Source organism: Pseudomonas sp. V88_4 (assembly GCF_029967985.1).
GTDB lineage: Bacteria > Pseudomonadota > Gammaproteobacteria > Pseudomonadales > Pseudomonadaceae > Aquipseudomonas > Aquipseudomonas glycinae.
This window is the reverse complement of the sequence record NZ_JASCAF010000030.1, coordinates 1-115,343: the sequence shown is the minus strand read 5'-3', so window position 1 is coordinate 115,343 and position 115,343 is coordinate 1. Positions and strand designations below refer to the sequence as shown.

At 60.6% G+C, this 115,343-nt stretch carries 90 protein-coding genes, 1 tRNA gene and 1 riboswitch; of the genes, 66 read left to right on the top strand and 25 right to left on the bottom strand.

What is annotated here, in order from left to right:
- The first annotated feature begins 194 nt into the window (after nt 1-194).
- The 4 genes from QLG12_RS09730 (at nt 195) to rlmJ (ending at nt 5,031) form a co-directional block, all read left to right on the top strand.
- The gene (locus QLG12_RS09730; RefSeq protein WP_282474386.1) at nt 195-2,210 is read left to right on the top strand and encodes a type VI secretion system tip protein VgrG; all 2,016 of its coding nucleotides are present in this window, start codon (nt 195-197) and stop codon (nt 2,208-2,210) included.
- Nucleotides 2,155-2,907, top strand: coding sequence for a DUF4123 domain-containing protein (locus tag QLG12_RS09725; protein WP_197869269.1), 753 nt, complete (start codon nt 2,155-2,157; stop codon nt 2,905-2,907). Before QLG12_RS09730 ends, QLG12_RS09725 begins: the two co-directional genes overlap by 56 nt.
- A 319-nt stretch (nt 2,908-3,226) precedes the next feature.
- Nucleotides 3,227-3,538 carry a hypothetical protein gene (locus QLG12_RS09720; protein WP_064382875.1) on the top strand — a complete coding sequence of 104 codons (312 nt, stop codon included), beginning with the start codon at nt 3,227-3,229 and terminating at the stop codon, nt 3,536-3,538.
- Between the two features lie 656 nt (nt 3,539-4,194).
- Nucleotides 4,195-5,031: a 23S rRNA (adenine(2030)-N(6))-methyltransferase RlmJ gene (gene rlmJ, locus QLG12_RS09715; RefSeq protein ID WP_282474385.1), complete on the top strand. Its 837-nt coding sequence runs from the start codon at nt 4,195-4,197 to the stop codon at nt 5,029-5,031.
- A 62-nt stretch (nt 5,032-5,093) separates the two neighbouring features.
- Here rlmJ and msrA read toward each other — a convergent pair whose 3' ends face one another.
- The 5 genes from msrA to aceE form a co-directional block, all read right to left on the bottom strand.
- Nucleotides 5,094-5,759 carry a peptide-methionine (S)-S-oxide reductase MsrA gene (gene msrA / locus QLG12_RS09710; RefSeq protein WP_074689601.1) on the bottom strand — a complete coding sequence of 222 codons (666 nt, stop codon included), beginning with the start codon at nt 5,757-5,759 and terminating at the stop codon, nt 5,094-5,096.
- A 104-nt stretch (nt 5,760-5,863) separates the two neighbouring features.
- Complete coding sequence (locus QLG12_RS09705) at nt 5,864-8,560, bottom strand: GGDEF and EAL domain-containing protein (RefSeq protein WP_197869266.1); 2,697 nt, start codon at nt 8,558-8,560, stop codon at nt 5,864-5,866.
- A 238-nt stretch (nt 8,561-8,798) separates the two neighbouring features.
- On the bottom strand, nt 8,799-10,196 hold the full coding sequence (locus QLG12_RS09700; protein WP_282474384.1) for an alkaline phosphatase D family protein: 1,398 nt from the start codon (nt 10,194-10,196) through the stop codon (nt 8,799-8,801).
- Between the two features lie 278 nt (nt 10,197-10,474).
- On the bottom strand, nt 10,475-12,436 hold the full coding sequence (aceF, locus tag QLG12_RS09695) for a dihydrolipoyllysine-residue acetyltransferase (RefSeq protein ID WP_282474383.1): 1,962 nt from the start codon (nt 12,434-12,436) through the stop codon (nt 10,475-10,477).
- Between the two features lie 11 nt (nt 12,437-12,447).
- A complete protein-coding gene (aceE, locus tag QLG12_RS09690) occupies nt 12,448-15,093 on the bottom strand; it encodes a pyruvate dehydrogenase (acetyl-transferring), homodimeric type (RefSeq protein ID WP_011332129.1) in 2,646 nt (881 codons plus the stop codon).
- 262 nt (nt 15,094-15,355) lie between these two features.
- Here aceE and QLG12_RS09685 point away from each other — a divergent pair, with 262 nt between their 5' ends.
- From QLG12_RS09685 to QLG12_RS09605, 17 genes are all read left to right on the top strand, one after another.
- Nucleotides 15,356-15,481: a hypothetical protein gene (locus tag QLG12_RS09685; protein ID WP_256579510.1), complete on the top strand. Its 126-nt coding sequence runs from the start codon at nt 15,356-15,358 to the stop codon at nt 15,479-15,481.
- Nucleotides 15,478-18,417 carry a bifunctional [glutamate--ammonia ligase]-adenylyl-L-tyrosine phosphorylase/[glutamate--ammonia-ligase] adenylyltransferase gene (glnE, locus tag QLG12_RS09680; RefSeq protein WP_282474382.1) on the top strand — a complete coding sequence of 980 codons (2,940 nt, stop codon included), beginning with the start codon at nt 15,478-15,480 and terminating at the stop codon, nt 18,415-18,417. Before QLG12_RS09685 ends, glnE begins: the two co-directional genes overlap by 4 nt.
- Before the next feature lie 51 nt (nt 18,418-18,468).
- Nucleotides 18,469-19,503 (top strand): lipopolysaccharide heptosyltransferase II, encoded by a 1,035-nt coding sequence (gene waaF / locus QLG12_RS09675; protein ID WP_197869262.1) that lies wholly within the window; start codon nt 18,469-18,471, stop codon nt 19,501-19,503.
- 1 nt (nt 19,504) lies between these two features.
- A complete protein-coding gene (gene waaC / locus QLG12_RS09670) occupies nt 19,505-20,566 on the top strand; it encodes a lipopolysaccharide heptosyltransferase I (RefSeq protein WP_282474381.1) in 1,062 nt (353 codons plus the stop codon).
- Entirely contained in the window at nt 20,566-21,687 is a 1,122-nt protein-coding gene (locus QLG12_RS09665; protein WP_197869260.1) for a glycosyltransferase family 4 protein, read from the top strand. The genes waaC and QLG12_RS09665 overlap by 1 nt, the downstream gene beginning before the upstream one ends.
- Complete coding sequence (rfaP, locus tag QLG12_RS09660) at nt 21,688-22,494, top strand: lipopolysaccharide core heptose(I) kinase RfaP (protein WP_108559264.1); 807 nt, start codon at nt 21,688-21,690, stop codon at nt 22,492-22,494. It begins immediately after the preceding gene.
- Entirely contained in the window at nt 22,494-23,228 is a 735-nt protein-coding gene (locus QLG12_RS09655; RefSeq protein WP_197869259.1) for a lipopolysaccharide kinase InaA family protein, read from the top strand. The genes rfaP and QLG12_RS09655 overlap by 1 nt, the downstream gene beginning before the upstream one ends.
- Nucleotides 23,225-23,977, top strand: coding sequence for a lipopolysaccharide kinase InaA family protein (locus QLG12_RS09650; RefSeq protein ID WP_064593014.1), 753 nt, complete (start codon nt 23,225-23,227; stop codon nt 23,975-23,977). Before QLG12_RS09655 ends, QLG12_RS09650 begins: the two co-directional genes overlap by 4 nt.
- A complete protein-coding gene (locus QLG12_RS09645) occupies nt 23,977-25,428 on the top strand; it encodes a lipopolysaccharide kinase InaA family protein (RefSeq protein WP_282474380.1) in 1,452 nt (483 codons plus the stop codon). The genes QLG12_RS09650 and QLG12_RS09645 overlap by 1 nt, the downstream gene beginning before the upstream one ends.
- Nucleotides 25,429-25,587: 159 nt before the next feature.
- Nucleotides 25,588-25,923, top strand: coding sequence for a YceK/YidQ family lipoprotein (locus tag QLG12_RS09640; RefSeq protein ID WP_236193122.1), 336 nt, complete (start codon nt 25,588-25,590; stop codon nt 25,921-25,923).
- On the top strand, nt 25,902-26,720 hold the full coding sequence (locus QLG12_RS09635; RefSeq protein ID WP_282474379.1) for a DUF3800 domain-containing protein: 819 nt from the start codon (nt 25,902-25,904) through the stop codon (nt 26,718-26,720). Before QLG12_RS09640 ends, QLG12_RS09635 begins: the two co-directional genes overlap by 22 nt.
- 225 nt (nt 26,721-26,945) lie before the next feature.
- Nucleotides 26,946-28,703 (top strand): carbamoyltransferase, encoded by a 1,758-nt coding sequence (locus QLG12_RS09630; protein ID WP_007952261.1) that lies wholly within the window; start codon nt 26,946-26,948, stop codon nt 28,701-28,703.
- Nucleotides 28,687-29,817, top strand: a complete 1,131-nt coding sequence (locus QLG12_RS09625) for a glycosyltransferase (RefSeq protein ID WP_197869255.1) — start codon at nt 28,687-28,689, stop codon at nt 29,815-29,817. Before QLG12_RS09630 ends, QLG12_RS09625 begins: the two co-directional genes overlap by 17 nt.
- Entirely contained in the window at nt 29,817-30,713 is an 897-nt protein-coding gene (locus tag QLG12_RS09620; protein WP_282474378.1) for an antimicrobial resistance protein Mig-14, read from the top strand. The genes QLG12_RS09625 and QLG12_RS09620 overlap by 1 nt, the downstream gene beginning before the upstream one ends.
- Before the next feature lie 8 nt (nt 30,714-30,721).
- Nucleotides 30,722-32,167, top strand: a complete 1,446-nt coding sequence (locus tag QLG12_RS09615) for a PIG-L family deacetylase (RefSeq protein WP_197869253.1) — start codon at nt 30,722-30,724, stop codon at nt 32,165-32,167.
- The gene (locus tag QLG12_RS09610) at nt 32,164-33,318 is read left to right on the top strand and encodes a glycosyltransferase (RefSeq protein ID WP_197869252.1); all 1,155 of its coding nucleotides are present in this window, start codon (nt 32,164-32,166) and stop codon (nt 33,316-33,318) included. Before QLG12_RS09615 ends, QLG12_RS09610 begins: the two co-directional genes overlap by 4 nt.
- 14 nt (nt 33,319-33,332) lie before the next feature.
- Entirely contained in the window at nt 33,333-34,217 is an 885-nt protein-coding gene (locus QLG12_RS09605) for a glycosyltransferase (protein WP_108563635.1), read from the top strand.
- 39 nt (nt 34,218-34,256) lie between these two features.
- Here the strand turns inward: QLG12_RS09605 and QLG12_RS09600 are convergent, their stop codons facing one another.
- Complete coding sequence (locus QLG12_RS09600) at nt 34,257-36,119, bottom strand: bifunctional O-antigen ligase/aminoglycoside phosphotransferase family protein (RefSeq protein WP_282474377.1); 1,863 nt, start codon at nt 36,117-36,119, stop codon at nt 34,257-34,259.
- Nucleotides 36,120-36,273: 154 nt separating this feature from the next.
- Between QLG12_RS09600 and msbA the strand changes: the two genes are divergently transcribed.
- The 5 genes from msbA to QLG12_RS09575 all read left to right on the top strand — a co-directional run bounded on the left by msbA (nt 36,274) and on the right by QLG12_RS09575 (nt 42,304).
- Entirely contained in the window at nt 36,274-38,076 is a 1,803-nt protein-coding gene (msbA, locus tag QLG12_RS09595; protein WP_282474376.1) for a lipid A export permease/ATP-binding protein MsbA, read from the top strand.
- 200 nt (nt 38,077-38,276) lie between these two features.
- Entirely contained in the window at nt 38,277-39,698 is a 1,422-nt protein-coding gene (gene hldE, locus QLG12_RS09590) for a bifunctional D-glycero-beta-D-manno-heptose-7-phosphate kinase/D-glycero-beta-D-manno-heptose 1-phosphate adenylyltransferase HldE (protein ID WP_282474375.1), read from the top strand.
- 130 nt (nt 39,699-39,828) lie between these two features.
- Nucleotides 39,829-40,803, top strand: a complete 975-nt coding sequence (locus QLG12_RS09585; RefSeq protein ID WP_197869248.1) for a glycosyltransferase — start codon at nt 39,829-39,831, stop codon at nt 40,801-40,803.
- Between the two features lie 15 nt (nt 40,804-40,818).
- Nucleotides 40,819-41,490, top strand: a complete 672-nt coding sequence (locus QLG12_RS09580) for a hypothetical protein (RefSeq protein ID WP_282474374.1) — start codon at nt 40,819-40,821, stop codon at nt 41,488-41,490.
- A 13-nt stretch (nt 41,491-41,503) separates the two neighbouring features.
- Nucleotides 41,504-42,304 carry a hypothetical protein gene (locus QLG12_RS09575; protein WP_064382897.1) on the top strand — a complete coding sequence of 267 codons (801 nt, stop codon included), beginning with the start codon at nt 41,504-41,506 and terminating at the stop codon, nt 42,302-42,304.
- 4 nt (nt 42,305-42,308) lie between these two features.
- Here QLG12_RS09575 and QLG12_RS09570 read toward each other — a convergent pair whose 3' ends face one another.
- From QLG12_RS09570 to QLG12_RS09555, 4 genes are all read right to left on the bottom strand, one after another.
- Nucleotides 42,309-43,274 (bottom strand): metal ABC transporter ATPase, encoded by a 966-nt coding sequence (locus tag QLG12_RS09570; protein ID WP_236193128.1) that lies wholly within the window; start codon nt 43,272-43,274, stop codon nt 42,309-42,311.
- A 31-nt stretch (nt 43,275-43,305) separates the two neighbouring features.
- Nucleotides 43,306-44,118, bottom strand: coding sequence for an aldo/keto reductase (locus QLG12_RS09565; protein ID WP_011332151.1), 813 nt, complete (start codon nt 44,116-44,118; stop codon nt 43,306-43,308).
- Entirely contained in the window at nt 44,115-45,290 is a 1,176-nt protein-coding gene (locus tag QLG12_RS09560) for an FAD-dependent oxidoreductase (RefSeq protein ID WP_197869244.1), read from the bottom strand. Before QLG12_RS09560 ends, QLG12_RS09565 begins: the two co-directional genes overlap by 4 nt.
- A 129-nt stretch (nt 45,291-45,419) precedes the next feature.
- The gene (locus QLG12_RS09555; RefSeq protein WP_011332153.1) at nt 45,420-45,752 is read right to left on the bottom strand and encodes a multidrug efflux SMR transporter; all 333 of its coding nucleotides are present in this window, start codon (nt 45,750-45,752) and stop codon (nt 45,420-45,422) included.
- 102 nt (nt 45,753-45,854) lie between these two features.
- Between QLG12_RS09555 and QLG12_RS09550 the strand changes: the two genes are divergently transcribed.
- On the top strand, nt 45,855-46,757 hold the full coding sequence (locus QLG12_RS09550) for a LysR family transcriptional regulator (RefSeq protein ID WP_064593062.1): 903 nt from the start codon (nt 45,855-45,857) through the stop codon (nt 46,755-46,757).
- A gap of 11 nt (nt 46,758-46,768) precedes the next feature.
- Nucleotides 46,769-48,049, top strand: a complete 1,281-nt coding sequence (gene waaA, locus QLG12_RS09545; RefSeq protein WP_197869243.1) for a lipid IV(A) 3-deoxy-D-manno-octulosonic acid transferase — start codon at nt 46,769-46,771, stop codon at nt 48,047-48,049.
- Nucleotides 48,050-48,080: 31 nt separating this feature from the next.
- On the opposite strand, the gene QLG12_RS09540 is transcribed toward waaA, so the two are convergent.
- Nucleotides 48,081-49,514 (bottom strand): TolC family outer membrane protein, encoded by a 1,434-nt coding sequence (locus QLG12_RS09540; RefSeq protein WP_011332156.1) that lies wholly within the window; start codon nt 49,512-49,514, stop codon nt 48,081-48,083.
- 196 nt (nt 49,515-49,710) lie between these two features.
- Nucleotides 49,711-49,816, top strand: a riboswitch (TPP riboswitch).
- Between the two features lie 147 nt (nt 49,817-49,963).
- On the opposite strand from QLG12_RS09540, the gene thiC reads away from it, so the two are divergent.
- The gene (gene thiC, locus QLG12_RS09535; protein WP_108559280.1) at nt 49,964-51,853 is read left to right on the top strand and encodes a phosphomethylpyrimidine synthase ThiC; all 1,890 of its coding nucleotides are present in this window, start codon (nt 49,964-49,966) and stop codon (nt 51,851-51,853) included.
- A 104-nt stretch (nt 51,854-51,957) separates the two neighbouring features.
- Entirely contained in the window at nt 51,958-53,250 is a 1,293-nt protein-coding gene (gene cytX / locus QLG12_RS09530; RefSeq protein WP_197869242.1) for a putative hydroxymethylpyrimidine transporter CytX, read from the top strand.
- Here cytX and QLG12_RS09525 read toward each other — a convergent pair.
- Nucleotides 53,219-53,965: an RsiV family protein gene (locus tag QLG12_RS09525; protein ID WP_011332159.1), complete on the bottom strand. Its 747-nt coding sequence runs from the start codon at nt 53,963-53,965 to the stop codon at nt 53,219-53,221. The two genes, cytX and QLG12_RS09525, sit on opposite strands and share 32 nt — an antisense overlap.
- Nucleotides 53,966-54,185: 220 nt before the next feature.
- On the opposite strand from QLG12_RS09525, the gene QLG12_RS09520 reads away from it, so the two are divergent.
- From QLG12_RS09520 to QLG12_RS09480, 9 genes are all read left to right on the top strand, one after another.
- Nucleotides 54,186-54,803: an NUDIX domain-containing protein gene (locus tag QLG12_RS09520; RefSeq protein ID WP_064382906.1), complete on the top strand. Its 618-nt coding sequence runs from the start codon at nt 54,186-54,188 to the stop codon at nt 54,801-54,803.
- Complete coding sequence (locus tag QLG12_RS09515) at nt 54,794-55,246, top strand: DUF1249 domain-containing protein (protein WP_085611078.1); 453 nt, start codon at nt 54,794-54,796, stop codon at nt 55,244-55,246. The genes QLG12_RS09520 and QLG12_RS09515 overlap by 10 nt, the downstream gene beginning before the upstream one ends.
- Nucleotides 55,247-55,351: 105 nt before the next feature.
- A complete protein-coding gene (cpdA, locus tag QLG12_RS09510; RefSeq protein ID WP_282474373.1) occupies nt 55,352-56,167 on the top strand; it encodes a 3',5'-cyclic-AMP phosphodiesterase in 816 nt (271 codons plus the stop codon).
- Nucleotides 56,168-56,263: 96 nt separating this feature from the next.
- Entirely contained in the window at nt 56,264-56,872 is a 609-nt protein-coding gene (locus tag QLG12_RS09505; protein ID WP_197869240.1) for a YqiA/YcfP family alpha/beta fold hydrolase, read from the top strand.
- A gap of 42 nt (nt 56,873-56,914) precedes the next feature.
- Nucleotides 56,915-58,822, top strand: coding sequence for a DNA topoisomerase IV subunit B (gene parE, locus QLG12_RS09500; RefSeq protein WP_064382910.1), 1,908 nt, complete (start codon nt 56,915-56,917; stop codon nt 58,820-58,822).
- Nucleotides 58,822-59,811 (top strand): esterase-like activity of phytase family protein, encoded by a 990-nt coding sequence (locus tag QLG12_RS09495; RefSeq protein ID WP_282474372.1) that lies wholly within the window; start codon nt 58,822-58,824, stop codon nt 59,809-59,811. The genes parE and QLG12_RS09495 overlap by 1 nt, the downstream gene beginning before the upstream one ends.
- Nucleotides 59,808-60,332 (top strand): TIGR02281 family clan AA aspartic protease, encoded by a 525-nt coding sequence (locus QLG12_RS09490; RefSeq protein ID WP_007952204.1) that lies wholly within the window; start codon nt 59,808-59,810, stop codon nt 60,330-60,332. Before QLG12_RS09495 ends, QLG12_RS09490 begins: the two co-directional genes overlap by 4 nt.
- A gap of 7 nt (nt 60,333-60,339) precedes the next feature.
- Nucleotides 60,340-62,604, top strand: coding sequence for a DNA topoisomerase IV subunit A (gene parC, locus QLG12_RS09485; RefSeq protein ID WP_064382912.1), 2,265 nt, complete (start codon nt 60,340-60,342; stop codon nt 62,602-62,604).
- Nucleotides 62,605-62,835: 231 nt separating this feature from the next.
- Nucleotides 62,836-63,546: an ABC-type transport auxiliary lipoprotein family protein gene (locus tag QLG12_RS09480; RefSeq protein WP_197869238.1), complete on the top strand. Its 711-nt coding sequence runs from the start codon at nt 62,836-62,838 to the stop codon at nt 63,544-63,546.
- 381 nt (nt 63,547-63,927) lie between these two features.
- Here QLG12_RS09480 and QLG12_RS09475 read toward each other — a convergent pair whose 3' ends face one another.
- The gene (locus QLG12_RS09475; protein WP_282474371.1) at nt 63,928-65,436 is read right to left on the bottom strand and encodes an AhpA/YtjB family protein; all 1,509 of its coding nucleotides are present in this window, start codon (nt 65,434-65,436) and stop codon (nt 63,928-63,930) included.
- Between the two features lie 134 nt (nt 65,437-65,570).
- Here QLG12_RS09475 and serB point away from each other — a divergent pair, with 134 nt between their 5' ends.
- Nucleotides 65,571-66,785: a phosphoserine phosphatase SerB gene (serB, locus tag QLG12_RS09470; protein WP_039766615.1), complete on the top strand. Its 1,215-nt coding sequence runs from the start codon at nt 65,571-65,573 to the stop codon at nt 66,783-66,785.
- A gap of 39 nt (nt 66,786-66,824) precedes the next feature.
- On the opposite strand, the gene QLG12_RS09465 is transcribed toward serB, so the two are convergent.
- Complete coding sequence (locus tag QLG12_RS09465; RefSeq protein ID WP_282474370.1) at nt 66,825-68,579, bottom strand: molecular chaperone; 1,755 nt, start codon at nt 68,577-68,579, stop codon at nt 66,825-66,827.
- Nucleotides 68,580-68,799: 220 nt separating this feature from the next.
- On the opposite strand from QLG12_RS09465, the gene QLG12_RS09460 reads away from it, so the two are divergent.
- Nucleotides 68,800-69,201: a lectin OAA gene (locus QLG12_RS09460; protein WP_108559292.1), complete on the top strand. Its 402-nt coding sequence runs from the start codon at nt 68,800-68,802 to the stop codon at nt 69,199-69,201.
- Nucleotides 69,202-69,261: 60 nt separating this feature from the next.
- Here QLG12_RS09460 and asd read toward each other — a convergent pair whose 3' ends face one another.
- Genes asd through QLG12_RS09445 form a run of 3 tightly spaced genes read right to left on the bottom strand, consistent with a single transcriptional unit; the run spans nt 69,262 to nt 72,534 of the window.
- Entirely contained in the window at nt 69,262-70,122 is an 861-nt protein-coding gene (gene asd / locus QLG12_RS09455) for an archaetidylserine decarboxylase (RefSeq protein WP_065258758.1), read from the bottom strand.
- An 18-nt stretch (nt 70,123-70,140) separates the two neighbouring features.
- A complete protein-coding gene (locus tag QLG12_RS09450; protein ID WP_197869235.1) occupies nt 70,141-70,956 on the bottom strand; it encodes a rhodanese-like domain-containing protein in 816 nt (271 codons plus the stop codon).
- A gap of 39 nt (nt 70,957-70,995) precedes the next feature.
- Nucleotides 70,996-72,534, bottom strand: a complete 1,539-nt coding sequence (locus tag QLG12_RS09445) for an HDOD domain-containing protein (RefSeq protein ID WP_282474369.1) — start codon at nt 72,532-72,534, stop codon at nt 70,996-70,998.
- A gap of 167 nt (nt 72,535-72,701) precedes the next feature.
- On the opposite strand from QLG12_RS09445, the gene motA reads away from it, so the two are divergent.
- The 7 genes from motA to QLG12_RS09410 all read left to right on the top strand — a co-directional run bounded on the left by motA (nt 72,702) and on the right by QLG12_RS09410 (nt 82,469).
- On the top strand, nt 72,702-73,553 hold the full coding sequence (gene motA / locus QLG12_RS09440; RefSeq protein ID WP_007952169.1) for a flagellar motor stator protein MotA: 852 nt from the start codon (nt 72,702-72,704) through the stop codon (nt 73,551-73,553).
- A 3-nt stretch (nt 73,554-73,556) separates the two neighbouring features.
- Nucleotides 73,557-74,627, top strand: coding sequence for a flagellar motor protein MotB (gene motB, locus QLG12_RS09435; protein ID WP_197869233.1), 1,071 nt, complete (start codon nt 73,557-73,559; stop codon nt 74,625-74,627).
- A 312-nt stretch (nt 74,628-74,939) separates the two neighbouring features.
- On the top strand, nt 74,940-76,958 hold the full coding sequence (gene tssI, locus QLG12_RS09430; RefSeq protein WP_282474368.1) for a type VI secretion system tip protein TssI/VgrG: 2,019 nt from the start codon (nt 74,940-74,942) through the stop codon (nt 76,956-76,958).
- Nucleotides 76,959-76,972: 14 nt separating this feature from the next.
- Nucleotides 76,973-77,788 (top strand): DUF4123 domain-containing protein, encoded by an 816-nt coding sequence (locus QLG12_RS09425; protein ID WP_282474367.1) that lies wholly within the window; start codon nt 76,973-76,975, stop codon nt 77,786-77,788.
- The gene (locus tag QLG12_RS09420; protein WP_282474366.1) at nt 77,785-81,057 is read left to right on the top strand and encodes a toxin VasX; all 3,273 of its coding nucleotides are present in this window, start codon (nt 77,785-77,787) and stop codon (nt 81,055-81,057) included. The genes QLG12_RS09425 and QLG12_RS09420 overlap by 4 nt, the downstream gene beginning before the upstream one ends.
- Nucleotides 81,054-81,968, top strand: a complete 915-nt coding sequence (locus tag QLG12_RS09415) for a DUF6708 domain-containing protein (RefSeq protein ID WP_282474365.1) — start codon at nt 81,054-81,056, stop codon at nt 81,966-81,968. Before QLG12_RS09420 ends, QLG12_RS09415 begins: the two co-directional genes overlap by 4 nt.
- A gap of 225 nt (nt 81,969-82,193) precedes the next feature.
- On the top strand, nt 82,194-82,469 hold the full coding sequence (locus QLG12_RS09410; RefSeq protein WP_282474364.1) for a hypothetical protein: 276 nt from the start codon (nt 82,194-82,196) through the stop codon (nt 82,467-82,469).
- 38 nt (nt 82,470-82,507) lie between these two features.
- Here the strand turns inward: QLG12_RS09410 and QLG12_RS09405 are convergent, their stop codons facing one another.
- From QLG12_RS09405 to rsgA, 4 genes are all read right to left on the bottom strand, one after another.
- On the bottom strand, nt 82,508-82,993 hold the full coding sequence (locus QLG12_RS09405; RefSeq protein WP_085701321.1) for a toll/interleukin-1 receptor domain-containing protein: 486 nt from the start codon (nt 82,991-82,993) through the stop codon (nt 82,508-82,510).
- Nucleotides 82,993-83,952, bottom strand: a complete 960-nt coding sequence (locus tag QLG12_RS09400; protein ID WP_282474363.1) for a caspase family protein — start codon at nt 83,950-83,952, stop codon at nt 82,993-82,995. Before QLG12_RS09400 ends, QLG12_RS09405 begins: the two co-directional genes overlap by 1 nt.
- A 2-nt stretch (nt 83,953-83,954) precedes the next feature.
- Entirely contained in the window at nt 83,955-84,362 is a 408-nt protein-coding gene (locus QLG12_RS09395; RefSeq protein ID WP_282474362.1) for a TIR domain-containing protein, read from the bottom strand.
- 211 nt (nt 84,363-84,573) lie between these two features.
- Nucleotides 84,574-85,605, bottom strand: a complete 1,032-nt coding sequence (gene rsgA / locus QLG12_RS09390) for a small ribosomal subunit biogenesis GTPase RsgA (protein ID WP_007950741.1) — start codon at nt 85,603-85,605, stop codon at nt 84,574-84,576.
- A gap of 107 nt (nt 85,606-85,712) precedes the next feature.
- Between rsgA and orn the strand changes: the two genes are divergently transcribed.
- The 6 genes from orn to QLG12_RS09360 all read left to right on the top strand — a co-directional run bounded on the left by orn (nt 85,713) and on the right by QLG12_RS09360 (nt 95,997).
- Nucleotides 85,713-86,255 carry an oligoribonuclease gene (gene orn / locus QLG12_RS09385; protein WP_197869922.1) on the top strand — a complete coding sequence of 181 codons (543 nt, stop codon included), beginning with the start codon at nt 85,713-85,715 and terminating at the stop codon, nt 86,253-86,255.
- Nucleotides 86,256-86,338: 83 nt separating this feature from the next.
- A complete protein-coding gene (locus QLG12_RS09380; protein WP_197869921.1) occupies nt 86,339-86,950 on the top strand; it encodes a trimeric intracellular cation channel family protein in 612 nt (203 codons plus the stop codon).
- A gap of 168 nt (nt 86,951-87,118) precedes the next feature.
- Nucleotides 87,119-88,150: a hypothetical protein gene (locus QLG12_RS09375; protein ID WP_197869920.1), complete on the top strand. Its 1,032-nt coding sequence runs from the start codon at nt 87,119-87,121 to the stop codon at nt 88,148-88,150.
- A 184-nt stretch (nt 88,151-88,334) separates the two neighbouring features.
- Entirely contained in the window at nt 88,335-89,852 is a 1,518-nt protein-coding gene (locus tag QLG12_RS09370; RefSeq protein ID WP_282474361.1) for a hypothetical protein, read from the top strand.
- 355 nt (nt 89,853-90,207) lie between these two features.
- A complete protein-coding gene (locus QLG12_RS09365; RefSeq protein ID WP_282474360.1) occupies nt 90,208-91,194 on the top strand; it encodes a hypothetical protein in 987 nt (328 codons plus the stop codon).
- Between the two features lie 81 nt (nt 91,195-91,275).
- Nucleotides 91,276-95,997, top strand: a complete 4,722-nt coding sequence (locus tag QLG12_RS09360) for an RHS repeat-associated core domain-containing protein (protein ID WP_282474359.1) — start codon at nt 91,276-91,278, stop codon at nt 95,995-95,997.
- A 49-nt stretch (nt 95,998-96,046) separates the two neighbouring features.
- On the opposite strand, the gene queG is transcribed toward QLG12_RS09360, so the two are convergent.
- Nucleotides 96,047-97,147 carry a tRNA epoxyqueuosine(34) reductase QueG gene (gene queG, locus QLG12_RS09355; protein ID WP_236193142.1) on the bottom strand — a complete coding sequence of 367 codons (1,101 nt, stop codon included), beginning with the start codon at nt 97,145-97,147 and terminating at the stop codon, nt 96,047-96,049.
- Nucleotides 97,148-97,210: 63 nt separating this feature from the next.
- Between queG and QLG12_RS09350 the strand changes: the two genes are divergently transcribed.
- The 12 genes from QLG12_RS09350 (at nt 97,211) to QLG12_RS09295 (ending at nt 112,200) form a co-directional block, all read left to right on the top strand.
- The gene (locus QLG12_RS09350) at nt 97,211-98,710 is read left to right on the top strand and encodes an NAD(P)H-hydrate dehydratase (RefSeq protein WP_282474358.1); all 1,500 of its coding nucleotides are present in this window, start codon (nt 97,211-97,213) and stop codon (nt 98,708-98,710) included.
- Complete coding sequence (gene tsaE, locus QLG12_RS09345) at nt 98,698-99,168, top strand: tRNA (adenosine(37)-N6)-threonylcarbamoyltransferase complex ATPase subunit type 1 TsaE (RefSeq protein ID WP_064379095.1); 471 nt, start codon at nt 98,698-98,700, stop codon at nt 99,166-99,168. Before QLG12_RS09350 ends, tsaE begins: the two co-directional genes overlap by 13 nt.
- Complete coding sequence (locus QLG12_RS09340) at nt 99,169-100,599, top strand: N-acetylmuramoyl-L-alanine amidase (RefSeq protein ID WP_064379096.1); 1,431 nt, start codon at nt 99,169-99,171, stop codon at nt 100,597-100,599.
- A gap of 5 nt (nt 100,600-100,604) precedes the next feature.
- Entirely contained in the window at nt 100,605-102,503 is a 1,899-nt protein-coding gene (gene mutL / locus QLG12_RS09335) for a DNA mismatch repair endonuclease MutL (RefSeq protein WP_197869925.1), read from the top strand.
- The gene (gene miaA, locus QLG12_RS09330) at nt 102,503-103,474 is read left to right on the top strand and encodes a tRNA (adenosine(37)-N6)-dimethylallyltransferase MiaA (RefSeq protein WP_197869914.1); all 972 of its coding nucleotides are present in this window, start codon (nt 102,503-102,505) and stop codon (nt 103,472-103,474) included. The genes mutL and miaA overlap by 1 nt, the downstream gene beginning before the upstream one ends.
- Before the next feature lie 93 nt (nt 103,475-103,567).
- Nucleotides 103,568-103,828: an RNA chaperone Hfq gene (gene hfq, locus QLG12_RS09325; RefSeq protein WP_007902656.1), complete on the top strand. Its 261-nt coding sequence runs from the start codon at nt 103,568-103,570 to the stop codon at nt 103,826-103,828.
- 12 nt (nt 103,829-103,840) lie between these two features.
- Nucleotides 103,841-105,142: a ribosome rescue GTPase HflX gene (gene hflX, locus QLG12_RS09320; RefSeq protein WP_064379099.1), complete on the top strand. Its 1,302-nt coding sequence runs from the start codon at nt 103,841-103,843 to the stop codon at nt 105,140-105,142.
- A 96-nt stretch (nt 105,143-105,238) separates the two neighbouring features.
- Nucleotides 105,239-106,411 carry an FtsH protease activity modulator HflK gene (gene hflK / locus QLG12_RS09315; RefSeq protein ID WP_064379100.1) on the top strand — a complete coding sequence of 391 codons (1,173 nt, stop codon included), beginning with the start codon at nt 105,239-105,241 and terminating at the stop codon, nt 106,409-106,411.
- Nucleotides 106,411-107,280 carry a protease modulator HflC gene (gene hflC / locus QLG12_RS09310; protein ID WP_085655749.1) on the top strand — a complete coding sequence of 290 codons (870 nt, stop codon included), beginning with the start codon at nt 106,411-106,413 and terminating at the stop codon, nt 107,278-107,280. The genes hflK and hflC overlap by 1 nt, the downstream gene beginning before the upstream one ends.
- Nucleotides 107,281-107,593: 313 nt before the next feature.
- Entirely contained in the window at nt 107,594-108,781 is a 1,188-nt protein-coding gene (locus QLG12_RS09305; RefSeq protein ID WP_011332186.1) for an ATP phosphoribosyltransferase regulatory subunit, read from the top strand.
- Nucleotides 108,782-108,835: 54 nt separating this feature from the next.
- The gene (locus QLG12_RS09300) at nt 108,836-110,125 is read left to right on the top strand and encodes an adenylosuccinate synthase (protein WP_007950715.1); all 1,290 of its coding nucleotides are present in this window, start codon (nt 108,836-108,838) and stop codon (nt 110,123-110,125) included.
- A gap of 140 nt (nt 110,126-110,265) precedes the next feature.
- Nucleotides 110,266-112,200, top strand: coding sequence for a methyl-accepting chemotaxis protein (locus QLG12_RS09295; RefSeq protein WP_282474357.1), 1,935 nt, complete (start codon nt 110,266-110,268; stop codon nt 112,198-112,200).
- A 41-nt stretch (nt 112,201-112,241) separates the two neighbouring features.
- Here QLG12_RS09295 and QLG12_RS09290 read toward each other — a convergent pair whose 3' ends face one another.
- The 3 genes from QLG12_RS09290 to QLG12_RS09280 form a co-directional block, all read right to left on the bottom strand.
- Nucleotides 112,242-113,807 carry an iron ABC transporter permease gene (locus QLG12_RS09290; RefSeq protein WP_282474356.1) on the bottom strand — a complete coding sequence of 522 codons (1,566 nt, stop codon included), beginning with the start codon at nt 113,805-113,807 and terminating at the stop codon, nt 112,242-112,244.
- Nucleotides 113,807-114,817 carry an extracellular solute-binding protein gene (locus tag QLG12_RS09285; protein WP_064379104.1) on the bottom strand — a complete coding sequence of 337 codons (1,011 nt, stop codon included), beginning with the start codon at nt 114,815-114,817 and terminating at the stop codon, nt 113,807-113,809. The genes QLG12_RS09290 and QLG12_RS09285 overlap by 1 nt, the downstream gene beginning before the upstream one ends.
- Nucleotides 114,818-115,009: 192 nt before the next feature.
- Nucleotides 115,010-115,096, bottom strand: a tRNA-Leu gene (locus QLG12_RS09280).
- Nucleotides 115,097-115,343: the final 247 nt, after the last annotated feature.

Here is a 115,343-nt window from a genome sequence, read left to right as displayed (position 1 = left end):
TCGCCATCGCTGGCAAGCCAGCTCCCACAGGGTTCTGCGATATTTCTGACGGATGTGTCTGTAGTTGAAAGCGTCGATTGTTGAGGGCCAAATCGAAGTTTCAAGTAGGGAAAATCTGATTTTTCAGTCACGCAACCTGCACCCCTTGCCCCTCATGCAGAATCGCCCGCCCTCATTCTGCAGAGAGACATCGGATGTTCGCGCCTGCCAATCAACCGCGTTTCACGTTGACCGTCGAAGGCGCCCAGTTTGACCTCAAAGTCCTTGAGTTCACGGGCAAGGAAGCCATCAGCCAACCCTTCCGCTTCGACCTGGAGCTGGTCAGTGAACGGCCGGATCTGGATCTGGAAAGCCTGCTGCACTGTCAGGCGTTTCTGAGTTTTGATGAAGAAGGTTCCGGTATCCACGGTCAGATCTATCGGGTCGGGCAGGGGGATTCCGGCAAGCGTCTGACCCGCTATCACGTCAGTCTTGTTCCGCGTCTGGCCTATCTGGGTCACCGGATCAATCAGCGAATTTTCCAGCATCAGAGCGTGCCGCAGATCGTGACGCAGATCCTCAAGGATCACGCGATCCTGCGCGATGCCTTCGCGTTTCGCCTCGGCAGCGATTACCCGCCCCGTGAATATTGTGTGCAGTACGCCGAAAGCGATCTGGCGTTCATTCAGCGGCTGTGTGCCGAAGTCGGTATTCATTTTCACTTTCAGCACAGCCCGGACGGACATCTGTTGGTGTTCGGCGACGATCAGACGGTATTCCCGCGTCTGACCGAGCCGACGCTGTACTTGCCGGGCAGCGGCATGGCCGCATCGGCACCGGCGATCAAGCGTTTCTCCGTACGAGTGGAAACCCGCACCAGTGTGGTCACCCGGCGTGATTACGACTTCAGCAAACCCCGGCTGGCGCTGCAAAGCCGTGCAGTAAGCGAACAGCGCCCGGTGCTGGAGGATTACCACTTTCCCGGCCAGTTCACCGAGCGCGAAACCGGCAAGCAACTGGCCCAGCGCACCCTTGAACGACATGTCGCCGACTACCGTCAGGCCGAGGGCCGCAGCGATCAATCCGCTCTCGTCAGCGGACATTTCCTGCAACTGACCGAGCATCCACGCCAGGATCTGAATGACCTCTGGCTGCTGACTGCTATCGAACACCGTGGCCGACAGCCGCAAGTGCTGGAGGAATCGGTGACCAGCGAAGGTGATGAATTCCAGGGTTACCGTAATACCTTTCTCGCCACGCCGTGGGACGTGTTCTTCCGCCCGCCGCTGGGCCCGGAAAAACCACGGATGCTCGGCTATCAACCGGCCGTGGTCACCGGCCCGAAAGACAGTGAAATCCATTGCGACGAGTACGGCCGGGTCAAGGTGCAACTGGCCTGGGATCGCGACGGTGAACTCAACGAGCATTCCAGCTGCTGGCTGCGGGTTGCCAGCGGTTGGGCTCATGATCGTTATGGCAGCGTGCTGATTCCGCGGGTCGGCATGGAAGTGCTGGTGGGGTTCATCGATTCCGATGCCGACAAACCGCTGGTCATGGGTTGCCTGCCGAACGCCGCCACGCCGGTGCCGCTGGATCTTCCGGCCGACAAGACCCGCAGTATTTTCCGCAGCCAGAGTAGTCCCGGCGGTGGGGGCTACAACGAATTGCGTATCGAAGATCGCAAAGGCGCCGAGGAAATCTACCTGCGGGCCCAGCGAAACTGGACCCAGCACGTATTGAACGATCAGCAGGTGCAAGTGGATAACCAGCGCAGCGTCGTCGTCACAGGCCTCGCCAAGCACGAGCTGAAAGCCGATGAACAGCGCATCACCCACGGCCAGCGCCAGACCGAGGTGAGGCAGGACGACCACCTTACGGTGACCGGCGACCGGCACATCCGCGTGAGCAATCAGGCGATCAACGCCAGTGCTCAATTCCACGTCAGCGCCGGCCAGCAGGTAGTGATCGACGGCGGGGCGAGCGCGACGATTCAGGCGGGCGGGCAGTGGATCAACATCGGCCCCGGCGGGATCTTCAGCAGCGTGCCAATTGTGGTGGGTGGCGCGCCGATGGCGGCGATAAGTGCGGCGCCGACAGTGCCGGGCTTGCCGGAAAAACTGACGGTGGCACCGGCTGCGATTCTGACTGCCGCACAAATCATGAGCCTGAAAGGTGATGCGCCGTTCTGTGAAGAATGCGAGCGCTGCAAAGGTGGTGTCTGTGCAGCCTGATCAATGGTTGAAGGATGTGCCGCTGAAGCCGTCGGAGCAGTTGTTCGCGATTTTCAGTAGCGCCAGTGCGGTGGATCCGTTGAAAGCCTGGCCGTCGAATGCGCAGATGCCGAAACCGGTCTGGGTGGAAACGATCTATGCCGAGTGGGATGCGGTGATGCCCTATGTGGGAATCGTCGACGCGGGCAGTGAGTTTCTGGATTGGATCGCGACCACCGAATCCCGCGACTGGGGTTGGCTGGCGGTGTCTTCGGCGGGGCTTGAGGCGGTGGTCGAGCATTTTCGCAGTCTGACTCAGGTGCTGATACCTGATGGGAAAGCAGTGTTCTTCCGGTTCTGGGATGGGCGGTTTTTGTTGCCGATCCTTGAGTCGTCCGAGGTGGATGCCGGGCAATTGCTGCCGGTCCTCACGCGAGGCTTGATCAACGGTCAGGCCGTCGAGATCGGGGGCAGGGCGCGGGTCTCGGGTCGCGAGTTTCCTTGGTGGTCGGTGCCGGAAAAGCTGCTGGCGCAATTCGGCGATGATGCCCGGATCAACAACGCCTTGCAGTGGTTGAGCGAGGAGCAGCCGGCGTTGTTCGAGGCGTTTCCCGCCGATGTTTTGCGTTGCAAGGTTGTCAGGTTTTTTGCGGTTTCAGCGTCAGGCGAATCGTCGGCTTCGGCATTGCTGGACTACTTGCGGGACGAGTCAGAGTGAAATTTCCGGGCAAAGGCTTCGGACGTTTCCTGCGAGTTGCGGCGGTTTGCGTGAACTGGTGGGCGCGGAGATGCGGGGATAGTCTTTTGGCTGTCACCGCAAATTCGGTGACAGGGCGTGGAAGCCCTTTTATCGTTAGGCGCGTCAAGCTGCACCAGTCAGACGTTTTTGTCGTTTGAGTTTTTGGTGGCTGTGCGCGGGGCGCTTTCGAGTGCGCCGGGTGCCTAACGTCCCGGTCTTCCACACCTGCGTACAGCCGCCACCTAATGCGTGGAAGTGAGAGTTGGCGGCACCACCCAATACGTTAGGAGTCATTCCAGTGCCAACATTGAAACCTGATCCACCCTACGAACCCTTCATCCCCCACCCCGACAACCGCCTCATGGCGCTGACCAGCAACTGCAACGACATGCCCACCCTGTTCATCGACACTCATGCCCCGCTCGACATCCTGATGGACGCCGCCAACTACCGCATCCGCGCGGTCATCCAGGTCCTGGAAAACATGTGCATGCGCGGCTCGGTCGAGTGCGACTCCGTCATCCTCAGCGACTTCGCCCAGCTCTGCGTGATTCCGCTGCGTGATGGTTGTGATGTGTTGGATGTGATTGGCAAGCGACTACGCTCGTAGCTTTAGTAGGCGAGACATAGCCTTGAGACGAGGGAGCTTGTCGGCTTATCGCACCGTACCGCTTGAGCGCGCCAAACAAGCTCTCTCCATTTGTTTTTTCAGATTTTTGTAACCTCACTTATGAGTTTTCCCATCGGGCCATCGGTGATCGTAACCCTGACTCTGTCTCCAGCGATTACGGACGGCGGTGTTTGCGTTCTTGCGTCAAATGTTCCACCTCCGTTATCAAGGGTTACGCTGATGATGGAATCCTGACCAAGCGCCTGAGATACCGGGATCGGGCCTGGGCCGATTGAGACTTTCGCAACAGTGCCAGTACCTGATGTGGTGGTAATAGATTGTGCCATTGATGACGATCCTCTTTGCAATGGATTGAAACATTACAAGCGTTAACGAACGCTGGTCCTGTCACCTGATTAGGTGTTGTTTTCGGTGGGATGGATACTGTCAAAGTTGACAGGCAGAGGTCGTGATTCCATTTAAAAAGGAACCGGTCGTCGGAATCAGGCTAATGCCGCGCTAAATTGGTCGGGCGACTCCACTCATTGCAGTCCCGTTTTATCAGGGGCTTTTGGAGGGTTGTCACCCACTCAGCCCCCAACCCCTGACTTGCCGCCCGGTAAAAGGTAAACTTCACGGCCCTCGCAGGAGCAGCCATGAATTATCGTCACGCCTTCCATGCCGGCAATCATGCCGATGTGTTCAAACACCTGACCTTGACCCGCCTCATCGCCCTGATGTCGCGCAAGGAGCAGCCGTTTGCCTATCTCGACAGCCACGCCGGCATCGGTCTGTATGACCTGCAGGGTGATCAGGCGAATCGTACCGGCGAGTACCTGGAAGGCATCGCGCGGTTGTGGGATCAGCCGGATCTGCCGGCGCTGACCGCGGACTACATGAAAGTGCTGCACGAGATGAACCCGGATGGCCAGTTGCGTTATTACCCGGGCTCGCCGGAGTTGGCGCGGCGTCTGACTCGTTCCCAGGATCGCGTGTTGCTCAACGAGAAGCACCCGGAAGACGGCGTACTGCTCAAGGACAACATGAAGGGCGACCGCCGTGTGGCCGTGCATCTGGGCGAGGGCTGGCATGTGGCGCGGGCGCTGCTGCCGGTGGCCGAGAAGCGAGCGGTGATGCTGATCGATCCGCCGTTCGAGAAGCTCGACGAGATGCAGCGTTGTGCGGCGTCGCTGAAAGAGGCGATCTCGCGGATGCGCCAAACCGTGGCGGCCATCTGGTACCCGGTGAAGGATCAGCGCGCGCTGCGTCGTTTCTATCAGGATCTGGCTGGCACTGGTGCGCCGAAACTGCTGCGTGTCGAGCTGTTGGTGCATCCGCTGGACACGCCGAACAGCCTTAACGGCTCTGGCCTGGCGATTGCCAATCCGCCGTGGGGGCTGGAGGAAGAATTGCGTGAGCTGCTGCCGTGGCTGTCCAAGAAGCTGGGGCAGACCCAGGGTGGGTGGCAGATGGATTGGCTAATAGCGGAATGAAGCTACAAGCTACAAGCTGCAAGCTAAAGCCAGCGTAAGGCTTGCAGCTTGCAGCTCGAAGCTTAGTTTCCTGCCAGACTCGGTGGCATGCAAACGCCAGTGCCGCCAATCCCGCAATAGCCTTCCGGGTTTTTCGCCAGATACTGCTGGTGATAGGCCTCGGCGAAGTAAACCGTCGGCGCCTGTTCAATTTCGGTGCTGATTTCACCCAGACCCGCCTTCGACAGTTCGGCCTGATAAACAGCCTTGCTCTTCAACGCCGCCTCCAGTTGCTCCGGATGGGTCGCGTAGATCACCGAACGGTACTGGGTGCCGATGTCATTGCCCTGACGCATGCCCTGCGTCGGGTTGTGCAATTCCCAGAACATCGCCAGCAGCTCTTCGTAGCTGACCTTGGCCTTGTCGAACACCACCAGCACCACTTCAGCGTGGCCGGTCAGGCCCGAGCAGACTTCTTCGTAGGTCGGGTTTGGCGTGTAACCGCCGGCGTAACCGACCACGGTGCTGACCACGCCTTCGCGCTGCCAGAAGCGGCGCTCGGCACCCCAGAAGCAGCCCAGGCCGAAGATCGCGAAGTCGACGTCCTGAAAGAACGGACCAAGCAACGGCGTCTCGGTGAACACAAAGTGTTTTTCAGGCAGGGCCATCGGGGTTTCGCGGCCAGGCAGAGCTTGTTCTTTAGTCGGTAGCACGTTTTTGTTCACCAGAATTTCCGAGCGCAGAACCATGATCGTTCCTCTCAGTCAGGATGGGATGTAAAAGTCTGACCGCCAGTGTGCCCAATGATGCCCCGTTAATCACTAGGCAAAATGTGCGGGTACTGCCTTGGGATTTACAGGCAGAGCGGGCCGCGCGGGTAGCGCTTGAGCGCCTGGATCAGCTCGCCGCCCGGAATCGGCCGGTCGAACAGGTAGCCCTGGCCGACGTCGCAGCGGTGCCGGCGCAGGAACGCCAGTTGCTCGGCGGTCTCGATGCCTTCGGCCACGACCTTGAGTTTCAGGTTGTGGGCCATGGCGATCACGGCGGAGGTGATTTCCATGTCGTCCTGGTTGTCCGGGATTTCGTGGATGAAGCTGCGATCGATCTTGATGATGTCGATCGGGAATTTTTTCAGGTAGCTGAGCGACGAGTAACCGGTGCCGAAGTCGTCCATGGCCAGGGTCAGGCCCAGGCGCTTGAGCTGGTCGAGCTGCAAGTGGGTGTCTTCGGTGGCTTCCAGCAGCAGGCCTTCGGTCAGTTCCAGTTCCAGCAGATTGGCTGGCAGCGCTTCTTCCTTGAGGATGTTGGCGATTGAGGCCACCAGGTCCGGGTCGGAAAACTGCTTGGGCGACAGGTTGATCGCCACTTGCAGATTGCCCATGCCGGCGGCGGTCAGCGCTTTGCTCATGCGGCAGGCCTGACGGGCGATCCACTTGCCGATCGGAATGATCAGGCCGGTTTCCTCGGCGACGCTGATGAACTGATCCGGGCGGATCATGCCGCGCTCCGGATGATTCCAGCGCAGCAGCGCTTCCATGCCCAGCAGACGACCGCTGCGCAGGCACAGCTTGGGTTGGTAGAACACGTCCAGTTCATTCTGGGTCAGGGCGCGGCGCAGGTTGTTCTCAACGAACAGTTTGTAACTGGCCTCGGCGTTCAGCGCTTCGGTGAACACCTGCACCTGGTGTTTGCCGTTGGCCTTGGCCTTGTGCAGGGCGAGGCCGGCGTTACGCATCAGGGTCTGCGGGTCGCGGCCGTGCAGCGGCGCGCAGGCCAGGCCCACGGAACCGGTGACGCTGATCAACTGGTTGTCGACGAACATCGGTTTATCCAGCGTCGCCAGCAATTGATTGGCGATCTGCTGCCCGGTGGCAAGGTCAGTGTCGTCGAGCAACACCGCGAATTCATTACTGGCGAACCGCGCCAGGCTGCCGCTCGGGCTCAGGCTGTTGCGCAGGCGTCGGGCCAGGCTGATCAACAGTTTGTCGCCGGTCTGGTGACCGAGGCTGTCGTTGATCCGCTTGAAGTTGTCGATGTCCACCAGCAGCAGGCTGATCGGGGTATCGCTGTCACGGGCGAAGCGTTCATCCAGATTGCGGATAAATGCAGGCCGGTTGCCGAGGTTGGTCAGGTTGTCGGTGTAGGCCAGGCGCTCGATGCGCTGCTGCGCCAGTTTGGTCTGGGTGATGTCTTCGTAGATGCCGATGTAGTGCGTCAGCTCACGGTTGTCGCCGTAGACCTTGGAAATCGACAACTGGCCCCAGTAGGGTTCGAGGTTTTTCCGGCGGCTCTTGAATTCGCCTTGCCAGCTATTGCTTTTGGCCAGCGCGGAGGGCGCGTCGAACAGCAACTCGCTGAGGTTTTCCAGGGCCGGCAGCTCCGAGAGGCGCTGGCCGTGGACTTCCTCGGTGGTGTACTGGGTGATCGCGGTGAAGCTCGGGTTGACGTACTCGACCACGCCGTCGCAGTTGACCAGCAAAAAGGCGTTGGCACTCTGCTCGACCGCGCGCTGGAACAGGTGCAGGGCGCTGGTGGCGGTGCGGCGGTTGTGGTTGTTGATGACCTGGGCGAACTGGTCGGCCAGTTCACCGGCAAAGGCGATTTCGTCGGACTGCCAGGCGCGGGTGACACCGGTCTGCTCCAGGCACAACACGCCGACCACCTGGCCGTCGACGCGGATGCTGGCGTCGAGCATGGCGTTGACGTCACGCGGGCGCAGGGCTTCGGCCATTTCCCGGGTACGCGGGTCGCGCATCGCATTGTGCGCGTCGATGGCGCGGCTGCCGTGCAAGGCTTCCATGTAATCGGGGAAGCCGCTGACATCAATCACGTCCGGCAGGATGTATTCCTGGGTAGCACGGTGGTACGCCGAAATCGGCACCAACTTCTGGCCTTCGAGGTTCCACAGGCTGGCACAGTCGATTTCGTAGATATCGCAGGCGCAGCGGGTAATCAGTTCGGCGGCTTCTTGCAGGGAGTTCTGGCTGCTGTAGCGCTGGCGGGCCAGCAACAGGATCAGGTCCTGTTGGGCGCGCACCCGTTCCAGATGCTGCAGTTGTTCCTGCTGGGCACGCTGATTGAGCTCAAGGGCGATTTGCAGGCGTGAATTCTGGGTTTCAAGGTCGACGGACGGCAGCGAAGGTGCCTCGTCGAACACATCGTCGACCGCCAGCAGGTAACCGCGCAGCAAGTGGCGGTTGTGCTGTCTGTAGGCTTCCCCGAGCTCAAGAATGCTCAGAGCACCGGCGGCGGTGTGCAGGGTGTAGCGCACCAGGTAATGCGGGCTTTGGCCGAGTTGTTGCTGGATCGCATCATGCAGTTGATAGCGCGCTTCGGGCTCCATCAGGCTGGCGTAGGGCGAGCCGACCAGGGCGCAGAGCTCGACGGCGGGCTGGCCGAACTGGCGTTCACAGTTGGGATCGAGAAACAACATGGCCCAACTGGCTTCATTCAAGCGCTCGAAACGCAGCATGCCGAGCCGCGAGGGCACAGGCAACTGCGTCACTACCTCGGCCACCATACGGCTGGCGGCATCGGGTTGGCTCTTCATGAAGGGAACTCGCTTGGAAATTTGCTGAACGCGCCGGGCTCGCGCCCTCTTTACTGTTGCCTGCGGCAAGGTTGCATCATTGCGGCACCGACTGACAAGAGACATGAAGGCCAAGTGCTATAAGAATATGTCGGCTGCAGTGAACATTTCTCCAGCGGTAGCCGGAAACTAATGCTATTAGGCGTGGAGAGTACCGTTCCAGAGCCTTTCGGCATCCGGAACGGTCGTGCCGCTGGATTCATTGCAACGGAATATCGATGGATTGCAGGTGCCTGCCATCCCGATCGTGATAGTTGACCTGGATCCGCCCGGTCTCGACCACCATGTGCGCGAAGTTGTCCTGGCTGACGACCTGGCTGGTCAGCGCGTGCCGGTATTCGCCTGCCTCGGTCTGCGTCAATGGCTGATCGAGAATGAAGGTGGCGGCGGTGGCGTAGGGCAGCAGTTTGCTGTTGCTCAGCGGTGAAGACACGACGGTGTGCACTTCGAAGTCAGGGTCTTCGCTGTGGCTCAGGCGACTGGTCAGCGAGCCGTGCACGTCGCCGGAAATGAACACGACGTTCCTGATCCGATGCAGGCGGATGATTTCCAGCAGACGCAGGCGCTGTTCAGGGAAACCCGCCCAGGCATCATCGCCGTTCATTTTGCGGTCGGGGTAAAACATGACACTGGTGACCACGAACTTGACCCGCGCCGGGCTTTCGACCAGCCACTTGCACAGGGCCTGTTCCTGTTCTTCGTCGAGGATGCGGCGGTTGTCGGTCGACAAGTTGCGGCGAGTTCGACTGTCCGTCACAAACCATTCGATATCGCCATCACTGAATTGATACCAGTAGTGCTTCAGTGAAGTTCGGTCGATTGTGCCGTTAGTTGTTGTCGAGCAGATCGGGCTATGACTTGCTTGATAAATTTCGTAAGCCGCCATTGCATTGCGAAACAGTATGTCGTCGGACTTTTCGGCGTTCATTGGCCAGTTGTCCTCTATTTCATGATCATCAAGAATCATGTAAGTCGAAGTGCCGGACATCAGTCGGCGGATATTGGGCAGGGAAAACGCCGCACGATACTTTGCAATGATCTCGTCATAGTCGCGATCCGGGGCTAACAAGTTCAAATCGTCCGCGTAGATCTGATCACCACACATCATGATTGCGCTGATTGCCGGTTGTGCCCCCTCGATCAACTGGCTGATGGACGCGAAGATCCGGTCGCCCGGATACGGCAGCACCGGGATGCCGGCGGTCATGCGCAGGTAACGGCAGGAGCCGAGGATGTAGGCGCGCGGCTGCAAGGGCTGGCTGCTGCGGGTGCGCAGGCGATAGGTTTCCCGTGGCCATTGCAGCGGCAACTCCGCCACGCTGTGGATGGTATGGACAGGACTCATCGGGCTGAACCAGCCGGTCTGGTATTCGTAGTCCGTGTCGGCTTGCAAATGATCGAGCACCAGCACTTCAGTCATGTCGCGAGTTGAATCAAGTTTTACAAACTGCCCCGTCTGCCATTGTTTCGAGTCCAATGGTCGGTAACGAATGCCGGCAAATATGGCAGTGTTCTGTTGCAGTCCGCCGCGAATAAAGATCCGCGCCTGATTAGTTGTTGTGTGGCCAACGATCGGGCCGACAGTAGGTTTCAGCATGTTCGAATCCATTCGAATAAGTGTTGGTGGGTAATAAAGTTGCCTCGTTTGTCGGTGCAACTTTGATGCGCCAAGGTTAGTTGCCTGTCGCTGAAAAATATCAATTTGAAGTGGACTGAAGTCGTGGCCTATATCAGCGCAAGTTGTGGGAAAAGTGCAGGCGACAGTTATTCCAGGCAAAAAAAAGCCCCGCCAAACTGACGGGGTTGAGGTACGAGCGTGTGGCGCTCGAAAACGTGGAACGCAGTCGGCCCTCCGTTGCCGGAGGGCCGAGCGCTTTACAGCAGGATGGTGCGGATGTCCGCCAGCAGGTCGCTCAGACGCTTGGTGAAGCGTGCGGCAGCGGCGCCGTTGATCACACGGTGATCGTAGGACAGCGACAGTGGCAGCATCAGTTTCGGCTGGAAGGCTTTGCCGTCCCAGACTGGCTGGATGGTTGCCTTGGAAACACCGAGGATCGCCACTTCCGGCGCGTTGACGATCGGCGTGAAGCCGGTGCCGCCAATGTGGCCGAGGCTGGAAATGGTGAAGCAGGCGCCTTGCATCTCGTCCGACGAGAGCTTCTTGGTCCGGGCTTTTTCAGCCAGGGAAGCGGCTTCGGCGGCCAGTTGCAGCAGGCTCTTCTGGTCGACGTTCTTGATGACCGGTACCAGCAGGCCATCCGGGGTGTCGACGGCGAAGCCGATGTTTACGTATTTCTTGCGGATGATCGCCTTGCCGCTTGGTGCCAGCGAGCTGTTGAAGTCCGGCAGTTCCTTGAGCAGGTGTGCGCAGGACTTGAGCAGCAGCGGCAGGATGGTCAGTTTGACGCCGGCCTTCTCTGCGACAGCTTTCTGTGCGGTGCGGAACGCTTCCAGCTCGGTGATATCCGCCGAGTCGAATTGCGTTACGTGTGGCACGTTCAGCCAGCTGCGGTGCAGGTTGGCGGCGCCGACCTGCATCAGGCGGGTCATCGGCACTTCTTCGACTTCGCCGAAACGGCTGAAATCGACGACCGGAATCGGCGGGATGCCCGCGCCACCGGTTGCGCCAGCAGCAGCGGCCGGTGCTTCCTTGGCCTTCTGCATCATGGCTTTGACGTAAGTCTGCACGTCTTCTTTCAGGATGCGACCGTGCGGACCGCTGGCGCCGACAGCGCTCAGCTCGACGCCGAATTCGCGAGCCAGTTGACGCACGGCAGGGCCGGCGTGAACTTTCGCACCAGGCTTGACTGGAGCAGCAACCGGAGCGGCGGCAGCAGGTGCAGCGGCAGCCGGAGCAGCAGCTGGCGCCGGAGCGCTCGGTGCAGCAGCGGCAGCTGGAGCCGGGGCAGCAGCCGGAGCGGCGCCTTTGACTTTCAGCTTGAGGATCAGATCGCCAGTGCCGACTTCGTCGTCCAGCTTGATGGAAATGCTTTCCACCACGCCGGCGGCAGGCGACGGGATTTCCATGCTCGCCTTGTCGGATTCCAGGGTGATCAGCGACTGGTCGGCTTCAACGCTGTCGCCAGCCTTGACCAACACTTCGATGATCTTGGCCTTGCCGGCCGAGCCGATGTCCGGAACGTGGATGTCCTGAACGCTGTCGGCAACCGGTGCGGCAGGTGCAGCGGCCGGCGCCGGAGCAGCGGCAGCGGCTGGAGCAGCGGCCTGGGACGGAGCGGCAGCAGCAGGGGCCGCAGCACCCGCCACTTCCAGATCCAGGATCAGGTCGCCGGTGCCGACTTCGTCGTTCAACTTGACGCTGATGGCCTTGACCACGCCAGCGGCAGGCGACGGGATTTCCATGCTCGCCTTGTCGGATTCCAGGGTGATCAGCGACTGATCAGCCTCGACGGTGTCGCCGACCTTGACCTGGATCTCGATGATCTGGGCCTTGCCCGACGAACCGATATCCGGCACGTGCACTTGCTGAACCGAAGCGGCAGCAGGGGCAGCGGCTGGCGCAGCCGGTGCAGGCGCGGCGGCCGGTGCCGCTTCAGCCTTGGCGGCAGGCGCAGCGGCCGGAGCAGGGGCCGCTTGCGCGGCGCCCTCGACTTCCAGTTCCAGCAGTTCGTCGCCTTCCTTCAGACGATCGCCCAGCTTCACTTTCAGGCTCTTGATGACGCCGGCCTTCGGGGCCGGCACTTCCATGCTGGCCTTGTCCGATTCCAGGGTCAGGATGCTCTGGTCGGCTTCGATACGGTCGCCGACCTTCACAAACAGTTCGATTACTTCACCTTCACCGCTGCCGATGTCAGGTACGCGAATGAGTTCGCTCACAGAGTTTCTCCTCAGCAGTCCAGTGGGTTGCGTTTTTCCGGGTCGATGCCGAACTTGGTAATGGCCTCGGCCACGACTTTAGGTTCGATATCACCACGGTCAGCCAGTGCTTCCAGGGCTGCCAACACCACGAAATGACGGTCGACTTCGAAGAAATGACGCAGTTTCTTGCGGCTGTCGCTGCGGCCGAAACCGTCGGTGCCCAGGACTTTGAATTCCTTGGACGGTACCCACTGACGGATCTGCTCGGCGAACAGTTTCATGTAGTCGGTAGAGGCGATGACCGGACCCTTACGGCCGCTCAGGCACTCTTCGACGTAGCTGCGCTTAGGCTTCTGGCCTGGTTTCAGACGGTTGCTGCGCTCTACGGCCAGGCCGTCGCGACGCAGTTCGTTGAAACTGGTGACGCTCCACACATCGGCGCCGATGTTGAACTCTTCACGCAGGATCTTCGCCGCTTCACGGACTTCACGCAGGATGGTGCCTGAGCCCATCAGCTGTACGTGATGCGCCGCATCGCGGGTGTCTTCTTCGAGCAGGTACATGCCTTTCTTGATGCCTTCTTCGGCACCGGCCGGCATGGCTGGCTGCTGGTAGGACTCGTTCATCACGGTGATGTAATAGAAGATGTCCTGTTGCTCTTCGGTCATCTTCTTCATGCCGTCCTGAATGATCACCGCCAGCTCGTAGCCGTAGGTCGGATCGTAGGTGCGGCAGTTCGGGATGGTGGCAGCCAGCAGGTGGCTGTGACCGTCTTCGTGCTGCAGGCCTTCACCGTTCAGGGTGGTACGGCCGGCGGTGCCGCCGATCAGGAAGCCACGGGTACGGCTGTCGCCGGCAGCCCAGGCCAGATCGCCGATACGCTGGAAGCCGAACATCGAGTAGAAGATGTAGAACGGCAGCATTGGCTGGTTGTGGCTGGAGTACGAAGTACCGGCGGCGATGAAGGAACTCATGGCGCCCGCTTCGTTGATGCCTTCTTCAAGGATCTGACCTTTCTGGTCTTCCTTGTAGAACATCACCTGGTCTTTATCGACTGGCTCGTAGAGCTGGCCGACGGACGAGTAGATGCCCAGCTGACGGAACATGCCTTCCATACCGAAGGTACGGGCTTCGTCCGGGATGATCGGAACGATGCGCGGGCCGATTTCCTTGTCCTTGACCAGTTGCGCGAGGATCCGCACGAACGCCATGGTGGTGGAAATTTCACGGTCGCCGGAACCGTCGAGGATCGCCTTGAGGGTGTCCAGATCCGGAGTCGGCACGCTGAAGCTCTGGGCGCGACGCTGAGGCACGAAACCGCCCAGTGCGGCGCGGCGCTCGGCCAGGTAACGGGCTTCGGCGCTGTTTGGCTCAGGCTTGAAGAACGGCAGGTTTTCCAGCTCTTCGTCTTTGACCGGGATGTCGAAGCGGTCGCGGAACAGCTTCAGGCTGTCGACGTCGACTTTCTTGGTGTTGTGCGCGGTGTTCTTCGCTTCGCCCGCACCGGTGCCGTAACCCTTGATGGTCTTGGCCAGGATGACGGTCGGTTGTTCTTTGTGGTTGACCGCTTCGTGGTACGCCGCGTAGACCTTGTACGGGTCGTGGCCGCCACGATTGAGTTTCCAGATCTCGTCGTCGGACAGATCAGCAACCATCGCCTTGAGTTCAGGCGTGTTGAAGAAGTGTTCACGCACGAATGCGCCGTCTTTGGCTTTGTAGTTCTGGTACTCGCCGTCGATGACTTCGTCCATGCGACGTTGCAGGATGCCGTCGACGTCCTTGGCCAGCAGTGGGTCCCAGAAACGGCCCCAGATGACTTTGGTCACGTTCCACTGAGCACCGCGGAACACGCCTTCGAGTTCCTGGATGATCTTGCCGTTGCCGCGAACCGGGCCGTCGAGGCGCTGCAGGTTGCAGTTGATGACGAAGATCAGGTTGTCCAGCTTCTCGCGGCCGGCCAGGGAGATGGCGCCCAGGGATTCCGGCTCGTCGCACTCGCCGTCGCCCAGGAAGCACCAGACTTTCTGTTTGCCCGGCTGGATGAAACCGCGGTGTTCCAGGTACTTCATGAAGCGTGCCTGGTAGATCGCCTGGATCGGGCCCAGACCCATCGAAACAGTCGGGAACTGCCAGAAGTCAGGCATCAGCCAAGGGTGCGGATAGGACGACAGGCCCTGACCGTCGACTTCCTGGCGGAAGTTGTTCATCTGGTCTTCGGTGATGCGGCCTTCCATGAATGCGCGGGCGTAGACGCCTGGCGAGGTGTGGCCCTGGAAGTAGATCAGGTCGCCGCCGTGTTCATCGGTCGGGGCCTGGAAGAAGTAGTTGAAGCCGATGTCGTACAGGGTCGCACTGGAAGCGAAGCTGGAGATGTGACCACCCAGGTCAGAATCTTTCAGGTTCGTACGCATTACCATGGCCATCGCGTTCCAGCGTACCAGCGAGCGAATGCGGCGTTCCATGAACAGGTCGCCAGGCATGCGTGCTTCGTGGGTAACGGGGATCGTGTTGCGGTAAGGCGTGGTGATGGCGTAAGGGAGCTGCGAACCGCTGCGGGTCGCCAGTTCACCCATACGGGTCATCAGATAGTGAGCACGGTCTTCGCCTTCTTTGTCGAGAACCGATTCCAGGGCGTCCAGCCATTCCTGGGTTTCGACGGGATCGAGGTCTTGCATGGCTTGCTCCAGGGCGGAAAGGCTTCCAGAATCGGTTGCCTGAGTTTGCGACTGGCCTTGTGGGCAGACGATTTAAAATTCTTGGATTGCCGACAGGTTGTTCCGGCGGCGTGTAGTTTTACTACAAATCATCCGGCATTTCAGCCTTTCGAATGTATAGACGAGTAGTAAAACTACAGATGAAAGGCTTGTGGCCTCCGACTGCGTTGTGAGAATAATCGTTAAGGTTGGTCTTTGGCCATCCGAAAAAGGTGAAAGTTTGATGCTGGCTGCCAAAGAAAAAGAAATTTCAGCTATTTCTCACTTTTGTTCGACAGTCCTTCGCGTAGCGGTTTTTCAATTATCACTACAAGCGGCCATTTACACGCCGATCAAGGATAGACCATGACCCTGCCCGCGCTTGCCGAACTGCCCGCCATTCTCCTGCCGTTGGTCAGCCGATCGGAGCAGTCGTTCCGTGCGGCCGTCGCGCAACTGGAAGACGATCACGGCTTCTCGTCCTGGACGCCGGAACGCTGGGCGCAGTTCGCCCGCGTCAGCGCCGCCAGCGATTTCGTCATTGAACAGAGCGTTCGTGACCCTTTGATGTTGTTGTCGCTGGTGCAGTCCGGCGAACTGGACCGGCCGTTCGCCCGCGGCGAGTTGTGCGGGCAGATTGCAGAGGCGGTGAGCACTGCGCAGACCGAAGATGAGTTGGGCCGCGTCCTGCGTCGCCAGCGCACCCGGCATCAGGTGCGGATCATCTGGCGCGACCTCAACCGTCAGGCCGATCTGGTGCAGACTTGCCGCGACCTTTCGGACATGGCCGACGCCAGCATCGATCAGGCCTATCAATGGTTGTACCGCCGCCATTGCGACCAGTTCGGCACGCCGACCGGTCGGCGCAGCGGCGAACCGCAGCAGATGGTCATACTCGGCATGGGCAAGCTCGGCGCGGTCGAGCTGAACCTGTCCTCGGACATCGATCTGATCTTCGCCTACCCCGAGGGCGGCGAAACCGTCGGCGTGAAGCGCCCGCTGGACAATCAGGAATTCTTCATTCGTCTCGGCCAGCGCCTGATCAAGGCCCTCGACCCGATCACCGTCGACGGTTTCGTGTTCCGCGTCGACATGCGCCTGCGCCCGTACGGCTCGTCCGGTGCGCTGGTGCTGAGCTTCAATGCGCTGGAGCAGTATTACCAGGATCAGGGCCGCGACTGGGAACGCTACGCGATGATCAAGTCGCGGGTGGTGGCCGGCGATCAGGTGGCGGGCGAGCAGTTGCAGGAAATGCTGCGGCCGTTCGTTTACCGGCGTTATCTGGACTTCTCGGCAATCGAAGCGCTGCGCACCATGAAGCAGTTGATCCAGCAGGAAGTGCGGCGCAAGGGCATGGCCGACAACATCAAGCTTGGCTCTGGCGGTATCCGTGAAGTCGAGTTCATCGCCCAGGCCTTTCAACTGATTCACGGCGGACGCGACCTGAGTCTGCAACAGCGCCCTCTATTAAAGGTGTTGAGCACGCTTGAAGGGCAGGGCTATCTGCCGCCGGCCGTCATCAGCGAGCTGCGCGAAGGTTACGAATTCCTGCGTTACACCGAACACGCGATCCAGGCGATTGCCGACCGTCAGACCCAGATGCTCCCGGACAGCGCTCAGGATCAGGCGCGCATTGCGTTCATGCTCGGTTTCGCCGACTGGGAAGCGTTCCACGAGAAGCTGATGTTCTGGCGCGGCCGGGTGGCCTGGCACTTCGCGCAAGTGATCGCCGATCCCGATGAGGACGAAGGCGCCGAGAGTGAAGTGGTGGTCGGCGGAGAATGGCTGCCCCTGTGGGAAGAGGCTCAGGACGAAGAGGCTGCCTGTCGCCAGCTGGAGGAGGGCGGTTTCGCTGACGCGACCAAGGCCTTGAAGGCATTGGCGAGCCTGCGTGCCAGCCCGCAGTTGCGAGCGATGCAGCGTTTGGGGCGCGAGCGTCTGGATGCCTTTATTCCGCGCCTGCTCGCTCAGGCGGTGGAGCATGAAAATCCCGATCTGGTGCTGGAGCGCGTTCTGCCGCTGGTCGAAGCGGTGGCCCGGCGTTCGGCTTATCTGGTGTTGCTGACCGAAAACCCCGGCGCGCTGCGCCGCTTGCTGACGTTGTGCGCTGCCAGCCCGTGGATCGCCGAGCAGATCACCCGTTTCCCGCTGCTGCTCGATGAATTGCTCAACGAAGGCCGGCTGTTCAAGCCGCCGCTGGCGCCGGAACTGGCCGCCGAGTTGCGCGAGCGCCTGACCCGGATCCCGGAAGACGACCTCGAACAACAGATGGAAGCCCTGCGCCATTTCAAACTGGCGCACCGCTTGCGCGTCGCCGCTTCGGAAATCGCCGGCAGCCTGCCGTTGATGAAAGTCAGCGATTACCTGACCTGGCTGGCCGAGGCGATTCTGGAGCAAGTGCTGGCGCTGGCCTGGCGCCAGACCGTGGCCAAGTACGGCACGCCGCTGCGCACTGACGGTACGCTGTGCGATCCCGGCTTCATCATTGTCGGTTATGGGAAAGTCGGCGGGATCGAGTTGGGGCATGGTTCGGATCTGGATCTGGTGTTCATCCACGATGGTGATCAGCAGGCCGAAACCGATGGCCCGAAACCGATTGATGGCACGCAATTCTTCACCCGGCTCGGCCAGCGGATCATTCACTTGCTGACGGCGCAGACCAACTCGGGCCAGCTGTACGAAGTGGACATGCGCCTGCGTCCGTCCGGGGCGTCGGGGCTGCTGGTCAGTTCGCTCGGTGCGTTTGCGCGCTATCAGGAAAATGAAGCCTGGACCTGGGAACATCAGGCGCTGGTGCGGGCGCGAGTGCTGGTGGGCAGCCAGGATGTCGGCCAGGCCTTCGAGAGCGTGCGGGCCCAGGTGCTGGGCAAGGCGCGGGATCTGGCGAAACTGCAACAGGAAGTGAGCGAGATGCGCGCCAAGATGCGCGACAACCTCGGCAGCAAGAGCACCGCCGCCGGTACTGGGGCGAATGCCTTCGAGGCCACGGCGCCGTTCGACCTCAAGCAGGACGCCGGAGGTATCGTCGATGTTGAATTTATGGTGCAATACGCGGCCCTGGCGTGGTCGCAGACCCACCCGGCGTTGCTGCGCTGGACGGACAATATCCGCATTCTGGAAGAGCTGGAACACGAAGGGCTGATGCCGGCCGAAGACGCCAGCCTGTTGCGCGAGGCCTATAAGGCCTATCGTTCCGCCGCCCACCGGCAGGCCTTGCAGAAGGACGCCGGGGTGATACCGGGCGATCAGTTCGCGGACGAACGGCGGCAGGTGATGCGGATCTGGCGTGAGCTGGGGCTAAGCTGATTCTCGAGGCGGGGAGGTGTAAAGCCTCCCCGGTTCGTTTATGGAAACCACATGAATATTCTGATCGTTGGGCCCAGTTGGGTCGGTGACATGGTGATGGCGCAGACACTGTTTCAGTGTCTCAAGCAGCGCCACCCGCAGTGCGAAATCGACGTGCTGGCCCCGGAGTGGAGCCGGCCGATCCTCGAACGCATGCCCGAAGTGCGCAAGGCCTTGAGCTTCCCGCTCGGCCACGGCGCGCTGGAGCTGGCGACCCGTCGGCGGATCGGCAAATCCCTGGCCGGCCAGTACGACCAGGCGATCCTGTTGCCGAACTCCTTGAAGTCGGCGCTGGTGCCGTTCTTCGCCGGCATCCCGAAACGCACCGGCTGGCGCGGCGAATTCCGCTACGGCCTGCTCAATGACGTGCGCACGCTGGATAAAGAACGTTATCCGCTGATGATCGAGCGTTTCATGGCTCTGGCTTACGAGCCGAACGCCGAGCTGCCGAAACCCTATCCGCGCCCGAGCCTGCAAATCGATCCGGTGACCCGCGAGGCCGCATTGGCCAGGTTCGGCCTGACCCTCGACCGTCCGGTGCTGGTGTTGTGCCCCGGCGCCGAATTCGGTGAAGCCAAGCGCTGGCCGTCCGAGCATTACGCCAAGGTCGCCGAAGCGCGGATTCGCGAAGGCTGGCAGGTCTGGCTGTTCGGTTCGAAGAACGATCACGCGGTCGGCGAAGACATCCGCGCGCGGCTGATTCCGGGGCTGCGTGAAGAGTCGGTGAATCTGAGCGGCGGTACTTCGCTGGCCGAGGCCATCGACCTGATGTCCTGCGCCGACTCGGTCGTTTCCAACGATTCCGGCCTGATGCACGTGGCCGCCGCGCTGAATCGTCCGTTGGTGGCGGTCTACGGGTCGACCTCGCCGGGTTTCACCCCGCCGCTGGCCGAGCACGTGGAAATCGTCCGTCTGGGCCTCGATTGCAGCCCTTGCTTCGACCGCACCTGCCGTTTCGGCCATTACAACTGCCTGCGCCAGCTGATGCCGGACGCGGTCAACGATGCCTTGCAGCGTTTGCAGGGCTCTGTGGTCGAGGTTCATTAACTTGCGGGTATTGCTGATCAAGACTTCATCGCTGGGCGACGTGATTCACGCGTTGCCGGCGCTGACCGACGCCGCCCGGGCGATTCCCGGGATCAAGTTCGACTGGGTGGTGGAAGAAGGCTTCGCCGAGATTCCGACCTGGCACCCGGCCGTAGGCAAAGTGATTCCGGTGGCGATTCGCCGCTGGCGCAAAAATATCTGGAAAACCATCACCGGCGGCGAATGGAAGCGCTTCAAGCAGTCCGTTCGGGCGAACAAATATGACCTGGTGATCGACGCTCAAGGCCTGCTGAAAAGCGCCTGGCTGACCCGCTATGTCAAGGCCCCGGTAGCCGGTCTCGACAAGAGCTCGGCCCGCGAACCGATCGCCGCGCGTTTTTATGACCGCAAACTGGCGGTAGCCCGTGGGCAGCACGCCGTCGAGCGCGTGCGCCAGTTGTTCGCCATTGCTTTGGGTTACGACTTGCCCAAAGGCCTGGGCGATTACGGCCTCAACGTCGAGCGTCTGGTCGAACTGCCGCGCAAGAATGCTTACGTGGTGTTCCTCCACGGCACTACCTGGGACACCAAACACTGGCCGGAAGCCTATTGGCGCGAGCTGACCGAACGGGTCGGCTACCTCGGCGTCGGGATCAAGCTGCCGTGGGGCAACCCGCTGGAGAAGGCCCGGGCCGAGCGCATCGCCGCCGGTTTCAAACACGCCGAAGTGCTGCCGAAGCTGAACCTGGCCGGGGTCGGCAAGGTGCTCGCTGGTGCCCAGGCCTGTGTCGCGGTGGACACCGGTCTTGGCCATCTGGCCGCGGCGCTGGACGTGCCGACGATTTCCCTGTTCGGCCCGACCAATCCGGGCCTGACCGGCGCCTACGGCAAATTGCAGATTCACCTCGGCAGCGATTTCCCGTGCGCGCCGTGCCTGCAAAAGAAATGTACGTATCAACCGACCGCGCAGGATGCCCGTCAGTTTGACCTGAAACGCGAGTGGCCTCTGTGCTTCACGCGTCTGAATCCCGAGCGTGTTGCCAGCCGACTGAGCACGTTGTTGATGGCTGAGGAGCTGCGCTGATGCAATTGGCTTTTGTCCTGTACAAATATTTCCCGTTCGGCGGTTTGCAGCGCGACTTCATGCGCATCGCCCTCGAATGCCAGAAGCGCGGGCACCAGATCCGCGTCTACACCCTGATCTGGGAAGGCGACGTGCCTCCCGGTTTCGAAGTACTGGTGGCGCCGGTCAAGGCGTTCTTCAATCATCGGCGCAATGAAAAACTCAGCGCGTGGATGGAAGCGGACCTGGCCAAGCGCCCGGTGGATCGCCTGATCGGCTTCAACAAGATGCCGGGGCTGGACGTCTACTACGCCGCCGACGGCTGCTTCGAGGACAAGGCGCAGAACCTGCGCCACTCGCTGTACCGCCGCTGGGGTCGCTATCGCCACTTCGCCGAGTACGAGCGCGCGGTGTTCGCCAAAGACGCGAAAACCGAAGTGCTGATGATCTCCGAAGTGCAGCAGCCGCTGTTCATCAAACATTACGACACGCCGCTGGAGCGCTTCCACCTGCTGCCGCCGGGCATCGCCCAGGACCGTCGGCGCCCTGCGGATGCCGACCGGATTCGCGCCGGTTTTCGCGCCGAATTCAATCTGAAGGACGACGAACTGCTGCTGGTGCAGATCGGTTCCGGGTTCAAGACCAAGGGTGTCGATCGCAGCCTGAAAGCGCTGGCCGCCTTGCCTGCCGATCTGAAGAAACGCACCCGGCTGTTTGTAATCGGCCAGGATGACCCCAAATTGTTCCAGATGCAGAGCGCGACGCTGGGCTTGGGCGACAACGTGACGTTCCTCAAGGGGCGCAGCGATATCCCGCGTTTCCTGCTCGGCGCCGATCTGTTGATCCACCCGGCTTACAACGAAAACACCGGTACGGTGCTGCTTGAAGCGCTGGTCGCCGGGTTGCCGGTGCTGGTCAGCGCGGTCTGCGGTTACGCTCATTACATCGCCGAGGCCGACGCCGGGCGGGTGCTGGACGAGCCGTTCGATCAGGCGCAACTGGCGCAATACCTGACTGACATGTTGAACGACGACGCTGCACGGGCGGCCTGGAGCCGCAACGGTCTGGCCTTCGCCGAGACGGCCGACCTCTACAGCATGCCGCAGCACGCGGCCGATGTGATTCTGGCGGAGCACGCTTAAATGAAGTTGATGCTGGCTGAACCTTTCAAGAGCCTGTGGGCCGGACGCGATCCGTTCGCCGAGGTCGAGGGCTTGCAGGGCGAGGTGTACCGCGAGCTGGAAGCCCGCCGGACGTTGCGCACGGAAGTCGACGGCAATGGCTTTTTCGTCAAGATCCACCGGGGCATCGGTTGGGGTGAGATCTTCAAGAACCTGCTGACCGCCAAGCTGCCGGTGCTCGGCGCGGGTCAGGAATGGAAAGCCATCCAGCGCTTGCAGGAAGTCGGCGTGCCGACCATGACCGCCGTTGCGTACGGCGAGAAGGGCAGCAACCCGGCGGATCAGCATTCGTTCATCGTCACCGAAGAGCTGGCACCGACCATCAGTCTGGAAGACTTCAGCATCGACTGGGTCAAGCAACCGCCGCAGCCAAAACTCAAGCGGGCGCTGATCGCCGAGGTCGCGCGCATGACCGGCATGATGCACCGCGCCGGGGTCAACCACCGCGACTGCTACATCTGCCACTTTCTGCTGCACACCGACAAACCGGTGACTCCCGAAGATTTCAAACTCTCGGTGATCGATCTGCACCGTGCCCAGACCCGCCCGGCGATCACCCAGCGCTGGCGCAACAAGGATCTGGCGGCGCTGTACTTTTCCGCGCTGGACATCGGCCTGACCCGTCGCGACAAGCTGCGTTTTCTCAAAGGCTATTTTCAGCAACCGCTGCGCCAGATCCTGGCTGAAGAAGCGCCGTTGCTGAGCTGGCTTGAAGGCAAGGCCAACAAGCTCTACGCGCGCAAGCAGCGTTACGGGGATGCGCTCTGATGGCGGGTTGGAATCTGGAGCCTGAGTACAGTGAACTTGCGCAGTATTTCGGTAGCCTCGAAGCGGTATTTGCCCTTCAGGGCGAGCGCCTGACCCGCGATCCTTTGTCCGAAGTCATTCGCGTGCAGCTCAACGGCGTCAACTATTACGTCAAGCGCTACGTCGGCGCCGGCAAAGGCTTGCGCCGTTATCTGGGCAAGCCCCGGGTGAAGATGGAATGGCAGAACCTCAAGCGCTTCGCCAAGTGGGGCATTCCCACCGCCGAAGTGGTGGCGTGGGGCCTGGAGCGCAACGGCATGGCCTACGATCGCGGGGCGATGATTACCCGTGAACTGCCGCGCACCGAAGACCTGTCGGCACTGGCCGAACGCAACGATCCCAAGCTCAGGGATCGCGTCTGGGTCGACGGCGTCAGCCGGCAACTGGCTGGTTACACCCGGGTCATGCACGACCATCGCTTTACCCATAACGATCTGAAGTGGCGCAACCTGCTGATCGACGATCAGGCGCAGTTGTATCTGATCGATTGCCCGAACGGCGATTTCTGGCGCGGTTTCTGGCTCAAGTATCGGATCACCAAGGATCTGGCCTGCCTCGACAAGGTGGCCAAGTATCACCTGTCGAACACCCAGCGCCTGCGCTTCTACCTGCAATACCGCCAGCGTGACCGGCTGAATGCCGCCGACAAGCAACGGATTCGCCACGTGGTGAGATTTTTCGAGGGACGCGAATGACTGATTTTCTCGCCGAAGAAGACCGTGCACTGCTTGAACGCCACGGTCTAGGTACTTTTGACGCCCTGTGGGCCAAGCAGCTTGAGGCTGTAGATGAACCCAACACCGCCCGTGGCGGCTGGAGCAGCGTGTTTCGTCTGGAACTGGAAGGCCAGGGTTACTACCTCAAGCGCCAGAGCAATTACCTGACCCGCACCCTGCATGCGCCGTTCGGCGAACCCAGTTTTGCCCGAGAATTTCGCAATATCAGCCGATATCGCAAACTTGGCATTCCTGCGCTGCAAGCGGCTTTTTTCGGTGAGCGCAAAGTCGACGGCGAAATCCGCGCGATCCTGCTGACTCGCGCGCTGGATGGCTGGAGCGACCTTGAGTCGCTGCTGGCGCGCTGGTCGCAACTCGGTGCAACGCAACAAACGGCGATCCTCAAGGCCTGCGGGCTGCTGGCTCGGCATCTGCACGGCGTACGCCAGGTGCACGGCTGTTTCTATCCCAAGCACATTTTTCTGCGGGCCAACGGTGACGAGTACCAGGCGCAACTGATCGACCTGGAAAAAACCCGACCGTTATTGTTCGGCATGCGTGACCGGATCAAGGACCTGGAGCCGCTGCAACGCCGCGCACCGGAGTGGAGCGACGCGCAATTGCGTGAGTTGCTGGCGGCTTACCTCGATCAGCCCGCCGACAGCTCGCTGCTCGACAGCTGGCTCGCCCGGCTGACCGCACGACGTAGCCACAAGGAGACCCGCTGATGCAGCTGTCCGAGCTGACCGGTGTCGGGCGAACCCCGCAACTGCCACTGTCGGTAGCCCTCGCAGATGCGGCCGGTCCTGCGGACTTGCAATTGCTGAGTCTGTTGCGCGTGTTGCCTGGGCAGCGTTACGTCGGTGCCGGTGTGTGGCGCGGGCGTCCGGTGCTGGCCAAGTTACTGGTCGGCAACAAGGCCGCGCGACATTTTCAGCGTGAGCTGGAAGGGGTGAAACTGCTCGCCGCCCAGGGCATGACCACGCCGTTGCTGCTGGCTGATGGTCTGAAGGATGGCGAAGGCGGCTGGTTGCTGTTCGAGTTCCTTGAAGGCGCCGAGAGTCTGGGCGATGCCTGGAGCAAGGTCGAATCCCTGCCGGTGCTGGCCGACGAACAATCGGCGGTGCTGGCCGAAGCGCTTGGCGCCATCGGTCAATTGCACGGCAAAGGCCTGTGGCAGGAAGACCTGCACCTGGACAACCTGCTGCGCCATGGCGGTCAGCTGTATCTGATCGATGGCGCAGGTATCTGTGCGGAAAACGCCGGCCAGCCGTTGTCCCGGCAGAAAGTGCTGGAAAACCTCGGGGTGTTTTTCGCCCAGTTGCCCAAGTCGCTCGAGCCGTTTACCGAAGAATTGCTGGTGTATTACCTGCTGAGCAACAGCGAGCATGCATTGCCGCTGGAAGCCCTGCAAAAGCAGATCGACAAGGTGCGCGCCTGGCGCTTGAAGGATTACCTGATCAAGGTCGGTCGTGAATGCACGCTGTTCAGCGTCAAGCGCGGCGCATTTGCTCTGCGGTCGATTCGCCGCGAGGAAGAGTCCGCGATGCTGCCGGTGCTGGAGCAGGCCGATGCCTTGCTCGATCAGGGTCACCTGTACAAGACCGGCGGCGCGGCCAGTGTCGGCAAGGTCGAGGTCGCCGGGCGTGCGCTGGTGATCAAACGCTACAACATCAAGAATTTTGCCCATTGGCTCAAACGCTTCTGGCGCCCGAGCCGCGCCTGGCATTCCTGGCGCGAAGGCAATCGCCTGGCGTTCCTCGGCATCGCCACGCCCAAACCGCTGGCGGTGCTGGAAACCCGTTTTCTCTGGCTGCGCAGCAAGGCCTATCTGATCACCGAACACCTGGCCGGGCCGGACATCATCGAACGCTTTGCGCCGTACGTTGAAAGCGGCGAGGCGCCGGAAGGCGAGTTGCAGGCGCTTGATCAACTGTTTGCACGGCTGATCGCCGAGCGCATCAGCCATGGCGATTTCAAGGGGCATAACCTGTTCTGGCAGGAAGACCGCTGGGCATTGATCGATCTGGATTCGATGTGCCAGCACGGCTCGCTGGGCAGCTTCGCCCCTGCCTATGCCCGGGATCGTGCGCGGTTCATGCGCAACTGGCCTGAGAGCAGTGCGCTGTATCAGGTGATTGATCAGCGTTTGCCCAAGGATCTAGCGGGCACTGCGTGATTATTTTCGCCAGCGCGTAAGACATTTCTACAGTTGAATCCGGGTGAGGGTTGTAGTGACAAATCCTTGTGACTTGTCCTACGACCTTCCCGGAACCCATGAACTGCCCCCCGCAAAATCCCGATGTTAGTTTGCCCCGACGTTCCCGGAGGGCAAATCTTGACCATCAAAACGGCTGTCACTATCGGCGCATTTTCCCTGGCACTGGCCGGCTGCGGCACCGCTGTCACGGTGTTGCAGGACGACGACGGCGCCACGCGCGGCCTGCGCAAACAGAAGACCTACTGCCAGTCGATTCCGCGCATCTACAGCGGACTCGCCCATGATTTCTGCCTGCTGCACGCGCCGCCTGATCCTACCGGTATTCTGGTACCGGTCGTCCTGCTCGACCTGACCCTGTCCGGTGTGTTCGACACGGCTTTTCTGCCGTACACGATCTATCGCCAGGCGGTGGACGGGAATATCAGTGTTTATTGGCGGCCAAGCCGTGGGTAAATACCTTGCCCCCAACCAGTGAGTACAGCGATGTCATCGTTTATGTCGATGAGAGCGGTGATCATGGGATGCAGACACTGGACTCCAACTATCCAGTCTTCGTGCTCGCGTTTTGTGTCTTTCATAAGAGGCATTACTGCGAGAAAGTCATTCCTGCTCTACAGAAATTCAAGTTTGCACACATGGGTCACGATCTGATCGGTCTGCATGAGCTCGAAATTCGTAAAGAAAAAGGAGCGTTTTCTGGCCTCTTCATGTCCAGAGAGCACAAGAATGCTTTTCTTGAGGAGCTGACTTGCATCATTGAAGCCAGCAACTTCGTTCTGATCAGTTGCGTCGTAGACAAGGCTTCCCTTCGTGAAAAACAAGGCACGGGACACAATCCTTATCACCTCGCTCTCGGCTTTTGTCTGGAAACGCTCTATGAGTTTTTGCAGGAGAAGAATCAACAAGGGGCACTGACGCACGTGATTTTCGAGCGCCGAGGAAAGCGAGAGGATAACGAGCTTGAGTTGGAGTTTCGCAGGATGTGTGGTGGGGCGAATCGATGGGGTATTCAACTGCCGTTTGACATCGCTTTTGCAACCAAACAGGTGAATTCCACCGGCCTGCAGCTAGCCGATCTTGTTGCGAGGCCTATTGGCATGAGCGTGTTGAAGGCGGGTCAGGGAAACCGTGCTTTTGACGTGCTCAGGCGTAAGTTCTATTGCAGCGGGGGGCGGAGCAAAGTTGGAGAGGGTTTCGAGAATTGGGGGTTGAAGATTTTCCCATCCACAGAAAGCGAAAAGCCCCGGTGATCTCACCGAGGCATTAGCGCCGACCGGGATCTCCCAGTCCATTTGTGCTGGAGTCTATGTCGATGCTACTTGAGTGTCAACGCACCGGCCGGCCAGTTCCGCTAGAGGTTTGTCGGCGCTTTTAAGCTATAATCCCGCCCTTTAGCTGTCTCTCGCCGGGTGCGAGGGCACATCATTTTTCAAGGCGCATCGCGCCTGAATGCAGACTTAAGAGGCTAGACCCCTGTGGCATTGACGATTCTTGGCCTGTCCGGCGCCCTTAGCCATGATCCTTCAGCAGCCTTGTACATCGACGGCAAGCTGGTCGCGGCGGCTGAAGAAGAGCGCTTCGTGCGCGATAAACATGCAAAGAACCGCATGCCCTACGAATCGGCGAAGTTCTGCCTGGAACAGGCAGGCATCAAGCCGTCCGACGTTGACGTGGTCGCGATTCCGTTCGCTCCGATCAGCATTTTCGGCAAGGCCCGCTGGCAGTACGCCAAGCGTTACTGGTACGCCCCGGACCGTGCACTCGACGCGATCCTGATGGGCAACCGTCGCTACAAGCGCTATCGCAACAAGATCGTCTGGTGCCTGGAGCAACTGGGTTTCGATCCGAAGAAAATCAAGATCGAGCCGGTTGAACACCACTTGGCCCACGCTTCCAGCGCCTACCACTGCTCGGGTTTCAAAGAGAAAACCGCGATCCTCGGCATCGACGGCAAGGGCGAGTACGCCACGACCTTCTTCGGTTATGGCGAGAACGGCAAGATCCACAAGATCAAGGAATTCTTCGATCCGGACTCCCTCGGCGGCCTCTACGGCGCGATCACCGAGTTCCTCGGTTTCGACATGCTCGACGGCGAGTTCAAGGTCATGGGCATGGCGCCGTACGGCGACGCCAGCAAATACGATTTCTCGCGCCTGGCTTCGTTCGAAAACGGCGAGCTGGTGATCAACACCGACTACGCCAACGTGATCGGCCTGCGTCGCTATAAAGAGAAGGGCAAGGGTTACTACTTCTCGCCGAAGCTGATCGAGTGGCTGGGCCCGAAGCGCGAAGGCGACATCGCCGACGAGCCGTACATCCACTACGCTGCCAGCATTCAGGCGCTGTTCGAAAAAATCGCGCTGCAGATGATCGACTACTACCTGGGCGACGTGCTCAAGGAAACCGGCAAACTGGCCTATGCCGGTGGCTGTGCGTTGAACGTCAAGCTCAACCAGAAAATCATCGCCCGGGACGACGTCAAGGAACTGTTCGTGCAGCCTGCCTCCGGCGATGCCGGCACCGCAGTCGGCGCAGCGGCCTATGTGTCCAACGCCCGTGGCGTGCCGGTCGAGAAGATGGAACACGTCTACCTCGGCCCGTCGTACAGCAACGAAGACGTGATCGCCGCATGTGCCCGTCACGAGAACAAGCCGACCTGGCGCAAGCTTGACAACATGCCGGAGCAGATCGCCAAAATCATGGTCGATGGCAACCCGGTGGCCTGGTTCCAGGGCCGCATGGAGTTCGGTCCGCGCGCGCTGGGCGGTCGTTCGATCATCGGTTGCCCGAGCGTGGCTGGCGTGGCTGACCGCATCAACCACCAGATCAAGTTCCGCGAGCGCTGGAGGCCTTTCTGCCCGTCGATGCTCGACACCGTTGCGCCACAGATGATCAAGATCGATCACCCGGCGCCGTTCATGACCTTCACCTTCGAAGTGGCGGAAGAGTGGAAGACCCGCGTGCCGGAAGTCGTCCACGAAGACGGCACGTCCCGGGCCCAGGTGCTCAAGCGCGAATACAACCCGCGCTACTATGACATGATGAAGGCGCTGGAAGTGCTGACCGGCAACGGCGTGTCCCTGAACACCTCGCTCAACCGCCGTGGCGAACCGATGATCTGCTCGCCGACCGACGCACTGAACATGTTTTTCGGCTCGGATCTGCAATACCTGATCATGGAAGACATCCTGGTGGTCAAAGAAGGCGCAAACGCTTATGACACGCTCGGCTGAACGCCATGTGCTGCAGTTCTCCCACGGCTATGACGGGCCGTTCCTGGACTGCGCGCGGCAGTACGCCAGCCTGTTCGCGGGTACCGGTTATCGGGTGACCACGGTCTTTCTGACCGGGGCCGCCGATAGCGAGGTGGCCGCAGCCTGCGCCTCCGATGAAGTGTTGTTCATGGAATACAGCTCCAAGGCCATTCGTGGCCTGAAGCTGGGCGCCATCGGCGATCTGCGCAAGATCGCCGCTTCCCGCAATTTCAGTTTCTGCATCGCCCATCGTTTCAAGCCGATCTACATCGCCTTGCTCGGTACTTCGCTGCCGGTGATTGGTGTGCATCACGCGTTTGGCGATTACCAACGCGGCACGCGCAAACTCTTTGCGCACATTTTCCGCAAGCGTCTGAGCCTGCTCGGCGTGTCCGATGCGGTGCGGAACGACATTCGCCGTTGCCTGCCGAAATGGCCGGCAGCGCGCATCCAGACCCTCTACAACCGCATCGATATCTCCGCGTTGCAGATGAGTCAGGTGTCCGCCCGTGAAGCCCGCGAAACCCTTGGTCTGTCGGCGGATGCCTTCATTGTCGGCAATGTCGGTCGTCTGCACCCGGACAAGGATCAGGCCACGCTGCTGCACGGTTTTGCCGCAGCGCTGCCCGGTCTGCCGGCCAATAGCCAACTGGTGATTCTCGGCGAGGGGCGGCTTGAGGATGAACTCAAGACACTTGCCCGTGAGCTGGGCGTCGGGGATCGGGTGCTGTTTCTGGGCCAGGTGCCGGACGCGCGCAATTACTTCCGGGCGTTCGATGTGTTTGCCCTGAGTTCCGACAATGAGCCGTTTGGCATGGTGCTGCTGGAGGCCATGGCCGCCGGCGTGCCGTTGCTGGCCACGGCGTGCGGCGGGGCGAAGGAAGTGGTCGAAGGCGTCGGGATCCTGTTTCCGCTGGGTGACGCCGAGCATCTGGCCCAAGGCCTGAAACATCTGGCCGGCATGGACGAGCAGCAGCGTCGTCAGTGCGCCGAGATGATGTTCGACCGCCTGCGTGAGCGCTTCTCCGATCGAGCCGTACGCGACACGTTCTGGCATTTGCCGCAAGTTACCGATCTGGCACCGAGGGGCTGATGCTCAACCGATTTCAAGGCTGGCGCGAACGTGGCTGGTCGCCCGTTGACGCCTCAACTTATGCACAGGCCTGGCAGCGTTTTGGCGGCAGCGTCGCGACTCATCCCATGGTGGTCGAGCGGCTGGCGAATCTGGCCGGCATCCCGGTGCGCTATCTGGCGTGGGAGCAGCAGGGCGAAATCAAAGCCGCAATCCCGACCTGGGGCCGCGACCTGGCCTTGTCCAAGGACGTTCTCAAGCGCAACGGCAAGAAAGGCCTGTTCGATCTTGGCAACGCCGAGCTGATCCTGCCGGCCGCCGCCGATGTCCAGGCCCCGCTGCGCCATCGCGGGCGCTACCTGTCGGCGCTCAACGAAAACCGCTTCAGCGGCCTCAAGTTGCAGACCGAACAACTGGCCATGGCCCGTACCCCCGAAGAACTGTCGAAGAAGTTTCGCTACAACCAGCGCCGTGAACTGCGCCTGCTGGAAGAGGCGGGCGGCGTGGTGCGGCCGGTCAGCGACTTCTCCAGTGCGGAACTGGCGGCGATCTACTGCGACCTGTTCCAGCGCCGCTGGGGTTTCCCGGCCACTGGCGCGGCACGCATGGCCGAGGTCATCGAGTTGTTGCGCGAGCTGTTGATCGGCTCGGTGATCTTCCTCAACGATGCGCCGATCGCCATCCAACTGGTGTACCGCGTCGAAGCCCCGGAGTGGATCAGCGTCGAGTACATCAACGGCGGCGTCGACCCTGAAACCCGCGAATTCAGCCCCGGCAGCGTCCTGAGTTTCCTCAACACGCAATCTGCCTGGGAACATGCCCGGGGCCTGAACAAGCCGCTGCGCTTTTCCTTCGGTCGCGCCGACCGTGAATACAAGGATCGCTGGTGCAATCCTGTGCCGGTCTTCACCGTATGAGTCAACCCATGAGCCGCAAACAGCAACTGCTCAAGCGTCACCGGCGCAATAAACGAATCGGCCTGCTGATCGCACTGATCGTGTTGATCGCCCTTGGCTTGCTGGTGGCCTGGTGGCTGCCGCCGGTGCTGGCGGTCATTGGCTGGATTGCCCATGAGGCGTGGTTCGCCGATCACCTGTTCTATTCGCCGAAAGACGATTACCAATACAGCTTTCCGCCGTTCACTCCGCAGCCCAAGGTGCATCTGAACGGCGAACAGTTGCGCCTCGACGAAGGTGTGATGCTGGTGGACGACGCCACGCTGATCCTCGCCGTGAAGGTCAAAAGCAGCTGGCTGGGACGCTTCTTCGATCCTCGGATCGAGTTGGTCGGGGGCACCCATCCCGACGCGCAGACGTTCGAACGCGGCGTTAACGGCCTGCGTTATCTGAACCTCAGCGGCCAGGCGCAGGCCCTGTCGCAAGGCCAGTTGCGTCTGCGCGGGCGCTTTTGCCGGGTGTCCGGCGAGCCGGTGCTGTGGGCGCTGGAACAACCGGACTACCGCCAGCAGCGGGTGATGGTCATCGCGCCTCACGCCGACGATGCCGAACTGGCTGCCTACGGTTTGTACAGCCAGGCCAAAGAAGCCTGGATTGTGACCCTGACCGCCGGCGAGATCGAAGCCGAACATTATCAACGGATGGGCCTGAACAAGGTCGAGGCGGCGCGGCTCAAGGGGCGTCTGCGCGCCTGGGACAGCCTGGCCGTACCGCGCTGGGCCGGCGTGCCGCAGGAACACTGCGTGCAGCTCGGGTATTTCTGCCTGCAACTGGCGGCGATGCAGGCTGCACCGAATCAACCCATTGGCTCGCGCGAAGCCGATCTGAGCGACACGCGGATGTTCCGTCAGCTGAATCCGTTTGTCCTGCCCGGCGATGCCGACGGCGCGCCGACCTGGAACAACCTGCTGGCCGACCTGCGTGACGTGCTGTCCCGCGCGCGCCCGGATGTGATCGTGATGCCGCACCCGACGCTGGATCCGCATCCCGATCACATCTGCGCCCAAGAGGCGGTGCTGGAAGCCTTGCGCGGCCTCGAATGGCAGCCGACGCTGCTCGGTTACGCCAACCACTTGCACGACAACGACCGTTGGCCGATGGGCGACAGCGGGCAGGGCATCGCCTTGCCGCCGACGTTCGATGCGACCCTCGCGATGCAGCCGCTGTGCCTGCCGCTGTCGATCGAATTGCAACGGGACAAGGCCATGGCGCTGGGCATGATGCATGACCTGCAGCCACCGGCCCCGTTCAAGCGTCGCCTGCGCCGGTTGTTTCAGCGACTGCTGGCCGGTCGGCGTCCGTCGGTTTATGGCGAGAACGAATTTTTCCGCAAAGCAATCAGACGCCAGGAGTTGTTCTGGGTACTGAAGCAGAGCGAAACAGGGGCGACGGCATCGCACCGGGGAGAGGTATGAGTCAACGCGCAAAGGTGCTGCAGCTGCAGCCCGATTACAACGTCAAATCCCATGATTTCGCCGACCTCGCCGAACAGATCGTCAAGGCGCTGCCGACCGACCGTTACGAAGTGACCGCCGCCTTCCTGCGCGGCAAACCCGGACCGGGCGAGGCGGTCAGCCGTGCCGACCGTTCGGTGTATTTCGAGTTTTCCGACAAGTCCCTCAAGGGCATGCGCCTGCGGGCGATGTGGCAGCTGTACAAGTTCTGCCGTCGGGAGAAATTCGACGTGGTGATCTGCAACCGCTTCAAGCCGGTGAACATGATGCTGACGCTCAACCGCTGGTTGAAGGTGCCGCTGTGCATCGGCATTTCCCACGGTTTCGGCGAGTACGACCGCTTTTACCGTCGTCGCCAGACTCAGCGCCTGATCGACCGGCACTGGCGGTTCGTCGGGGTGTCGCCAGCGGTCAAGCAGTACCTGCTGGATTGCAATTGCGGTTTCACTGACCAGAACACCTACGCCATCACCAACGCCATCGACATCGAACAGGCCGAGGGTTTGCAGCACAGCCGCGAGCGTGCCCGTGAATTGCTCGGTATCGACCCGAATGTGCGCCTGATCGGGGCACTGGGGCGGCTGGTGTCGGTCAAGGGCCACACTTACCTGTTGCAGGCTTTCGCTCAACTCAAAGACAAATACCCGAACACCCAGCTGGCAATCATCGGTGCCGGACGCCTGCAGGCGCCGCTGGCGGCCGAGATCGAACAGTTGGGCCTGACTGGCCGGGCGCACCTGCTGGGCTTCAAGGAAAATGCCCTGCAATACGTGCGCGCGTTCGATATCTGGACCATGCCGTCGCTGGCCGAAGGCCTCGGTCTGGCCTTGCTGGAAGGCATGAGCGGGCACCTGCCGGTAATTGCCTCGAACGTGCCGGCCATGTTGCCGCTGATCGAAGGTGCCGGTGGCTTGTCAATCACACCCAAGGACGTACCGAGCCTGACGGCGGCTCTGGACACCTACCTCGCGCTCTCGGATGACGAGCTCGAGGCCAAGGGCGAGCAGGCTTACCGCTACCTGCAGGAACAGCACGACATCGAGGTTTTCCGCCAGGAATACCTGAATCTGATCGACTCCGGCCTGGAGCAGGCCCGCAAGGAACAGCCATGAGCGATACAAGTGCCGTGAGCGGTGCCCAGCCCCTCGTCACCGTCATCATCGCGTCCTACAACCACGGGCCGTACATCGAGGAAAGCATCCTCAGTGTCATCAATCAGACCTACCGGAACATCGAGCTGCTGGTGATCGATGACGGTTCGAAGGACGATAGCGTCGAGCGCATCCAGGCCTTGCAGGAAAAGCACGGCTTCGATTTCCGGGTGCAGCAGAACCAGGGCCTGACCAATACGCTCAATGGCGCGATCGCGCGGGCCAAGGGCAGTCTGATCGTGCCGTTCGGTTCCGACGACATCATGTACCCGGACCGGATCGCGACACAGGTCGCCTACATGGACGGCAAGCCGGAAGTGGGCATCTGTGCCGGCAACATCGAGTTGATGGATGCCGACGGCAATCTCTATCCGGAGAAGCGTCAGCGCCGGGACGTGCCGTTCCGGCGCCTGGATTTCGATGACATGTTTCTGGAGCGCAAACCTTACCCGCCGGCGCCGACCCTGATGATTCGCCGCGAAGCACTGGACAAGGTGGGCGGGTTCGATCCGACGATTCGTCTGGAGGATCTGTACATCGAACTGAAAGTGACCCGCGCCGGGTACTTCATCGATGGGTTGAACGTGGTCATGGCGCGCTATCGCAAGCACGCCACCAACTCCTACAAGAACCACCGTTTCATGATCGAAAACATCCTGCGCACCTACGCGCGGTTCAGCGATCATCCGCTGTACGACGAAGTGCGCTACAAGTCGCTCAATTCGATGTTTCTGAAGACCGCCAGCCGCGACCGCAAACTGGCGCGGGAGCTGCTGGCGCAGATTCCTTTCAAGGCCTGGAACAAGAAGACCTGGCGCGGGCTGGGTCGGTTACTGTTTTTGCCGCTGGAAAAAGACTGAGGTCGTTGTCGCTCGCACTGAACGGACTGGTCTGAATCATCAATGAACCCGAGCCGGCGCGTTGCCGGCCAGCACTTGCCTGTGCAGATTCTCTACGGCGGATTTCGACGCCGTTACGGCATACCCCTGGAGCAGCGCCTCGAAGTGATCCTCGAACAGCCAGCGCTGGTCGACGGTGTAGCGTTGCATGTGGCGCAGATTACGCTGACGCAGTGACAGGCTGAGGGGCGAAGGGTAGATCCGCAGGTCGGCCAGATCGATCAGCCCGAACTCGCCATCCTCCAGCACCAGTACATTGCCCAGATGCAGCGAGCGGAAATACACGCCCTGCTCATGCAGGCCGGCCATGAATTTGCCAAAACGTTCCACCAGCGCCTGTCGCACTGCCGGCGCGGTGATGCCCTGCAGGACCTGGCGCAGAGTGTGGCCCGGCAGCGGCGTGTAATGCACGGCGCTGCTGCCGTCGTCGAGGCGATACAGGTTCAGCACCTGGGGTGTGGGAATGCCCATCCGGCGCAACTGTTCGCTGTTGACGGCAAACCGCTCGGAATACGGGTTGAAACTGCCCGAGGTATACCAGCGACGGCGGCGAAACAGCTTGAGAAAACTGCCATCGGCCAGACGCAGGACCTTCGGACCGAGTCCGTCTTCCTCGATGACCTGGGCGCCGTTGCCGAGCTGTTGCAGAGCGGATGCCGAAAGCTTCTGTACCGGCATTGTCAAAAGGCGTCGGGCCCGTTGATTGATGCTCAGGGCTGCAATCAGCGCCAAAGGAATCCACAGCAGGAACCAATGCTCCTTGGGGCGCGAAATGATCCCGCCACCCTCGGTCAGCCCGGCACCGATGCCGAACACCAGCCAGGTCGAGGCGATGATCAGCAGCGGCTGCACGCGCTGGCGCCAACTGCTCAGCAAGCCCCAGGCCTGAAAAAACAGCCACGGCAGCATGCCGAGGATGCCGACGTAATAAAGCACGCCCAGCGCAAAGCTGTGGGGTTCCTGGAAGCTGTAACCGACACCTGGATCAATCGCCAGTGTGGCGTTGTAGCCGTGGCCGATCCATGGGTGTTCAGCGATTTTTTCCAGGGCTTGCTGCCAGATTTCGAAACGGTAGGAGTCGCCGCGTTCGATGATCATCTTCGAGAACAGCACCGACGTGGTTGCGCCGCCGACCGCCAATGCCCCCAGCAGCACCAGCGAGCGACGGTTCCAGCAAATCAGGCTCAGCCACAATGCCGCCATGGTCAGCGCCATCAGCGGGGTGCGCGAGCCGGTTCCGATCACGGCCATGAACATGATCAGCATCGCGGGAATGCTGAGCCAGTACAGCCGGCGATTCTTGCAGGTCATGCTCAGACTGAGCCAATAGGCGCAGAAAAATCCGAACAGATGGGAGCTGAGCAAAGGGTTGTCGAACGCGCCACCACCGATCAGGCGCTCGCCGGGTTCAGAGTGGAGCACGAATGGAATCAGGAAACTGATCGTTGCGACCAGGGCCACCAGCGCGGCGCCGAACAACAATGGCGAAAGAATGTCGCTGCGGTAGCGAACCAGCAGGACACATCCGGCGAACAGCATCAGGGTATGCAGCGGGGGCTTGAACATACCGCTTATCGGTTCTTCCTGCGGACCCCAGCAAAGGCTCAGCAGTGCCCAGGCGGCAAACAGCAGCAGCGCAATGATCACCGGCTCACGCAGCATTTCTTTGAGTTCCCGCGGGCGCAGGCACAGTGCAATCAGCGTCGGAATGCTGAACAAGCCGTAAAACAGCTTGTGATGAACACTGCGACCCGGCAGGAAGAACAGCGCGCACAAGAGCAGAAAGTAGCCGACGGGAAGTATCCACAGGCTGATGAAGTCGAAAATTCGATTGGACGTACTGCTGAAGCCGCGAAGTTGCATGCTGAGAGATTCAATCCTGAAGTTGATCGGCCATTTCGATGATGGCTATTTGACGCTGAAAAAGACGCCTAACAATAACAGCCTTTGGCCGATTGCCAGAACCCTGAACAAGCTGTGCTAAAGTCAGCGTCCTTTTTATCGACTTTCGCGTGATATGACCGACTCCAGTCCCGCCGCAAGCCCTTCGAGCTTGAAAATCTACTTCCGCCTGCTCGGCTATGTCCGGCCGTACATCAGTCTGTTCCTGATCAGCATCGTCGGTTTTCTGATTTTTGCCTCGACCCAGCCGATGCTCGGCTACATCCTCAAGTACTTTGTGGACGGCCTGTCCAATCCCGAGGCAGTGCTGTTTCCCAGCGTGCCTTACCTGCGCGATCTGCAGCTGTTGCAGGCCGTACCGCTGCTGATCATCCTGATCGCCGCGTGGCAGGGCCTGGGATCCTATCTGGGCAACTATTTTCTGGCCAAGGTTTCCCTCGGTCTGGTGCATGACCTGCGGGTGCAGCTGTTCAACAACCTGCTGGTCCTGCCCAACCGTTATTTCGACAAGCATAACTCCGGTCACCTGATTTCGCGTATCACCTTCAACGTGACGATGGTCACGGGGGCGGCAACAGATGCGATCAAGGTCGTAATCCGTGAAGGCATGACGGTGATCTTCCTGTTCGCCTCCCTGCTGTTCATGAACTGGAAGCTGACGCTGGTGATGGTCGCGATCCTGCCGCTGATCGCCGTCATGGTGCGCACCGCGAGCAAGAAATTCCGCAAGCAGAGCAAGAAAATCCAGCTGGCCATGGGCGACGTGACCCACGTGGCGTCGGAAACCATCCAGGGCTATCGAGTGGTGCGCAGCTTTGGCGGCGAAGCCTACGAAGAGAAACGTTTCCTCAATGCCAGTCAGGGCAATACCGACAAGCAGCTGCGCATGACCCGCACCGGGGCCATCTACACGCCCATGCTGCAACTGGTGATCTACAGCGCCATGGCGATCCTGATGTTCCTTGTGCTGTACCTTCGCGGCGACGCTTCGGCCGGTGACATGGTGGCCTACATCACGCTGGCGGGCCTGCTGCCCAAACCGATCCGCCAGTTGTCCGAAGTCAGTTCGACCATCCAGAAGGGCGTGGCCGGTGCCGAAAGCATTTTCGAGCAACTGGACGTCGAGCCTGAAGTCGATACCGGCACGATCGAGCGCGACTCGGTCAGCGGTCGCCTCGATGTAAGCAACCTGAGCTTCACCTATCCGGGCACCGAGCGTCAGGTGCTCGATGACATCAGCTTCTCGGTCGAACCGGGACAAATGGTGGCGCTGGTGGGACGTTCGGGCAGCGGAAAATCGACCCTGGCCAACCTGATTCCGCGCTTCTATCACCACGACAAGGGCGAAATCCTGATCGATGGCGTGGAAGTGGAGCAATACAAGCTGCTCAATCTGCGGCGTCATATTGCCCAGGTCACCCAGCACGTCACGCTGTTCAGCGACACCGTGGCCAACAATATCGCCTATGGCGATCTGGCCGGGGCGCCGCGCGAAGACATCGAGAAAGCCGCGCGTGATGCCTACGCCATGGACTTCATTGCGCAGTTGCCCCAAGGCCTGGACACCCAGGTCGGGGAAAACGGCGTGCTGCTTTCCGGCGGTCAGCGCCAACGTCTGGCGATTGCCCGTGCCCTGCTCAAGAACGCACCGTTGCTGATTCTCGACGAGGCGACCTCGGCACTCGACACGGAGTCGGAGCGGCACATTCAGGCGGCGCTGGATCAAGTGATGAAAGGCCGGACCACGCTGGTGATCGCTCACCGTCTGTCGACCATCGAGAAGGCCGACCTGATTCTGGTCATGGATCAAGGCCGGATCGTCGAGCGCGGCACCCACGACGACCTGCTGGCACAGAACGGCTACTACGCGCGTCTCAACGCCATGGGTCTGGACGCCCCGGCCGAAGACATCGCCTGATCCGGCCTCGATGACGCCGGGCGCGCAATATGCGTCCGGCGTTTTTTCTCGCTGCAGCGGTCTGTCGTCGGTTGAGGACCTCCTTGCTTGAAAAGTGCACAAAAAGGCCAGTGCTTCAATCCTGTTGCAGCCGCCGCACAAGCCTTCGCCAACCCTGTGTTAATATCGCGCCCCTGTTCATTTTGTATGTGGGTTGCTCCATGAAGTTGTCCATGCCGCGATTCGATCAAGCCCCTGTCTTGGTGGTCGGCGATGTCATGCTCGACCGTTACTGGCATGGTGGTACCTCACGGATTTCCCCTGAGGCGCCGGTTCCTGTCGTTAAAGTCGAGCAAATCGAAGACCGCCCGGGCGGTGCCGCCAACGTTGCCTTGAACATTGCCGCGCTGGGTGCGCCGGCGTCGCTGGTCGGTGTGACCGGTGACGACGAAGCCGCCGACAGCCTGAGCAACAGCCTCAAGGGTGCGGGCGTGCGTGCCTTGTTCCAGCGCATCGCGCACCAGCCGACCATCGTCAAGCTGCGGGTCATGAGCCGGCACCAGCAATTGCTGCGTATCGACTTCGAAGAACCGTTCGCCACCGACGCACTGGCCCTTGGCGCGCAGGTCGACGACCTGCTGGAAGGCATCAAGGTGCTGGTGCTGTCCGACTACGGCAAAGGTGCCCTGAAAAACCATCAGGCGCTGATTCAGGCTGCGCGTGCCAAAGGCATTCCGGTGCTGGCCGACCCGAAGGGCAAGGAATTCTCGATCTACCGTGGCGCGAGCCTGATCACCCCGAACCTCAGCGAATTCGAAGCCATCGTCGGCGGTTGCGCCGATGAGCACGAGCTGGTGGCCAAGGGCGCGACGCTGATGCATGACCTGGATCTCGGCGCGCTGCTGGTCACCCGTGGCGAACACGGCATGACCTTGTTGCGTCCGGATCATCCGGCGCTGCATTTGCCTGCGCGGGCCCGTGAAGTGTTCGACGTGACCGGTGCCGGCGACACGGTGATTTCCACCCTGGCGGCTGCGATTGCCGCTGGCGAAGAACTGCCGCACGCGGTAGCGCTGGCCAACCTGGCGGCGGGCATCGTGGTCGGCAAGTTGGGTACGGCGGCCATCAGCGCCCCGGAACTGCGTCGCGCCATTCAGCGTGAAGAAGGTTCCGAGCGCGGTGTGTTGGGCCTGGAGCAGTTGCTGCTCGCGGTGGCCGATGCCCGTGCACACAACGAAAAAATCGTTTTCACCAATGGCTGCTTCGACATCCTGCATGCCGGTCATGTGACCTACCTGGAGCAGGCGCGGGCTCAAGGCGATCGTTTGATCGTCGCGGTCAACGACGATGCTTCGGTCAGCCGCCTCAAGGGGCCTGGCCGTCCGATCAACAGCGTCGACCGGCGCATGGCTGTGCTGGCGGGGCTTGGGGCGGTGGACTGGGTCATCAGTTTCCCTGAAGGCACGCCAGAAAACCTGCTGCGTGAGGTCAAGCCGGACGTGCTGGTCAAGGGCGGGGATTATGGGATTGACCAGGTGGTCGGCGCCGACATCGTGACGGCTTATGGCGGCACCGTGAAAGTGCTGGGACTGGTAGAAAACAGTTCGACGACCGCGATTGTCGAAAAAATCCGCAGTCGTTGATCAGATGGATCTTTATCGTTTCGTACTGCGTGTGAACGGATTTTGCCTTGGGGATCTGACCGTTTCCGTTGATGTTGGCAGGTTTGAATCCGCTGCGCTTGCCTGCTTACGTCGTGTGGTCATTTAACCTATGAAAGTCATGCTCCTGGTGATGAACGAACAGCGGGTCATTCTCGACCGGCTCTACGACATCGTGCAGCAGAACTGTGATGAATGCGTAGTCTATCGGCTCAGCAAACAGCAACAGATGAACCTGGGGCCTTTTTTGGCCTCGGTTGATTACCAGACCTTTGATCGTGTCGTGATCTTCTCCAGAGTCAAGCGCCTGGTCCCGCAGTTGCGGGTGCTCAAGTGCATTCCCGGGCTGGTCTTTCTCGAACACGACGCCTACCAGAACTACATGCCCGCGAGTAAATATCGTGGCGTTTATTCGCGTCTCTACAGGCGCCTGCCGAGTTGCCGGGCGCTGGTATCCGGGGCGGTGGTCGCACGCAAGATGCTTGCTGAAGGCATCGACACGGTGTTCGTCTCCAAGGGTTATGACGAGCAGATGCTGCGCAACACCGGGTCCGAGCGCGACATTCCCATCGGTTTTCTCGGCAGCCTGAAGAGCACCGAGTACGCCCAGCGCAAGGCTCTGCTCGAATCGCTGGCGCAGCGTACCGGTATGCTGGTGACCCGCACCCGCTCCGGCTCCGAATACCTGGAAACGCTCAATCGCATCAAGATTTTCGTCAGCGCCGACATCGGCATGAACGAGTTCATGATCAAGAACTTCGAAGCCATGGCCTGCGGTTGTGTGCTGCTTGCCTGGAGTCAGGGCGAAGAAGACAAGTTGCTCGGTTTCGAAGACATGCACAACACCGTGTTCTATCGCAGCGAAGACGAGGCGGTGGAAAAGATCAAACTGTTGCAGGGCGATCCGGAGCTGTCGCAGCGTATCGCCAGCAATGGCCAGGCCTTTGCAGAAAGTCGCTATTCCTTCGCCCGTGTCGGCCAGGCCCTCGCCACTGAAATACAGCGCGAGATGCGCCCATGGCAGCCGCCGTCAGCGTTCACGCGGTTCTGGGTGAAACTGCGTTTCGGCATGAAGGTGCCGGTCTGAATGAAGGATGAACACATGGCGCTGGATGCGCTCCCCGGCGGTAACCAGTCGGTGCTGGGCGCGTTGCCCGAGCCATTGCGCGAATGCCTGAGCCGCGCGCACCGGGTCGTCCTGATCGCGAATAACCCGGCCATCACGGCGGCGGATTTTCAGGCGCTGAATATCAGCGCCAATGACGTCGTCGTCAGTTTCAACACCTGCATCAAGGCGCCGCTGCTCAACGAGCAAAGCTGGAACGTCTTCGTGCATGGCTATAACGCGCCGGACGCCTATTTTTTTGGTCTGCCTTACGGCCCGGACGTGCGACGGTTGTTCGAGCATGCGGGCGAGCGTTGTTTCACCATGCTGGTCGGCTGCGCCGCACCGATGTGTCCATTGCCACGGGTGGCCATGTATTGGGATCGCATCCCGCTGCCGCCCCTGTGGAACTATCCGGTCGATCGTCCGGGCGGCAAGCGCTACGTTGGGCCTTCTACCGGTTTCAATACGCTGGTGGTATTGGACTGGTTACGCGGTCACGCCGGTTATTCCTATCAGCTCATGACCCTGGGGTTTTCCAACGAATCGGGGAAACTGTGGAGTGGGCATGCCTGGGATTACGAGCGCGACTGGCTGCAGCAGTCGGACGTCATTGTGGTGCCTTTGCAACCCCGTCGCTGGTGGCAAAAGCTCTTTCGCCAAAAATAAAAGGTGCTGTTGAGTGTTGAAAATTGCCGTCGCTTTTTTCGGGATCCCGAGAAATTCGCAGATTTGTTTCCCTTCCATTGAACAGAACGTTCTGGCGCAGTTTCCGGCGGGCAGCGACGTACAGTGCTTCTATCATTTGTACAAAATCGATGAAGTACAGAACTTCCGCTCAGGCGAAAAAGGTGAGTTGGCGGCTGACAACTATCAGCCGTTCGAATCGATGATCGGGGCCCTGACTTCGACTGACGGGGTGCTGGAGCGTTGGGATTTCGAGCAGGTCAAAGCGCAGGGCGATACCTGGGCCGATGACTATGCGTCGCTGCGCAACCTGATCTATCAGCTCAATTCACTGCACACCGTGACCAGCATGATCGAAACCTTCAATCCGGATTTCGTCGTGTTCGTGCGCCCGGACATTTTCTTCCACAACCCGCTGCCCGCCTATGTCTTCAATCATCCAGAGGCTCGGAGGCACTCTGCCTACATTCCGGACTGGCAGTGGTGGGGCGGGTTGAACGACCGCTTTGCCATTTGCGGGCGCGATACCTATGTCGCCTATGGCAAGCGGATCGAGCGCATTTTCCAATTCTGCAAAGCGACGGGAAGAAAGCTGCACTCCGAGCGCTTGCTCAAGTACGCGCTACAGCAGGCCGGTGCCAAAGTCTGCACGCTACCGACCCAAGCCTCTCGGGTACGAATCACCGGCGCTTTTGCCGAAGAGTCGTTTTCGCCCAAGCGCGGCATGGGCAAGCGTGAAAACCGTTATTTCCATTTCTTCGCGACGTTGCGCACCTGGATGGATCGTCGGCGCTAGTCAGCTATTTGCTCGCGCGTTTCTTGCCGATGCCAACCAGACGCAGCGCCTTCAGACTCAATTGCTTGAGTCCCGCGCGAGGGGGCTTCGCCGGTTGCAGGCCCTGTTGCACGACCCAGTCTTTCCAGCGAATCCGCTCTTCACGCACGACCCAGCCCGTCTGGGCCGCAAAGCTTTCGGCCAGATAAAGTCCGCGAGTGCTGGCCGGCAGGAGCTTGTCGCGCTTGAGGGTATACAACTCGGCCAAGGGCGCGCCGTCCTTGAGCGGCATCAGGTAGAGATCGGGGCGCTTGCGGTCCAGCCGAGCCACCAGTTGATCTCCCTCCAGACGCTCATCGACGTGGAACAGGCTCAGGGATTTTGCCTCCTTGGGCACGTCCAGGCGCAGGTCGTAGATCAACTGCAGTGACGCGGTCGGCAAATGCACGTAGGCCCGTGGCCGTTCGAGCAATTGCAGATTGGCGCAGCGCACCGGCCGCGCCGAGCCGGACAGCGGCGTCAGGCGAAAGGGCAGGGCCTCGCGATAATGCAGCGCCGATGCGTACGGCGCTGGCAGCCAGGTGTCGTTGAAACGCCCGCCGAGCCAGCCTTCCGGTGTTTCCAGCAGACATTCTTCGGCAATCTCCTGGATCGCCGTGTGCAGCGGGATATTCAGCTCATGGGCTGGCACGTAGCCGGAAATCAGCTTGAGCACGACGTCGCCGCGATCCTGCCGGCGCTGGCGCACCAGCACCCAGTAATCGCGATTCTGCCAGTGCAAGGTCAGGCGCACCGAGACGCCGAGGTTGGCCAGCTCCAGCGCAAAGCGCTCGGCGTCGGCCACGCTGACCGGTTTGCGTCGTTGCAGGGTCTGGGCGAAATTCAGCGGCATGCCGACGCTCTGGTAGGTCAGGCCTTCCGGCGTGGCTTCGACGAACAGCGGCAGTGTCTTGAAGTTGCTCGGGTTCTTTCTGATGAGCGTACGCGGCATGTCGGCTCCTGCTTAAGGCCGCGAGGCGGCGTCAGTGACCACGAAGGACCTGGGCAACGGTCGCAACGTTGTGGGCGAGGTGCAGCGGATTAATCGTCCCGACGATGGCACTGGCCACGCCGGGCTGGGCGAACAGCAACTCGAAGCTGGCGCGCACCGGATCCACACCGGGACTCAGGCACACATGACCACTGGCCAGGGCCTTCTTCACCAGAATGGCTTTGCCGTGGGCAGCAGCATAGTCAATGACCGCCTTCTCGTTTTGTTCGTTCAGATTGTAGGTGACCATCGCGCAGTCGCCTTGCTCCAGTGCCTTGAGGCCACCGTCGACGGTTTTGCCGGAAAAACCGAAGCCGCGAATCTTGCCCTCGGCCTTCAGCGCCGCGAGGGTTGCATAGACTTCGCTGTCGTTGAGGATCGCCAGATCGTTGCCATCGGAGTGCACCAGCACCAGGTCGATAAAATCGGTTTCAAGACGTTGCAGACTGCGCTCCACCGACATCCGGGTGTGGGCGGCGCTGAAGTCGTGGGTCGACTGGCCGTCGACAAATTCTTCGCCGACCTTGCTGACGATCACCCAGTCCTGACGCTGACCGCGCAGCAGTGGGCCGAGGCGTTCTTCGCTGCGGCCATAGGCCGGGGCGGTGTCGATCAGATTGATGCCCAGCTCCCGCGCCTGCTTGAGCAACATGCGCGCAGCGTCATCGTCGGGGATCTGGAAGCCGTTGGGGTATTTCACACCCTGGTCGCGGCCGAGCTTGACGGTGCCCAGGCCCAGCGGCGAAACCAGCAGGCCGGTGCTGCCCAGTGGGCGATGCAGATCGTGCAGGGTCGGCAGGCTCATGGCAGCAGTTGCTCCCAGGCGGGAACGCCCATCGGTGGTTTTGGCAGCTCGGGCAGCGGAGCAGGATGACTCGGCTGGATACCGTCGCGTTCCAGGGAGGCAATCACCCGGTCAGCGAAGTCCGGCGCCAGGGCGAGCTTGGTTGGCCAGCCGACCAGCAGGCGACCTTCTTCGGCGAGGAAGGCGTTGTCCGGGCGGGTCAGGCCGGTTTGCAGCGGTTCGGCGCGATCGACGCGCAGGGTCGCCCATTGCACGGTGCTCAGGTCGATCCATGGCAACAACTGGCCAAGTTCTTTCTGGGCGGTGGCGATCTGTTCGGCCGGCTCACGGGCCACGCCTTCGGATTCGGCAATGTCACCACCGAGATACCAGACCCACTGGCCGTCAGCGGCCGGGTGAGTGGTCACCGTGATACGCGGCTTGGTGCCGCCACCGAGGCAGTGCGCGTACAGCGGTTTCAGACCCGGGCCCTTGGCGATAATCATGTGCAGCGGCCGGCGTTGCATGGCCGGATGAGTCAGGCCCAAAGCAGTCAGCAGATCGGCAGTGCCGGCGCCGGCGCTGAGCACGATGCGCTGGGCGCGGATTTCACGGCCATCGACTTTCAGGCCAACCAGCACGCCGCTTTCCAGCAACGGCTCGATGTTCTGGCCGGCGAGCAGACCGTCGCCCGAGAGGTCGGCCAGACGCTGGATCAGGCTCGGTACATCGATCACCAGTTCGGCGAGGCGGTAGACCTTGCCTTTGAAGCGCTTGTCTTGCAAAGCCAGCGGCAGTTGATCGCCCTTGACCTGATCGACCCGGCCACGCACCGCTTTGCTGGCGAAGAAACTGGTGAGGTTGCCGGCGAGGGTGCCCGGCGACCACAGGTAATGGGCTTCGGACAGCAGGCGCACGCCGCTCAGGTCCAGTTCGCCGTTGCCGGCCAGGGCTTCACGCCAGCGGCGCGGCATGTCGGCGATGGCTTCCGAGGCACCGGTCAACGCACCGTGCAGCGCGTACTTGGCGCCGCCGTGAATGATGCCCTGGGACTTCACACTCTGCCCGCCGCCGAGGCTGGCGCTTTCCACCAGCACGGTCGAGAAACCCTGGCGACGCAGGCGCGCGTTCAGCCAGAGACCGGCGACACCCGCGCCGACAATCAGCACGTCGGTGGAAATTGGAGATGGCATGCAACGACCTCAGTGTTCAAGACGAGGGCGCAGTATACAGACTCGGGGAAAAGGGAATTTGTCGATGATCAACAGAGGGAGGGCATGAGCCCTTGCCGGCGCGATTGCCTGCAAGGGCTCAGGTCAGGATCAATGGCCGGCGGTTTTCGAGAACAGCTGAATCACCACCACGCCGAGTACGATCAGCGCCATCCCGAGCATCGCCGGGATATCCAGCTTCTGCCCGTAGATGAACAGCGCCGCGACACTGACCATCACGATGCCCATGCCGGCCCACACCGCGTAGGCCACGCCCACCGGCACGCTGCGCACCACCAGGGTCAGCATCCAGAACGCGATGCCATAACCGACGACGACCAGCAGCAATGGCAACGGCGTGCTGAAGCCTTTGACGGCTTTCATCGAAACGGTCGCGATCACTTCGGCGCAGATGGCGATGGCCAGGTAGACGTAAGCGTTCATGTTCAAATCCTCGTGTGGAGCGTTGCTTTCTGAGGCGGCATTCTAGTGACTCCCCAGATGGGGTAAAGTCATTACCTATCTGTTTAAAAGATGGGTTGGCCGATGAGCATGCAGTGGAATCTGGAGCAGTTGCGGGTGTTCGTCGCGGTGGCCGAACAGCGCTCGTTTTCCGCGGTGGCGCGGCAGCAGCGCAAGGCGCAGTCGGCGATCAGCAGCGCGATTGCCATGCTCGAGGACGATCTCGGCGTGAGTCTGTTCGAGCGTAGCAGCGGCCGCCAGCCGAGTCTTACCGAAGCGGGGGAGGCGTTGCTGGAAGAGGCGCGGGAAGTGTTGCGCCAATGCGAGCGGTTGAACGGACGGGCCGTGGCCATGATGCGCGGGCAGGAAGCGCAACTGCGCGTGGCCCAGGACGAGGCGATGCCTTATCAGGCGCTGGTGGAAAGTTTCGCCGCCCTGGCCGAACAGTTTCCCAGTCTTGAAGTCCAGTTGACCAGCGCCGCCCAGGGCGAGGTTTCGCGCAAACTGGTGGAGCGTCGGGCCGATCTCGGGTTGTTGTTCTATCACGATGAAATCCCCGAAGCGCTGGAGCGCCGGGTGCTGGGCAGTGTGGAAATGGTCACGGTCTGCGGCGTCAACCATCCCTTGGCAGCGCAGGCTTACGTCACCTGCCAGCAATTGGCTCAGCATCGGCAATTGTTGATGTCGACCCAGACCAGCATTTATCCGGGCAATGAGCCGGCCAGTCCGCAGGTGTGGCGCGCTGACAGCTTCTATGTGATGGCCGAATGGCTGGTGCGCGACCTCGGCTGGGCCTGGTTGCCGCGCCATGTGGTGCAGTACTCGGCGTATCAGGGCCTGATGGTGGAACTCGACAGCGAATGGACACCGCCGGCGCTGGTGGTGGAACTGGTCTGGCGCCGCGACGAACCGCTGGGGCCGGCGGCTCGCTGGCTGGCGGAGCGATTTGCCATACACCTGCGGGCGATCGGCGGCAAAAGCCGATAAACTCCGCCGCCATGAATAGAACTCTCTACACCGCGCTGTTTTACCTGGGGCTGCCATTGGTGGCGATTCGGCTGTGGCTGCGTTCGCGCAAGGCGCCGGCGTATGCCAAGCGGATTGGCGAACGTTTCTCCCGTGGCATGCCGGCCCTGCAACCGGGCGGCATCTGGGTTCACGCCGTGTCGGTGGGCGAAAGCATCGCCGCCGCGCCGATGATCCGCGCGCTGCTGCAACGTTATCCACAACTGCCGATCACCGTGACTTGCATGACGCCGACCGGTTCGGAACGCATCCTGGCGATGTTCGCCAACGAGCCGCGCATCCAGCATTGCTACCTGCCTTACGATTTGCCCTGCGCGGCGGCGCGTTTTCTGGATCGCGTGCAGCCGAAACTGGCAGTGATCATGGAAACCGAACTGTGGCCGAACCACATCCACCAGTGCGCCAAGCGCGGGATTCCGGTGGCGTTGGCCAACGGGCGGCTGTCCGAGCGTTCGGCCAAGGGCTATGGCCGGTTCAGCAAACTGACCGCGCCGATGCTGGCTGAGATGAGCCTGTTCGCCGTGCAGACCGAGGCCGAAGCCCAGCGCTTTCGCGATCTCGGTGCGCGCCCGGAAACCGTCGAAGTCACCGGCTCGATCAAGTTCGACCTGACCATCGACCCGCAACTGCTGCAACGTGCCCATGAATTGCGCGGCCAATGGCAGGCGCTGGAGCGTCCGGTGTGGATCGCCGCCAGCACCCATGAAGGCGAAGACGAAGTGGTGCTGAGTGCTCACCGTCGTTTGCTGGCCAACCATCCCGATGCGCTGCTGATTCTGGTACCGCGCCATCCGGAGCGCTTCAACTCGGTGTTCGAGTTGTGCCAGCGTGAAGGCTTTGCCACGGTGCGTCGTTCCACTGGCGCGAGTGTCGATGCGCAGACTTCGGTGCTGCTCGGCGACACCATGGGTGAGCTGCTGTTTCTATACGCATTAGCCGACAGCGCGTTCGTCGGCGGCAGTCTGGTAGCCAACGGCGGGCACAACTTGCTGGAACCGGCAGCGCTGGCGAAACCGGTGATCAGCGGCCCGCACCTGTTCAACTTTCTCGACATCGCTGCGCAACTGCGCAGCGCAGGAGCCTTGGCCGAGGTTGACGACGCCGAAGGTCTGGCCACAGAGGTGCAGCGTCTGTTTGAACTGCCGCGCGACGCACAACGCATGGCCGACGCCGGACTGAGCGTGATGCGCCGCAATCAGGGCGCGTTGCAGCGCTTGCTCGATGGACTGGGAAGGTTGATCGACCGCCCATAAAAAAACGCAGCCTGAGGGCTGCGTTTCTTGTTTAAGGCCGGGCCTTGAGCTGGGCTTCCGCAGCCTTGGCCAGATCCGGCGGCAGGAAATCCTTGTCCGGGTTGTAGTCGGCCTTCAGGTAGCGGGTCAGATCCTGCAAGTCACCCGGGTTCAACGTCCCCGCCGCCTGCTTGAGCCGCAGATTGTCGAGGATGTAGTCGTAGCGGGTGTTGTTGTAGTTGCGCACCGAAGTGTAGAGCTGACGCTGGGCGTCGAGCACGTCGACGATGTTGCGCGTCCCCACCTGATAACCGATTTCCGTGGCTTCCACCGCACTCTGGTTGGAGATGATCGACTGGCGACGCGCCTGCACCTGCTCGACGTCGGTGTTCACCGCGCGGTGCAGGTTGCGGGTGTTCTCGACCACTTGCCGACGCAGGCCTTCACGCTGCTGTTCGGTCTGGTCCAGCCGTGAGTAGGACTCGCGCACCTGGGAGCTGGTCAATCCGCCACTGTAGATCGGAATGTTCAGTTGCAGGCCCACGGTACTCTGCTCGACATTGCCACTGTACGGCGTACCGAACGCATTCGGGTTGGAGAAACCCAGGGCGTCGTTGTCGCCCTTTTCGTATTTGGCCACGGCGTCGAGGGTCGGCAGGTGGCCGGCCTTGCGCTGTTTCAGGGTCTGTTCGGCGGAGCTGACGGCATAGTTGCTGGCCAGCAGATTGAGGTTCTGTTTCGCGGCGGTATCGACCCAGGCCTTGGCGTCGTTCGGCGCCGGCGGCAGGATCGGCAACGTGTGGACGATGCCCTGGATCGAGTTGTACTGGCGGTTGGTCAGGGTGATCAGCGCTTCGAACGCATCATCGACCTGACGCTGGGCGACGATCCGGTTGGCGCGCGCGGTGTCGTAACTGGCTTGCGATTGCAGCACGTCGGTCTTGTCCGACAGGCCCACATCGAAGCGCTCGTTGGACTGATCGAGCTGGCGCTTGAACGCGGCTTCCTCGGCTTTGGTCGAGGCCAGGTTGTCCTGGCTGCGCAGCACGTTGAAGTAGCTTTCGGCGGTTTGCAGGATCAGGTTCTGCTCGGTGGCCGAGAGTTGCAGCGCGGCCTGTTCGTTGACGTCCTTGGCGGCCTGGTACTGGAACCAGCGGTCGGCGCGGAACAGCGGCTGCGCCAGGGTCGCCTGATAGGAGTGCGCGCTGCGGTTGGCGATGGCCGAGGGCTGGTCGATCGACGTGCGTACGTTGGCGACTTCAGCGCCGCCGGACAGGTTCGGCAGCAACCCGGCGCGGGCCTGGGGCACGACTTCTTTCTGCGCACCGTACTGGGCGCGGGCGGCGGCCAGGTCGGCGTTGTTGTCGACCGCTTCCTGATAGACGCTGACCAGATCAGTCTTGGTCGATAAAGGCGCTTCTGCTGCCCAGACCGTTGTGGTGGACGCACAAGACACGGCAACAGCCAGTGAGAGTTTGCGCAGCATGAGGCGATCCCTAGCATGAATATTATGGAAATAATCCGGGCGCCAAAGGTAAGGCGCGGCCCATGCAGCGTCAAGGCGCAGCATGGCGTAGCGAGTGTAGTTGCGCCGGCCGCAGGCAACAATCTGCCAATTGCGCCATTCATCATGGTGTTTGCCGCGGTGTTGGCGTTCTTTGCCGGTTGTGTCTAGACTGGCCGGGTTCTTGTCGGGGTGCCTTGCTATGAGGCTGAGATCGAATAATTTCGGATCCCGTTGAACCTGATCAGGTTAGCGCCTGCGTAGGGAACAAGATTTCTCGTCACCCGGCGAGTCCTCTTGTGCTTCGTCCGGGAAATTGTTCGACAATCGAACGCTCGACGACGATGCACAGCACCCGTTCTGGGTGCGTCCGTGCCTTTCAGGTTCTGCTCCGACAATCCACTGCCTGGATGCTGTCTGGAGAGCCCGTGATGACTACAAAATCTAAAAACGCGATCAACCTGAGTGACTCGGCCAAGGTCGACGAGCAGTCGGTTCAACCGTTCACCCGTTCGCAAAAAGTCTACGTTCAGGGCTCCCGCCCGGACATCCGCGTGCCGATGCGCGAAATCACCCTCGATGTGACCCCGACCGACTTTGGCGGCGAAATCAATGCGCCGGTCACTGTCTACGACACCTCGGGCCCATACACCGATCCGAACGTGGTGATCGATGTGCGCAAAGGCCTGGGCGACGTGCGTTCGGCGTGGATTGACGACCGTGGCGACACCGAGCGTCTGCCAGGCCTGAGCTCGAATTTCGGTCAGGAACGCCTGGCCGATCCGGAGCTGACCAAGCTGCGTTTCGCCCACGTCAATAACCCGCGCCGGGCCAAGGCCGGGGCCAACGTCAGCCAGATGCACTACGCGCGCAAAGGCATCATCACCGCCGAGATGGAATACGTCGCCATCCGCGAAAACATGAAGCTGCAAGAGGCCCGCGCTGCCGGTCTGTTGAAGCAGCAGCACGCCGGCCACAGCTTCGGCGCGAGCATTCCGAAAGAAATCACCCCTGAGTTCGTGCGCGAGGAAATTGCTCGCGGCCGCGCGATCATTCCGGCCAACATCAACCACGTCGAACTGGAACCGATGATCATCGGCCGCAACTTCCTGGTGAAGATCAACGGCAACATCGGCAACAGTGCGCTGGGTTCGTCCATCGAAGAAGAAGTGGCGAAACTGACCTGGGGCATTCGCTGGGGTTCGGACACCGTCATGGACTTGTCCACCGGCAAACACATCCACGAAACCCGCGAGTGGATCATCCGCAACTCGCCAGTGCCGATCGGCACCGTGCCGATCTATCAGGCGCTGGAAAAAGTGAATGGCGTCGCCGAAGACCTGACCTGGGAGCTGTTCCGCGACACGCTGATCGAGCAGGCGGAGCAGGGCGTCGACTACTTCACCATCCACGCCGGCGTGTTGCTGCGCTACGTGCCGCTGACCGCCAAACGCGTGACCGGCATCGTGTCCCGTGGCGGTTCGATCATGGCCAAGTGGTGCCTGGCGCACCACAAAGAGAACTTCCTCTACACCCACTTCGACGAAATCTGCGAAATCATGAAGGCCTACGACGTCAGCTTCTCGCTGGGCGACGGCCTGCGTCCGGGCTCGATTGCCGACGCCAACGACGAAGCGCAATTCGGCGAACTGGAAACCCTCGGCGAGCTGACCAAGATCGCCTGGAAGCACGACGTGCAATGCATGATCGAAGGCCCGGGCCACGTGCCAATGCAGTTGATCAAAGAGAACATGGACAAGCAGCTGGAATGCTGCGACGAGGCGCCGTTCTACACCCTCGGCCCGCTGACTACCGACATCGCACCGGGTTACGACCACATCACCTCCGGCATCGGTGCGGCGATGATCGGCTGGTTCGGTTGCGCCATGCTCTGCTACGTGACGCCGAAGGAGCACCTGGGGCTGCCGAACAAGGATGACGTGAAGACCGGGATCATCACCTACAAAATCGCGGCCCATGCGGCGGATTTGGCCAAAGGGCACCCGGGCGCGCAGATCCGCGACAACGCCTTGAGCAAGGCGCGGTTTGAATTCCGTTGGGAAGACCAGTTCAACCTGGGCCTGGACCCGGACACCGCTCGCTCGTATCACGATGAAACCCTGCCGAAGGACTCGGCGAAGGTCGCGCATTTCTGTTCGATGTGCGGGCCGAAATTCTGCTCGATGAAGATCACTCAGGAAGTCCGCGAATACGCGGCCAACCAGCGGATCGACGCGGTCGACGTGGACGTCGCCCAGGGCCTGGCGGAACAGGCCGAGCGGTTCAGGAAGGAAGGCAGTCAGCTTTATAAAAAAGTTTAAGCGGCAAGCTACAAGCTGCAAGCTGGAAGCTGGTGCAAATCCTGCTTTTTCTTGCAGCTTGAGGCTTGCAGCTTGTAGCTATCACTCCTGTGAGATTAACGTCCTTGAGCATTCAACCCGGTACTTATTCCCCCGACCTCGCCGTGCCCGCCAACCAGCGTGTCTTCGGCGGTCGCGATCTGTTTTCCCTATGGTTTTCCCTCGGCATCGGCCTGATGGTCTTGCAGACCGGTGCGCTGCTGGCGCCGGGGCTGGGCCTGTCGGGATCGCTGCTGGCGATCTTCCTCGGCACCCTGGTCGGCGTCCTGTTGCTGGCCGCCGTTGGCGTGATCGGCAGCGACACCGGCCTGTCGTCGATGGCTGCGCTGAAACTCAGCCTCGGCCGTAAAGGCGCGAGCCTTCCAGCGCTGCTCAACCTGCTGCAACTGATCGGTTGGGGTTCGTTCGAAATCATCGTCATGCGCGATGCGGCCAGCCTGCTCGGCACCCGTGCGTTCAGCGAGGGTTCGCTGTGGGCCAGTCCGATGTTGTGGACGCTGTGTTTCGGTGCATTGGCGACCTTGCTCGCGGTCAGCGGACCGTTGACGTTCGTGCGCAAGATCCTGCGCAAATGGGGCATCTGGCTGATTCTGGCCGCGTGCATCTGGCTGACCTGGAACCTGTTCGCCAAGGCTGACCTCGCCGCCTTGTGGGCACAGGCCGGGGATGGCTCGATGCCGCTCGCCGTGGGCTTCGACATCGCGATTGCGATGCCGCTGTCGTGGCTGCCACTGATTGCCGACTACTCGCGTTTCGGCAAGAAGGCGAAGAGCGTATTCGGCGGTACGGCGATCGGTTTCTTCATCGGCAACTTCTGGCTGATGAGTCTGGGCGTCGCCTACACCCTGGCCTTCGCGCCGAGCGGTGAAGTCAACGCGCTGTTGCTGGCGCTGGCCGGCGCCGGTCTTGGGATTCCGCTACTGCTGATTCTGCTGGACGAGTCGGAAAACGCTTTCGCCGACATTCACTCGGCAGCGGTTTCCAGCGGGATTCTGTTGCGTCTGAAAGTCGAGCATCTGGCGTTGGTCATTGGTGTTATCTGCACCTTGATCGCCTTGCTCGCGCCATTGGCGCAATACCAGAACTTCCTGCTGCTGATCGGTTCGGTGTTTGCGCCGCTGTTCGGCGTGGTGCTGGTGGATCACTTCATCCTGCGCAAGCGCAGTGCCCAAGTGGCGTCGGCCGCGTTGCGCTGGCCGGCACTATTGGCCTGGCTGGGTGGCATCAGCACCTATCACCTGCTGGCCAATCTGTATCCGGATGTGGGCGCGACCCTGCCGGCGCTGGTGCTGGCAGGGCTGCTGCAATTCGTGCTCGGCCGGGCTTTCAGTTACGGCCGGGAAACAGCTCGGGCTTGAGAATGCCGTTCAGGCGCGGGTAGGGGATCTTCAGTTCGACGTGGCCCAGCGCATAAGGCGCGATAGTGGTCACGTCGTACTTGAGGATCACACCGCCGTAGGTCAGCGCCACGTTCGGGGTTTTGACGAACGGCCAGCTCTTCACGAACTCCGGTTCCTGATCGAGCTTGGTGCTGATCAGCCAGCTGTTGTGCGCCACTTGCGCCGCTTTCCAGAACGCCTCTTCCTGACCCGGCAGCAACATGTCCGCCAGAGTCAGCACTTTGTGCTGCTGACGCGAATAGTTGATGAAACCGCGTCCCGGCGTACCGTGGGCACCGCCGGTGTCCAGGTAGCTCGAGGTTTCGATGATCACCAGACCGTCATGCTGCTCGCGTACTTTCGCCTGCAAATAGCTGCTGTTGCGCGGGCCGGCGTTGGCCAGGAACTGCTCGCGATACGCTGCCAGCGTCGGCGCCACCGGGGCGTTCGGTGCGGTGCGGGTCATTTGCAGCAGACGTTTTTCGATGATGCCGTCCAGCGCCGGTTCTGCCGGGAAGCGCAACGTATCGATGTTGACAAGCGGGCAGTCCTGGTTGGAGCAACCCGGTTTAAGCGTTTCCGAGGCGTCGCGGGTGGTTTCCAGCGGCGTGCGGTAGTTGGGCTGGAACAGACTGGCGCAAGCGCCCAGGGTCAGGGCGATGGCGGCCACGGAGGCGATTTTGAAAAGCGACATGGGCGTCCTTTCTGAAGCAGGGGAAGGCAAAAAGTTACCGCTTCGACTCTCAACGGAGCGGTCAGTTCGCCACTAAGCTAATTAGAGTGGGTTTCGCCTCCACCGTCCATCCCGCTGACAGTAAAGGGGCTGCATCAAACGTCACGGGCGCGTTAGGATGGCGCGAAGTCGAGGTCGCAAGAAGGCGCCTCGTGTTGGATTTGCAGTAAAGAGGATGCTCATGACCGATTTTGCCAAAGCCATTCCGAGCGCCGTCGATATCGTGCGACGCGAGCAGTGCTACAAGGGCTTCTACAAGCTCGACCGTCTGCACTTGCGCCACGAACTGTTCGCTGGTGGCATGAGCCGCGAAATCAATCGTGAAGTGTTCGTGCGCCACGATGCCGTGTGCATGCTGCCCTACGATCCGCAGCGCGATGAAGTGGTGCTGATCGAGCAGTTTCGCGTCGGTGCTCTGGGCAAGACGGACAACCCGTGGCTGGTGGAGCTGGTCGCCGGTCTGATCGACAAGGACGAACAGCCGGAAGAAGTTGCTCACCGCGAGGCTCAGGAGGAAGCTGGGCTGGACATCAAGGCTCTGTGGCCGATGACCAAATACTTTCCGTCGCCGGGCGGCAGCAACGAATTCGTACATTTGTATCTGGGGCGTTGCAGCACCGAAGGCGCAGGCGGCCTGCATGGGCTGGAAGAAGAAGCCGAAGATATTCGCGTCACGGTCTGGGCCTTTGAAGATGCCCTGCAGGCCGTACGCGACGGACGGATTGCCAATGCGGCGAGCATCATCGCCTTGCAGTGGCTGGCGCTCAATCGCGCCGAAGTGAGGGGGCTATGGTCGTAAACAAGTTGCGCGATCGCTACCGTGTCGACCTCGCGGGGCTGCAAGCCGCCTGCGAGGCGAACTACGCGCGCCTGATGCGACTGTTGCCGGACATGCGCAGCGACCCCGAAGCGCGGCGCATCGCCGTGACCCAGGGCGACCAGATGCTCGGCGTGCTGGCGCTGGAGGTGCTGCAGACCTGTCCGTACACCACGACTTTGCAGGTGCGCCAGGAACACAGCCTGCCGTGGCTGCCGGTGCCGCAACTGGAAGTGCAGGTGTATCACGACGCGCGCATGGCCGAGGTGATCAGTGCCGAGCATGCGCGACGCTTTCGCGGCGTCTATCCTTACCCGAATGCGGCCATGCATCAGCCGGACGAGAAGGCCCAGCTCAATCTGTTCCTGGGCGAGTGGCTGAGTCATTGCCTGGCGTGCGGACACGAATACGCGGCAGTCCGATAACCAGCGCAAGTTGTGAACTGCGTCCGGTTCGCCGGTTTCTCTTTGTGCTGTCCCCCCGCATAATTGCCGCACCTATCCAGTCCCGCGATCCCGGGGGAGAACGCCTTGCCGAGCGTATCGACTTTGACCACCGCCGACACGGCGTTGCTGGTTCAGCTCTCTGACAGTCACCTGTTCGCCGAAGCGGATGGAACGCTGCTGGGCATGAACACCCGCGAGAGCCTGCAAAAAGTCATCGATCTGGTGCTCGAACAGCAACCGCGGATCGACCTGATCGTTGCCAGCGGCGACCTGTCCCAGGACGGTACGCTGGAGTCTTACCAGCAGTTCCGGCAGATGACGGCGCAGATCGACGCGCCGGCCCGCTGGATCCCCGGCAACCACGACGAACCGCAGATCATGGCCCACGCGACGGTGAAGAGTGCGTTGCTGGAGTCTGTGGTGGATGTCGGCAACTGGCGCGTGACCCTGCTCGATTCGGCGGTGCCCGGATCGGTGCCGGGGTACTTGCAGGATGACCAGCTGCAATTGCTCGCCCGTTCCCTGAGCGAAGCGCCGGATCGCCATCATCTGGTGTGCTTCCACCACCATCCGGTGTCGATCGGTTGCGCCTGGATGGAACCGATCGGCTTGCGCAATCCGGAAGCGTTTTTCGAGGTGCTCGACCGCTTCCCGCAGGCCCGCGCCGTGCTGTGGGGGCATGTGCATCAGGAAATCGACTGCGAGCGCAACGGCGTACGGCTGATCGCCTCGCCATCGACCTGCATCCAGTTCGAGCCAGGCAGTGAAGACTTCAAGGTCGGCGAGCAGGCACCGGGGTATCGCTGGTTGCGCTTGTTGCCGGATGGGCGGCTGGAGACCGGCGTGGAGCGTGTCACCGGTTTTGATTTTCAGGTGGATTACGGCTCCAACGGTTACTGATTGACGGGTGCAGCGCTGATTTCCTCGGGTGCTGGCCCAACACCCCCTGACTCCCTGTAAACTCCGCTTTCTTCAGCCGACGCCCAGGGAGCTCAAATGTCCGGTTCGATTCTCTATATCCATGGTTTCAACAGCGCGCCGGCCTCGAAGAAGGCCTGTCAGCTGGTCGAGGTGATGGAGCGGCTGGGTTTGAGCGATCAACTGCGTGTCCCGGCGCTGCATCACCACCCGCGCGAAGCCATCGGTCAGCTGGAGCAGGCAATCGCCGAACTCGGCCGGCCATTGCTGGTGGGAAGCTCGCTCGGCGGCTACTATGCGACTCACCTGGCCGAGCGCCATGGCCTGAAAGCCCTGCTGGTCAACCCGGCCGTCAGTCCACATCGGATGTTCGACGGATACCTGGGCACCCAGAAAAACCTGTACACCGACGAAACCTGGGAGCTGACCCACGACCACGTGACGGCCCTGGCCGAGCTGGAAGTGCCGGCGCCGCAGGATCCGCAGCGTTATCAGGTATGGTTGCAGACCGGGGATGAAACGCTGGATTATCGCCTCGCCCAGCAGTATTACCGGGCCTGTGCCTTGTGCATTCAGGCCGGCGGCGACCACAGTTTCCAGGGATTTGTTACACGATTGCCGGCATTGCTCAGCTTTGCCGGGATTGGCGCCGATACCTATCAGGCAATCGATTTCACCGCACTGTGAAGTCTTGCCCCATTTTCATTGAATCACTGACGACGAGACCCTATGGCCACTCCCAGCGCTAGCTCCTATAACGCCGACGCCATCGAAGTCCTCTCGGGCCTCGACCCGGTGCGCAAACGCCCCGGCATGTACACCGACACCAGTCGGCCGAACCACCTTGCCCAGGAAGTCATCGACAACAGTGTCGACGAAGCCCTGGCCGGCCACGCCAAATCGATCCAGGTCATTCTCCACGCCGACCATTCGCTGGAAGTCTGCGACGACGGCCGTGGCATGCCGGTCGACATCCATCCGGAAGAGGGCGTGTCGGGCGTCGAGCTGATCCTCACCAAGCTCCATGCGGGCGGCAAGTTTTCCAACAAGAACTACCAGTTTTCCGGCGGTCTGCACGGGGTGGGTATTTCCGTGGTCAACGCCTTGTCGACCCAGGTACGGGTGCGGGTCAAGCGTGACGGCAACGAATACGAAATGACCTTCGCCGACGGCTTCAAGGCCACCGATCTGCAAGTGATCGGCACCGTCGGCAAGCGCAATACCGGGACCAGCGTGTACTTCGCGCCGGACCCGAAATACTTCGATTCGCCGAAATTCTCCATCAGCCGCCTCAAGCATGTGCTCAAGGCCAAGGCCGTTTTGTGCCCGGGGCTGCTGATCAGCTTCGAAGACAAAGGCACCGGCGAAAAGGTCGAGTGGCACTACGAAGATGGCCTGCGCTCGTACCTGGTGGACGCGGTCAGCGAATTCGAGCGTCTGCCGGATGCGCCGTTCTGCGGCAACCTGGCCGGCACCAAGGAAGCGGTCGAGTGGGCCCTGCTGTGGCTGCCTGAGGGTGGCACCTCGGTCACTGAAAGCTACGTCAACCTGATCCCGACGGAGCAGGGCGGCACCCACGTCAACGGTCTGCGTCAGGGCCTGCTCGATGCGATGCGCGAATTCTGCGAATTCCGCAGCCTGCTGCCGCGCGGCGTGAAGCTGGCGCCGGAAGACGTCTGGGAACGCATCGCTTTCGTCCTGTCGATGAAGATGCAGGAGCCGCAATTCTCCGGCCAGACCAAAGAGCGCCTGTCGTCCCGTGAAGCGGCGGCTTTCGTTTCCGGTGTGGTCAAGGACGCGTTCAGCCTGTGGCTCAACGCCAACCCGGAAACCGGTCTGGCCCTGGCAGAGCTGGCGATCAGCAACGCTGGTCGTCGCCTGAAGGCCAGCAAGAAAGTCGAACGCAAGCGCATCACCCAAGGCCCGGCATTGCCGGGCAAACTGGCCGATTGCGCCGGGCAGGATCCGATGCGTTCCGAGCTGTTCCTGGTCGAAGGTGATTCCGCCGGCGGCTCGGCCAAGCAGGCACGGGACAAGGAATACCAGGCGATCCTGCCGTTGCGCGGCAAGATTCTCAACACCTGGGAAGTCGACGGCAGCGAAGTCCTGGCCAGCCAGGAAGTGCACAACATCGCGGTGGCCATTGGTGTCGATCCGGGCGCCGAGGACATGAGTCAGCTGCGCTACGGCAAGATTTGCATCCTCGCCGACGCCGACTCCGACGGCCTGCACATCGCGACCCTGCTCTGTGCCTTGTTCGTCCAGCATTTCCGCCCGCTGGTGGATGCCGGTCACGTCTATGTCGCGATGCCGCCGTTGTACCGCATCGACCTGGGCAAAGAAATCTACTACGCCCTCGACGAAGCCGAGCGCGACGGGATCCTCGACCGTCTGGTCGCCGAGAAGAAGCGCGGCAAGCCGCAGGTCACGCGATTCAAAGGTCTGGGTGAAATGAACCCGCCGCAACTGCGTGAAACCACCATGGACCCGAACACCCGGCGCCTGGTGCAGTTGACCCTCGGGGATGACTTCGCCGAGACCTCGGAAATGATGGACATGCTGCTGGCGAAGAAACGCGCCGGTGACCGCAAGACCTGGCTCGAATCCAAGGGCAACCTTGCCGAGGTTCTGGCCTGATGCGGTTTGGCTGGGCCTTGGCGGGTGCATTGCTGCTGGGTTCGATGACGGTGTCGGCAGAGCCCGTGCAAGAGTTGCGCGTGCTCGCCGAACACCCGGTCGAAGGCATGCGCGGCGGCAACCTGTCGGGGCTGGCCTTGTGCGGCAATGACCTGTGGACCGTTTCGGATCGCGACGATGACCAGATTTATCGTCTCGATACTCGCGATCCCGTCTGGCAGGCGACTGCCGTGCGCATCGACCCGCCGCCAGTACCCGACAGCGGTTTGCCGTGGGGCATCAAGTCGCGCACCTGGGCGGCGTCGTTTGTTCGCGGCGGTGATCTGGATTTCGAAGGGATCAGCTGCGACAGCGCCGGCAATCGCTACATTGTCAGCGAAGGCCACGCCGCCGTACTGCAAGTGCCGCCGCAGGGGCCGTCGTCATGGCTGAAAATCTCGCCGATGATGGTGCGCGAAGCGCGGGCCAGTGGCCTGCTACTGCAATTCAATGCGATCTTCGAAGGCCTGGCGATCAATCCGGCGGGCGATCAGATGTGGCTGGCTGCCGAGCGACAAAGCCGCGGTTTGTTGCTGATCAAACGCCAGCAGACGGTGTGGGATTGTGACGGTCGCTGTGTGCTGCTCAGTGAAGGCGGGATGGAAATGCAACCACCGCAGTTTCCCAAAGCCCGACCGGTCAATCGGGATTTTTCCGACGTGTCCTTGTTCGACGGCAAACTGTTTACCCTTGAACGCAACGCCTACCAGATCTGTCGCCGTGATGCGCAGACGGCCAAGGTCGAGCTCTGCTGGTCGTATGCGGCCGAGCTGTTGCAGGCCAATCGGCGGTATTCGCAGAATTTCGGGCTGGAAGAGGCGCTGGTCGTCGATGCGCAAGGCGCCTGGATAGGGGTCGACAACAATTTCGGCCCGCGCGCCGATGGCGAGGTTCGCCCGATCATCTGGCGTTTCGCTGCGCCTGAGGGTGGTTGGAGCGCCAGGCCGTGAGCCAGCAGCCGCCGGGCAAGCGCGCCGGTCGGGTGCTGATGATTCTGGCGTGGTGCGCGGCGCTGTTTCTGGCCACGCGGTTTTTCGGCCAGTGGGAAGAGCGCCAGCGTAATCCCAATGTGGAAGTGGCTTCGCAGCAGGGTAACGGTTTTATTGAAGTGAAATTGATCGGCAACGCCCAGGGACATTTTGTCGCCAGCGGCCTGATCAACGGCCGGCCGGTGGAGTTCATGCTCGACACCGGCGCGACCGACGTGGCAATCCCGGCCGAGGTGGCGAAAAACCTCCGGCTGGAAGAAGGTTTCGGTGTGACCCTGAGCACGGCCAATGGCCTGAGCCAGGGCTATCGCACCCGTATCGACCGCCTGCAGTTGGGCGACATCGTGTTGCGGGACGTCCGCGCACTGGTGGCGCCGGGGCTGCATGGCGATCAGGTGCTGCTCGGCATGAGCGCCCTGAACAAACTTGAATTTACCCAGCGCGGTGGCACCATGCTGCTGCGCCAGACAACGAACCGATGAGGCCCGCATGAGCGACTCCCTTGATCTCAGCCTGGACGGTGTAGAACGCCGCTCGCTGGCTGACTTCACCGAAAATGCCTACCTCAACTACTCCATGTACGTGATCATGGACCGTGCCCTGCCGCATATCGGCGACGGTCTGAAACCGGTACAGCGGCGTATCGTCTACGCCATGAGCGAGCTGGGGCTGGATGCCGATTCCAAGCACAAGAAGTCGGCGCGTACCGTCGGCGACGTGCTCGGCAAGTTCCACCCGCACGGCGACTCGGCGTGTTACGAAGCGATGGTGCTGATGGCCCAGCCGTTCAGCTATCGCTACACGCTGGTGGACGGCCAGGGTAACTGGGGTGCGCCGGACGATCCGAAATCCTTCGCCGCCATGCGTTACACCGAAGCGCGGCTGTCGCGATATTCCGAAGTACTGCTCAGCGAACTGGGCCAGGGCACTGCTGACTGGGGCCCGAACTTCGACGGCACCCTGCAGGAACCTCTGGTGTTGCCGGCACGTTTGCCGAACATCCTGCTCAACGGCACCACCGGCATCGCCGTGGGTATGGCCACCGACGTACCGCCGCACAACCTGCGCGAAGTCGCGACCGCGTGCGTGCGCCTGCTCGATGAGCCGAAAGCTACGGTCGAACAGCTCTGCGAGCACATTCAGGGCCCGGACTATCCGACCGAAGCGGAAATCATCACGCCGCGCGCCGACCTGTTGAAAATGTACGAAACCGGCAAGGGCTCGGTGCGCATGCGCGCCGTGTACCACGTCGAGGACGGTGACATCATCGTCACCGCGCTGCCGCATCAGGTCTCCGGGGCCAAGGTGCTGGAGCAGATCGCTGCGCTGATGCAGGCCAAACCGTCGAAAGCGCCGCAGATCGCCGATCTTCGCGACGAATCCGACCACGAAAACCCTTGCCGCATCGTGATCATCCCGGTCAACAGCCGTGTCGATCACGAAGCACTGATGCAGCACCTGTTCGCCAGCACCGAGCTGGAGTCGACCTACCGGGTCAACGTCAACATCATCGGTCTGGACGGCAAGCCGCAGCTGAAAAACCTCCGTGCGTTGCTGGTGGAGTGGCTGGAATTCCGCGTGCTGACTGTGCGTCGCCGCCTGCAATTTCGCCTCGACAAGGTCGAGCGCCGGCTGCACCTGTTGGACGGTTTGCTGATCGCCTACCTCAACCTGGATGAAGTGATCCACATCATCCGTACCGAGGAACACCCGAAAGCCAAGCTGATCGAGCGTTTCGCCCTAAGCGAAATCCAGGCCGACTACATCCTCGACACCCGTCTGCGTCAGTTGGCGCGACTGGAAGAGATGAAGCTGCGCGACGAGCAGGACGAACTGCTCAAGGAACAGGCCAAGCTGCAAGCCCTGCTGAGCAGCGAAGCCAAGCTGAAGAAGCTGGTTCGCAGCGAACTGCTGAAAGATGCCGAAACCTACGGCGATGACCGTCGGTCGCCAATCGTCGAGCGCGCTGAAGCCAAGGCACTGACCGAACACGATCTGCTGCCGAACGAGAAAGTTACCGTCGTGCTGTCGGAAAAGGGCTGGATCCGTTCGGCCAAGGGTCACGATATCGACGCCACCGGCCTGTCTTACAAGGCCGGGGACGGCTTCAAGACCTCGGCGGCGGGGCGTTCGAACCAGTCAGCCGTGGTCATCGACTCCACGGGTCGCAGTTACTCGCTGGCCACCCACACCCTGCCATCGGCACGGGGCCAGGGCGAGCCGTTGACCGGCCGTCTGACGCCGCCGCCGGGCGCAACGTTCGAGTGTGTGCTGATGCCTGAGGAGGACTCGCTGTACGTGATTGCCTCCGACGCCGGTTACGGTTTTGTGGTGAAAGGCGAAGACCTGCAGGCCAAGAACAAGGCCGGGAAGGCGCTGTTGAGCCTGCCGAACAACGCCAAGGTGATCGCGCCGCGTCCGGTGGCCGACCGCGAGCACAACTGGCTGGCCTCGGTGACGACCGAGGGTCGCCTGCTGATCTTCAAGATCAGCGATCTGCCACAATTAGGAAAGGGCAAAGGCAACAAGATCATCGGTATTTCCGGTGAGCGTGTGGCCAGTCGCGAAGAATATGTCACGGACATCGCCGTTCTTCCGGAAGGCGCCACCTTGGTGCTGCAGGCCGGGAAACGCACCTTGTCGCTGAAAGCCGACGACCTCGAGCACTACAAAGGTGAGCGCGGTCGGCGTGGCAACAAACTGCCACGTGGCTTCCAGCGGGTGGATGCGCTGCTCGTCGAAAACCTCAATTAAGCGGCCAGGAAACGTTCGTACTCTTTTCTCCTGCGGGGAAAATGACTGAGAACGCCTCTCTAGAGCGTTCGATCTACGATTTAACCCGTAGATCGGCGCTTTGGCGCTGGAGTCGGAACGCATATTCACGGATGATATGGCCTTTCCAAGCGCCGGCGTGGCCGAGCGTTCTTCATATTTATTGAGTATTTTCACTGTGGTCAGCCTTGTGGCGGCCACCTGGACGGGATGATGACTTCTCTGCGCCCCCTTATTTTCCTGCTCGCCGGCGTCCTTGGCCTGGCGGGTTGCAGCGTTCACCAGCCGGTGTCGCTGTATCAGCTGGACAGCGGAAGTCCGGCTCAGCCTGCGCAAAGCACGGGCATGGCAGTTTTGCTGGGCCCTGTGATCGTAGCCGATTACCTGCAACGGGAAACCCTGTTGCAGCGTCAACCGGACGGCAGCCTGCAAGCTTCGACCGATGGTCGCTGGGCCGGAAGCCTTTCGTCGGACATCGATCAGTTGCTGTTGCGTCAGGTTGCCGGGCATCTGGACAGTCAGCGCGTCGTGCTGGCGCCGGCCACCGTGGGCTTCACTCCGGACGTGCAGGTGCTGTTGACCATTACGCGTCTGGATTCCGGTGCCAAGCAACCGGCGATTCTGGACGCGCAGTGGCGCCTGATCGACCGTCGTGGTCAGGTGCGGGACAACCGCATCGTGCATCTGCAAGAGCTGCACAGTGGCGGCACGGCTTCGCAGGTTCAGGCACAAGGTATCCTGCTGCAGCGTCTGGCCGAGCAACTGTCGGTCGCGCTCAAGCCGCTGGCCAACCAGCCACCGGTTGCCGAGGCACCGCGCAAACCGGCACCGAGACCGGCCGCGCCGGCGGCGGAAGCCGAGAAACAGCCGAAGATTCCGATGGCTTCGCCGATTCGTACGGATATGGAAGTGTTTCGCTTCTAGGACTGGATCGAGTCAGAACAGAGCCCGCCCTGTGCGGGCTTTGTTGTTTCTGGGGTTCTGGGTAGAAGATCAAAAGCCCCCTCACCCTAACCCTCTCCCGGAGGGAGAGGGGACTAACTGAGGTGTCTTGCGTCATTCATCGACCTGAAAGACCTTGGTGATTATGGATTCGGCGCAGTGCGGGCTTTCGATTATGGATTCGGCAGGGAACGTTCAGGTCGGTGTAGATCCTGAGCATCCCCCTTTCGGTTCCCTCTCCCTCCGGGAGAGGGCTAGGGTGAGGGGCTGTTTGACGACGGGTGATATCTCAATAACGCCACGCACAAAAAAGCCCACAGACAATCACTCGTCTGCGGGCTTCTTCACATCAAGGGCAACGCCTCAGGCCCGACGCTCATGCATCCGCGCCAGTTGCCGTTCAAGCATCGACGGATAAGGCTCCATCAACCGCTCCACACAGCAAGCCCCCTCAGGGCTGGCAATCGGCCGGATCCGCGCACGTTGACGGATCAGCGCGTCGTCACCGATCTTGCGCTCCACCAGCAGCAGGTTGCGGCTGTGTTGCGACAGCGCCAGCGCGTCCTGGGCGGAGTCGGTCAGCAACAGGTCGATCTGGCTCAGACCGAACAGCTCGTCGCCGAGGGTCAGCCCCAGTTGCAATTGCAGGGTGATCCCACTGTCGGCGACTTCGATCTGCAACTGGTGGCCCAGCGCCCGCAGCAGCTCGCCGCAGCAGATGGCGTTGGTCAGGTAGTCGTCGCCGCTGTCTTCGGTGTGGAACAGCATCAGCGTGCTGCCGTCGTTCAGGGTTTCGATTTCGCCCTGATACAGCGAAGCGGCCTGTTCCAGGCAATCGCGATAGCGATCCTGCAACTCTTCCAGACGTGCCCGCGGCAAACGACGCAGTTGCTCTTGCGAGCCCAGTTGCACCGCCAGCACCGCCGTGTGTTGCGGCACGCTCGGGGTCGGGCGGCGCACGGCCGGTTGCGCGGCATCGCTCAGCGACTCGTCACGCAGATCGGCGAACGGGTCTTCGTCATCGTCGTCTTCAACGGTGCTGACCACATGGCGTGGCGCAGGCTTCTGCGCGGCCATCGGGCGGCTTTCGTCAAAACTCGGATCACGCAGGTTACGCACTTCGAACTCCGGCTCGTCGTCCTCGAGCTCGGGCTCCGGCTCGGGCTCCGGTTCGGCCGGCTCAGGGGCATAGTTGGCGTGCAACTGGCGGGCAAGATCGCCGATCTCGTCCTGACGCTCGATCCCCGGCGTGTATTCGTCGATCCGGCGCAGCCACACACGCAGTTGCAGCAGCGGCGTGGAAATGTGCCGGCCCAGACGCAGGCTCAGGGCCAGGGACAACGCCAGCAGGATCGCACTCAGGATGCCCATGCTTTGCAGGCTGATGGTCATCGGCTGCTGGAACTGATCCATGTCCAGGCTGATGCGCAGTTGCCCGGCGGTCACGTCCTGGAAGGTGATCTTGCTCTCGTACATGCCCTCGGCTTCGCCCAACAGGCCGTGCTTGGGTCGTTGACCGGACTCGGCGAGGATGCGGTTGTCCACGCTGTAGATGGCCGCGTGGGCCACCAGCTTGTTCTTGGTCAGGTTGTTGAGCAGCACGTTGAGGCTGAGGATGTCGTTGGACACCAGCAACTCGGTGGCGGAGGTGGCGGTCTGCGTGGTCAGGCTTTCGCCCAGCGCATCGGCCTGCTCGTGCATGGCCTGCTTGAACTGCAGGCCCATCACGCAGGCATAGATCACCAGGGCCAGAGCGACCAGGATCACGTTATGGCTGGCAATGCGCAATGCAATCGGTACACGGCGGTGGCGCAGTGCACGGAAGATCAGCAGAAAGAAGTTATCGGTTTTAACTGGCGTGGGCCGGTTCACTGAGCTCGGCTCTTTTGTCCGTGAAGTTGACGCGCAGTATAGCGACAGGCCCTAGACCGGCAAAGCGCTGGCGGTGCCCGATGGTCACTGAAAGTGGGTAGAATGCGGTTTTTTTCCAGTTGCGGGGGTGCGCGTTGCGCGAAATCGTCCTGATTAACATCACGGGAGTCGACCGTCCTGGTCTGACGGCGGCCATTACCGGTGTACTGGCGCAGGGTGGTGTGAATATCCTCGACATCGGTCAGGCGGTGATCCACGACATGCTGTCGTTCGGCATCCTCGTGGAAATTCCCGACTCCGAGCAAGGCAAGTCGGTGCTCAAGGACATCCTGTTCAAGGGCTATGAGCTCGACCAGCAAGTGCGCTTCACCCCGGTGTCCGAAGAGGATTACCAGCAATGGGTGGGCAATCAGGGCAAGAAACGCCACATCGTTACCCTGCTGACCCGCAAGGTTACCGCCGGCCAGTTGCAGGCCGTGAGCTCGATCACCGCCAAATACGGCCTGAACATCGACCATATCGACCGATTGTCGGGTCGTATGCCGCTGGACACCCCGGCTGACAAGGGCAAGGGCTGCATCGAATTTTCCGTGCGCGGCGAAGCCGCCGATCCGCAGGCCCTGCGCGCCGAGTTCCTCAGCGTGGCGCAGGAGCTGAACGTCGACATCGCCTTCCAGGAAGATTCGCTGTTCCGTCGCAACCGTCGTCTGGCGGTGTTCGACATGGACTCGACCCTGATCGAAGCCGAAGTCATCGACGAACTGGCCAAAGCCGCCGGCGTTGGCGATCAGGTTTCGCAAATCACCGAGCGGGCAATGGCCGGCGAGCTGGACTTTCGCGCCAGCTTCAAGGAGCGCCTGGCGCTGCTCAAGGGCCTGGATGTCAGCGTACTCGATTCGATCGGCGCCTCGCTGCGCCTGACCGAAGGCGCCGAAACCCTGTTCGCCGAACTCAAGCGACTGGGCTACAAGACCGCGATCCTGTCGGGCGGCTTCACCTACTTCGCCAAGCAACTTCAGGCCAAGCTCGGTATCGACTATGTGTTCGCCAACGAACTGGAAGTGGTCGACGGCAAGTGCACCGGCGTGGCGATCGAGCCGATCGTCGATGCCCAGCGCAAGGCCGATCTGCTGAAGCAGCTGGCTGAAAAAGAAGGTTTGCGTCTGGAGCAGACCATCGCCGTGGGCGATGGCGCCAATGACCTGCCGATGCTGGCGATTGCCGGCCTGGGCGTGGCGTTCCGCGCCAAACCGCTGGTCAAGCAGTCGGCGAAGCAGGCGATCTCGACCCTCGGTCTGGATGGTGTGCTGTACCTGCTGGGCTTCCGCGATCGCGACGGGCAGCTCTGAACCAGGCACAGGATCGCAGCCCTCGGCTGCGGTCCTGGCTCAAAGGGATTTCCACAACGAGTCGAAATCCTCTTCACTCTCGCCATTTTTGGCGGTCTCCAGCGAGCGATAGGCGAACTGATTGAAACTGTGTGTGCTCGCCACCCGCCGATCCAGCCCGGCGCGGTGTTCTTCGCCCTGGGTGTTGATCAGCACTTTGTTGCCTTCCTGAAACGGCAGCCGTGGTGCCAATAGCGTCGCGGGCAAGTCGATGGCGCTGATTTCCGGCAGTAGCAAACCTCGCAAATAATGACTGTGATCATCCCGCGTGCGCACCAGCTGCAAGCCGCAGGGCTGAGCGTGTGGCGCCACCAGTTCGATACCCATCTGTGTCCCCGCGCCGCGCACTTGGCGGATCCAGCGTACGACGGCAATGCTCCAGCCTTGATTGAGGCTGTCCTGAATCCCGATCATCTCCCCGGCCTGTAATTCAGCGGGTACTTCTTTTGGCCAGGCCAGGCAGTAACCACCGGGGCTGTGGTTGATGACCGGCAATGCATAGGTCGGGTAATGCGGCCGGCTGTCAGTGTCGCTTTCGTCGTCGGCCAGCGGTTCGTAGCGAATCTCTTCGTAAGGCAAAAACTCGTCGGCCTTGCTCTGCGGCGCGGCATCGAACGCCTGGCTCCAGCTGTCCTTTTCGCCCTGAACCACTGCGCGGCTGAAATTTGCCGCACGGGTTCCGGGGTGCTTTAGCAGTTCGCTGAAAGTGCGTTCGCCGCCCAGGTAAAAGTGCAGGGCGCTCATGCCGACGCACACGGTCAAGTTGCCCTGGCCGACGGTGCGCTGGAAGCTGCGTTCGGCGGCTTCGCCCCAAGTCGCGTGCAAATGTTGCAGAGTGTCGAGGGTCAGGCCGGCCGGCACGGGCAGCGGCGTCGTTGCGTCCTGCTGCAGAAGGTGGGCCTCGATTGCATTCACCAGCGGTTGCGGATCGAAACCGAGCAAGCCTGTCTGTTGCTCGCTGCGAAACTGGGAGCGGTAGCGCGGGCCGGCGTCGATGTCTGCCGAGACCGCGAATAAACCCTCGCCCGGATGGGCGGGATGCAACTTCAACCAAGCGCTCCAGGGTTCCACCACTTGGGCCAGCCGCGCGATCTGATTCTGCCGCAACTGATTGCAGCGTGCGCTACCCAGCAGCAGGGCGGCGAGGTAGGTCTGTTCGACGCTCAACTCGCTGGTCAGACTGGCGAGGTCGTCACGCACCCGGCGATGCTGCAGTTGCAGTTCGCAGGCGCAGTGAAACAATTGATGCAGTTCGAACCACAGCTGTTCCGGTGCGGCGCTGTACAACTGTGCGGCGCGAACCAGTTGCCCTTTGAGTGCATGAGCCGCACGTTGCAGCGCTTCGCTCACCAAGGCTGCGCGATCCCGCGAGTACTTGGGTGCAATCCGCACAATGATCTGTTTGTAACCGATGGCCAGCTGACTTTGCAGGGCCTGGCACAGATTGCTGATCTTGCGTGAGCGTTCGTCGAGCATGATCGCCTGATGCAGAAAATGCCGCTCCAGATGCTGGCAGACGAAATACACCTCGGGCCGCAACAGCTCCAGCAAATGCAGGCGGTTGTCGCTGGGGGTCAGCAATTGATTGATTTCGCCGAGGCCTTGATACAGCAGGCGCGCGGTTTCGCCGATGTTGGCCTTGGGCAGATCGGCGATCCAGCGCCTGAGGTCGCGTGGGGTGGCTTCACAGAAAGACAGGCGCAACTGCGTGGGTGTCGGGGTAGTCAGTGGTGGTCGGGATCGTGGCTCACTCATGCCGTGACAAGCTCCGGCGGCGAATAGGGCAATGCCAAAACTTTAGCAGTTGTGGTCCGTTTCGCTGGCGTTTGTCAGGCTTTTTTACCGTTGGTCTGCTGGCCTGGTGCCATTTCCGCAGGCGCTACTAGGCTGTCTGACGTGCGATCGGAAACGCACGGTTGCACGGCCTGCCGTCAATCTCGGGCAGGTCTCCCGAAACTTCAAGGAGATGAGGTTCATGTCTAAATACGCAGTGGCAAATCAATGGGGCGGTAGTTCGGCACCTTGGCATCCGGGTGGAACCTGGGTGCTGGGCGCGCGGGACAACCAGAACGTCGTCGCGATCGACATCAAGTCCGGCGACGGTGGCAAAACCTTTACCGGCACCATGACCTACGCCGGCGAAGGACCTATTGGCTTCAAGGCTCAGCGCACTGGCCAGAACCAGTACAACGTCGAGAACCAGTGGGGTGGCAACGATGCCCCGTGGCATCCAGGTGGCAAATGGGTGATCGGCGGGCGGGATAACCAGAACGTTATCGCGTTGAGTGTCACGTCCAGTGACGGAGGGAAAAACCTCAGTGGCACCAACACCTACGCCAACGAAGGGCCGATCGGCTTCCGTGGGCAGATAGAGTAACGGCGCCCCCCAGGTTGTGTCCGCCCCTTCGCAGACGTGCGAAAGGGCGGATCAACAGGTTCAGGCGTTCGACAGAGCCAGGGCCTGACCCATCTGTACCGGCGAGCCGGCTTTCAATTCTTCAACCCACTTCACCTGATCCGGCCCGAACAGCACGATCGCGGTCGAACCCAGCTTGAAGCGACCCAGTTCCGCACCTTTTTCCAGATGAATCGGTGCACGGGCGGCTTCGTCGTAGCGGAAGGTCTTCAGCTCACGCTTCGGTGGCGTGACCAGACCGGCCCACACGGTTTCGATCGAGGCCACGATCATCGCGCCCACCAGCACCACGGCCATTGGGCCGCGCTCGGTGTCGAAGATGCACGCTACGCGCTCGTTGCGGGCGAACAGTTCCGGAACGTTCTCTGCGGTGGTCTGGTTGACCGAGAAGATCCGGCCCGGGATGTAGACCATTTCGCGCAGGGTGCCGGCCAGCGGCATGTGCACGCGGTGGTAGTCCTTCGGCGACAGGTAAACAGTCGCGAATTCACCGCCCATGAACGGCGCCGCATTGGCCGCGTCGCCGCCCAGCAGTTCCAGCACGCTGAAGCTGTGGCCCTTGGCCTGGAAGATACGACCGTGTTCGATCGGGCCGAGCTGGCTGATCGCACCGTCGGCCGGGCTGAGGATCGCGCCTGGGGTCTGATCCAGTGGGCGAGCGCCGTCTTTCAAGGCGCGGGTGAAGAAGGCGTTGAAGTGCTCGTAAGCGGTCACGTCTTCAACCAGTGCTTGCGACATGTCCACTTGATAACGCTTGGCGAACCAGGTGGTGAAGGCATTCTTGAACCAGCGCACGCGGCACTCGGCAATGCAGCCGGCCAGGCGCGACAGCAAGTGATGCGGCAGCAGGTATTGGCTGATGATAAACAAACGCTCTTTCATGACTGTCCTTAAAAATCCTTAAAGCTCGACGGGGGTGTCGGGGTGGTTGCCCCATTCGCCCCAGGAACCGGCGTAGCCCTTGACCCGCGGGTAACCGAGGGCCTTGGCCACCAGATAAGTGAAACCGGACCGGTGATGGGTCTGGCAGTGGGTAATGATTTCTTTGTCCTTGGTGATGCCGAGGTTTTCCAGGATCTGCGGCATGTCGGTACGGATGCGCAGCTGACGCGCCTGGTCCATGCCCGCCGTCCATTCGAAATTCACCGCGCCGGGGATGTGTCCACCCTTGGCCGCCAGGACTTTCTCGCCGGAATATTCCAGCGGCCCGCGAGCGTCCCAGATCGCCAGGTCAGCGGCGCCGAGACGGCTTTGCAGGTATTCGCGGGTGGCGGTCGGTCCCTCGTGCAGGGTCAGGGCAACCGGGCCGCCCACCGCCGGAGGAATCTGGATCGACATCGGCGAACCTTCCGCCAGCCACGCCGGCAGACCGCCGTCGAGGTAGTGATACTTGTCGTGACCGATCACATCGAGCAGCCAGATGAAGCGCCCGGCCCAGCCGCCGCCTTCGTCGTCATAGACCACGTAGACCGCATCTTTGCGATGGCCCAGCTCACCGAACAGTTCTTCGAGTTTTTCCTTGCTCGGCAACAGCCCCGGAGCCGGCGCCTGACCCAGCTGGGTGCGTTTCGGATCGACAAAACGTGCGCCGGGAATGTGTCCTTCGGCGTAGCGGGCGGCACTGGTCAGATCCACCAGAATCAGATCGCGGGATTCGAGGCGCGGCAGCAGGTCGCTCGGCTCGATCACCAGGGCCAGGCCAGAGAAATCAGACATGTGAGGTCTCCAGAGCACAAAGGGGAGGGATTGTAGCTGTCATTGGCCGCGCTGGCTAAAACTGTGCAGGGCTTTCTCGATGCACTGCGCGGTTTTGCCGAAGGCTTGCACGGTGATGTCGGCGAACGGCCCGCCACCCTGGTCGGCGACCACAATCATGATCACCCGGCCGTTGTTCACCAGTGAACGCAGGAACAGGTGTTCACCACGGAAAAGGGCGCGCAGCGAGGGCGGCAGCAGGGCGGAAAACTGGGCGTTGTTGTCCGGGGTGATCCGCACTTGCGCCTGCTGCGCGAGCAAGCGTTGCAGCACCGAACTCTGGCTGACGACGAAATTCAGCGCAGCGGCGTCCTTCGGCAACCCGGAGGTTTGATGGACGCGCAGATTGGCGTGGCCGCGGTCGGCCATCAGGATCATCACCCGGCGCATGCCGCTGGCGACCAGCGCGTCGCGGGCGGCGACGGTCAGGCTCATGGCGTTGGTGAAGCGGCTTGGCACGGCCAGCAGCTCCGCGCATTGCCGGCGCCATTGGGTCAGGTCTTCAGCGGACGGCGCCGCAGCCGGCAGCATTCCGGCCGGAAGGCGACGGGTGCCCCACGGCCACAGCAGCGAAAGCGCCGGGTGCCAAAGGTCCGGCATGAAATGATGGCGAGCGCTGACGGCGGCCTGTTGGTGCAATTGTTGTTGCACCTCGTCCATCGAGATTTGCAGGTAGAGGCTGGTCAGGAATTGCCAGCGCTCACTGTGCGGACTGTCCCAGGCCTGTTGCGCCGACAGTGCCAGTCCGTTGGCCAGCAACACGGTGTTGGCCGGCTGGTTGAGCCAGCGGCGCAGGGTCGGGTCGTCATCGAGGCGATTCTGCTGTCGCAACGGATGATCGACGTCGCGGGCAATGCGCAGGACTTTGACCAGTTCGCGCTGTTCGGTCAGCAGCAGCCGATAACCTTGCTGTACCCAGACCGGCAGACGCCAGACTTGCACCAGCGCCTCGCCGATCTTCAGCAGGCGCACGCCGAACAGCTGCTTTTCCACGACTCGCGCTGATTCACCCTTGTGGATAACCCGCACTTCCCACTCTTCAAGCAATTTGGGAAAGGTCAGCGCCAACGGCCACAGCGGCGACAGAAACAACAGGCTGCCCCAATGGATGTCCTGCCACAGTCGCGCCAGGCGGCTGGCGAAAAAACCGTTGGCCTGTTGCGTGGCGTGCTGGCTGATCATCTGCAACTGGCGCAGTGCCTGAGGGATCTGTGCGGCAGGTTCGGCGGGCAGGCGCGCCAGCAACTCTTCGGTGCGACCAAGGCCGAGGCGATTGATCGCCACTTCGAGGTTTTCCGCAGGCGCAGTCATGTTGCCGTGGGTGTGGCGGTTGGCTTCGCGGATGATGCTCAGGGCCAGCGCCGGGCTGTCCTGCATCAGGTCGGCGATGTCGCGCAGCGAGCTGCGGTCATCGCGAATCGCCCGGCAGACCCGGTCATGGGCGTCTTGCGGCACTGGCAGACGAACGCTGTCGAGCAGCTTCACCCAGCCATCGAGTGTGGTCGGTTTTACGTGTGGGACGTTCGTTTCATTAGCCATGTCTGGACGAGATCTTCACTGACTGTAGACGCGCCCGGCATGGGCTAAATTGGCTTTTCGCCTGAACTGGCTATAGTCTGGCGCAGTTTTGCCGATAAGTAGAAGAAGAGATTTTTTAACTTCCGAATATGACCTTGAACCCGACTTAAACAAGTACCTTTCTACCTATGGCTAAAATTATCGGCATCATCGTCGTATTCGCGAGCGTGCTCGGCGGATACGTGCTCTCCCACGGCAAGATTGCCGCCCTGATCCAGCCCTTCGAGGTGATGATCATCGGCGGTGCGGCACTCGGAGCCTTCCTCCAGGCCAACCCCGGCTACATGACGATGCACGTGCTCAAGAAATCCCTGAGCATGTTCAGTTCGCGTTTCAGCCACACGTTCTATCTGGAAGTGCTGGGCCTGATCTACGAGATCCTCAACAAGAGCCGCCGCGAAGGCATGATGGCCATCGAAGGCGACATCGAAGACGCCGCCGCGAGCCCGATCTTCGCCAAGTACCCGGCGGTACTGAAAGACGAACGCATGACCGCGTTCATCTGCGACTACCTGCGCATCATGTCCTCCGGCAACATGGCTCCCCACGAGCTGGAAGGCCTGTTCGACATGGAACTGTATAGCCTGAAGGAAGACCTCGAGCATCCGTCCCACGCGGTTAACGGCATTGCCGACGCCATGCCGGGTTTCGGTATCGTCGCGGCGGTACTCGGTATCGTGGTGACCATGGCCTCGCTGGGTGAAGGCGATCAGAAGTCCATCGGCCTGCACGTGGGTGCGGCACTTGTGGGTACCTTCTTCGGTATTCTCGCAGCGTACGGTTTCTTCGGCCCGCTGGCCCACTCCCTGGCGCACGATGCCAAGGAAGAGCTGAACGTCTACGAAGCCATCAAGGCCTCGCTGGTGGCCTCGGCTTCCGGCATGCCGCCATCGCTGGCTGTCGAGTTCGGTCGCAAGGTTCTGTACCCGGCTCACCGTCCAAGCTTTGCCGAGCTGGAACAAGCCGTTCGCGGTCGTTAAGTCATGGAAAATAACCAGCCGATAATCATCAAGCGCGTCAAGCGCATCGCCGGCGGGCATCACGGCGGGGCGTGGAAGATCGCCTTCGCCGACTTCGCGACGGCGATGATGGCGTTCTTCCTGGTGTTGTGGCTGCTGTCCACCGCGACCCCGGAACAGAAGATCGCCATCGCCGGTTACTTCAAGGACCCGGTCGGTTTCTCCGAAAGCGGCACGCCGTACATCATCGATCTGGGCGGTACGCCGACCCTGGCGCCGGAAAACACCCTCAACCCTGAAGTGAAGTCGCAGCCGCAGCCGGACAAGGTCACGGTCGACACCGAACAGGTTGAAGGCATGGCCGAGCAGGTCGAGAAGGAACGTCTGGAACTGTTGCTGCAGGAACTGCAGAACAAGGTCGACGAGAACCCGCAGCTGCAGAAGTTCAAGGATCAGATTCTGTTCGAAATCACGCCGAACGGCTTGCGCATCCAGATCATGGACGCCGAGAACCGGCCGATGTTCGATTCCGGCTCTGCACGCCTGAAGCCGTACTTCGAAGACATCCTGCTGGCCATGGCCGACACCATCAAAGCGGTGCCGAACAAGATCAGCATCAGCGGTCACACCGATGCCAAGCCTTACGTGGGCAACGGCGACTTCGGCAACTGGGAGCTTTCGGCCAACCGCGCCAACGCCGCCCGGCGTGCCCTGGTGGCGGGCAGTTACCCGGACTCGCAAGTGGCGCGTGTGGTGGGTTACGCCTCGTCGGCGCTGTTCGACAAGGAGAACCCGTTCAACCCGGTCAACCGCCGCATCGACATCGTGGTGCTGACCAAGAAAGCCCAGGCCGCCATCGAAGGTGCGCAAGGTGCCGACCCGTCGAAACCGACGGATCAAGGCCAGAACGGCGCCGCCCCGGTCGACCCGAACGCCTTGCCGGCGGACCAGCAACCGGTACCGGCCCACGAGTTGCGCGAACGGCTGAACCTGTTCGACGACCCGCTGCCGAAACCGACCGAGCCGGGCAGCGCGGCGCCAGCCCCGGCGCCTGCTGCACCGACCACTGCTCCGGCGCCTGCGCCGAAGCAGTGATCCACAAGAAAGCCGACAGCGATGTCGGCTTTTTTGTGCTTCTGCATCCGCCTTCAATCATTTTCGTGCGGTCACGAAAATGATTGCAGGCAAATGTCGGTGATGACGTGCCGAAACTCCTCAGCGAGCCTGCCTGAAATTGACGATTGTTGATGCGGCATTTCGCGTCAGCGACCCTTCCTACTTCGATTGAAGAAGCTGCCTACATAACCCGCAAAGCTCTCTTGATAGCGTGCCCGCCAATTCTCGCGAGCACGAACCACGGACGGTTTGGACATCGCGCTCTTTTCCTCTTTGCTTAAGGATAAGCGTATGTTCCGGTCGGCCAATGCGGCGCATTTCGCGTTGCAGATTCCTGCGATCCGCCACGATTTCAAGGTCCTGGCCTTCAGCGGCACCGAAGCGATCAGCACCCTCTACAGCATTCACATTGAACTGGTCAGCGAACACCCGGATTTCGATCTCGAAAGCTTGCTTGCCCGGCCCGCGTTTCTGCAGTTTGGCCACAACGGCGAAGGCATTCACGGGCATATCGAAGAGGTGTTGGCGGGTGAGTCGGGCAAGCGTCTGACCCGCTACCACCTGACGCTGGTGCCGGCGCTGCACTACTTGCAGTTCAGTCGTGATCAGCGGATTTTCCAGCGGCGTACGGTGCCGCAGATCATCGCGCAGGTGCTCAAGGGGCACGGCATTCAAGCGGATGCCTTCAGCTTTCATGTCGCGGCGAATTCGCCCCGTGATTACTGCACCCAGTACCGCGAATCCGATCTGGAATTCATCCAGCGCCTGTGCGCCGAGGACGGTATCGCCTGGCATCACCAGCATTCGGTGGACGGGCATCTGCTGGTCTTCACCGATGACCAGGTGTTTTTACCCAAACTCGGCGCCACGCCCTATCGGCAGGACTCCGGCATGGTGGCCGAGCATCCGGTGGTCAGCCGCTTCAGCATTCGTACCAGCACCCGCACCAGCACGGTCGTGCGCCGCGACTATGACCTCAAGCGCCCGAGCCTGCTGGTCGAGAGTCGCTTTACCGCCGATTTCACTCCGGTGCTGGAGGATTACCGTTATCCGCTGTTGATCGTGAACGAAAGGCGCGGCAAGCAACTCGCAAGGCAGGCGCTGGAGCGTCATCGCAGCGACTATGAACTGGGCGAAGGCCAAAGCGATCAAGCCAACTTGCGCAGCGGCCATCTCTTTGAACTGGCCGAGCACCCGCGCCAACACTGCAACGACCTTTGGCTGTTGCTCAGCGTTTCCCACGATGGCCGGCAGCCACAAGTGCTCGAGGAGTCGGTCACCAGCGATGCAAAAGACACCGACGGTCTCACCCAGGGTTATCGCAACACTTTCAGCGTGATTCCCGCCGAGGTGGTGTTTCGTCCGCCGCTGCCAGCACCTCGTCGTCCACTGGTCAGTCAGACTGCCCGAGTCACCGGGCCGATCGGCGAAGAAATCTATTGCGATGAGTTTGGCCGCGTGAAGTGCGAATTTCCGTGGGACCGCGCGGAACTCGACAGCGAGCGCAGCAGTTGCTGGCTACGGGTTTCGTCGAGTTGGGCTGGTGAAGGTTTCGGCTCGGTGACGATCCCGCGCATCGGCATGGAAGTGCTGGTGACCTTTCTCGAGGGTGACCCGGATCAGCCGCTGATTACCGGATGCGTGGCCAACAAAGTCACCTCGGTGCCCTACACCCTGCCTGAGCACAAGAGCAAAACCGTGCTGCGCAGCCACAGTTCGCCGCACACCGGCGGCTACAACGAACTGATGATCGAAGACCGCGCCGGGCAGGAAAAAATCTACCTGCGAGCCGAGCGCGACTTCGAACAACTGATCCTCAATGACAGCCACAGCCAGATCCGTCGCGACCGTTTCGAGCAGGTGGACAACCAGAGCACCAGCCTGATCAAGGCTGATGAGCGACACACCACCGACGGAACGCGCCATACGGTCATCGGCACCGACGATCTGCTCAGCATCAGCGGCAACAGCAGTACCACGGCGGGCGGCACGCTGGTCATCCAGGCCGGCCCCCATGCGCGGGTCACCGCCAGCCAGGTGGTGATCGATGCCGGGACCAGTCTGACGCTGACGGCGGGCGGGCATCACCTCGTGATCAATTCGGGCGGGATTTTCAGCAGTGTGGCGATTGTCGAGGGCGGTGCGCCGGTGGCGGGTGTCGTCGCGCAGTCGGCACTGGCGGCTCCGGAATCTTCACAAACGCTCCTTGCGTTATCCGTGACCACGCAATTGGCCGCGCTGACTCAGGCAGCAGAGCAGGCTGCGTCTGTCTGCGCCGTGTGCGAAAAGCTGGTGCAGGTGAGCGCATGAATCGGGCGTATCTGTTGCTGGATCAAATCCAGATCGAAAACCTTCCGGAACGCCTGTTCGAGCTGGCGGGAGGCGTAATGCTTCACTCGCTTTTTCAGCGCACGGCCTACAGCGCTCTGGATAAAGCAGGCCCCGTACTGGTGGCGGTGACCCCTGACAGCCCGCTGGCGCAGGTCTTTTTACAGGAGTGGAGCACGACGGCGGGGCTCTGGCTGGAGTCGCAAGCCGATGAGGGGGCATTGCTGGAGCATTTGCGCAGCCTGATCCACGCCCGTGTCGAGGGTGATGTGACCGTGCTCTTTCGCTTCTACGATCCCCGCATTACTGCGTTGTGGCTGGCGGACAGGCCCGCAGCAGAACGGGATCGGTTGATGGGGCCGGTGCACCTGATCCGGCTGCCGGGCTTACAGATCCAACAGCAGACCGAGCAGCCGGCGATCCCTTATGCGGACAGGCCGTGGCTGGTGCTCACGGGAGAGCAGCTTGATCACCTGAACAGCGCGAAACGTCAGACGCTTACCCGGCAACTGATCGAACACGTACTGCGGTATTTCCCGAAATGCCTTGGATCGCAGGAACCGACGGCTTTGCAGCCATGGGCCATGGACTGTCAGGCCAGTGCTGCACGCAACGGTTTCAGTGCTGCCGATGAGGTGCTGCTCTGGGCACGTTTCTACGCGGTGCTGGGAGCGGACTTTCCCAATGGTCCGGAGCACGGCGTCTACCGGCAGTTGCTGGCCGAGCCCGGTGTTGTGCCTCGTCAACGCCTGGACAACCTCAACAACGCATTGACGCATCAGTTGCTGACTGACAAGGACTTCGCCCCATGAGCGCCGAAAAACTGGCCATGCTCGACGAGGCCGCTCAGGCCGAACGGGCTGCCAAAGCCCAGCCACAGGTGGATATCAACAGCACGGTGCACCCGTGTCCCGCCGGTCAGCCTGAACTGTTTGTGGTACCGGTGCGCTACGCGCTGGCGCACGAAAAAGCCGAGCACGCCTGTTGCGTTCCCGGTATCGCGCCCGAAAGTCGACCGATGGCGGCACGTCGCTTGCGGACGGGGTTTGTGTATGTCTGGCAGCATCAGGGGCCGCTCAAGCGCTACGCCGTTTCTGCCGAAGGGCTGTTGCAGGCGCAGACGCTGGACGCGGGTCCCGCCCTTGTGGCCGACGCAGCGCTGGCCGGCCTGTCGCTGCCAAAAGCTCACGATGCCTGGATGCTTTACAGCGAATTCCCCTTGAATGCCGAGCACTGTCAGTCACTGAGCGAGGACAGCGCCAAACGCACTCAGCACATGCGATGCATTGCGCTGCGCACGGTGGCCGACGAATTACAGGCCCCGCACTGCCCGCCCCTGGAGCGTGCCGATGAGGTCATGGCCGAACTTCTGCCGAACACCTATGCCCGGTCGATGAAGGCCGATCAGCACAAAAATGCCGAGGACACCGATGCCCTCGGCGCGGCACTGCTGAAGGATCCGACCGTGGCCAACATCAAGGCCTACACCGATGCCATGCATCGGATCCGCGAGCGCAACATGGTGCTCGCTCAACACCCCGACGCCAGCGACGAGCCGCCCGGCGAGTGGAGCGCCGAGCCATGGGACGGGCAGGGCACCCGGGACTGGCTGGACAACGCCAGGGCGCAAAGCGGCGGCCTGTTCGCCGTCTTCGCCTGCCTGGACGACGATCCTGGCGTGCTGCGCGATATCAATCATGAACAGGAATGGCTGGAAGCCGGCCACGAGCAATGGCTCGGCGAAAACAACCTGCGCCTGAGCATCGGCGGGTTTGTGCGCAGCCTGATCACTGAGGACGGTGCAGAGCTGGCCGGCAATCTCAGCTACCGCTACAAGGATCGAGACATCAGCCTCACGCCGGCGCAGGGCCGGGTCATGCTCGACGCCCAGCATCGACTGGAAGAAGAGCTCAAGGCTGAAACCCGGGCCCGGCAGTACGGCGGTCAGCCGAGTCATGCAGAGTCCGCCGCCCGCGATGCCCGCATCGCAGCGATTGTCGCGCCGGTGCGAGCGTTTATTCCGGCAGACCTGTACCGCGAGGCCGAGGTCCTTGTCCGCGAATATCGCGCGGAAAAACTCGCCAACCTGAACAATCACCCGTTCAGCGCCAAAGTCGGTGAGTACATCGATCTCGATGCGATGAACACCTGGTTCAGCGACACTGCCGCTGCCCACTTTCAGCAACTCGAAGAGCGGCACAGTGCATTGTTCGCTGACCGGGGGCTGTACCTCAAACGTTCGTCCAGCGGCACCTGGTTTGTCGACTTCGACGACCTGGCGGCGCGCCAGTGGCTGACCGGGCTGGCCACCGGCTGCCTGACCGCCCAGTGCATCCGCGCCCAGGGCGCGGAGCAATACGCCGACTATGTCCGCGCCGCGGACGGTGGCGCACTCCGGCAACTGTTCAATGCCTGGACGCCGTCACTTGAAGCTGCCGTCAACAATGCCTCGCGCGTGAGCGAGCTGATGGCCGCGCTGTCTGCCGACAACATCAGCGCCACCCACCAGGCGTTGGCGCCGTTGAGCGCAGTGGTGCTGGATGACATCGCTTCCATGGCCCGTGACGCCGCCAGCCAATGGAGTGTGCTGGTCAACCGGTTGGGGGCGGCGTTGCTGCTGCTCAAGGGCGACAATAGCTTCAGTGCGTCGTGGATGAGTATCTTCATCGCGACGAGGCTGGGGGGTGAAAGCCGTTTGCAGCAAGTGTCCGAGGGCGGGCGACAGGTGTGGGCGTTGCTGGGGCAACGGGCCGAGGCACTGGCCCAATGGGTGAACAAGACAGGCAAGGCGATTGGCGTCGGGCGGGTGGAACGCATCGTCAATTCGCCGGTGGTGGTCAACAGCGGGGGCGTTGTGCCGATGGCGGCGCTACTGGTGAACGTGGTGAATGTGCAGAACTACTTGAAAGAGGCCGGGGTGCTGGAGGGGATGGAAGGGCGCCGGGTGAATGACACGATTTCGGCGAGTCTTTACGGGGCGGCGGCGTTGGTGGCGGTGGTGGATAGTCAGGTGAGGGTGGGGTTGGGGATTAAAGAGTTTGGTAAGGGGCGGTCGATGGTTCCGACGCTTACTTTGTTTGGTGGGGTGATTGGTGGGTTGTCATTTGTAGCAGCCGTGAACGAATACAGGTCTCTGCAAGTTCAGTTAGAGAAAGCAAATACACATATTGATCCGTGGTTGAAGATGCGTCAGACCGTGGTCGGAGGGCAGCTCACTACCTTCGGTGCTCAAGCGCTGTTAGGGTTTGGTTACACCGCCCGCGCCTTGGCCGGCTCAATAACAGCGGAAACTGCCATCTTGCGTTACACGCTCTACATGGGACCGTTGAACTGGATCATTGCCGGTTTGGGCCTGCTGTATCTGACGGCCTGGATTTTCGAAAAGACGCCACTGCAAAACTTCCTGAGTTCCTGCTGCTGGTCCCGAGGCCGGGCCAATGACCTTGAGCCCATCGCGCCCAAGGCTCAACAGGACGAGCTCGACCGCTTGTACCTCATCCTCTATACGCCACGGGTCAGCATGGAAAGCAGCTCGGAACATGCGCTCGACAATATTGGTTCCGGCCACAAGTTCGTCAGTGCCATCAACGCCCTGACCATCGACCTGCCGGGTGCCGAGCCCGGCAACGTCTACCTGGAACTGAGCATGGTCGGCGACCCGGTGGACAGTCAGGGCTATCGGCATCTGATCAAGAACAGTCAGATCAATAATTTCAGGGCGCCGCGGCCCTGGCGGGACATGGCGCCGCACTGGCTCGTCAGCAGTCAATGTGAGTGGATACCGTTCAAGGAAGGACGTGGCTTACGCCTCAGTGGCCCCTTTAAAGAACTGCCGAATGTGTTGGGCAAACCACCCAGTACGGTTTCACTGCGGCTGCGTTATCGCACGCCCCTGACCGGAATACTCGGCGCCCGCTCTTTCATCGGCGGAGAGCGAGGACTGGCGTTCACTCTGAACAACTCCACCGGTGTCATTGCTCTAAGAAGCGACCCGACGCCCGAGCTTGATCGTGTACCGAACTACCCGCTCGGTGAGGACCACCCCGGCGCCATTTACCTGCAACCCAAGGACAAGCGATGAGTACGCCACCAGCAGGCACGACGAAGAAAGGTTTTTTTTCCCGCAATGATTATTTGGCGCCGTTGCCTGTTCCTACCGGGGAAAAGCCTTGTGATGTGCTCAACACCATCTGGCGTAAAAACGAGGTGTTTCTCGATATCGGTAACTACAGCATCGGCTCGGCGGTGATGGTACTTTGGCCAATGGTGATGCTGTTCGCACTTATGAATTACATCACCCCCGATCCGATGATATGGGGGGGCGGATTAATCATTGTAGGAATACCTATTTTATTTGTGGTCCAAGGCCTCTTCCGCGAAGTCCCTTTACCCGTGCGCTTCAACCGCCAACGCCGGGAAGTCTGCGTCCCCCGCGACAACGGGGAATACTGGATCGTCCCTTGGGAAAGCGTGACAGCGGCCGCCACCCAGCAGTCGTCGGTCAGTCAGGCCGGTAAAACCTCCATGGGTTTACTGGTCATCGGTTTCGAAAACCCCGACCCGAATGCCACCCAAGACAACAAGCATTTTTCGCTGGGTTTCAACTGCGGCGGTGGTACGACGGCGATGGCGTTGTGGGAATGCACCCGTAGTTACATGGAAATCGGGCCAGAGGCAGTGCCTGAAAGTCGGGTTGGTATTGCTCCTTATGAAGAAACCCAAATCGGATCGCTCATCGTTGATCTGCGCAAAGGGGACATGTTGAACGTCTTGTGGGGAATATTCTGCATTACGATTTTGGGCACTTATCTGGCGGAAAAGCTCCAGGACTGGAAGCTTTCCCATCCACCGGAATTGCCCCATCCCGACATCATCGAATGGTCAAAACCCCTCCCTCCCGAGCAATGGGCCAAACGCTCCCCGGAGCTGGAGGTCGCGATCGCCCAGCGCGAGGCTGAACTCGCTGCACTGGTAGAAAACGAGCTGGCTTGAGGTCGGACCTTCAGGGCTGTCGTATTGGGAAAAAGTCTGACGAACGGTTTCGATGGCAAATGGTGAGTGAGGCCGTTTCGCAGAGTGATGTAGGACAGCTCCGAAACGTAAAAAGCGGGTTTACTTCACCCATAGCGCGCCTATAGTTCGTCCGTCGCCTGAAGCGGTGACCGATCTTAGCCGGTCGAAACAAGATGTAATGTCCACAAGCATTTGGAGTAGACCATGGCTAACTATCGTCCCCTGCAAGGCAACCTCAGCATCACCCCCACCCTCTACATCGACACCGAAGCCAAAGCCTCGGCCTTGCTCGAAACCGCCAAACATCGCATAAACGCAGTGCGCAGCATGCTCAACAGCGTCAGTTGCCTGTGCGTCAATGATGCAGAGGGGCATGATCTGGAGCATTTCGCCAGTGCTGCGCATCTGCTGCTTCAGGATGGTTGCGATGCGCTGGATGCATTGGGCTGGAAGCTGGATCGGGTTGCCCCGGCACTCTGAAAATCAAAAGCCGCGATGATCGCGGCTTTTTTGCGTCTTCAGAACCCGCGTCGAATCCGGTTTTTCAGTTGTTCATGGAATATCTCGGCATTGCGTCTGTAGGTGCCGCTGAAGGATTCGTTACTTGAATCCAGCGTCATCGAGCGTTTGTTCGTCACCTCTTCGCGGTAGGCGTCGATGAAGAAGTTCAGGTCGTTGGCCGTGCTCAGCTTGGGCCACTTGTCCAGGTACAGCGGCAGTTGGGCGGCGCCCGTTCTGAAGGAACAGATCCGCCGGTTGCTGATCGTCGCTTCGCCAATCTCGAACGGCACCCACCATGACAACGCGGTTGATTCCGAGACCACCGCCAGCAGGTGGGTGCATTCAGTGATGTTGCGGGTGATGACCCCGGTGATGTCGTCGGTGGTCTGGGATTCGGGGTCCAGCACGTCCAGATAGGTTTTGATATTGGCCTGCTTCAGGCGGGCATCGATCGCGAGGGCGTGGGCGCGGTCCATGTGGCGGTAGCTGATGAATACGGGCATCAGAAATGTCCTTTGAGAGCGAGTTCGCGGTAATAGGCGCCGAGAGCCGTCAGACGACACCCGGTAGAGTGCATGGCGGCGTAATACATGTGCTCGGCGTCCACCGGTTCGATCAGGCTGTGGCGGTTGCACATCTGCAATTGTTTGAAGATGTCGCCATGATCGGGATCGAACGAGGCGGCGGTGGGTTCGAAACTCGGGTCGAGGCGGAAGACAAAACTCGGCTCCGGAAACCAGTCCTTGAGTTTGCGCAGGGTTTCTTCGGCGATCAGCGGTGCGACCTCGCGCAGCGGCACGAACTGCGACACGTTGGTCTTGAACACCGGCCGTTGCTCCCATGCCCCTAGGGCATTGTCGACGAACGAGTAAACGCTGCCGGGAGTGACCTTGCCGAGCACGTTGGCCGCACCGCCGTGCAGTGCTTGAAGCAACAGATCCGTGAACACGCCATGGCCACGGCTTTCCAGGGCGTACTGCTCTTTTTTGCAGGCGGTGAGAATGGTCACGCCTTCGCCGATCACGCTGCTGCCGCCGCGCAAGTTGCGCAGGGCACCGGCGGCGCCAGCCTGGCAGCAGTCGAGGATGATGATTTTGTTCTTGATCTGCTGGGCGTTGTCGGCCCACTGCAGAATGTCGCTGATTCGAATGCCGTCGCCGCCGGGCTGATAGTCCTGGGGGATCAGCAACCCTTCATCGATGCTGGTATCGAACTGGCCATGGCCGGCGAAATACAGAAGCGCAACATCGCAGTCGCCCGAGAACAGGCTTTGTATGTGTTGCCTCATTGCCGCGAGCGAGAGGTTTTCCTCCGCCGATGTCAGCACCTTGCTGCTGAAGTTCGGCCGCCCGTTGGCGTGACGCTCCAGCACCGAGGCCATGGCCATTGCATCATTGTTGCAGCCGCTGAGCGGCGAAACGTGGGTGTAGTGGTTAATGCCGATAAACAGTCCTTTGCGCATGATTACACCGCCGTATGAAGGCGTATGGCGCTGACGATGCTGTTGGTATTCCACGCACATTCGACGTGCGCGGCGTCGCTGACCACTTTTGCGGTGCGTTCGGCGCCATGGGGACGAATCGCGATGATCACCTTGCCAAGACGTTTGGCGATCTCGATTTCCTTCTGGATCCACTTGCTGTAAGCCGAGTACATCCCGGCCATGACCAGCACTGCCGAGCAGGGGCGGATCTTGTTTTCGATAGCTTCTTCGAGCTGTTTGTCAGTGCGGGCGTCGATGATCGGATTGTGCGGCGGCACCGAGAAGTTCTTGAAAGTAAAGGTCGGGTGATCACTGAGCAGGCGAATCAGATTGTCGTGGGAGCCGGAGTAGTTCCAGGAGTGGCTGATGAACAAATGGTAGGTTTGCATGGGGGCCTCGGAGGTCGCGACAGTGCGAAGGAGGAACCCAATGTAGGCATCTGGCGTGTGCCAACAAGGCCTGAGCGGTGAAAGAGAAATGTCCTGCAAGCAGGTGTGGACGGGGCCGTCAGAACGGTCTGATGTTTAACGGATTGCCGGATTTGTCAGGCGCGGTCCGACATCCGGCAGCCCTCGGGCGAGGGGCTGCCGTCGCGGATGTTCAGTAACCGTTTTCCGGCAGGCTGGCGATGATCGAGCGATAGCTGTTCATCCGTTGTTGCTGCACGCGGCCATCTTCCAGCGCCTTGAGCAGTGCGCATCCCGGTTCGCGGTCGTGTTTGCAATCGCGGAAGCGGCAGGTGCCGAGCAGATCGTTGAACTCGATGAAGCCGGCTTCGACGTCGGCGCGGCTGACGTGGCCGAGGCCGAATTCACGGATGCCCGGGGAGTCGATCAGTTCACCGCCGCCGGGGAAGTGGAACAGGCGCGCAGTGGTTGTGGTGTGCGTGCCCTGACCGGACAGCTCGGACAGCGGGCCGACGCGGGTTTCGACTTCCGGCAGCAGGCTGTTGACCAAGGACGACTTGCCGACACCGGACTGGCCGACGAACACGCTGATGCGCCCGTCGAGCTGTTTCTGCAATTGCTCCATGCCGTTGCCGTGGTGCGCCGAGACTTCGAGCACCGGATAGCCGAGTGTGCGGTAGACCGCCAGCAGGGCATTCAGCGCCGGGGCGTTCTGTTCGTCGATCAGGTCGAACTTGTTCAGCAGCAGCAACGGACGGATGCCGGCGTGCTCGGCGGCGACCAGATAACGGTCGATCAGGTTCGCATGAGGTTCGGGCAGCGGGGCGAAGACGATGACGATCATGTCGACGTTGGCGGCCACCGGTTTGAGCTGGCCACGGCTGTCCGGACGGCACAGCTCGGTGGTGCGCGGCAGTTGCGCAACGATCACGCCGATGCCCTGGTTACCGGCGCGCCAGACCACTTGGTCGCCAGTCACCAGCGCTGGCAGGTTGGCGCGCAGGTGGCAGCGGAAGACCTGGCCGGCCAGTTCGCCGTCAACGGCCTCGACCTCGACCTGCACACCGAAGTGGGCGATCACCAGGCCGTGCTGTTCCGGGCCCAGGTCGCCGCCTTCGAGCGCCTCGACAGCCGAGGACTCGCGTTTGGCGGCGCGGGCGGCGCGCTCGCCCTGAATCTTTTCGATGCGCCAGTTTTGACGACGATTGAGTTGGCGTTTGGCCATGGGTGTTCCGTCTGAAGAATGCAGCGATTAGGTAAAACGGCCGCGAGTTTAGCACGCCCGGCAGGCTGCCTAGGCTAAACTGCGCAGCATTGCTCAGGAGCCGAAATATGCAAAACCCGCAGAATCTGATCTGGATCGACCTGGAAATGACCGGTCTGGATCCGGAAAACGACGTGATCATCGAAATGGCCACCATCGTCACCGACAGTGACCTGAACACCCTGGCCGAAGGCCCGGTGATCGCCATTCACCACAGCGACGAAGTGCTCGCCCGCATGGACGAGTGGAACACCCGCACCCACGGCAACTCGGGTCTGACCCAGCGCGTGCGTGAAAGCCGCGTGAGCATGGCCGAAGCCGAGGCCGAAACCATCGCTTTCCTGGAAAAGTGGGTGCCGAAGGGCAAGTCACCGATCTGTGGCAACAGCATCTGCCAGGATCGCCGCTTCCTTTATACCCACATGAAGGCGCTGGAAAGCTACTTCCACTACCGCAACCTCGACGTCTCCACGCTCAAGGAACTGGCCGCGCGCTGGGCACCGGATGTGCGTGACAGCTTCAAGAAGGGCAGCACTCACCTGGCGCTGGATGACATCCGCGAGTCGATCGCCGAGCTGCAGCACTACCGCAAGCATTTCATCAAGTTCTGAGATCGGCACCCACGCCGGGGCGCCCTCTTTTGGTGCCTCGGCGAAGTGAGTAGACTGCGCGCCTTCCTGCCAGGATCGCCACCATGTTGCTGATGCTCTACCTCGTCGCCATTACTGCCGAAGCCATGACCGGCGCCCTGTCTGCGGGCCGTCGCGGCATGGACTGGTTCGGCGTGGTGCTGATTGCCTGCGTCACCGCATTGGGCGGCGGTTCGGTGCGTGACGTGCTGCTCGGGCACTACCCGCTGACCTGGGTCAAACACCCGGAATACCTGGTGCTGACGACAATTGCGGCAATGATCACCGTGTTCACTGCGCGCTGGATGCGTCACCTGCGCTCGCTGTTTCTGGTGCTCGACGCGGTCGGTCTGGTGGCGTTTACTCTGATCGGTTGCATGACCGCCCTGGAAATGGGCCACGGGATGCTGGTGGCCTCGGTCAGCGGCGTGATCACCGGTGTATTCGGCGGCATCCTGCGCGATATCTTCTGCAACGATATTCCGTTGATCTTCCGCCGTGAGCTGTATGCCAGCGTCTCTTTTGCAGCTGCCTGGTGTTACATGCTGTGCCTGTATCTCAATGTGCCGAGTGAGCAGGCAATTCTGATTACCTTGTTTGGTGGTTTTCTGTTGCGATTGTTGGCGATTCGTTTTCATTGGGAAATGCCGAAGTTTGTCTATAACGACGAACATTGATATCTGTTGCTGCTGATTGATTTTTCCTGATTGCAAGTTTCGGAATGCTTGCAAGAGCATGTTTCTTACATTTTTCGCTTTGTTGGCTGTTTTGAAGCCGTGTTATTTCTTTTGTTGATGGGTTGTCAAAGGCAACCCTCGAATAGAACTCTTCAAAGGAAATGAATCATGAGTGAAATCGAGAATACAACATCGCATCAGCAAACTTCCCCGCCTGTTCTCGAAGGACTTGCCAGTTTCAAGGTGAAGTTTGATGCCGGTGATAGCACCAGCATTAAATCGCTGTACGGTAATGGCCGCATGCAGGTGAAGGTGCAAGTTCTGGTTTCCGGGGTGGACGCCAACGGCGATGCCATGCATGTGCCGGAAGATGTAATAAATAGCATAGAGCTTATCCATTACAGCACTGGCAGGACATTGCGTGATGGCTGGGCCGCGAGCACCGAGCAGGGACGTTACACCCTTGAGGCGCAAACTTCGGCTGCCATCAGTGTCGATCACGACGACGATGCTGAAAGCGACAGCGTCCATCCGCAGGTTCGCACTTTCTGGGTATCCTCATCGGTCGCGGGAACGACCAGGATTGCTGCACGCTTGTCACTGAACGGACTGAGGGTTCTCAGTAACGGGACCACGCTGTCCAGTGTTCATGACAGCAGCGTAACGATTGAGTCCCAAACGCCTGCGGCTTATGCCATCGAGCAATTCCGCTGGTATCAAGCCCGGCGCGGTAATGAGCAGCCCGGTAATCGTATCTTCAACTACTACCTGGGGCTTTACCCACAGGGGCAGCAGATCAAGCTGGTTGATTGGATTGCAGACGGAGCTGAAGCCGGCGAGGACTATGCTTTTGCCGGGGGTAACAAGTTAGAGGAGTCGAGTACCAATTTTATGCTGGCCACTTTTGTCCGCCCGGAACGAAACACGCTGGACGTACAACTGCCATTTAATGGGGATCCCATTGCGTTCCTTTTTTCCGAGGCTGTTACACGAGAGTCCAAAAAGTACTCTGTCAGGGTCAATGATCACGACGGAGAACTGACGGTTGTTCAGGCGCTGTCCGAATATTCTGAACTTGCACCAAGCTCCAGGTACGGCGAAGTTCTTCACTTCCGTGCTATTGATCAACACGGCACCGAGCACAAGCTGGCATTCAGGCTGGATTTTTATACGCGCAATTTCACACTGGAACGAGGTTGAGTCGATACATCGCTGATGCTGATCCGGCAGGAGTGGTAGGTATATATGCGCATTGATACTGCAAGTATCGATAGACTGTGATGTTCAACTATCAGGTACTCGCATAGAACGTGCAGTACTTATGACTCGCGTTGGCCCTTTGGTTTGCGGGGCCAGCGCAACGACACCTCAAGGATGAGAGCTCATGGCTGACAAAACGCCAAAGGTCAAAGCTGTTGCTACCTCAAGCAACTCACCCGATTTCAGTATCGATGTTTCACGTCGGTCACCGCTTCCTGCTTCCGCAGCGCCGCAGATATCCATGCCGAATCGACTGGAGCCGTCGCACATGTTCTCCCGGCAAGATTTGGGCGCACTGACGCAGGAAACCAGTGTGAGTGCGCCCCCGATCTCTTTGGTAACCAATGAGCTCGCGATAATTTCGGCGCTCCCCTCGCTGGCAGACTATCGGATACCCAAATCAGCACACCTTGGCGACGCCGATGCGCAAGGCATCCGGATGTACAAGGGGCGGCAGTTTGTGCAAGTCGCCGACGACCGTTTCGTGCAAGTGGTTCCGGATGCGGAGAGTGGCTTGTTTCGTGCCACTAAAGCCAGAGAACTCAAACCCTCCGGTCCGCTGTTGAAGCCGAATGGCGAAGGCAGATTCTGGCATGCGGTAGACAGCAGTGATTCGCTTGATCGACTTGAAAGTCTCGACCCGGTACGCAAACGGATGTCCGTTGCTGAGCGCGTACGTGATCTTTATCCGCAGATCCCGGACGAGGAAGTGGCGACGTTTATCAACCGGCGCTTGAGGAGTGATCCATTCGGCGTAATGACGCGTCTCGAAAATGAGTTTGCGATGTTGCGTGACGAACTGGCGATATGGAGTGCCGGCGAGGCCTCGCCTCATTCGCAATCTTCAGCGCAGGGCGGTGCGCTGACGATTGCCGGAGAACGCCGGGCTCGTGAGCAATTCAGCGCAATGCTGCAAGATATCTGGCAACGCAAGTCGGTTTCGCGATGGGGATACGGTGACGATCATTTTTCGTCGAACATCGATTTTTCTGGTGAGTTGCCAAGGTTATCCGCGCGGTTCGAATATGTAACAGAATTAATATTAACCGCGCAGGTAACCGGTGCACGAATAGGCGCGTTCCTCGACAGTTTTCCCAATGTTCAATACTTGATGATCACTGGCGTAAGAGTGGAAGAGTTTCCGTCAGGAATCTTTCAAATGCGTGAATTGCGCGAGCTTACATTGAAGAATTGCTCGCTTGGACTTACGGAGGTGACGGCTGAGGGGCTGTCTCGAATAGAAACACTCACATTGCTGAATCTGGCCCACAATCCTCTGACAGTCACCCCGCATGTGGGCTTCATGTCGGAATTGAAAGAGTTGATGCTGCATGATGGCAACCTTTCCAGTATTCCTTCAGGAATAAGCGCACCGAAAGAACTCGGAGTGTTGGCGTTGCAGAATAATAATATTTCAGATGTTGGTGATGAGTTATTCGATGTTCCGGATACACAACATTTGTTTGTCGGGCTGGTGAACAACCCGTTGAATAACGTATCGAGGCAACGAATTGGTCATTATCTGGAAGATGCCAGCATGGATCGAAGGATAGAAATTCAGATGGATGAGCCACTTTCAGAGGTGGAGTCCGACAGTGAATCCGCAGAGAGCGGATTCGGGACGGATTCAGACAGTAACTGAGTGTTGGAGGAAGTAACAAATATTCAGTTTGTCCAACATGTTTTGATAAATATAAACAAAATTTTTGCCCTCTTCCGTTTTTGGCTCAACCTGGGGCAGGATCGGAAGAGGAGTATCAGGTCTTCAGAATCAAGGCTTCGGGACGGATGGTCTTGAGGTTTGTGCGCCGGTGGGGTGTCTTGTTGACGGTTTGAAAAGTGTGTGTGAATTTTGATTTGATATTCAGGTATTTCCTCGCCTGGGCCTGTTAATAGTTTGTAGAGTGTTGATGGTTTTATTGTTGTTTTGATCGTGCGTCAATGCTTCGGCAAGTCCTGACAAGGACGAAACTTATTAATTGCCAAGGTATTATTTGATGTTTGATGAGCAACTCAGTATTTCCCGTATCGAGGTGAAATTTGACGCCGGCAGGTCTGGCCAACATAAAACGCTTTACGCCAACGGTCGCATGCAAGTACGCGTGTTGGTACTTTTACACGGTGTCGATAACAGTGGAGACGACGCGTCGCTGTATGGACATCCCGCCTTGCAGTCCCTGCGCCTGATTGCCTATAACGGCGCCCGGCCTCTCGAGGGCGATTGGAGCGTGTCCACCCAGGAAAATCGCTATGCACACGAAATGTCGGGTGGGGCACCGCGCATGACCGAAGTTCCGCGCGTAAAGAACAATCGAATCAGTGATGATTCCGACCCTGTGCAGGTTTTTGAATTCTGGGTTTCCACCTCCAGGCCTGGAATTATGGAGGTGGCTGCCGAAATCGTCATGAACAACGTGACATTGCGAACTAACGGGATCGGTTTTGATAGCAGTGTTACGCTCGAAGCTGTTCCTCCGAAGGTTTACCCACTGAGCAGTTTTTCGTTGAGGAAATACGACGACGCGCAGCAGAGGGCTGGTTACGACTGGATTCAGCTTTATCACATTGGTCTGCAAGCGGAAGGACGGCAGGTTCATCTCCTCGACTGGTACAGCAGTGAGGTAAAACTTGACCCTTATGACTCCGAAGAAGCGGTACAGGTCTATGTGTCCGGCAACATTTCCGGAACACAGGATGGTCGTAGAAACTTTTACGGTTATATGGCACCGATCTATGGAGAAAAAGCCACGTTTCGCGGCCCTCTCGGCTACGTCACGGTACCGATCAACAAAGTGCCCGGGAAGTTGACACTTGTTCAGTATGTTTCAGCTGACCTGCAAGTGGCTCGGGAGAGCGAAAGTGCATTCGAATTTGCAGTAATCGATGAGTTTGGCACGGAACACAGGCTCTCTCTCGACGGTAACAAGGAACAACGCACTTTTATTTTGGAAGAGTCGCGGCGATCAATGAAACAGCTTGCCTGATTTCGCCTGATGACCAGCAAGTTGTTGCTGGTCACTTGATATCGCCGATCGCTGAACCTGAAAATAAAGGACGTTTTTTCCATGGAAAGTAATTTTTCTTCCAAAGCACATTCAAACGCTTTCAACTTTAGTGAGTTTGTTTCCGGAGGCGTTGATCCTCGCACCGGCATGTATACGTGTGCGCTTTCCCTGGGCAAGTTGCACTCAGCGGACCTCAATGGCCCTGAGCTTGCACTTTCTTTGGGCTTCAATCCGCTCAATCAGATGGATACCGGTTTCGGCGTAGGCTGGTCTTTGACCATGACGCATTACGACTTGCGCAGCAAAGTCATGACGCTGGCCAACGGTGAACGCTATCAGGCTGTGGAGACCTCCAGCGGCTTGAAGTTCAAGGAAATGAAGCTGCAAACCGCCAAGGTGCTGGAGATCGGGACGGGGCGCTACGAAATTCGCTACAAGGATGGTCGGCGTGAGCTGCTAAAGGTTCAGGCTGGCACTCAAGTCGCGGTAGTGGAAAAAATCATTGCCCATAATGGTGTGAGCATCACGCTGAAGCATGTGTTGTTCAATCAGTTTCCCATGTTGGCTGAAGTCAGCGACGCCAAGCGATGCCTGCTGAAAATCACACGCAATGCCGGTCAGGTCATACTGACCCGGCATCCCGATACTTTGTCCCGTTCCGATTACGCATTGATCCTGAAAAATAGTCAGGTTACGGCAATCGAGCTACCGGTCGGCAAAGGCTGGGAGCTGGAATATGAAGTCATTGATCAGGCCATCTATTTGCGGCGCGTCGTCAACCCGTTGCGCGGTGTAGAAATCATTCGCTACAAACGACAAGGTCACCGTTTCGTGAGTGGCGTCGAACAGACACTGCCATTTGTCATCGCTCACGAGATTTATCCCGGGCGCGATCAACCCCGGATATGCAAGGCCTACTCGTACTCAGACCATAACTTTCTCGGGCAGGGTCTCGTCCCGACCAGAAGCAATGACGGAGATCCTCTCTACCTGGCTCCCGCCAACTATGTCTATTCCTCGGACGAGCTAATGGTGGTCAACGGTAAGGTGCACACTCGCATCCGCCGCACTTACAACAAATTCCATTTGTTGATCACGGAGGTCACGACAAGTGGCGATGCCCAGACCTCAACGACTATCGAGTATCACTGTTGCGTCACCAAGCCATTCAATGAGCAGCCTGCCCAGTTCCGCATGCCAAAAGTTCAGAAGGTGACTTATCTCGACCGGCGCACCCAGCAAAAGCGTGAGGAAGTCACCGTCACCGAGTTCGATGGTGAAGGCAACTTGCTGAAGATTGTCGAGCCGAATGGAGTGACCACAGTGTCGGAATTTTATCCGGCAAGTGGTGGGGACAACTGTCCGGAGGATCCGCTGGGTTTCGCCAGGTTTCAGAAAAAAAGGACAGTCATTCCGGCACCGGGGGGCGCAAACTCGACGGTTACGTACTATGACTATGTTCTGCATCCCGCGCTGAGCGGTGCGGAGCTGGCCTTCGTCCTGCCGGTTGAGGAACGTTTTTTCGAGCTTGTGGAAGGGGTCGGAATCCTGCGATCGAAGACCGAAAAGCGTTACCTGAATACGCCAGAGGATCCGCTCAAGCACGGGGCCATGAAAGAGCAAAGCATCACTCTGGCAGATAAAAAAAACCGTACCGAGTTCTCCTATGAGCTCAAGGGCACCAGGCTGGAGGTAAAGTCCAGTACTCGCGGATTTGATGGCTCGCTGCAGACCAGTGAGAAGGTGCTCTCGACGTTGAGTGGATTACAGGTCGCGAGCATCGGTGTCGATGGTGAACGCATCGAATATGAATACGACGCGATCGGCCGGGCAGTGTCCAAAACGCTTGCTCGGGGTACCCCCTACGCTGCCTTGACCCGATGGGCCTATTTGCCCGCCAGTAAGCAGCAGCCCGCTACGATAGTGACCACCGATCCAGCCGGTGGTGAGCAGCGCGCGACGTATGACGGCCTGGAAAGGGTTATCACCGTTGAGGAAAAGGACTGTGACCATCCGGACAAGGACGGACTCATTCACAGTCGCACTCTTTATTCCGCGATTCATGATTCGGCGGGTCACAAAGTGAAAGTCACGCTGACCGATTGGCGTGATGGCAAGCCTTATCCCGTCGCGACCGCCTACGAATTCGATCACTGGGGCCAGCTCAGCAAGACCTTCCATGCCGATGGGCGTATCGAATACAACGAGGTCGATCCGGTCGCTCGCCGGCAAACGAATTGGCTTCAGGGGATGGGCAAGACCGTCACGTTCGTCAACGAGTTTGGTAAACCGCTGAGCGTCGAGAGCTTCAATCTGAGGCGCGAGAGTCTGGGTAAAACCACTTATACCTATGACGGGTTCGGGCGCACGGCCAGCCAGACCGATCCGGTTGGCAATACCACTCGATATGAATACGACGTCTTTGATCGCATGATCCGCAGTGTCATGCCTGACGCCAGTGAGGTAGTCACTGAATACGCGGATCACACGGACGAAGCGCTGCCGGTCGGGATTCAGGTCGATGGCAAGGTATTGGGTCGGCAGATCTATGACGGTTTGAATCGCCTGACGGAAAGTACGGTGGGTGGGCGCCAGTCGCAGACTGGTTACGAAGCGGGTTTCAGTCAGCCTCAGTGGTACAGGAGCGCTGAGGGCAAGAAGACCGAATTCACTTATTTGCGAGACCTGGGCGGTTTACTGACCGAGCGCAAGGCGGGGGCTCTGCTCACGACCATGACGTACGACCCCGTCAGTGGTCAGCCGTTGACCTGCACCGAAAACGACCGAGAACATCGTTTTGCCTATTATCCTTCCGGGCGCATCAAGTCCGAAACGACGACCTTCGGTGATATCAGCAAGGCAACCTCCTTTACTTATTCCCTCGAGGGGCGACCGCTCACTTATGTCGATGTTCTCGGCGGCGAGCATATTTGCGAATACGATGAGCACGGCCGCTTGTTGGCGACTGTGCAAGGGACGCTGAAAACCGAATTCCACTACAGCACACTGACCGGGATGCTGGAGTGGACGAAGACCGAAGACACTTCGATCAAGCGAAGAATGATCACTCGGTTTGCCTATGATGATATCGGTCGTGAGACTTGCCGTACTTTCGAGATCAAGGGCCAGCCCGACCAGACGCTGGTGTCGGCTTATACGCTCGCCGGCAAACTGGCGCAGAAAGTGTCCATGCGCGGTACGCAAATACTGCGCGATGAACGATTTGCCTACGATGTGCGTGGCCGGCTGATCCAGTTCGACTGTGCGGGTACCCAAAAACCCCGGGATCCTTATGGCAAGGAGATTGTTCAGCAGACATTCACGTTCGATGCGCTGGATAACCTTCTGAGCGTGCAGACGCGGTTCCCGCTGGGTGTGAATCTGACCACCTTCAGTTACGACAATCCGGACCCTGTGCAACTCAGTGCAGTCAGGCATTCACACGTCGACTATCCACCGGCAGTCACCCTGGAATACGACGCCAACGGCAGGATGATCAAAGATGACCAGGCGCGAGTCCTGGCCTATGACGCATTCGGGCGTCTTGAGCAATTGACCGGTGCAGGAGGCTCGGTCATTCGCAATTACCATTACGACGGTTTCGATCATCTGGTTGAACTGTCGCAACCGGAAAATGCACCTACCCAGCGTTATTACCACGAAGGGCGTGTCATCCATGAAGTCAGTGGTAAAAGTTCATCCAGTATCGTGCGTCACGGTGGACTACTGGTGGGGCAGCAGCAACTCGGACCGGGCAGTGGCACACAATTGTTCGGCACCGATCAGCAGCACAGTGTGCTGGCTGAGCTGGGTGAAAAAAATCTGACTGACCGTGTTTACAGCCCGTACGGGCACCGTCCTGCCGAAGGCGGGGTGTTCAGTCTGGCGGGGTTCAATGGTGAGCAGCTTGATCGGGCAACCGGCCTATACCTGCTGGGCAATGGTTACAGAGCCTACAGCCCGACGCTGATGCGTTTTCTCGGCCCCGACAGCATGAGTCCGTTTGGCGGGGGGGGATTGAATGCCTACGCTTATTGCCTGGGCGATCCCGTCAATCGTGTCGACCCGACAGGGCATATATCCTGGCAATCGATTCTGGGCATCGGAATGGGTGTGCTCGGGATTGTTGCCAGCGTGCTGACGATGGGCGCTGCCACGCCGTGGGCGCTGGCGGCGCTGGGACTGACTATCGCTTCAGGTTTGACGGGTATCGCCAGTGAAGTGCTCGATAATTATGCACCGGACTCTCAATTGGGAGAGGTATTGGGCTGGATCAGTGTCGGCCTTGGACTGGCTTCGCTCGGTGCCGGTCTGGCGGCTGGCGCCAAAGCGGGTGTCAATGCCGGCAGAAAGCTGGCTTCGGCCTTTGAGCAGGGACTCAGTTCAAAGGGGACGATGAAAATGGGCAAGGTGCTTGCCAAGGGCAAAGGCGCGAAGGCCGCAGCCAGGAAAGCCAATGCGCCGGTTGAGGAACAGGTCGAAAAGCAATGGACGCTGGTCAGGCCCAAAGACAAGTTGAATTTTCTCAGGATAGAGGCGCGCAAGGCCTCGGAGGACAGGGCAGAAGAGTTCATGAAACATATTGAAGCGGGTAACTCCCCGACCTCTGCCGCCAGACTCATTCACGCCGAATATACGCCAATGTATGGTCCGTCCAGCACAACATCAAAACCAATGCATCTTTACTTGTCGAAGGGAGACCGCATTTATCTGACGGAGAACACCAAAGACCGGATCGTCATCATCAAGCAGATGGGTGGCCACTATAACGAAAAAAAATAGGCATCAATGATCAGACCGGGCAGTACCGGCATGCGCCAACAGCACTCGACTACGATTTGAGCACATTGTCTGCCGGTTCTGCCTGCGCAGATCCGGCGTGCTGTTCCAGTGCCCACTGCACATGCTCTCTCACCAGCTCGGACGGATAATCCCGTCGCGCCTTCAACGCTTCCAGCACCGGAATCGTTGAAGGCGCATTCCCCAGCCCCACTGCCAGATTGCGCAGCCAGCGTTCGTAACCCGCCCGGCGCAGTGGCGAGCCTTCAGTGCTGCTCAGGAACTTGTCTTCATCCCACAAAAACAGCTCGGCCAGTTCGGCATTGTCCAGGTTGTGCCGTGGCTTGAAGTCGCTTTCACCGGACGGACGGGCGAAGCGGTTCCACGGGCAGCAGATCTGGCAGTCGTCACAACCGAACACGCGGTTGCCGATCAGTGGCCGCAAGTCTTCGGGAATGGCGCTTTTCAGCTCGATGGTGAGGTAGGAAATGCAGCGTCGCGCATCCAGCACATACGGGCCGACGAAGGCGTTGGTCGGGCAGATGTCGAGGCAGGCGGTGCAGCGTCCGCAGTGTTCGGTGCTGTGGGGGGTGTCCACTGGAAGCGGGAGGTCGACGAACAGTTCGCTGAGAAAGAAGTAACTGCCGGCCTTGCGGTTCAGTACCAACGTGTTTTTGCCGATCCAGCCCAGTCCGGCCTGTTCGGCGATGGCTTTTTCCAGCACCGGGGCGCTGTCGACGAAGGCGCGGAAGCCGAACGGGCCGATTGCGGATTGAATTTTGTCCGCCAGTTGTTGAACGCGTTTACGGATCAACTTGTGATAATCGCGGCCCAAGGCATATCGCGAGATGTAGGCTTTTTCCGGATTGGCCAACAATTGCGCCATTTGCGTGTCACCCGGCAGGTAGTCCATGCGCAGCGACACCACGCGCAGGGTGCCCGGCACCAGCTCTTCGGGGTGCGAGCGTTTGCTGCCGTGGGCGCCCATGTAATCCATTTCGCCGTGGTAGCCGGCCTCGAGCCAGCGTTGCAGGTGCTGTTCATGCTCGGCCAGATCCAGACCGCTGATGCCGACTTGCTGGAAGCCCAGCTCACGACCCCAGTCCTTGATGGATTGGGCGAGGGCAGGCAGATCTGTGGTGATGGCGGACATGAGGCGAGAGAAACCGGAGCTGAGGTGCGTATAATTCTGCCAGACATCGGAGCCCGAAGACGCATGCCGCACACTAAAGATCAATTACCCGACGCGCTGTACCGTGCCGCACAAGTGCGCGAACTCGATGAACGGCTGATCGCTGCCGGCACGCCGGGCTTCGAATTGATGCAACGCGCCGCCCACGCTACGTGGCGCGCACTGGTGCGCCAATGGCCGTCCGGGAATGAATTGACGGTGTTGGCCGGACATGGCAACAACGCCGGCGATGGTTATCTGGTGGCAGCGCTGGCTCACCGGGCGGGTTGGTCGGTGCGGGTATTGGCTGTCGGCGCGCCGCAGCGCTTGAAGGGTGATGCCGCCGTGGCGCACGCCGAAGCCGTGGCGGATGGCATCTCGATCTGTGCCTGGGATCCGTCCTGCGAGTTGCGCGGTACTGTCGTCGACGCCTTGCTCGGCACCGGCCTGAGTGGTGAGGTGCGTGAGCCCTATGCCGCTGCGATTGCGGCGATCAATGCCAGCGGGCTGCCGGTGGCGGCAGTCGATATCCCATCCGGGTTGTGCGCCGATACCGGCCATGCGCTGGGTGGGGCAGTGCACGCCGACCTCACCGTGACGTTCATCGGCCTGAAACTCGGGCTGTTCACGGGCGCGGCGGCCGATCACGTCGGCGAACTGCTGTTCAACGATCTGCAGGCCTCGGCCGAAACCGTGAGTGACATTCCTGTCGCCGCTCGCCGGCTTGACGTGGCTAACCTTCCGCGTCTGGCTGCTCGCACGCCGGCTGCCCACAAGGGGCGATTCGGCCATGTGCTGCTGATCGGTGGCGATCACGGTTTTGGCGGGGCAATCCTGCTCAGCACCGAAAGCGCCTTGCGCAGCGGGGCAGGGATGGTCTCGGTCGCGACCCGCCCGGAACATGTGCCGGCGGCTTTGAGTCGGGTACCGGAGGCCTTGGCGCTGGGCGCTTCTTCAGCCAATCAGTTGATGGAGCTGCTGGAAAAGGTGCCGGTGCTGGTGGTCGGGCCGGGGTTGGGGCAGGCCAGTTGGGGGCGGGCGCTGTTGTCGGCTGCCGCCAATGCAACGCTGCCGCAGGTGTGGGACGCGGATGCACTGAACCTGCTGGCCCGCGATTTTGTCAGTTTGCCCAAGGATTGCGTGATCACGCCGCATCCGGGGGAAGCTGCGCGTTTATTGGGGATCAGTACCGCCGAAGTGCAGGCTGATCGTCCGGCGGCGGCGCTGGCGTTGAGCAAAAAATATACAGCGGTGGTGGTTCTCAAGGGCGCGGGCAGTCTGATCGCTCATCCCGATGGCCGTCTGGCGTTGTGTCATCAAGGCCATCCGGCCATGGCCACTGCCGGGCTCGGCGATGTGCTTGCGGGCCTGATCGGCGCGCTGCTGGCCCAGGGCATGGACGGTTTCGATGCCGCATGCCTGGCGGTCTGGCTGCACGCCAACGCCGGTCTGCAACAAGGTAAATTCGGCCGTGGGCTGGCGGCCAGTGATCTGATTCCAGCCATTCGTCAGTTGTTGGAGGAGCATGCACCGTGTCTGAAGTAACCCTGTACCTGGCTGATGAACAGGCCATGAGCGACTTTGGCGCACGCATCGCCCGCATCACGCAGGGCCATGGCCTGATCTTTCTCGAAGGCAACCTCGGGATGGGCAAAACCACGCTGTCGCGGGGCATCATTCGCGGTCTGGGGCATGTGGGGGCGGTGAAAAGTCCGACCTTCACCCTGGTCGAGCCCTACGAGATCGGTGACGTCCGCGCGTTTCACTTCGACCTGTATCGCCTGGTCGATCCGGAGGAGCTGGAGTTTCTCGGGATTCGCGACTATTTCGACGACGATGCTCTGTGTCTGATCGAGTGGCCCGATAAAGGTGCAGGCTTTTTGCCAAAGCCTGACCTGACCATTACCATTAGCCCGCAAGACAGCGGACGTTCGCTGACCATTTTATCCCAGGGCTCGCGCGGCGAGGCCTGGTGTGCCGCTTTGGCATTGGAAACCAATTGAATGATGGGGTTAGGTATGCGCTTTCGCGCGTTGATGGCTGCCGCTGGACTGATGTTGATGGCAGTAACCGTCAACGCTGTGGCCGACACGAAGGTCAACAGCGTGCGCCTGTGGCGGGCGCCGGACAACACGCGACTGGTGTTCGACCTGACAGGCCCGGTGCAGCACAGCGTCTTTACGCTGACCGCGCCGGATCGTCTGGTCATCGACATCAACGGCGCCACCCTCGGCGCGCCGCTGAATGTGCAGACCGCCAACACGCCGATTACCGCCATGCGCTCGGCCCAGCGCACGCCGACTGACCTGCGGGTGGTCATCGACCTGAAAAAGGCGGTCACCCCGAAAAGCTTCTCGCTGGCGCCGAATGCGCAGTACGGCAACCGTCTGGTGGTCGACCTGTTCGACAACCCGGCCGATGCCGCTCCGCCGCCTGCGCCGACACCATCAGTTGCCACCGTTCCCGCGGTTCCGGTCACGCCCGCCGAGCCTGCGATCAAGCTGCCACCGGCCCCGGCCGGCAAGCGCGACATCATTGTGGTGATCGATGCCGGTCACGGTGGTGAAGACCCGGGTGCGTCCGGTTCTCGCGGTCAGCGTGAGAAAGACGTGGTACTGCAGATCGCCCGCGAATTGCAGCGTCAGGTCAACGGCATGAAAGGCTTCCGCGCCGAACTGACCCGTACCGGTGACTATTTCATCCCGCTGCGCGGCCGTACCGAGATTGCTCGCAAGAAGGGCGCCGACCTGTTCGTCTCGATCCACGCCGACGCCGCGCCGTCTGCCGCTGCGTTCGGTGCGTCGGTGTTCGCCCTGTCTGACCGTGGTGCCACTTCGGAAACCGCCCGTTGGCTGGCCGACAGCGAAAACCGTTCCGACCTGATCGGCGGTGCCGGCAACGTCAGTCTCGATGACAAGGACCGGATGCTGGCCGGCGTTCTGCTCGACCTGTCGATGACCGCCTCGCTGACCTCCAGCCTCAACGTGGGCCAGAAAGTCCTGACCAACATCGGCCGGGTCACGCCGCTGCACAAGCAACGTGTGGAGCAGGCCGGGTTTATGGTGCTGAAGTCGCCGGACATTCCGTCGATCCTGGTGGAAACCGGCTTCATCTCCAATGCCAACGAAGCGTCGAAACTCTCGGCAGCCAGCCACCAGCAGGCGCTGGCGCGCTCGATCAGCAGCGGCGTGCGCCAGTTCTTCCAGCAGAATCCGCCACCGGGTACCTACATCGCCTGGCTGCGTGATTCGGGCAAGATCGCTCAAGGTCCGCGCGATCACCGGGTAGGTCCGGGTGAGACCGTGGCAATGATTGCCGTGCGTTACCAGATTTCGCCGGCCACGCTGCGCAGCGCCAACAATCTGAAAAGCGATGATCTGAAAGTCGGTCAGCACCTGACCATTCCCGGCACCGAACTGGCGTCCAAAGAATGAACCAGGTGTTGAACGCTGCCCGCATCGAACTGCTCAGCCCGCGGCTGGCGAACCAGATCGCCGCCGGTGAGGTGGTCGAACGCCCGGCCTCGGTGATCAAGGAGCTGCTGGAAAACAGCCTCGACTCCGGCGCCAGGCGTATCGATGTCGATGTCGAGCAGGGCGGCGTCAAACTGCTGCGAGTGCGCGACGACGGCAGCGGTATTTCCGCCGATGACTTGCCGCTGGCCCTGGCCCGTCACGCCACCAGCAAGATCCGTAACCTGGAAGACCTTGAACAGGTGATGAGTCTGGGCTTCCGCGGCGAGGCCCTGGCGTCGATCAGCTCCGTGGCGCGCCTGACCCTGACCTCGCGCACCCGCGATGCCGACCAGGCCTGGCAGGTCGAAACCGAAGGCCGCGACATGGCGCCCCGCGTGCAGCCAGCGGCGCACCCGGTCGGCACCTCGGTGGAAGTCCGTGACCTGTTCTTCAACACCCCGGCGCGACGCAAATTCCTCAAGACCGAAAAAACCGAATTCGATCACCTGCAGGAAGTGATCAAACGTCTGGCGCTGGCGCGTTTTGACGTGGCCTTTCATCTGCGCCACAACGGCAAGACTATCCTCAGCCTGCACGAAGCCCACGATGACGCGGCCCGCGCCCGGCGTGTGGCGGCGATCTGCGGTTCGGGCTTTCTTGAGCAGGCGTTGCCGATCGAAATCGAGCGCAATGGCCTGCATTTGTGGGGCTGGGTCGGTCTGCCGACCTTCAATCGCAGTCAGGCGGACTTGCAGTATTTCTTCGTCAACGGCCGTGCGGTGCGCGACAAACTGGTGGCCCACGCGGTGCGTCAGGCTTATCGAGATGTGCTGTTCAACGGCCGGCACCCCACGTTTGCGCTGTTTTTCGAGGTTGATCCGGCAGCGGTCGACGTCAACGTGCACCCGACCAAACACGAAGTGCGCTTCCGTGACGGGCGCATGGTGCATGATTTCCTTTATGGCACCTTGCACCGTGCCCTCGGCGATGTGCGACCGGAAGATCAGCTTGCCGGTTCGGTCACCACCGCGATCGTCAGGCCAACCGGCCTTGAAGCCGGTGAGTTCGGGCCGCAGGGCGAAATGCGTCTGGCCGCCAACGCGTTGCTTGAGCAGCCGCAGGCGCAACCGGCGTTCAATACAGCGTCGGGCGCCAGCGCTGGCGGCGCTTATCAGTATCAATACACGCCGCGCCCGCAATCGACCGTGCCGGTTGCCGAGGCTCAGGCTGCGTACCGCGAGTTTTTCGCGCCGCTGCCTGAAGCGAATGCCAATGCGCTGCCGGCCGGTCAGGAAGACATTCCGCCGCTTGGCTATGCGCTGGCGCAGCTCAAGGGCATCTATATTCTGTCCGAGAACGCCCAGGGCCTGGTTTTGGTGGACATGCACGCCGCTCACGAGCGGATCATGTATGAGCGCCTGAAAATTGCCATGGCCAGCGAAGGCCTGAGTGGCCAGCCGCTGCTGGTGCCGGAATCGCTGGCGGTCAGTCAGCGCGAGGCCGATTGCGCCGAAGAGCATGCGGCGTGGTTCCAGCGCCTTGGTTTCGAATTGCAGCGCCTTGGACCGGAAACCCTGGCCATCCGACAAATCCCGGCCCTGCTCAAACAGGCCGAAGCCAACCGACTGGTGGGCGATGTGCTGTCGGACTTGATGGAATATGGCACTAGCGACCGGATCCAGGCGCACCTGAATGAATTGCTCGGCACCATGGCTTGCCACGGCGCAATCCGCGCCAACCGGCGCCTGGCCCTGCCGGAAATGAACGGCCTGCTGCGCGACATGGAAAACACCGAGCGCAGCGGTCAATGCAACCATGGCCGACCGACCTGGACCCAGTTGGGCCTGGACGATCTGGACAAACTGTTCCTGCGCGGTCGTTGATGAGCCAGCTTCCTCCAGCGATTTTCCTGATGGGCCCGACCGCTGCGGGCAAGACCGACCTGGCCATCGAGCTGACCAAGGTGCTGCCGTGCGAGCTGATCAGCGTCGATTCGGCGCTGGTCTATCGCGGCATGGACATCGGCACTGCCAAGCCGTCCAAGGAGCTGCTGGCCGAATTTCCCCACCGCTTGATCGACATTCTCGACCCGGCCGAAGCCTATTCGGCAGCGGATTTCCGCCGCGATGCGCTGGAGGCCATGGCCGAGATCACCGCACGCGGAAAAATTCCGCTGCTGGTGGGCGGCACGATGCTTTACTACAAGGCTTTGATCGACGGTCTGGCGGACATGCCGGCGGCCGATCCCGACGTTCGCGCGCAGATCGAAGAAGAGGCTGCACGCCTTGGCTGGCAAGCCCTGCACGATCAACTGGCGGTCATCGATCCGGAGTCGGCGGCGCGCATCCATCCGAACGATCCGCAACGACTGAGTCGTGCGCTGGAAGTTTACCGGGTCAGCGGTCAGAGCATGACTGAACTGCGGCTGAAACAATCTGTACAAAGTACCGAAGCGGCCGCATCGGGACTGCAACAATTGCCCTATACTGTCGCGAACCTGGCGATTGCTCCAACTAGTCGGCAGGTATTGCACGAGCGCATTAAACAAAGATTCACAAATATGCTGGAACAGGGATTCATCGACGAGGTCGTAGCCCTGCGTAATAGAAGTGACCTGCATGCCGGGTTGCCGTCTATACGTGCGGTAGGCTACCGCCAGGTCTGGGACTACCTGGATGGCAAGCTGACGTCGGCCGAGATGCAGGAGCGGGGCATCATCGCCACGCGCCAATTGGCCAAACGCCAGTTCACCTGGCTGCGCAGCTGGAAAGATTTACACTGGCTCGACAGTCTGGATTGCGACAATCTGCCACGCGCCTTGAAATACCTTGGGACGATCTCCATATTGAGCTGAGTCCTTGCAATTGCCGTCTATCCTTGGGGGTGTGGCGGCAAAAGCCATCTGTTTACCTATTTTTTATATTGAATCCTTAAAGGAGTGCGGCACATGTCAAAAGGGCATTCGCTACAAGACCCTTACTTGAATACTTTACGTAAAGAGAAAGTGGGGGTTTCCATCTACCTGGTGAACGGGATCAAATTGCAAGGCACGATCGAGTCGTTCGACCAGTTCGTTATCCTGCTGAAGAACACCGTCAGCCAGATGGTTTACAAACACGCTATCTCTACAGTCGTGCCGGTTCGTCCAATTCGTCTGCCAAGCGCAACCGAATCCGAAGCAGGTGACGCTGAGCCAGGTAACGCCTGATAGGAGTCTCCTTTGTTCTTTGAGCGCCACGGTGGTGGTGAACGGGTCATTCTCGTTCACTTGGATGGACAGGACCCTGAGGCGCGCGAAGATCCGCAGGAGTTTCAGGAACTGGCAAATTCGGCAGGCGCCGAGACCGTTGCGTTTTTTAACGTGCCGCGTCATCGGCCAACCGCCAAATACTTGATTGGCAGCGGCAAGGTCGAGGAACTGCGCGACCTGGTCCACGCCGAAGAAGCCGATCTGGTGATCTTCAATCACACCCTTACGCCCAGTCAGGAACGTAACCTCGAACGTGTTTTCGAGTGTCGCGTGATCGACCGTACCGGTCTGATTCTCGATATTTTCGCCCAACGCGCCCGTACCCATGAGGGCAAGCTCCAGGTAGAACTGGCTCAGCTTGACCACATGAGCACCCGGCTGGTTCGCGGCTGGACTCACCTTGAGCGTCAGGGTGGCGGTATCGGCATGCGCGGCCCGGGTGAAACCCAGCTCGAAACCGACCGAAGACTGTTGCGGGTTCGCCTGCGCCAGATCAAGGGCCGGCTGGAAAAAGTGCGCAGCCAGCGCGAACAGTCGCGTCGCGGCCGCTCGCGTGCGGATATCCCTACCGTTTCTCTGGTGGGATATACCAACGCCGGTAAATCCACGCTGTTCAATAATGTGACGAAGTCCGAGGTGTACGCGGCTGACCAGTTGTTCGCCACGCTGGACCCGACCTTGCGCCGTCTGGAACTGGACGACCTGGGGCCGATTGTCCTGGCCGACACCGTGGGTTTCATTCGCCACTTGCCGCACAAACTGGTCGAGGCATTTCGGTCTACGCTCGAAGAGTCGAGCAACTCCGACCTGCTGTTGCACGTGATTGATGCGGCGGAACCGGATCGCATGTTGCAGATTGAGCAGGTGATGGTGGTGCTGGGCGAGATCGGTGCCCAGGACTTGCCGATCCTCGAGGTCTATAACAAACTCGATTTGCTTGAAGGCGTTGAGCCACAAATCCAGCGCGATGAAAACGGCAAGCCCCAACGGGTCTGGTTGTCAGCCCGTGATGGCACCGGTCTGGAATTGCTTGAGCAAGCCATTGCCGAATTGCTGGGCAGTGATTTGTTTGTCGGAACCTTGCGTTTGCCCCAGCGGTTTGCGCGTCTGCGTGCACAGTTCTTCGAGCTGGGCGCGGTACAGAAAGAAGAATACGACGAAGAAGGGGTCAGCTTGCTGGCCATTCGATTGCCACGCTCGGAGCTCAATCGGCTGGTCAGTCGTGAGGGCGTTGTGCCGACGGAGTTCATCGAGCAACACACTTTGCAATAAAAGCCTGACAAAGCGGTTGTGCCGCAACGGCAGGCATTCTGTAGCATTGGTCGGCGCGCCGTGGGTGCGTCTTTGCTTTATCAGATGGAGAGCGCTATGGCTTGGAATGAGCCGGGTGGCAACTCGAACAATCAGGATCCTTGGGGTGGCAAGCGTCGCAACAACGGCGACCGCAAGGGACCGCCGGATCTCGACGAGGCCTTCCGAAAGCTGCAGGAAAGCCTGAACGGGTTGTTCGGTGGTGGAAAAAAACGCGGTGATGACGGTGGTGGCTCGGGCAAGAGTGGTGGCTTTGGCGGCCTCCTCGGCATCGGCCTGGTCGTGCTGGCGGCCGTCTGGCTGTACAGCGCGGTGTACGTCGTGGACGAGCAGGAGCAAGCCGTGGTGCTGCGCTTCGGCAAGTACTACGAGACTGTCGGTCCCGGCCTGAACATCTACTTCCCGCCGATCGACAAGAAGTACATGGAGAACGTCACGCGTGAGCGTGCCTACACCAAGCAGGGCCAGATGCTGACCGAAGACGAGAACATCGTCGAAGTGCCGCTGACCGTGCAGTACAAGATCAGCAACCTGCAGGACTTCGTGCTGAACGTCGACCAGCCGGAAATCAGCCTGCAACATGCGACCGACAGTGCACTGCGCCATGTGGTGGGTTCAACCGCGATGGACCAGGTGCTGACCGAAGGTCGTGAGCTGATGGCCAGCGAAATCAAGGAGCGTCTGCAACGGTTCCTCGATACCTATCGCACCGGTATCACCGTCACCCAGGTCAACGTACAGAGCGCAGCGGCACCGCGTGAAGTTCAGGAAGCCTTCGATGACGTGATCCGCGCCCGAGAGGACGAGCAGCGTTCGCGCAACCAGGCTGAAACCTACGCCAATGGCGTGGTGCCGGAAGCCCGTGGTCAGGCCCAGCGGATCCTTGAAGATGCCAACGGCTACCGTGACGAAACGGTCTCGCGCGCCAAGGGTGAGGCAGATCGTTTCACCAAGCTGGTCGCCGAGTATCGCAAGGCGCCGGAAGTCACCCGTGAGCGTCTGTACCTGGACACCATGCAGGAAGTCTTCAGCAATACCAGCAAGGTACTCGTGACCGGCAACAAGAACGGCCAGAGCAACCTGCTGTACCTGCCGCTGGACAAGATGGTCGAAAGTGGTCGCAACACCAGCGCTCCGGTGAACAGTGCGGCAGCCACCAGCAATGAAGCCAATGCACGTGCCGCAGCCGATCTGCAGCAACAGCAGGCGCGTACCAGGGAGAGTCGCTGATGAGCAATAAATCGCTGATCGCCCTTATTGTCGGCGTTGTCGTGGCGATCGCTGCCTGGAACTGCTTCTACATCGTCGCTCAGACCGAGCGCGCGGTGTTGCTGCAATTCGGTCGCGTGGTTCAGGCTGACGTTCAGCCGGGTCTGCATGTGAAGGTTCCTTACGTCAACCAGGTGCGCAAGTTCGACGCCCGCCTGATGACGCTGGATGCGCCGACACAGCGTTTCCTGACACTGGAAAAGAAAGCCGTGATGGTCGATGCCTACGCCAAGTGGCGCGTGAAAGATGCCGAGCGCTTCTACACCGCAACGTCCGGCCTCAAGCAGATCGCCGACGAGCGTCTGTCCCGTCGTCTGGAATCGGGTCTGCGTGACCAGTTCGGTAAGCGCACCCTGCACGAAGTTGTGTCGGGTGAGCGCGATGCGCTGATGGCTGACATCACCGCGTCGCTGAACAAGATGGCGGAAAAGGAGCTGGGTATCGAAGTCGTCGATGTCCGGGTCAAGGCCATTGACCTGCCGAAAGAAGTGAACCGCAGCGTGTTCGAGCGTATGAGCACCGAGCGTGAGCGTGAAGCTCGCGAGCACCGCGCCAAGGGTAACGAGCTGGCCGAGGGCATCCGTGCCGACGCCGATCGTCAACGCCGCGTGCTGCTGGCTGAAGCCTATCGTGAATCCGAAGAGATTCGTGGTGATGGCGACGCCCAGGCCGCTGCGATCTACTCCAAGGCCTACGGTCAGGATCAGGACTTCTACGCGTTTTACCGTAGCCTGCGTGCCTACCGTGAAAGCTTCGCGAACAAATCCGACGTCATGGTCCTCGACCCAAGCAGCGACTTCTTCAAGTATCTGGAGAAGGCCAAGCCTTGATACGACGTTGACCCGAATCATTCCGCCCGGCGGCTAATGCCTCGGGCGGGGTGATCCTTTGGGAAAACGTGTGTATGATGCGGCAGCCGGGAAATTCCCGGCTTTTTTGCGTCTGCACGTTTGATTGCTGTTTTTGTTGCAGAAGAACGGGTTGAATGGCCCGACAGTTTTTCGAGGAAAGTGATGGGCGAAGCCGGTAACAGGCCTTTCGCCGCGTCGTTCATGCGCGTGCGTTTTGAACGGGTCGGTCATTTTCTGCTTCACTCAAGGCTCGCCCTCGGGCTGGCCGCCCGGATCTAAGGGGAATGGCGTAATGGCAACGGTAGACCGCTGGCTGCTGCCAGATGGCATCGAAGAAGTACTGCCACCGGAAGCGGCGCGCATTGAAGTCGCGCGTCGTCAGGTGTTGGATCTGTTCCAGAGCTGGGGTTACGAGTTTGTCGTGACTCCCCATATCGAGTACCTGGAATCCCTGCTGACCGGCGCGGGCCAGGATCTGGATCTGCGTACCTTCAAGGTCATCGACCCGCAATCGGGCCGGCAGATGGGTTTCCGTGCCGACATCACGCCGCAAGTGGCGCGCATCGATGCGCACACCCTGCGTCGCGAAGGCCCGAGCCGTCTGTGCTACGCCGGCAGCGTCCTGCATGCCCAGCCGCGTGCCTTGTCGTCCTCGCGCAGCCCGATCCAGCTGGGCGCCGAGTTGTACGGCGATGCCAGCCCGAGCAGCGACGTCGAAGTCATCAGCCTGATGCTGGCCATGCTGCAACTGGCCGACGTGCCGGACGTGCACATGGACCTCGGGCATGTCGGCATCTACCGCGGTCTGGCCCAGGCGGCCGGTCTGTCGGGTGAAGTCGAGCAGCAGTTGTTCGATGCGTTGCAACGCAAGGCCATCGACGAGGTCATTACCTTGACCGAAGGCCTGCCGGCCGACCTGTCCGGCATGTTGCGCGCGCTGGTCGACCTGTGCGGCGGCCGTGAAGTACTGAGCGCTGCCCGCGAGCGTCTGGCCAATGCGCCGGCGCCGGTACTGGCGGCGCTGGAAGATCTGCTGGCGATCGCCGAGCGTCTTTCGGTGCGCTTCCCGGAGCTGCCGCTGTACTTCGACCTGGGCGAGCTGCGCGGTTATCACTACCACACCGGTGTGGTGTTCGCGGTGTTCGTGCCGGGTGTTGGCCAGTCCATCGCCCAGGGCGGTCGCTACGACGACATCGGCGCCGACTTCGGTCGCGCCCGTCCTGCCACCGGCTTCTCCACCGATTTGAAAACCCTGGTGACCCTGGGGCGTGCTGAGATCGAGCTACCGTCTGGCGGTATCTGGATGCCTGACAGTACGGATGCGGCACTCTGGCAGCAGGTTTGCCAGTTGCGCAGTGAGGGTCAGCGTGTCGTTCAGGCGTTGCCTGGACAACCTTTGGCCGCCGCCCGTGATGCGGACTGCGACCGGCAATTGATCCAGCAGAACGGGCTTTGGCAAGTATCGCCACTGGCTTCTTGAGTTTTCCTGCCGGCTGATGCCGGCACCAAGTTTGCGCGAATGAGGACAAGTGTTATGGGTAAGAATGTCGTAGTCCTGGGCACCCAATGGGGTGATGAGGGCAAAGGCAAGATCGTTGATCTGCTGACCGAACATGCTGCCGCCGTAGTGCGCTACCAGGGTGGCCACAACGCCGGTCACACTCTGGTGATCGACGGTGAAAAAACCGTCTTGCACCTGATCCCGTCGGGCGTGCTGCGCGAAGGCGTGCAGTGCCTGATCGGCAACGGCGTGGTGGTTGCACCTGACGCCCTGCTGCGCGAGATCACCAAGCTGGAAGAGAAAGGCGTACCGGTGCGCGAGCGCCTGCGTATCAGCCCTTCCTGCCCGCTGATCCTGTCCTTCCACGTGGCGCTGGACCAGGCCCGTGAAAAGGCCCGCGGCGAGCTGAAGATCGGTACGACCGGTCGCGGCATCGGCCCGGCTTACGAAGACAAGGTTGCACGTCGTGGCCTGCGTGTTGGCGACCTGCTCAACATGCCGCGCTTTGAAGACAAGCTGCGTGAACTGGTGGACTACCACAACTTCATGCTGGTCGGTTACTACAAAGAGCCTGCCATCGAGTACGAAAAGACTCTGGCCGAGTGCAAGGAATACGCCGAGCTGCTCAAGCCGCTGATGCTGGACGTGACTGCCGAGCTGCACGACCTGCGTCGCGCCGGCAAAGACATCATGTTCGAAGGTGCCCAGGGTTCGTTGCTCGACATCGACCACGGCACCTACCCGTACGTGACCAGCTCCAACACCACTGCGGGTGGCGTTGCTACCGGCTCGGGCGTTGGCCCGATGTTCCTGGACTACATCCTGGGCATCACCAAGGCTTACACCACTCGCGTGGGTTCGGGCCCATTCCCGACCGAGCTGTTCGACGAAGTCGGTGCGCACCTGGCCAAGCAAGGTCACGAGTTCGGCGCTACCACCGGCCGTGCCCGTCGTTGCGGCTGGTTCGACGCCGTTATCCTGCGTCGCGCTATCGATGTGAACAGCATCTCGGGCATCTGCCTGACCAAGCTGGACGTACTCGACGGCCTGGAAACCATCAACATCTGCACCGGCTACAAAGACGCGCAAGGCAACGCGGTTGCCCCGACTGACGCTGACAGCTACGTGGGCCTGCAGCCTGTGTACGAAGAAGTGCCGGGCTGGACCGAATCGACCGTCGGCGCCAAGACTCTGGAAGAGCTGCCGGCCAACGCTCGTGCCTACATCAAACGCGTTGAAGAGTTGATCGGCGCGCCGATCGACATTATTTCGACGGGCCCGGACCGCAACGAAACCATCGTGCTGCGTCATCCGTTCGCTTGATAAGTCGTTGATGTAAAAACACAAAGGCCCCTTCATCGGGGCCTTTGTCGTTTATGCCTGTTGGACGGCATGACCTTTGCTGTGATTCTGCCTACAAGAGTGCCATCAAATTAATGGCGTCAGAAGTAGAGGGATTCAAAGTGTCAGCCGTTCTCTCACTGTTACAAAGCCGTCTGTTGCGGCCCGTGTTCGTTACCCTCGGTATCGCCCTTTTGGTGCAAGTGCTGGTGGCCGTCGCCCTGACGCGGAGCACCGTCACCGCGCTGGAAGCCGATCTCGGCACTCGCCTGGGCGCCGACAGCCAGAAGTTGTCCGGTGAGCTGGAGCAGGCCGGGCGTGAAGTCACGTCGAGTCTCGACAACCTTTCCTCAAGTACCCGTCAGCGTCTTACCGCCGGTCTTTCCTCGCGTCTGAAGGAAGAGCAGGCGCAACTGCGTGCGACTCTGGAAAAAGACCTGAAGGATTCGGCCAATGACATGGCCCAGTTGCTGGCCTCGGTGGCGCCTCGTGCCATGTGGGACAGCGACGTGCCGACCCTGTCCGAATTCGCCCGTCGGGCCCAGCGCAATCCCAACGTGCTGTTCGTGGTGTATGACGACGCCACCGGCCAGCATCTGACTCGCTACCTCAACCGCGAAAACCCGATCAACAAGGCCCTTTTGGAAAAAGGCCAGGGCGAGCGGGCGCTGGACAAGGTGCTGGATGCGGCGAAGAACGATCCGTCGGTCTACTACCTGGAAGCCTCGATCAACCCCAATGGCGTGGAGATCGGCAAGGTGTTGATGGGCGTCTCCACCGCTTCGGTTGAAACCGATCTGGCGGCGCTCGACCAGCGCTTCTCGGCGTTGATTGCCAGCAGCGATCAACTGGTCGGCGACAGCCTCAAGGGCGCCGCAGCCGACAGTGCCACCGCCATGCAGGCTCGCCTGCAATCGGCGCAGTCCACGGCTGCCGAGATGAAAGCCAACACCACCAGTACCGTGCAGGATGCTGCTGCAACGCTGCGCTGGCGCATCGGCATGGGCCTGGCGCTGGTCGGGGCTGGGGTGCTGTTGCTGCTGGCCGTGGTGCTCGGTCATCGGGTCGTCTATCGTCTGAAAATGCTCAACGCCGCCATGGATGATCTGGCAGCAGGCGAGGGCGATCTGACCAAGCGCGTGCAGATCAACAGCAAGGATGAGATCGGCGACATGGCTTCGGCGGTCAACCGCTTTGTGGACAAGTTGCAGCCGATCGTGCGCGAGGCCGGGGATGTGGCTCAGCGTACCGGTGTGGAGATCGGCGCCATGACCCTGCGCAACGCCGGTGCCGATGCGGCGGCCGGGATGCAGCGCGATGAAGTAGCCGAGAGTCTGCGGGCGCTGTCGCAAATGGCCGATGAAGCGCAATCGGAAAGCCATGCGATGCAGGCCGCGTTGAAGCAGGTGGTGGATATTCGTCAGGCCACCGACGAGAACACTCGCACCTCGGCCAAGGTCGGCAGCCTGATCGAGGCGCTGGCGGGGCAGGTCGATACCGGGGCGAAAGTCATCGAGCGGCTGGCGCAGCAGAGCGAGCAGATCGAAGTGGTGCTGACCGTGATTCACGGCATCGCCGAACAGACCAACCTGCTGGCGCTCAACGCGGCCATCGAAGCGGCCCGAGCTGGCGAGACCGGTCGCGGGTTTGCGGTGGTGGCGGATGAAGTCCGCGCATTGGCAAGCAAGACCCAAAGCTCCACCGGCGACATTCAGGCGCACATCGTAGCCTTGCAGCAGGGCGCCCGAGAGGCGGTCGAGGCGATCGGTCAGGCCGGGCGTCAGGCCAGCGAAGGTTTGCTGGTGCTGCGTGACAGTGCGCGTTTGCAGCAGTCGGTGCAGGCGTCGGTCGAGCAGGTGCATGCGGCGATTGGTCTGGCGACTCAGGCAGCGGCGCATCAGGCGCAAGGCGCGCAGGCCGTACGTGGGCGCGTCGAGACGATTCATGCCCAGGCCGAGAAAGCCGCTCAGGCGGTGGTCGAGACCACGGCCAGCGGCAAGGTGCTGGATGGTCTGGCGGCGCAGCTCAAGGCCAGTCTGGGGCAGTTCCGGGCCTGATAGTCCGGGCAAAAAAAATCGCAGCCTCGGCTGCGATTTTTTTATCGGCTCAAATACATTCGGGTCGTCAGCAGGTACACCGGCAAACCTGACACCACAATAAGCAGCGCTGCATAAGGCGCTGCGGCTGCGAACTCGACATTCGCGGTGTGTGCCCAGACTTCCGTCGCCAATGTGTTGAGCCCTGTGGGGCTCAGCAGCAACGTCGCCGTCAGTTCCTTCATGGCATCCAGAAATACCAGCGCAAACGCTGCGCCCAGGGCCGGGAAGATGATCGGTAGAGTAACCCGGCAGAACGCCGTGAACGAAGAGGCGCCGAGGGTGCGGGCGGCTTCCTCCAGTTGCGGCGCCGCCTTGTTCAGCGCCGTGCGGATCGGTGCCTGAGCCAGCGGCAGAAACAGCAACGCATAAGCGATCAGCAACAGCGCGGAGGTCTGGTACAGCGCCGGCAAGTAATGCAGGGCGAAATACACCAACGTCAACGCGATCACCAATCCCGGCAGGGCGTGCAGCAGATAGGGCAGGCGCTCGGCCCAGATCGCCAGTTGGCCTTTGTAGCGCACCACCAGCAACCCGACCGGCACTGCCAGCACCAGACACAAACCTGCGCCGCCCAGCGATAGTGCCAGCGACGACAGCAATGCTTCGGTGATTGCCGCCACCGGGAAGGCCGCTGACGACCCCACGGCGAGCCAGTAGGCCAGCATGCCCAGTGGAATCCCGCTGCCGACAATCGCCAGCATCAGGCAATACAGCTGACCGGCGATCGCCCAAGGGCCCAGTCGCACTTGTTCAGCTCGACGTGCCGCACCCTGGCCGGTGCGTACGTGCCGGCCCTTGCCGCGCACCCGCAGCTCCAGCCACAACAGCATCAAGCACAGCGCCAGCAATACCGCCGACAGCATCGCCGCGTTGGCATTGCTGAATTCCAGTTCGAATTGCTGATAGATGGCGGTGGTGAAGGTTTGCAGGCCAATGATCGACAGTGCGCCGAATTCCACCAGCATGTGCAGCGCAATCAGCAGCGAACCGGCCAGCAGCGAAGGCCAGAGCAGCGGCAGGGTGACGCGGAAAAACACGCCCCAGCGATTCTGTCCGAGCGTCCGTGCCGATTCTTCAAGAGAGGGATCAAGATTGCGCAGTGTGGCGGCTACCGGCAGAAAGATCAGCGGGTACTTCGACAGGCTCATCACCAGGATCGCCCCGCCGAGTCCTTCGAACTGGGCACTGAGCGAAACCCAGGTGAAGCTGCTGACAAATGCCGGCACTGCGAACGGCAGGCAAAGAATCACGCCCCATAGCCGGCGGCCCGGCAGATTGCTGCGCTCAAGCAACCAGGCAAGCGACAAGCCGATCACGCCGCAAGTCACGGTCACGCCAACCATCAGCGCCAGTGTGTTGCGCAGCAGGCCGAACACATACGGGCGCCACAGCAAGTGCAGCGCTTCAGTCCAGCCCGCCTGCCAGGCTTTGAGCCCGACATAGGCCAGCGGCAACAGGCTCATGACCACCAGCAGCAACACCGGCAGCACCAGCCAGATCGACGGCCGCTTGCGTCGTGGCACATAACCCCCGCGTGTAGCGGGGGCGGATAACGATGCAGTCATCAGTTCAAGCCAACTTCGCGTTCCAGCTCCAGCGCTTCTTCGGCGTTGCCCAGGTCGGCCGGCGTGACGTCCGGTGCTTCCAGTTCACTGAACGGCTTGAGACCGCGATCCGATTCCATGCCTTTATGCAGCGGGTACTCGGCGGTGGTCTGGGTGATCACGCGCTGACCTTCTTCGCTGGCCATGTAGGCAAGAAATTGCTGGGCTTCTTTTGGATGTTTGCTGGACTTCAGCACGGCTGCGCTGGACACGGTGATCAGGCCACCGACATCGCCGCCGGTGAAGTAATGCAGTTTGGAATCAAGCTTGCCTTTCTCTCGCTGCAGGGCGAACCAGTAATAGTTGTTTACCAGCACCGTGGCGACTTCGCCGTTTTCCACAGCCTTGAGGGCGACCATATTGTTGCTGTAGGTCTTGCCGAATGCGCGCAGGCCGGTCAGCCATTCTTCGGCGGCTTCGCGACCGTGCTTTTTGATGATCGCCACGGCCTGTTCCTGGAATGCGCCGCTGGTCGGAACGAAGCCGACCTTGCCTTGCCACTGCGGATCGGCGAAATCCAGCACCGATTTCGGCAAATCTTTTTCGTCGATCAGTTTCGGGTTGAAGGCCACCACGCGAACCCGGGCGGTCACTCCGATCCAGGTGCCGTTGCCGGCGACGTATTCTTTCGGCAGAACGGCCAGGGTCGCGTCGTCAGCCTTGGCCAACAGACCTTGTTCGCCGAGGTTGTTCAGCGGTGGGGATTCTTCGGTGTAGATGACGTCGGCGGGGGAGCGGTCGCCTTCTTCGATGATCTGGCTGGCCAGCTGATTGCTGCTGCCCTTGCGCACGTTGACGTGAATGCCGGTCTTGGCTTCGAAGGCTTTGGCGATCGCGTCGCCGACTTCCTTGTGTTGACCGTTGTAGAGCGTCAGGGAAACCGCGTCGGCAGCCTGGGTGAGGGGAGTGGCGAGTGCCAGGCCGAGCAGGGTGAAGGTCAAGCCGCGGCGCAGGGTATTTCGAAACATCATTCGCAGGGTTCCTCACTGTCGCATTGCAAAAACTTGCAACAATGATAAACGATATTGTTTCTCAAGTGCGCTTTGCGAGGAGAGGTAGTGTTTGCAAGGTGTCGGCTCTCAAGCTTTTCCAAACCCCGGAAACGCAAAAACCCGCTTTCGCGGGTTTTTGTGAGATTCAAGATCGTGACCTTGAATTTGAATTGGTGCCCAGAAGAAGACTCGAACTTCCACGACCGTAAGGTCACCAGCACCTGAAGCTGGCGTGTCTACCAATTTCACCATCTGGGCTTCATCTTCAGCGTTGCCGCTGTTGATGTGGCGCACTATACGGAGCGCCTTTTGATCTGTAAACCCCTGATTTGATTTTAATAAATCAATTTCAGAAAAAGGCGGGACGCAGAATGCAAAAAACCCGCTTTCGCGGGTTTTTGTGTGAGTCTTGAAACTGATCTAGTCTCAAACTCGAAATTGGTGCCCAGGAGAAGACTCGAACTTCCACGACCGTAAGGTCACCAGCACCTGAAGCTGGCGTGTC

Bases quoted from the DNA above. Each gene is read 5' to 3' on its own strand.
- QLG12_RS09380 (WP_197869921.1), top strand. From the start codon at position 86,339: ATGTTGCTGATGCTCTACCTCGTCGCCATTACTGCCGAAGCCATGACC.
- QLG12_RS09700 (WP_282474384.1), bottom strand. From the start codon at position 10,196: ATGCTGAAACCTACTGTCGGCCCGATCGTTGGCCACACAACAACTAAT.
- QLG12_RS09705 (WP_197869266.1), bottom strand. From the start codon at position 8,560: ATGAAGAGCCAACCCGATGCCGCCAGCCGTATGGTGGCCGAGGTAGTG.
- waaA (WP_197869243.1), top strand. From the start codon at position 46,769: ATGAATAGAACTCTCTACACCGCGCTGTTTTACCTGGGGCTGCCATTG.
- QLG12_RS09505 (WP_197869240.1), top strand. From the start codon at position 56,264: ATGTCCGGTTCGATTCTCTATATCCATGGTTTCAACAGCGCGCCGGCC.
- waaF (WP_197869262.1), top strand. From the start codon at position 18,469: ATGAATATTCTGATCGTTGGGCCCAGTTGGGTCGGTGACATGGTGATG.
- miaA (WP_197869914.1), top strand. From the start codon at position 102,503: ATGAGCCAGCTTCCTCCAGCGATTTTCCTGATGGGCCCGACCGCTGCG.
- motB (WP_197869233.1), top strand. From the start codon at position 73,557: ATGGAAAATAACCAGCCGATAATCATCAAGCGCGTCAAGCGCATCGCC.
- QLG12_RS09410 (WP_282474364.1), top strand. From the start codon at position 82,194: ATGGCTAACTATCGTCCCCTGCAAGGCAACCTCAGCATCACCCCCACC.
- msrA (WP_074689601.1), bottom strand. From the start codon at position 5,759: ATGGTTCTGCGCTCGGAAATTCTGGTGAACAAAAACGTGCTACCGACT.
- QLG12_RS09685 (WP_256579510.1), top strand. From the start codon at position 15,356: ATGCTGGCTGCCAAAGAAAAAGAAATTTCAGCTATTTCTCACTTTTGT.
- hflC (WP_085655749.1), top strand. From the start codon at position 106,411: ATGAGCAATAAATCGCTGATCGCCCTTATTGTCGGCGTTGTCGTGGCG.
- hfq (WP_007902656.1), top strand. From the start codon at position 103,568: ATGTCAAAAGGGCATTCGCTACAAGACCCTTACTTGAATACTTTACGT.
- QLG12_RS09655 (WP_197869259.1), top strand. From the start codon at position 22,494: ATGGCGGGTTGGAATCTGGAGCCTGAGTACAGTGAACTTGCGCAGTAT.
- glnE (WP_282474382.1), top strand. From the start codon at position 15,478: ATGACCCTGCCCGCGCTTGCCGAACTGCCCGCCATTCTCCTGCCGTTG.
- asd (WP_065258758.1), bottom strand. From the start codon at position 70,122: ATGAAAGAGCGTTTGTTTATCATCAGCCAATACCTGCTGCCGCATCAC.
- QLG12_RS09615 (WP_197869253.1), top strand. From the start codon at position 30,722: ATGAGCCGCAAACAGCAACTGCTCAAGCGTCACCGGCGCAATAAACGA.
- QLG12_RS09555 (WP_011332153.1), bottom strand. From the start codon at position 45,752: ATGAACGCTTACGTCTACCTGGCCATCGCCATCTGCGCCGAAGTGATC.
- QLG12_RS09290 (WP_282474356.1), bottom strand. From the start codon at position 113,807: ATGACTGCATCGTTATCCGCCCCCGCTACACGCGGGGGTTATGTGCCA.
- QLG12_RS09570 (WP_236193128.1), bottom strand. From the start codon at position 43,274: ATGCCGCGTACGCTCATCAGAAAGAACCCGAGCAACTTCAAGACACTG.
- QLG12_RS09625 (WP_197869255.1), top strand. From the start codon at position 28,687: ATGACACGCTCGGCTGAACGCCATGTGCTGCAGTTCTCCCACGGCTAT.
- QLG12_RS09560 (WP_197869244.1), bottom strand. From the start codon at position 45,290: ATGCCATCTCCAATTTCCACCGACGTGCTGATTGTCGGCGCGGGTGTC.
- QLG12_RS09650 (WP_064593014.1), top strand. From the start codon at position 23,225: ATGACTGATTTTCTCGCCGAAGAAGACCGTGCACTGCTTGAACGCCAC.
- QLG12_RS09370 (WP_282474361.1), top strand. From the start codon at position 88,335: ATGGCTGACAAAACGCCAAAGGTCAAAGCTGTTGCTACCTCAAGCAAC.
- QLG12_RS09495 (WP_282474372.1), top strand. From the start codon at position 58,822: ATGCGGTTTGGCTGGGCCTTGGCGGGTGCATTGCTGCTGGGTTCGATG.
- QLG12_RS09620 (WP_282474378.1), top strand. From the start codon at position 29,817: ATGCTCAACCGATTTCAAGGCTGGCGCGAACGTGGCTGGTCGCCCGTT.
- QLG12_RS09305 (WP_011332186.1), top strand. From the start codon at position 107,594: ATGGCAACGGTAGACCGCTGGCTGCTGCCAGATGGCATCGAAGAAGTA.
- QLG12_RS09565 (WP_011332151.1), bottom strand. From the start codon at position 44,118: ATGAGCCTGCCGACCCTGCACGATCTGCATCGCCCACTGGGCAGCACC.
- QLG12_RS09375 (WP_197869920.1), top strand. From the start codon at position 87,119: ATGAGTGAAATCGAGAATACAACATCGCATCAGCAAACTTCCCCGCCT.
- QLG12_RS09415 (WP_282474365.1), top strand. From the start codon at position 81,054: ATGAGTACGCCACCAGCAGGCACGACGAAGAAAGGTTTTTTTTCCCGC.
- QLG12_RS09645 (WP_282474380.1), top strand. From the start codon at position 23,977: ATGCAGCTGTCCGAGCTGACCGGTGTCGGGCGAACCCCGCAACTGCCA.
- QLG12_RS09400 (WP_282474363.1), bottom strand. From the start codon at position 83,952: ATGCGCAAAGGACTGTTTATCGGCATTAACCACTACACCCACGTTTCG.
- QLG12_RS09285 (WP_064379104.1), bottom strand. From the start codon at position 114,817: ATGATGTTTCGAAATACCCTGCGCCGCGGCTTGACCTTCACCCTGCTC.
- QLG12_RS09340 (WP_064379096.1), top strand. From the start codon at position 99,169: ATGATGGGGTTAGGTATGCGCTTTCGCGCGTTGATGGCTGCCGCTGGA.
- QLG12_RS09550 (WP_064593062.1), top strand. From the start codon at position 45,855: ATGAGCATGCAGTGGAATCTGGAGCAGTTGCGGGTGTTCGTCGCGGTG.
- QLG12_RS09725 (WP_197869269.1), top strand. From the start codon at position 2,155: ATGCGCCGTTCTGTGAAGAATGCGAGCGCTGCAAAGGTGGTGTCTGTG.
- parE (WP_064382910.1), top strand. From the start codon at position 56,915: ATGGCCACTCCCAGCGCTAGCTCCTATAACGCCGACGCCATCGAAGTC.
- aceE (WP_011332129.1), bottom strand. From the start codon at position 15,093: ATGCAAGACCTCGATCCCGTCGAAACCCAGGAATGGCTGGACGCCCTG.
- QLG12_RS09585 (WP_197869248.1), top strand. From the start codon at position 39,829: ATGAAAGTCATGCTCCTGGTGATGAACGAACAGCGGGTCATTCTCGAC.
- parC (WP_064382912.1), top strand. From the start codon at position 60,340: ATGAGCGACTCCCTTGATCTCAGCCTGGACGGTGTAGAACGCCGCTCG.
- QLG12_RS09520 (WP_064382906.1), top strand. From the start codon at position 54,186: ATGACCGATTTTGCCAAAGCCATTCCGAGCGCCGTCGATATCGTGCGA.
- rsgA (WP_007950741.1), bottom strand. From the start codon at position 85,605: ATGGCCAAACGCCAACTCAATCGTCGTCAAAACTGGCGCATCGAAAAG.
- QLG12_RS09360 (WP_282474359.1), top strand. From the start codon at position 91,276: ATGGAAAGTAATTTTTCTTCCAAAGCACATTCAAACGCTTTCAACTTT.
- QLG12_RS09450 (WP_197869235.1), bottom strand. From the start codon at position 70,956: ATGTCTGATTTCTCTGGCCTGGCCCTGGTGATCGAGCCGAGCGACCTG.
- QLG12_RS09480 (WP_197869238.1), top strand. From the start codon at position 62,836: ATGACTTCTCTGCGCCCCCTTATTTTCCTGCTCGCCGGCGTCCTTGGC.
- QLG12_RS09730 (WP_282474386.1), top strand. From the start codon at position 195: ATGTTCGCGCCTGCCAATCAACCGCGTTTCACGTTGACCGTCGAAGGC.
- tssI (WP_282474368.1), top strand. From the start codon at position 74,940: ATGTTCCGGTCGGCCAATGCGGCGCATTTCGCGTTGCAGATTCCTGCG.
- QLG12_RS09460 (WP_108559292.1), top strand. From the start codon at position 68,800: ATGTCTAAATACGCAGTGGCAAATCAATGGGGCGGTAGTTCGGCACCT.
- queG (WP_236193142.1), bottom strand. From the start codon at position 97,147: ATGTCCGCCATCACCACAGATCTGCCTGCCCTCGCCCAATCCATCAAG.
- QLG12_RS09350 (WP_282474358.1), top strand. From the start codon at position 97,211: ATGCCGCACACTAAAGATCAATTACCCGACGCGCTGTACCGTGCCGCA.
- QLG12_RS09600 (WP_282474377.1), bottom strand. From the start codon at position 36,119: ATGCAACTTCGCGGCTTCAGCAGTACGTCCAATCGAATTTTCGACTTC.
- QLG12_RS09540 (WP_011332156.1), bottom strand. From the start codon at position 49,514: ATGCTGCGCAAACTCTCACTGGCTGTTGCCGTGTCTTGTGCGTCCACC.
- hflK (WP_064379100.1), top strand. From the start codon at position 105,239: ATGGCTTGGAATGAGCCGGGTGGCAACTCGAACAATCAGGATCCTTGG.
- motA (WP_007952169.1), top strand. From the start codon at position 72,702: ATGGCTAAAATTATCGGCATCATCGTCGTATTCGCGAGCGTGCTCGGC.
- QLG12_RS09465 (WP_282474370.1), bottom strand. From the start codon at position 68,579: ATGAGTGAGCCACGATCCCGACCACCACTGACTACCCCGACACCCACG.
- msbA (WP_282474376.1), top strand. From the start codon at position 36,274: ATGACCGACTCCAGTCCCGCCGCAAGCCCTTCGAGCTTGAAAATCTAC.
- QLG12_RS09610 (WP_197869252.1), top strand. From the start codon at position 32,164: ATGAGTCAACGCGCAAAGGTGCTGCAGCTGCAGCCCGATTACAACGTC.
- QLG12_RS09580 (WP_282474374.1), top strand. From the start codon at position 40,819: ATGGCGCTGGATGCGCTCCCCGGCGGTAACCAGTCGGTGCTGGGCGCG.
- orn (WP_197869922.1), top strand. From the start codon at position 85,713: ATGCAAAACCCGCAGAATCTGATCTGGATCGACCTGGAAATGACCGGT.
- thiC (WP_108559280.1), top strand. From the start codon at position 49,964: ATGACTACAAAATCTAAAAACGCGATCAACCTGAGTGACTCGGCCAAG.
- rlmJ (WP_282474385.1), top strand. From the start codon at position 4,195: ATGAATTATCGTCACGCCTTCCATGCCGGCAATCATGCCGATGTGTTC.
- QLG12_RS09445 (WP_282474369.1), bottom strand. From the start codon at position 72,534: ATGGCTAATGAAACGAACGTCCCACACGTAAAACCGACCACACTCGAT.
- rfaP (WP_108559264.1), top strand. From the start codon at position 21,688: ATGAAGTTGATGCTGGCTGAACCTTTCAAGAGCCTGTGGGCCGGACGC.
- QLG12_RS09395 (WP_282474362.1), bottom strand. From the start codon at position 84,362: ATGCAAACCTACCATTTGTTCATCAGCCACTCCTGGAACTACTCCGGC.
- QLG12_RS09515 (WP_085611078.1), top strand. From the start codon at position 54,794: ATGGTCGTAAACAAGTTGCGCGATCGCTACCGTGTCGACCTCGCGGGG.
- QLG12_RS09420 (WP_282474366.1), top strand. From the start codon at position 77,785: ATGAGCGCCGAAAAACTGGCCATGCTCGACGAGGCCGCTCAGGCCGAA.
- QLG12_RS09405 (WP_085701321.1), bottom strand. From the start codon at position 82,993: ATGCCCGTATTCATCAGCTACCGCCACATGGACCGCGCCCACGCCCTC.
- QLG12_RS09665 (WP_197869260.1), top strand. From the start codon at position 20,566: ATGCAATTGGCTTTTGTCCTGTACAAATATTTCCCGTTCGGCGGTTTG.
- QLG12_RS09365 (WP_282474360.1), top strand. From the start codon at position 90,208: ATGTTTGATGAGCAACTCAGTATTTCCCGTATCGAGGTGAAATTTGAC.
- QLG12_RS09300 (WP_007950715.1), top strand. From the start codon at position 108,836: ATGGGTAAGAATGTCGTAGTCCTGGGCACCCAATGGGGTGATGAGGGC.
- QLG12_RS09525 (WP_011332159.1), bottom strand. From the start codon at position 53,965: ATGTCGCTTTTCAAAATCGCCTCCGTGGCCGCCATCGCCCTGACCCTG.
- hldE (WP_282474375.1), top strand. From the start codon at position 38,277: ATGAAGTTGTCCATGCCGCGATTCGATCAAGCCCCTGTCTTGGTGGTC.